The following is a 93,987-nucleotide window of genomic DNA, read 5'->3' on the forward strand; positions in this document are numbered from 1 at the left end:
AAAGCGGGTAACTATGGCCTGACAGGTTTGGCACGTTGCAACAAATGTGGGAGCGGGCTTGCCCCGCGAAGCGCCGCGCGGGCGGCGCTCGATACCACAGGCGCAGAAAATGTTGTGGCGAACACCTGTCAGCCCAACCCCAACCCCCATAAAAAAAGGAGAGCCGAAGCTCTCCTTTTTTCGTTAACAACCCTCAGCCTCAGCCAATGGTCATCAGGCTGGCATTACCACCGGCAGCAGCAGTGTTCACACTCACCGCCCGCTCAATCACCAAGCGCTCCAACGCAATCTGGTGGTCGCCGCTGGACAGCCCGTGCACACCCACGATCGCCCCGGCACGCTTGGCCACCTGCTGGCACACGCCGCGCAGCTGGTCCGAGTCGCCATGGTGGATCACGGCGTCGAACGCCACTTCATCCTTGTTCCAGTCCGCCACCAGCTTGACCTTGGCCTGCAGCTCTCGCGGCAGGCGGGCACGCAGGGCCTTGCCTGGCTCGCCGTCAGCCCATACCGCCGAGCTGCCAACGGCCAGTACTGCGGCGAACTGCGCCAGCAGGTCGGCTTCGTTGTCGGCCAGGCACAGCACGTGCTCGCGTGGCAGGATGGTGTAGCTGTTGCGCTCGCCGGTCGGGCCTGGCAACAGGCGGGCGATGCCGCTCTGCGACTGGCTGGCGAACTGGCTGCACAGCGCGGCCAGGTCAGCCAGCTGGTTGCTCTCGGCCCAGGCCTTCAGGCCGTGCAGCGGCTTGATCAGCTGTTCGTGCAGGGTGCGGTCAGGCTTGCCTTCGCCATCCTGCTGCTGGAAGTGGCGGCCGATCGCATCCGCCGGGCGGGTCGACAGCAGGCGGTACAGGTACAGCGGGCCGCCAGCTTTCGGGCCAGTGCCGGACAGGCCTTCACCACCGAACGGCTGCACACCCACTACCGCACCGACGATGTTGCGGTTGACGTACATGTTGCCGGCGTTGGCGGTTTCCACCACCTTGGCGATGGTCTCGTCGATGCGGGTGTGCACGCCGAGGGTCAGGCCGTAGCCGGAGTTGTTGATCTGCTCGATCAGCTGGTCCAGGTTGCGACGGTTGTAACGCACCACGTGCAGCACCGGGCCGAAGATTTCACGCTTGAGCTCGTCGAAGCTTTCCAGCTCGATCAGGGTCGGCATGACAAAGGTGCCGCGCTTGATCTCGGCAGCATCGGCAATCGCCACCTGGTAGACCGAGCGTCCTTTCTCGCGCATGCCCTGGATGTGCTTCTCGATGCCGGCCTTGGCTTCGGCGTCGATCACCGGGCCGATGTCCACGGCCAGGCGGTCCGGGCAGCCCAGGCGGCTTTCGGCCATGGCGCCCTTGAGCATTTCGATCACGCGGTCGGCGGAGTCTTCCTGCAGGCACAGCACGCGCAGTGCCGAGCAACGCTGACCGGCGCTGTCGAAGGCCGAGGACACCACATCGATCACCACCTGCTCGGTCAGTGCCGAGGAATCGACGATCATCGCGTTCTGGCCACCGGTTTCGGCGATCAGCGGGATCGGGCGGCCCTGGTTGTCCAGGCGGCCGGCAACATTGCGCTGCAGCAGGCGGGCCACTTCGGTGGAACCGGTGAACATCACGCCTTTGACGCGCTCGTCACCCACCAGGCCGGCACCGACGGTTTCACCGCGGCCTGGCAGCAGTTGCAGCACGCCTTCAGGGATGCCGGCTTCCAGCAGCAGGCGCACGGCCTGCGCAGCGATCAGCGGGGTCTGCTCGGCCGGCTTGGCCAGGACCGGGTTGCCGGCGGCGAGCGCTGCGGCCACCTGACCGGTGAAGATCGCCAGCGGGAAGTTCCACGGGCTGATGCACACCACAGGGCCCAGCGGGCGGTGGGCGTCGTTGCTGAAATCGTTGCGTGCCTGCACCGCGTAATAGCGCAGGAAATCCACGGCTTCACGCACTTCGGCGATGGCGTTGGCGAAGGTCTTGCCGGCCTCGCGGATGAGCAGGCCCATCAGCGGCTGGATTTCGGCCTCCATCAGGTCGGCGGTGCGCTCCAGAATGGCGGCGCGCTCGGCCGGCGGGGTGGCCTGCCAGATCGGTGCTGCATTCAGTGCGCACTGGATGGCATTGTCGACGTCGGCGACAGTGGCTTCCTGGACATGGCCGACCACGTCGCGGTGGTCCGCCGGGTTCAGCACCGGTGCGACTGCGCCCTCGCTGGCGGCGCAGGCCAGCAGTGGCGCGGCTTTCCAGTCGTTGTGGGCGGTGGCCAGCATGGCGCAGGACAGCGATGCCAGGCGGTGTTCGTTGGCCATGTCGATGCCGGCCGAGTTGGCCCGCTCGCTGCCATACAGTTCACGCGGCAGCGGGATACGTGGGTGCGGCAGGCCGATACTGCCTTCCTGGGTGCCCATGCGCTCGATGCTGGCGACCGGGTCGGCGACCAGTTCCTGGATGGAGATCGAGTGGTCGGCGATGCGGTTGACGAACGAGGTGTTAGCGCCGTTTTCCAGCAGGCGACGCACCAGGTAGGCCAACAATGTTTCGTGGGTGCCGACCGGTGCATAGACGCGGCACGGGCGGTTCAGCTTGCCTTCGGAGATCTTGCCGACCACCTGCTCGTAAAGCGGCTCGCCCATGCCGTGCAGGCATTGGAACTCGTACTGGCCCGGGTAATAGTTCTGACCGGCAATGTGGTAGATGGCCGACAAGGTGTGGGCGTTGTGGGTGGCGAATTGCGGGTAGATGGCTTCTGGCACTGCCAGCAGCTTGCGGGCGCAGGCGACGTAGGACACGTCGGTGTACACCTTGCGGGTGTAGACCGGGTAGCCTTCCAGGCCTTCGACCTGGGCGCGCTTGATTTCGCTATCCCAGTAGGCGCCTTTCACCAGGCGAATCATCAGGCGGTGGCGGCTGCGCTTGGCCAGATCGATGACATAGTCGATCACATATGGGCAGCGCTTCTGATAGGCCTGGATGACGAAGCCGATACCGTTCCAGCCGGCCAGCGAAGGCTCGAAGCACAGGCGCTCGAGCAGGTCGAGCGACAGCTCCAGGCGGTCGGCTTCTTCGGCGTCGATGTTCAGGCCGATGTCGTACTGCTTGGCTAGCAGGGTCAGCGACAGCAGGCGCGGGTACAGTTCTTCCATCACGCGCTCGTACTGGGCGCGGCTGTAGCGCGGGTGCAGCGCCGACAGCTTGATCGAGATGCCCGGGCCTTCATAGATGCCACGGCCATGGGAGGCCTTGCCAATCGAGTGGATGGCCTGCTCGTAGGACGCCAGGTACTTCTGTGCGTCGTGCTCGGTCAGTGCGGCTTCGCCAAGCATGTCGTAGGAATAACGGAAGCCCTTGGACTCGAAGCGGCTGGCGTTGGCCAGGGCTTCGGCGATGGTTTCGCCGGTAACGAACTGCTCGCCCATCAGGCGCATGGCCATGTCGACGCCCTTGCGGATCATCGGCTCGCCGCTCTTGCCGATAATGCGAGTGAGCGAAGAGGTGAGGCCGGATTCGTTGTGGGTGGACACCAGCTTGCCAGTCAGCAGCAGGCCCCAGGTAGCGGCATTGACGAACAGCGACGGGCTGTTGCCCAGGTGCGGCTGCCAGTTGCCGGTGCTGATCTTGTCGCGGATCAGCGCGTCACGGGTGCCCTTGTCGGGGATGCGCAGCAAGGCTTCGGCCAGGCACATCAGTGCCACGCCTTCCTGGGACGACAGCGAGAATTCCTGCAGCAGGCCCTGGACGATGCCGGCACGACCGCCAGCGCTCTTCTGGTTACGCAGTTTTTCGGCGATGCCGGCGGCCATCTTGTTGGTCGCTTCGGCCAGCGGGGCGCTCAGGCGCGCCTGCTCCAGCAGCATCGGCACCACTTCCTGCTCGGGGCGGCGGTAGGCGGCGGTGATCGCCGAGCGCAGTACCGACTGCGGCAGGATGCTCTCGGCGAACTCGAGGAAGCACTGGTGGCTGTGTTCGGGCTGGACCTCTCCGGCGTCGTCAGCCAGGTTGCTGGCATGGCCGTTGAGTTCGGTCAGGGTGGCACCACCCTCGAGCTTCTCCAGATAATTGAAGATCGCTTGCTTGATCAACCAGTGCGGGGTGCGGTCAATCGACTGCGCAGCTGCCTTGAGTCGCTCACGGGTCGGGTCATCGAGTTTGACCCCAAGGGTGGTCGTCGCCATTTCTTATCCTCGTTATTGCCACGGTTGTGGCCTAAGCTGACGTCAAGAGTAGCTGTAGGACAATTCGGGTGCAACCAGGTGCAACCCGAATTTTTGACGGAAAAGGTGCAACTCGTCCGACTGCCATTTCCATATTCTGAAAAGGATCGTTTCTGGTGCGTTTTATTCTTGAAAGCAGGCTTTTTGCTCCAAAAAGGAGCAAGAAATCAGATTTTTCGGAAAATGCACGAGCAGGTGCAACTTGCAAATGAAAAATGGTTGCACCCGCTTTGCGTTGTTGCATACGATTCGCCGCCTGGGTGCAACCGCCATGGCTGCGGTTGTGCATGACATAAAAACAAACGCCAGGGCACACGCATGGGTAATCCACTAACGATCACTTTTGTGGTCTATATCGCCGCAATGGTGCTGATCGGCTTCGCCGCCTATCGCTCCACCAAAAACCTTTCCGACTACATCCTCGGCGGCCGCAGCCTGGGTAGTGTGGTCACCGCGCTTTCCGCCGGCGCTTCCGACATGAGTGGCTGGCTGCTGATGGGCCTGCCGGGCGCCATCTACTTCTCCGGCTTGTCCGAAGCCTGGATTGCCATCGGCCTCACCGTCGGCGCGTACCTGAACTGGCTGTTCGTAGCTGGCCGCCTGCGCGTGCAGACCGAGCACAACGGTGATGCGCTGACGCTGCCGGACTACTTCTCCAGCCGTTTCGAAGACAATAGCGGCCTGCTGCGGATCATCTCGGCCATCGTCATCCTGGTGTTCTTCACCATCTACTGCGCTTCCGGCATCGTTGCCGGTGCCCGCCTGTTCGAGAGCACCTTCGGCATGTCGTACGAAACCGCTCTGTGGGCCGGCGCCGCAGCGACCATCGCCTACACCTTCATCGGTGGTTTCCTGGCGGTGAGCTGGACCGATACCGTGCAGGCGTCGCTGATGATCTTCGCGTTGATCCTCACTCCGGTGATCGTGCTGATCTCCACTGGCGGTTTCGATACCACCTTCGCTGCCATCGAGGCGGTGAACCCGGCCAACTTCGACATGCTCAAGGGCGCCACCTTCATCGGCATCATCTCGCTGATGGGCTGGGGTCTGGGCTACTTCGGCCAGCCGCACATCCTGGCGCGCTTCATGGCTGCCGACTCGGTGAAGTCGATCGCCAATGCCCGCCGCATCTCCATGACCTGGATGATCCTGTGCCTGGCCGGCACCTGCGCCGTGGGCTTCTTCGGCATCGCCTACTTCTCTGCGCACCCTGAACTGGCGGGTCCGGTCACCGAGAACCACGAGCGCGTGTTCATCGAGCTGGCGAAGATCCTGTTCAACCCGTGGGTCGCCGGTGTGCTGCTGTCGGCCATCCTGGCTGCGGTGATGAGCACCTTGAGCTGCCAGCTGTTGGTGTGCTCCAGCGCCCTGACCGAAGACTTCTACAAGTCGTTCCTGCGCAAGAACGCTTCGCAGGTCGAGTTGGTATGGGTGGGCCGCCTGATGGTGCTGGCCGTCGCCCTGATCGCCATCGCCATGGCTGCCAACCCGGAAAACCGCGTGCTGGGCCTGGTGGCTTACGCCTGGGCCGGCTTCGGTGCTGCTTTCGGCCCTGTGGTGCTGATTTCTGTGCTGTGGAAAGGCATGACCCGCAACGGCGCACTGGCCGGTATCGTGGTCGGCGCCCTGACCGTGATCCTGTGGAAGAACTTCGACACCCTCGGGTTGTACGAAATCATCCCGGGCTTCCTGTTCGCCAGCATCGCCATCATCGTGGTGAGCAAGCTGGGCAGCCCGTCGCAGGCGATGGTCAAGCGCTTCGAAACTGCTGATGCGGCTTATCACGCTGACAAGTAACACCGGTTGAATCGGCGGCGCCTGCTTCGCGGGTGAACCCGCTCCCACAGGTACCTCGCAGGCTTCGAGTTCTGTGCAATCCCTGTGGGAGCGGGTTTACCCGCGAAGAAGCCCCCGCCGATCAGCAGCCAGGCCTGACTCCGCCTGCAAGGCAAGGTAAACTTGTCACCCCCGCAGGAGTTGCCATGAACTATCGTCACGCCTTCCACGCCGGCAACCACGCCGACGTCCTCAAGCACATCGTGCTGACCCGCCTCATCGCCCTGATGTCGCGCAAGGAACAGCCATTCGCCTATATCGATACCCATGCCGGGCTCGGCCTGTACGACCTGCAGGGCGATCAGGCAAGCCGCACCGGCGAGTATCTGGAAGGTGTCGCCCGTCTGTGGAATCGCGATGACCTGCCGGCCATGGCCGATGACTACTTGCGCATCATCAAGCGCCTGAATGCCGATGGCGAGCTGCGCTACTACCCCGGCTCGCCTGAACTGGCCCGCCGCCTGATGCGCCAGCAGGACCGCGCCCTGCTCAACGAGAAGCACCCAGAAGACGGGCCGCTGCTCAAGGAAAACATGAAGAAAGACCCGCGCGTGACCGTGCACCTGGGTGAAGGCTGGCATGTGCCGCGGGCCTTGCTGCCGGTTCAGGAAAAGCGCGCGATCATGCTGATCGACCCGCCGTTCGAACAGGCTGATGAGCTCAAGCGCTGCACTACCGCCATGAAAGAAGCGATTGGCCGCATGCGCCAGACCGTCGCGGCAATCTGGTACCCGATCAAGGACCAGCGCTCGCTGACCCGCTTTTACCAGGACCTGACCAGCACCGGCGCACCGAAGCTGCTGCGGGTCGAGTTGTATGTGCACCACCAGGACAGCCCGCAGGGGCTCAATGGCTCAGGTCTGGCCATCGCCAACCCGCCGTGGGGGCTGGAGGAAGAGCTCAAGGAACTGCTGCCATGGCTGGCCAAAGAGCTGGCGCAGACTGCCGGTAGCTACCGGATGGACTGGTTGATCGCTGAATAAGCGAACAGCGCAGGCCCATGAAACTCATGCGGTGTGGCTGAAATCCCTGGGGCCGCGGTGCGGCCCTTTCGCGACGCAAGGCCGCTCCCACAAGGGTTGCACTATCCCTGTGGGAGCGGCCTTGTGTCGCGATCGAGGGCGCAGCCCTCGCAGAGGCATGCGCGTACTGCGCTTTGCGTTATAATCCCGCCCTTTAGCCGCCACCCGCCCAAGAGGCCGCTGGCGCATTTCTACCGAATGAAGAGGCTAATCCCTTGGCATTGACGATTCTTGGCCTGTCCGGCGCCCTTAGCCATGACCCTTCCGCGGCCTTGTACATTGACGGCAAACTGATTGCCGCCGCCGAAGAAGAGCGCTTCGTGCGTGACAAGCATGCGAAGAACCGCATGCCCTACGAGTCGGCGAAGTTCTGCCTGGAGCAGGCAGGCATCAAGCCATCCGACGTCGACGTGGTAGCCATCCCGTTCGCCCCGATCAGCCTGTTCGGCAAGGCGCGCTGGCACTATGCCAAGCGCTACTGGTACGCCCCGGACCGCGCCCTTGACGCCATCCTGATGGGCAACCGTCGCTACAAGCGCTACCGCAAGAAGATCGTCTGGTGCCTGGAGCAACTGGGCTTCGACCCGAAAAAGGTCAAGATCGAGCCGGTCGAGCACCACCTCGCCCACGCCTCCAGTGCCTACCACTGCTCGGGCTTCAAGGAAAAAACCGCAATTCTCGGCATCGATGGTAAAGGCGAATACGCCACCACCTTCTTTGGCTATGGTGAAAACGGCAAGATCCACAAGATCAAGGAGTTCTTCGACCCGGACTCGCTGGGCGGCCTGTACGGTGCAATCACCGAGTTCCTCGGCTTCGAGATGCTCGATGGCGAGTTCAAGGTCATGGGCATGGCGCCCTATGGTGACGCCAGCAAGTACGACTTCTCTCGTCTGGCCAGCTTCGAAAACGGCGAACTGGTGATCAACACCGAATACGCCAACGTCATCGGCCTGCGCCGCTATAAAGAGAAGGGCAAGGGCTTCTACTTCTCGCCGAAGCTGATCGAATGGCTGGGCCCCAAGCGCGAAGGCGACATTGCCGACGAGCCGTACATCCATTACGCAGCCAGCATGCAGGCGCTGTTCGAGAAGATCGCCCTGCAGATGATCGACCACTACCTGGGCGACGTTCTGCGTGAAACCGGCAAGCTGGCCTTTGCCGGCGGTTGCGCGCTGAACGTCAAGCTCAACCAGAAGATCATCGCTCGCCCAGACCTGAAAGAGCTGTTCGTCCAGCCGGCTTCCGGTGACGCCGGTACCGCCGTGGGTGCTGCCGCCTATGTTTCCCACGCCCGTGGCGTGCCGGTCGAGAAGATGGAGCACGTCTACCTCGGCCCTTCGTACTCCAACGAAGACGTGATTGCTGCCTGCGCCCGTCATCCGAACGCGCCGAAGTGGCGCAAGCTCGACGACATGCCGCAGCGCATCGCCAAAATCATGGTCGATGGCAACCCGGTGGCCTGGTTCCAGGGCCGCATGGAGTTCGGCCCCCGAGCCCTGGGCGGCCGTTCGATCATCGGTTGCCCGAGCGTGCCGGGCGTAGCCGACCGCATCAACGAGCAGATCAAGTTCCGCGAACGCTGGAGACCTTTCTGCCCGTCGATGCTCGACACCGTCGCCCCGCAAATGATCAAGGTCGACCACCCGGCGCCGTTCATGACCTTCACCTTCGAAGTGGCTGAAGAGTGGAAGACCCGCGTGCCGGAAGTGGTCCACGAGGACGGCACTTCGCGTGCCCAGGTGCTAAAGCGCGAGTACAACCCGCGCTATTACGACATGATGAAGGCGCTGGAAGACCTGACCGGCAACGGCGTGTCGCTGAACACCTCGCTGAACCGCCGTGGTGAACCGATGATCTGCTCGCCGACCGACGCCCTTAACATGTTCTTCGGCTCGGACCTGCAGTACCTGATCATGGAAGACATCCTGGTTGTAAAGGACGGCGCGGCCCCGTATGACCAGCCGCTCTGAACCGCGCATTCTGCAGTTCTGCCATGGCTATGACGGGCCGTTCCTGGACTGCGCCCGTCAGTACGCCAGCCTGTTCCAGGGGCGTGGCTACCAGGTGACCACCGTGTTCCTCACCGGCGCCGCCGACCCGCAGGTAGCGGCTGGCTGCGCGTCGGACGAGGTGCTGTTCCTGGAATTCAGCTCCAAGGCCGTGCGCGGCCTGAAACTCGGCGCCATCCGTGCATTGCGGCGGATTGCGGCCGAGCGCGATTTCGCCTTCTGCATTGCCCATCGCTTCAAGCCGATCTACGTGGCGTTGCTGGGCACCGGCTTGCCGGTGATCGGCGTGCACCATGCTTTCGGTGACTACGAGCGCAAGGGGCGACGCATCTTCGCCAACCTGTTCAGCGAACGCCTGAGCTTGCTGGGCGTGTCGGACGCAGTACGCGACGACATGCGCCGCTGTCTGCCACAGTGGCCGGCAGAGCGTATCCAGACCCTGTACAACCGCATCGACATCGACGCCCTGCAAGCGGCCCTGGTGCCACGCGCCGAGGCCCGCCAGGCCCTCGGCCTGGATGCGCAGGCGTGGATTGTCGGTAACGTCGGGCGCCTGCACCCGGACAAGGACCAGGCCACTCTGCTGCGTGGCTTTGCCGAAGCGCTGCCGGGGCTGCCAGCCGGCGCCCGCCTGGCAATCCTTGGCCAGGGCCGCCTGGAAGCCAGGCTCAAGGCCCAGGCCGCCGAGCTGGGCATCGCCAGGCAAGTGGACTTCCTTGGCCAGGTGCCGGATGCGCGCCGTTACTTCCAGGCGTTTGATGTGTTCGCCCTGAGCTCCGACCATGAGCCGTTCGGCATGGTCCTGCTTGAAGCCATGGTCGCCGGTGTACCGGTACTGGCCACGGCCTGTGGCGGTGCCCGCGAAGTGGTCGAGGGTGTCGGCGTGCTGTTCCCGCTGGGCGATGCCGGGCAGCTGGCCCAAGGCCTGAAACACATGGCGGTGCTCGATGGGCAGCAGCGCCAGGCCTGTGCCGAGCACATGCTGCAGCGCCTGCGTGAACGCTTCTCCGATCAGGCGGTGCGCGAGGCATTCTGGCAGCTGCCGCAGGTTCGTGCGCTGGTGGGGCAGGCCTGATGCTCAACCGTATCCAGGCCTTCCGCGAGCGCGGTTGGCAAGTTATCGACGCCAAGGCCTATGCCGAGGCATGGGCACGCTTTGGCGGAAGTGTCGCCACGCATCCGCTGGTGGTCGAGCAACTGGCGGACCTGGCGCAGATCCCGGTGCGTTACCTGGGGTGGCACCAGGCCGGCGAGCTGAAGGCCGCCATCCCCACCTGGGGGCGCCACCTCGCGCTGTCCAAGGATGTGCTCAAGCGTGCAGGTAAAAAGGCCCTGTTCGACCTGGGCAACGCCGAGATCATCCTGCCGGCGGCGGCCGATGCCGCTGCACCGCTGCGCCATGCCGCGCGCTACCTGTCCGAACTGAACCAGGGCCGCTTCAGCGGCCTCAAGGCGCAGAAGGAACAGCTGGCCATGGCCCGCGCCCACGAAGACCTGTCGAAGAAGTTCCGCTACAACCAGCGCCGCGAGCTGCGCCTGCTGGAAGAGGCGGGCGGCGTGGTGCGCCCGATCAGCGACTTCAGCGCGCAGGAGATCGCCAGCATGTACTGCGACCTGTTCCAGCGCCGCTGGGGCTTCCCGGCTACTGGTGCCGAGCGCATGGCCGAGGTGCTGGAACGCCTGCGTGAGTTGTTGATCGGCTCGGTGCTGCTGTTGGACGGCAAGCCGATTGCCATTCAGCTGGTGTACCGTGTCGAAGCGCCGGAATGGATCAGCGTCGAGTACATCAATGGCGGTGTCGACCCTGAAACCAAGGCCTTCAGCCCTGGTAGCGTGCTGAGCTTCCTCAATACCCAGGCCGCCTGGGAAGACGCCCGTGCGCGCAACAAGCCGCTGCGGTTCTCGTTCGGCCGTGCCGACCGCGAGTACAAAGACCGTTGGTGCAACCCCGTACCGGTGTATCAGGCGTGAGTCGCAAGCAGCAGTTGCTGAAGCGCCACCGGCGCAACAAGCGCCTGGGCCTGCTGGCGGGCCTGGTCGCGCTGGTTGCCGTTGGTGTGTTCAGTTGGTGGTGGTTGCCACTGCTGCTGTTGCCGCTGCTGTGGGCTGCCCATGAAGCCTGGTTCGCCGACCACCTGTTCTACGCTCCGGGCGAGGACTACGCCTACGACTTCGGCGAGCAGACCCGGGAAGCCCCTGCCAGCCTGAGCGGCGGCCTGCTCAAGGCTGACTGCGCATTGCAGGGCAACGAAACCCTGATCCTCGAGCTGCAGGTGAAAAGCAGCTGGCTGGGACGCTTCCTCGACCCGCAGGTCGAGCTGGTGGCTGGCGAGCAGGCCGATCGGCAAACCTTCGAGCGCGGCGTCGATGGCCTGCGCTTCCTCAACTTGACCGGCCTCGCCGCACCTCTGCAGGCTGGCGCTTTGCGCCTGCGTGGCCGGCATTGCCGGCTGTCGGGCCAGCCGCGCTTGTGGATAACCCCGGCGGTGGAGCTGCAACGGCGCCGGGTGATGGTGATCGCGCCGCATGCCGATGACGCCGAGTTGGCCGCTTACGGCCTCTATAGCCAAGCCGACGAAACCTGGGTAGTGACCCTGACCGCCGGTGAGATCGAGGCCGAACACTATCAGCGAATGGGGCTGGCAAAGGCCGAGGCCGCTCGGCTGAAGGGCCGCCTGCGGGCCTGGGACAGTATTGCCGTGCCACGCTGGGCCGGTGTGGCGGAGTCGCGTTGTGTGCAGCTGGGCTACTTCTGCCTGCAGCTGCCTGCCATGCAGGCCGCGCCAGACCAGCCGATCCCTTCCCGGGAGGCTGACCTCGCCGATATTCGCGTGTTCCGCCAGTTCAACCCGTTCCCGCTGCCGGCCGACGATGATGGCGCGCCGACCTGGCACAACCTGCTGGCCGACCTGCGGGCCTTGCTGGAAATGGCCAGGCCAGAGGTGCTGGTGATGCCGCACCCGCAGCTCGACCCGCACCCCGACCACATCTGTGCCCAGGCAGCGGTGCTGGAGGCCTTGCAAGGCCTGGCCTGGCAGCCGCAAACCCTGCTGTGCTACGCCAACCACCTGCATGACAACGACCGTTGGCCAATGGGCGACAGTGGTGATGGCGTGGCCTTGCCGCCACAGATGAGCATTGCCCAGGCCTGGGCCCCTTGCAGCCTGGTACTGGACCTGGCAACCCAGCGCGACAAGGCCATGGCCCTGGGCATGATGCACGACCTGCAGCCACCGGCGCCGTTCAAGCGTCGCCTGCGCCGCCTGTTGCAGCGCTGGCTGGCCGGGCGAGGGCCGTCGCCTTACGGCGAGAATGAATTCTTCCGCAAGGCCGTGCGCCGACATGAACTGTTCTGGCGGCGTGAGCTGTAGCCGCGCCCCATGCTTGACCGCGATGGCGCAGAGCGCCCAAGGAACCCAATGAAAGTCCTATTTCTGGTGCAGAAGGAACAGCGGGCGATTCTCGACCGCCTGTACGATGGCGTCGCGGCCAACTGCGAGTGCGACCTGCGCTGGCTGACCAGCGAAGACCAGCGCAACCTGCGCCGCTATTTCAAGCGTGAAGTGCAGGTCGAGCGCTATGACCGCATTGTCTTCTTCCTGCGTTTCAAGCAGGAAATCCGTCAGGTGGCATTCATCCGTACCGTGCCGAACCTGGTCATCCTCGAGCACGATGCCTACCAGAACTACATCCCGTGCAAATACACCGGCAAGTTCAGCGCCCATTACCGCAAGTTGCCCTGGGCACGGGTGATCAGCTCCGGCTACATGGTCAGCGAGCGCCTTCGCCAGGAAGGTTTCGACGCCGTGTTCGTGCCCAAGGGCTACGACGAGCAGTTGCTTGCCGACCAAGGGCGTGAGCGCGACATCGAACTGGCCTTCGTCGGCAGCACCAACAGCGTGGCCTACAGCGGCCGCAAGGCCTTGCTGGACGAGCTGGGCCGGGTCGAGAACCTGGTAGTCACTCGTACCAAGTCGGGTGAAGACTATTGCAACACGCTCAACCGGATCCGCTTCTTCGTCAGTGCCGACGTCGGCATGGGCGAATACATGATCAAGAACTTCGAAGCCATGGCCTGTGGCTGTGTGTTGCTGGCGTATGACCAGGGCGAGGAAGAGAACCGAGCGCTGGGCCTGCAGGACATGCACAATGTGGTGTTCTATGACAGCATCCCGACCCTCCAGGAAAAGCTCCAGCGTTTGCGTGCGGACCCTGAGCTGGCCCGGCAGATTGCAGAAAATGGCCGCCATCTGGCGGTTTCCCGTTTCAGTTTCGGCGCAGTTGGACGTAGCATCGTCGACCATATGCGCCCGGCACTCAGGCCCCATCCGCCGTTGTCTGCATGGCAGCGGTTGCGCCTGAAGCTGGGCATCTAACATAAGAACTTTCGCGCCCAAGGAACGGGCGTTGGAAGTCGATAGTCGCAATGCGGAGGGAGTCCGGTGCGCTTTTCAAATGAGAGTGACGTCACGCTCGTCGTGACCAGTTGTGGGCGGTTCGATCTGCTCAAAGATACGCTTGAGAGTTTCGATCGCTACAACACCGCGCCCATTCGCGAAGTGTTCATCACCGAAGATTCCGGTGACGATGCCGTGCATGCCGCTGTGCCGGAACACTGGAAATCGCACTGCAAGGTGTTCGTCAACCGGCCAAAGCTGGGCCAGCTGCCGTCTATCGACCTGGCCTACAGCCATGTCAAGACGCCCTACATCTTTCACTGCGAGGATGACTGGCGCTTCTATCGCCAGGGCTTCGTCGAAGACTCACGGGCCATCCTGGAGGTCAGCCTCGACCTGTTGCAGGTGTGGCTGCGCAGCCATGCCCATGACCTGGCCATCCACAGTCCGTACATCCGCCTGGGCGATCGCCAGGTGATCGCCGGGGTGCCATGCTACCCGCTGCTGTCCGACAAGGCCGAGTGGCAGGCGTTTTCGCTCAACCCGGGGCTGCGTCGTTTGAGTGATTACCAGCGTTGCGCGCCATTTGCCGCCTATGCTGGAGAGAAGGCACTTTCCCGACGCTACGCTGAGTTAAACCTTACAGCGGTCACCCTGGAGGGTGATGCAGTATTGCACACCGGATTTGGTAATCACGTGACCTTGCCCATCGAAGTGAAGCGCAAGGCCAAACGTCGCAGACGTGATCGGATAAAGCTGGCATTGACGCTGGTGGCGGGTGCCGTGATCGGCATGGGAATCACCATTTTTGTTCAATGAAGTCGCTGTCCCACCTGACATGAGCGGGAGAGGGCCCATGAACATCGTCAATATGATGTGGGCGGGTGGAACGCCGTACATGTCCATCCACAAGGTGCATCGGCAGGTACTGTCGCACGCGGGTGCCGATGCCCGGATCAGTAACTGGCTGTTGCTGGGTAGCGGGCTCTGCTGTGGGCTTGGTTCGACCCGGGAATGGCATATGCCCTCACGGGCGCTGAAAGGGCGGCACTTCTGGCGCCTGTTGCGCCCATGGTTGCGCATGCGCTTGCGCAAGGCGCTGAACGAGGCCCAGGCTGAAGTCGTGCTGCTCGACGGTGTCGGTGTGGCGCGGTTGGTATTGCCGTTGTTGCAGCAGGTTCCGCAGGTACGTGCCAAGGTGCTGTTCCACGGCAAGACGCGCCTGAGTGCCAGTGATGTTCGCCTGCTGCGCAGGTTCCCGGCCGAGCGGCTGAGCATCGCCGCCGTTTCGCAGACGCTTGCCACAGCACTCGAACAGGACCTTGGCAGGCCGGTGCAGACCTTGCGCATGGCCCTGGACCCGCGGGCTTTCGCCGAGCCTTTGTTAAGCCGGGAGGCCGCCAGGCAGGCCCTGATGTTGCCGCAGGTAACCGGGTTGCTGCTGGGTGCGGTCGGGCGGTTGGTGCAGAGCAAAGGTTTCGAGATGCTGATCGAGGCGTTCGCCAAGGCCAGTGCGCGCCAGCCTGAACTGCAACTGGCAATCATCGGCGAAGGCCCTCTGCATGAGGTACTGCAAGCTCGTATCGACGCGCTGGGCCTGGTCGGGCGTGTTCACCTGAGCGGTCACCGCGACGACCTTCAGCGGTTGTACAAGGCATTCGACTGGCTATTGGTGCCTTCGCGCTCCGAAGGCCTGGGGCTGGTGGTGCAGGAGGCGGTCATGGCCGACGTGCCGGTGGTGTGCAGCGACCTGCAGGTGTTCCGCGAGCAGTTGCAGGACACCGGTGGCTACCTGCCCGTTGCCAACGAAAATGCCTGGGCCGAGGCGATCGAGCGTTGTGCGGCGATCAGTGCCCCGGCGGTAGCCGCCCGGCAGCGTCAGGCGCTGGCCCCGGAGCAGGCCTGGCAGGCCTTCTGCAACGGCTCGCAAAGCCTGCTGCGCAGCTGACGCTCAGCGCGCCAGCAAGGCTGCCTCGAAGGCGGCAAGAGGGAACCGGTCGCCCAGGTTCTCCCGTTCGATATAGCGCACCATATGCTGCACATTGCGCCGAATCATGCGCGCCGACAGTGGCGGGCGCAGGAAGCGCATGTCGGCCACGTCGATCAGCCCCAGGTGCTGGTCGGGAGTGACCACCACATTGCCCAGGTGCAACGAGCGGAAGTACACGCCGCTGTGATGCAACTGGCGGATCAGTTCGATCAGGCGCGGCAGATAGGTGTCCCAGCTGAAACCTTCATCGCGCGACATCTGCAGCAAGGTACGCCCAGGCAGCGGGCGGTACAGCACGGCCGTGCGGCCCGGCAGGTCGAGCTTGTGCTGGCTGATCACTTCCAGCGTGGGGATGCCCAGTTGTGCAAGGCGTGCGGCGTTGTCGACGAAGCGCTGCGAGTATGGGCGCAGCAGTGCAGATGAAATCAGCCGCTTCCTGCGAAAAACCTTGAGGAAATTACCATCCGTGAGCAGGTAGACTTTGGCGCCATGGCTATCTGCCTCAAGCACCTGTGCGCCTTGTGTCAGCTGATCGAAGTCGACCTGGGGGAGCCGGGAGCATTGCATGAATAGAGCCTTGTCGTCGGGCGAACAGAATGACCGGCAATAATGCCGAAAATAATGTTGTAGCACCATTGGATGGTGTCTTTGGTTGATCGGGGGAAAGGATGTTGTATCAGAAAAACTGGGCGCGAGCCTGGTTGGGGTTTGGTCTGATCTGGTTCCTGGCAGCGATTGCCCTGGCGCCGAGTAACAAGGTCTATCAGCAAGGCCTGGTGCTGTTCCTGTGGTTGCCGACGCTGGTAATGGCGTGGTCCGCAAGGCAAATCATCGTGCAGGCCTGGCGGCGTCAGCCGGCCTTGTGGGGAAGCGTGCTGTTGCTGCTTGCATGGAGCGGGCTCAGCCTGGTCTGGTCGAGCGCAGAGGACCCTGGGCGCGAGGCCAAGCGCCTGCTCTACATCCTGTTGTTCCTTTTGGCGTTTCCACTGCTGGCCCAGCTCGGCCTGGCCCGTGTCCGCCAACTGCTGGTGATCGGTAGTGCCTTGCTGGCGGTGGCGGCGCTGATCTCGGTCATTCATTTCTACGGCATGGAGGGCAAGCTCTGGTTGGTCCGCTTGCAGGGCATCGGCGAGATATCGCACCCTATTCTCGGCGCCTATGTCATCGGCGCGGCCGTGCTTTTCCTGATTTACCAGCCGCCGCAGCAGCGTGGCCTGCAATTGGTGTGGCTGGTGGCGCTGGCTTGCCTGGGCGTGTTCGTCATGCTTAGCCAGAGCCGTGGGGCGGTGCTGGCCTTGGTGTTTACCGTGATCCTGGGCCCGCTCTGGTTCCGCGACCGTCACAGCCGAGTGTTTGCCATCCTGGCCGCCATCGCCACCGGCCTGGCCTTCTATTTCGTTTACGATCTGATCGCCCACCGCGGTTCGTCCTACCGGCCGGAGATCTTCCATGCTGTAGTCGACATGATTGCTGCGGCTCCCTGGAGCGGCCTTGGCCTGGGTGCAAGCTACGACGTGACTGTAGGGAACAGGCATTTTGACCACACTCACAACATGTTCACCCATGTTGCCGTGGAGATGGGCCTGCCTGGCATGCTGATGTGGATATTGGTGTGGCTGTACACCCTGGGCGAAATCGTACGCGCACGCGGCACGCTGTTCGGCAAGATCCTGCTCGGCTTCTGGGTGTACTCCACCCTGGCGATGCAGTTCGATGCCGCCAGCCTCACCGGTACGCCACGTGCCGAATGGTTTATCAGCTGGCTGCCCGTGGGCCTGGCCATGTTGCTGCCATGGGGGAGTGCCGAAAATGGCGCCTGTGGTAAAATTTCCGGTTCAACCTGAACAGCGAGCTTGATAATGGCCGAAACACCGCGATCGGCGGAACACACCTCCAGCCTGAAGATCTACTTCCGGCTGCTGAGCTATGTGAAACCCTATGTCGGCATTTTCCTGCTGAGCATCATTGGTTTCGTGATCTTTGCCTCGACCCAGCCGATGCTGGCCGGGATCCTGAAGTATTTCGTCGATGGGCTGAGCAACCCCGAAGCAGTGTTGTTCCCCAACGTTCCCTACCTGCGCGACCTGCAACTGCTGCAGGCGGTGCCGCTGCTGATCATCCTGATCGCCGCGTGGCAGGGGCTGGGCTCGTTCCTTGGCAACTACTTCCTGGCCAAGGTTTCCCTGTGTCTGGTGCACGACCTGCGTGTGGAACTGTTCAACAAGCTGCTGGTGCTGCCTAACCGCTACTTCGACAACCACAACTCCGGGCACTTGATCTCGCGCATTACCTTCAATGTGACAATGGTAACCGGTGCTGCCACCGATGCGATCAAGGTGGTGATCCGCGAAGGCCTGACCGTGGTGTTCCTGTTCGGCTACCTGTTGTGGATGAACTGGCACCTGACCCTGGTGATGGTCGCCATCCTGCCGGTGATCGCGGTGATGGTCAGCGTCGCCAGCAAGAAGTTCCGCAAGCAGAGCAAGAAGATCCAGGTGGCCATGGGGGACGTCACCCATGTCGCCTCGGAAACCATTCAGGGCTACCGCGTGGTGCGCAGCTTCGGCGGCGAGGCCTACGAGCAGCAGCGGTTCGGCAAGGCCAGCCAGAGCAACACCGACAAGCAGCTGCATATGACCAAGACCGGCTCGCTGTACACGCCGATGCTGCAGCTGGTGATCTACAGCGCCATGGCCGCGCTGATGTTCCTGGTGCTGTTCCTGCGCGGTGATTCCACTGCCGGTGACCTGGTGGCTTACATTACCGCCGCCGGTCTGTTGCCCAAGCCGATTCGTCAGCTTTCGGAAGTCAGCTCCACCATCCAGAAGGGCCTGGCCGGCGCCGAAAGCATCTTCGAACAACTGGACGAAGCACCTGAAGTGGACAGCGGTACGGTCGAGAAGGAGCGGGTGGAAGGTCGCCTGGAAGTGCGCAACCTCAGCTTCACCTACCCAGGTACCGAGCGTGAGGTGTTGAGCGATATCAGCTTCGTCGCCGAGCCAGGGCAGATGATTGCACTGGTCGGCCGTTCCGGCAGTGGCAAGTCGACCCTGGCAGCGCTGATCCCGCGCTTCTATCACCACGATCAGGGGCAGATTCTGCTCGATGGCGTGGAAATCGAGGACTATCGCCTGCGCAACCTGCGTCGCCACGTCTCGCAGGTGACCCAGCATGTCACCCTGTTCAACGATACCGTGGCCAACAACATCGCCTATGGTGACCTGGCCGGCGCCCCGCGCGCCGACATCGAAGCCGCTGCGGCCGATGCCTACGCCAAGGAGTTCGTCGACCGGCTGCCAAAAGGCTTCGATACCTACGTGGGTGAAAACGGTGTGTTGCTCTCCGGCGGCCAGCGCCAGCGCCTGGCCATCGCCCGTGCACTGTTGAAGAACGCACCGCTGCTGATCCTCGACGAAGCCACCTCGGCACTGGATACCGAGTCCGAGCGACATATCCAGGCTGCACTGGACCATGTGATGCAGGGCCGTACCACGCTGGTGATCGCCCACCGCCTGTCGACCATCGAGAAGGCCGACCAGATCCTGGTCATGGACCAGGGTCGTCTGGTCGAGCGCGGCACCCATGCCGAGCTGCTCGCGGCCAATGGCCATTATGCCCGCCTGCATGCCATGGGCCTGGATGAGCCGGCCAAGGCCGATATCACCTGAACCCTCGTTGATCGGGGCCATCATGGCCCCGATTGTCACGGGAATTTTCCTGGGGTGATCTGGCCGTAAAGCCGTCGTCTACCCTGTGCTAATATCCTGCCCCTGTTCATTATTTCCATATGGGTTGCCCATGAAGTTGTCCATGCCGCGTTTCGATCAAGCCCCGGTACTGGTGGTCGGCGATGTCATGCTCGACCGCTACTGGCATGGCGGTACTTCGCGTATCTCGCCTGAAGCGCCAGTCCCGGTGGTCAAGGTCGATCAGATCGAGGATCGCCCCGGCGGCGCGGCCAACGTTGCCTTGAACATCGCCGCCCTGGGTGCACCGGCTTCGCTGATTGGCGTCACCGGCCAGGACGAAGCCGCCGACAGCCTGGCCAACAGCCTGCATGCTGCAGGCGTGCGCTCGGTGTTCCAGCGCATCGCGCATCAGCCGACCATCGTCAAGCTGCGGGTCATGAGCCGTCACCAGCAGTTGCTGCGCATCGATTTCGAAGAACCGTTCGCCACCGACCCGCTGTCGCTGGGTGCCGAGGTCGACAGCCTGCTCGAGGGCGTCAAGGTGCTGGTCCTGTCCGACTACGGCAAGGGCGCACTGAAAAACCACCAGAGCCTGATCCAGGCGGCGCGTGCCAAAGGCATTCCGGTGCTGGCCGACCCCAAGGGCAAGGACTTTTCCATCTACCGTGGTGCCAGCCTGATCACCCCTAACCTCAGCGAGTTCGAGACCATCGTCGGCCGTTGCGCCGATGAAACCGAGCTGGTCGCCAAGGGCCTGCAGCTGCTGCAGGACCTGGACCTGGGCGCCTTGCTGGTGACACGTGGCGAGCACGGCATGACCCTGCTGCGCAGCGGCCAGCCGGCGCTGCACCTGCCGGCGCGGGCGCGTGAAGTGTTCGACGTGACCGGTGCGGGCGATACTGTCATCTCCACCCTCGCTGCGGCCATCGCTGCCGGCGAGGACCTGCCCCACGCAGTGGCCCTGGCCAACCTGGCAGCGGGCATCGTGGTCGGCAAGCTGGGTACGGCTGCGATCAGCGCCCCCGAGCTGCGCCGGGCGATCCAGCGCGAGGAAGGCTCCGAGCGCGGTGTGCTGGGCCTGGAGCAACTGCTGCTGGCCATCGATGACGCTCGGGCGCACAAAGAGAAGATCGTCTTCACCAACGGCTGCTTCGACATCCTGCATGCCGGGCATGTGACCTACCTGGAGCAGGCGCGGGCCCAGGGCGACCGCCTGATCGTCGCGGTCAACGACGATGCCTCGGTCAGCCGCCTGAAAGGGCCGGGCCGGCCGATCAACAGCGTCGACCGGCGCATGGCCGTACTGGCGGGGCTGGGGGCTGTGGACTGGGTCATCAGCTTCCCCGAGGGCACGCCGGAGAACCTGCTGAGCCAAGTCAAGCCGGACGTCCTGGTCAAGGGTGGCGATTATGGCATCGACCAGGTGGTGGGTGCCGATATCGTCAAGGCCTATGGCGGTACCGTGAAGGTGCTGGGGCTGGTCGAGAACAGCTCGACCACGGCGATCGTCGAGAAGATTCGCAAGAACTGAAAAAACCGGGGGCCGCTTTGCGGCCCATCGCGACACAAGGCCGCTCCTACACCAGGCCGTGCAACTTCAAGGCTTGCGCGATCCCTGTAGGAGCGGCCTTGTGTCGCGACGGGCTGCGCAGCAGACCCAGAGTCTTACTTGTGCAATGAAGTCCGCGCCCGCACCAGCAGTTCCCGCGCCTTGTCGCCAAACCGCTGCAGGTGTGAGGCCCGCACCGGCTTGTTCTCCACCAACCCCTGCTGTTTCACCCAATCCTTCCAGCGCACCCGCTCGTCCGTGACCACCCAGCCCTCCTGCCGGGCAAAACTCTCGGCCAGGTACAGCCCGCGCGTGCTCGCCGGCACCAGTTCATCCTTCTTCACGGTATACAGCTCAGCCAGTGGCTGGCCGTCCTTCAATGGCATCAGGTACAGATCTGGCCGTTTGCGGTTCAGCCGCGCCACCAGTTGGTCGCCCTCCAGCCGTTCATCAACATGGAAAAGGCTGAGCTTCTTGGCGTCCCGGGGTACCTGCAGGCGCATGTCGTAGATCAGTTGCAGCGAGGCGGTGGGCAAGTGCACATACGCCCGTGGCCGTTCCAGCAGCATCAGCTTGCCGCAGTGCACCGGGCGCGCGGCACCGGACTCCGGGGTCAGCACGAAGTGCGGCGTTTCGCGGTAGTGCAGGGCGGCAGCGTAGGGTACCGGCAGCCAGGTGTCGTTGAAGCGCCCGCCCAGCCAGCCTTCCGGTGTTTCCAGCAGGCATTCCTCGGCCACTTCCTGAACAGCCGTGTGCAATGGCAGGTTCAGTTCCTGTGCTGGCACATAGCCGGAAATCAGTTTCAGCACCACATCGCCGCGATCTTGCCGGCGCTGACGCACCAGCACCCAGTAATCGCGGTTCTGCCAATGCAGGGTCAGCCGTACCGACACACCCAGGTTGGCCAGTTCGACCACGAAGCGCTGCACATCGGGCAACTGGATGGCCTTGCGCCGCTGTTGAGTCTGGGCAAAGTTCAGTGGCATGCCGATGCTCTGGTAGATCAGCCCTTCGGGCGTGGCCTCGACATGCAGCGGCAGTGTCTTGAAGTTGCTCGGGTTCTTGCGGATCAGCGTTCGCGCCACGAGGCTCCTCCTTGCGTCGGGTCAGTCCAGGCCCGTGGGCCTGGGGCAACTCAATGCTGGCCCAGGATACGGGCCACGGTGGCCACGTTGTGGGCCAGGTGCAACGGATTGATGGTGCCGACGATAGCACTGCTGACGCCCGGGTGGGCGAATAGCAGCTCGAAGCTGGCTTGCACCGGGTCAACGCCGGGGGCCAGGCAGATATGCCCACTGGCCAGGGCCTTCTTCACCAGGATGGCCTTGCCATGCTCGGCAGCGTAGTCCAGTACCGGGCGTTCTGCTTGTTCGTTGAGGTTGTAGGTGACCATGGCGCAGTCGCCTTGCTCCAGCGCCTTCAAGCCGCCGGCGACGGTCTTGCCGGACAGGCCGAAGCCAAGGATCTTGCCCTCCTGCTTGAGCTCGGCAAGGGTCTGGTAGACCTCTTGCTGTTCCAGGATCGCCAGGTCGTTGCCGTCGGAATGTACCAGCACCAGTTCGATGCGGTCGGTTTCCAGGCGCTGCAGGCTGCGTTCCACCGAGCGGCGGGTATGAGTGGCGCTGAAATCGAAGTGTGATTGGCCGTTGTCGAATTCTTCGCCAACCTTGCTGACGATCACCCATTCGTCGCGCTGGCCGCGCAGCAGCGGGCCCAGGCGCTCTTCGCTGCGGCCGTAGGCTGGGGCGGTATCGATCAGGTTGATGCCCAGCTCGCGGGCCTGGGCCAGCAGCAGGCGGGCTTCGTCGTCGCCGGGAATGGTGAAACCGCTCGGGTACTTCACGCCCTGGTCGCGGCCCAGCTTGACCGTGCCCAGGCCTAGTGGCGAAACCCTGAAACCGGTGCTGCCCAAGGGGCGATGGAAGTCGTGCAGGGTGGGCAGGCTCATGGCAGCAGTTGCTCCCAGGCCGGTACGCCCAGCGGTGGGCGTGGCAAGTCGGCCAGGTCGGCCTGCGCTTGTGGGCGAATGCCGTCGCGCTCCAGGTGGCTGATGACGCGGTCGCTGAAGTCCGGCGCAAGAGCCAGCTTGGTCGGCCAGCCGACCAGCAGGCGGTGCTGGTCGGCGAGGAAGGCGTTGTCCGGGCGTACCAGGCCCGATTGCGCCGGCTCCGCCCGGTCGACCCGCAGGGTGGCCCAGCGCACCAGGCTCTGGTCGACCCATGGCAGCAGGCTGGCGATTTCTTTCTGCGCCGCGGCAATTTGCGCAGCCGGCTCGCGGGCGACGCCATCGGCTTCGGCCAGGTCACCGCCCAGGTACCAGACCCACTGGCCGTCGGCGGCCGGGTGGGTGGTAACCGTCACCCGTGGCTTCGGCCCGCCGCCCAGGCAGTGGGCGTAAAGCGGCTTCAGGTTGGCACCCTTGGCCATCACCATATGCAGCGGACGTGTCTGCATGGCCGGCTGGTTCAGGCCCAGGGCATGCAGCAGGTCTTCGGTACCGGCGCCGGCACTGAGCACGATGCGCTGGGCGCGGATGTCGCGCCCGTCCACGCGCAGGCCGACCAGCTCGTCGCCCTCGCGCAGCGGCTCGATGCGTTCGCCGGCGAGCAGGCTGTCACCCGCCAGCTGGGCCATGTTGGCCAGCAGGCTGGGCACGTCCACGACCAGCTCGGCCAGGCGATAGACCTTGCCCTTGAAGGCGCGGTCCTGCAGCGCGGGCGGCAGTTGTTCGCCCTTAACCTGATCGACCCGGCCGCGCACGGCCTTGCTGGCGAAGAAGCTGGTGAGGTTGCCGGCCAGGGTGCCTGGCGACCACAGGTAGTGGGCGTCGGACAGCAGGCGGGTACTGGTCAGGTCCAGCTCGCCGCTGCCGCTCAGCGCTTCGCGCCACCGGCGTGGCATGTCGGCGATGGCTTCCGAGGCGCCGGTGAGGGCACCGTGGAGGGCGTACTTGGTGCCGCCATGGATGATGCCCTGGGACTTGATGGTCTGCTCGCCGCCAAGGCTGGCGCGTTCCACAAGTACTGTCGAATAGCCCAGGCGGCGTAGGCGGGCATTGAGCCAGAGGCCTGCGACCCCGGCGCCGACGATCAGTACGTCAGTGGAAATAGCGGATGGCATGGCGGTACCTCGAAGACTGGGACAGCTGGCAAGTATACAGGGTCGCGCCTGCGGGGGCTTTGCGATCCTTGGGGCTGCTGTGCAGCCCATCGCGATACAAGGCCGCTCCCACAGGTAGAACGCATGCTTTGTGGGAGCGGCCTTGTGTCGCGAAAGGGCCGCAAAGCGGCCCCGGCAATAGTCAGGCGAACATCAATGCCCAGCAGTCTTCGAAAACAGCTGAATCACCACCACCCCACCCACAATCATGGCCATCCCCAGCATCGCCGGCATATCCAGCTTCTGCCCGTAGATCACCAGCGCCGCCACACTGATCAGTACAATCCCCAGCCCCGACCAGATGGCATAGGCGATCCCCACCGGAATACTGCGCACCACCAGGGTCAGCATCCAGAACGCAATGCCATAGCCAACCACCATCAGCAGCAACGGCAACGGCGTGCTCAGGCCTTTCACTGCTTTCATGGAAGCGGTGGCGATGACTTCGGCGCAGATGGCGATGGCGAGGTAGGTGTAGGCATTCATGGCGGGATCCTCCGGTGACTGGACGGGCATTCTAGACGTTACCTGGATGGGGTAAAGTCATTACCTATCACTATTGGAGATAGGCTGATGGCCGAGCAGTGGAACCTTGAACAGTTGCGTACCTTTCTGCGTGTTGCAGAACTGCGCTCGTTCTCTGCCGTGGCCCGTGAGCAGCGCAAGGCCCAGTCGGCGATCAGCAGCGCGATCGCCCTGCTCGAAACCGATCTTGGGGTCACCTTGTTCGAGCGCAGCAGTGGTCGGCAACCCAAGCTGACCGAAAACGGCAGCGCCTTGCTGGAAGATGCTCGCGAACTGTTGCGCCAGTGCGAGCGTCTGGATGGCCGTGCGTTGGCGCTGATGCGTGGGCAGGAGGCCTTGTTGCGGGTCGCCCAGGATGAAGCCATGCCTTATCAGCCGGTCATTGACAGCCTCGACGAACTGGCCAGCCGCTATCCGTTCCTGGAGGTGCAACTGGCCAGCGGCGCCCAGGGTGATGTGGCGCGCAAGCTGGTAGAGCGGCGCGCCGATCTTGGCCTGTTCTTCCACCACGAGAGCATCCCGGCCTCGCTGGAGCGGCGCGCTCTGGGTAGCGTGGAAATGGTCACCGTATGCGCGGTCGGCCACCCGCTCGCCGGCGAAGCCCGGGTCACACGCCAGCAACTGGCGCGCCACCGACAATTACTAATCACCCCGCAGCAAAGCGGCTACCCCGGCGGCGAGGCGATCAGCCCGCAGGTGTGGCGCGCCGACAGCTTCTATGCAATGGCCGAACTGCTGATGCGCGGCCTGGGCTGGGCCTGGCTGCCGCGGCACGTGGTGCAGTACCCGACTTACCAGGCGCACATGGTCGAACTGGACAGCGAGTGGCGGCCACCGGCCTTGGTGGCTGAACTGGCCTGGCGCCGCGACGCGCCACTGGGGCCGGCCGCGCAGTGGCTGGCCGAGCGCTTTGCGGTGCACCTGCGCGCGATCGGGTAAACTCCGCGGCCATGAACAGAACTCTCTATACCTTGTTGTTTCACCTGGGCCTGCCGCTGGTTGCGCTGCGCCTGTACCTGCGCGCGCGCAAGGCGCCAGCCTATGGCCAACGCATCGGCGAGCGCTTCGCCTTCAAGCTGCCGGCCATGCGCCGGGGCGGCATCTGGGTGCACGCGGTATCGGTGGGCGAGAGCATTGCGGCGGCGCCGATGGTGCGAGCCTTGCTCAAGGCCTACCCGGAATTGCCGATCACGCTTACCTGCATGACCCCGACCGGTTCCGAGCGTATTCGCGCCATGTTCGCCGACGAACCACGCGTGCAGCATTGCTACTTGCCCTACGACCTGCCTTGGGCTGCGGGGCGTTTTCTCGACCAGGTGCAGCCGAAGCTGGGCATCATCATGGAAACCGAGCTGTGGCCCAACCATATTCACCAGTGTGCAAAGCGCGGCATTCCGGTAGCGCTGGCCAACGCACGCTTGTCTGAGCGTTCGGCCCGTGGCTATGGGCGCTTTGCCAGGCTGACCCGGCCCATGCTGGCCGAGATGAGCCTGATTGCCGTGCAGACCGAAACCGAGGCCCAGCGCTTCCGTAACCTGGGCGCGCGCCCGGAGTGCGTGCAGGTCACCGGCTCGATCAAGTTCGACCTGAAGGTCGACGAGCAACTGTTGCCGCGCGCCAGGGCATTGCGTGAGCAGTGGGACGCTGCACAGCGTCCGGTGTGGATCGCCGCCAGTACCCACGAAGGTGAAGACGCATTGATCCTGCAGGCGCATCGGCAGTTGCTGCAGGTGCATGGCGATGCCCTGCTGATCCTGGTGCCGCGCCACCCCGAGCGATTCGCTGCGGTGCATACTCTGTGCAGCGAACAGTTCACCACCGTGCGCCGCTCTGCCGGCACGCCGGTCGATGGGCAGACGCAGGTATTGGTCGGCGACACCATGGGCGAACTGCTGTTCCTCTATGCCTTGGCCGACATCGCCTTTGTCGGTGGCAGCCTGGTGGCAACCGGCGGGCACAACCCGCTGGAGCCCGCAGCGCTGGCCCTGCCGGTACTGATGGGGCCGCATGTGTTCAACTTCCTCGAAATCAGCGCGATGCTGCGCGAGGCGGGGGCGTTGCAGCAGGTGGACGATGCCGACGGGCTGGCCGAAGCGGTGCGGAGGCTGGTCGAGTTACCGCAGGATGCCCAGCGCATGGGTGATGCGGGCAGGGCGGTGATGCGGGCCAATCAAGGGGCTTTGCAGCGGTTGCTCGATGGGTTGGGCAAACTCATCAGCTGACTTCTAAACAGAGTCAGCAATGGTGCGGTCCTTGTAGGAGCGGCCTTGTGTCGCGAAAGGGCCGCATAGCGGCCCCAGCAATCTGTGCATCACTGCTGATTCTCTGGGGCCGCTCTGCGGCCCTTTCGCGACACAAGGCCGCTCCTACAGCGACCGCGCTCGCCTTGGTCCAGTACTTTCAGGGGCGACGCTCGAAGTTCTTGGCCGCTGCAGCCGCCAGGTCCGGCGGCAGGAAGTCCTTGTCCGGGTTGTAGTCCGGCTTCAGGTACCGCTTGAGGTCCTCAAGGTCCTGCGGGCTCAAGGTGCCGGCCGCCTGCTTCAGACTCAGGTTGTCGAGGATGTAGTCATAGCGGCTGTTGTTGTAGTCGCGCACCGAGGTGTACAGCTGACGCTGGGCGTCGAGCACATCGACGATATTGCGGGTACCCACCTGGTAACCGATCTCGGTGGCTTCCAGCGCGCTCTGGTTGGAAATGATCGACTGCTTGCGCGCCTGCACCTGTTCCACATCGGTGTTCACCGCGCGGTGCAGGTTGCGGGTGTTCTCCACCACCTGGCGGCGCAGGCTTTCCCGCTGCTGTTCGCTCTGGCTCAGGCGCTGGTAGGCCTCGCGCACCTGCGAGCTGGTCAGGCCGCCGCTGTAGATCGGGATGTTCAACTGCAGGCCGATGCTGGTCTGCTCGACGTCGCCGCCATAGCGCGTAACCGGGGCCGGTGCGGGGTTGGTGAAACCGAAGTTGTCGTTGTCACCCTTCTGATACTTGGCCACTGCGTCCAGTGTCGGCGCATGGCCGGCCTTGCGCTGGCGCAAGGTTTCCTCGGCAGCGACCACCGCATGGTTGGTGGCCAGCAGGTTGAGGTTCTGGCGCCCGGCGGTTTCGACCCAGGCCTTGGCGTCGTTGGGCGTAGGGACCTGCACCGGCAGGGTGTGGACCACGCCCTGAATCGACGTGTATTCCCGGTTGGTCAGGGTTACCAGGGCCTCGAAGGCATCCTGTACCTGGCGCTCGGCAATGATCCGGTTGGCCCGCGCCGTGTCGTAGCTTGCCTGGGATTGCAGCACATCGGTCTTGTCGGACAGGCCGACGTCGAAGCGTTCGTTGGACTGGTCCAGTTGGCGCTTGAAGGCAGCTTCCTCGGCCTTGGTCGCCGCCAGGTTGTCCTGGGCGCGGAGCACGGCGAAGTAATTCTGCGCGGTTTGCAGGATCAGGTTCTGTTCGGTCGCCGACAGCTCCAGCGCCGCCTGTTCGTTGACCGCTTCGGCCGCCTGCAACTGGAACCAGCGGTCGGCGCGGAAGATAGGTTGCGCCAGGGTAGCGCTCCAGGTATTGCCGCTGCGGTTGCTGGTGGCCGAGGGTTCGTCCAGCTTGGTGCGGGTGTTCAGCATCTCGGCACCGGCCGACAGGTTAGGCAACAACCCGGCGCGAGCCTGTGGCACCACTTCGCGGCGTGCGCCGTAATCGGCGCGGGCCGCAGCCAGGTCAGCGTTATTGTCGACCGCTTCCTGGTAGACGCTGACCAGGTCGGTCTTGACTGTTTGGGGCACGTCCGCTGCCCAGACCATTCCGTTGGACGCACAAGACACGGCTATCGCCAGTGAAAGTTTGCGCAGCATAGAGGCAATCCTTGTACGAAATTTAATTACTGAACTGTTGAGTATCGAGCGACGGGCCAGTGTAGTGCCATGCGCACCCGGCAACAATCGCTCGGGGTGCCTTTCATCATCCGCGCATTTACCCGCTTGGCTTCACCGACCACTCCAGTCTAGACTGCGCATGTTCTTGTCGGGGTGCCTTGAAGCAAAGGCTGAGATCGCAAAGTTGCGGATCCCGTTGAACCTGATCAGGTTAGCGCCTGCGTAGGGAACAAGATTGCTCGCCTTCCCGGGGAGCCTCTTGTGCCAGGTCCGGGAATGTCGCAGCTGCATGCAGCTTCAGGCACCCCCATATCCGGCACTGCACCCATCAAGGGTGCGTCCGCGCCTTTCAGGTTCACCCCGACATTCCACTGCTAGGAAGCCGTCTGGAGAGCCTGTGATGACCAAACAAGAAAAAGCGATCAACCTAAGCGAATCGGCACAAGTCGATCAGCAGTCCGTGCAACCGTTCCCGCGTTCGCGCAAGGTGTATGTCGAAGGCTCGCGCCCGGACATCCGGGTCCCCATGCGTGAAATCAGCCTGGACGACACCCCGACCGACTTCGGTGGCGAGTCCAATGCCCCGGTGCTGGTCTACGATACTTCCGGCCCGTACACCGACCCTAACGTTGTCATCGATGTGCGCAAGGGCCTGGCCGACGTGCGTTCGGCGTGGATCGAGGCGCGTGGTGACACCGAGCGGCTGGCCGGCCTGAGCTCCGACTTCGGCCAGCAGCGCCTTAACGATGCCGAACTGGCCAAGCTGCGTTTCGCCCACGTACGCAACCCGCGCCGTGCCAAGGCTGGCGCAAATGTCTCGCAGATGCACTACGCCCGCCAGGGCATCATCACCGCCGAGATGGAGTACGTGGCCATCCGTGAAAACATGAAGCTGCAAGAGGCACGCGCCGCCGGCCTGCTCGACGAGCAGCACGCCGGCCACAGCTTCGGCGCCAACATCCCGAAAGAAATCACCCCCGAGTTCGTGCGCCAGGAAATCGCCCGTGGCCGCGCGATCATCCCTGCCAACATCAACCACCCGGAAGTGGAGCCGATGATCATCGGCCGCAACTTCCTGGTGAAGATCAACGGCAACATCGGCAACAGCGCCCTGGGTTCCTCGATCGAGGAAGAAGTGGCCAAGCTGACCTGGGGCATCCGCTGGGGTTCGGACACGGTCATGGACCTGTCCACCGGCAAGCACATTCATGAAACCCGCGAGTGGATCATCCGCAACTCGCCGGTGCCGATTGGTACCGTGCCGATCTACCAGGCGCTGGAAAAGGTCAACGGCGTGGCCGAGGACCTGACCTGGGAGCTGTTCCGCGACACCCTGATCGAGCAGGCCGAGCAGGGCGTGGACTACTTCACCATCCACGCCGGCGTACTGCTGCGCTATGTGCCACTGACCGCCAAGCGTGTTACCGGTATCGTCAGCCGTGGTGGCTCGATCATGGCCAAGTGGTGCCTGGCCCACCACAAGGAAAACTTCCTGTACACCCACTTCGACGAAATCTGCGAAATCATGAAGGCCTACGACGTCAGCTTCTCGCTGGGCGATGGCCTGCGCCCCGGCTCGATTGCCGACGCCAACGATGCCGCACAATTCGGTGAACTGGAAACCCTCGGCGAGCTGACCAAGATCGCCTGGAAGCATGATGTGCAGTGCATGATCGAAGGCCCGGGCCACGTGCCGATGCAGCTGATCAAGGAGAACATGGACAAGCAGCTGGAATGCTGCGACGAGGCGCCGTTCTACACCCTTGGCCCGCTGACCACCGATATCGCCCCTGGCTACGACCACATCACCTCGGGCATTGGTGCAGCGATGATCGGCTGGTTCGGTTGCGCCATGCTCTGCTATGTCACGCCCAAGGAGCACCTGGGCCTGCCGAACAAGGATGACGTGAAGACCGGCATCATCACCTACAAGATCGCCGCGCATGCCGCCGACCTTGCCAAGGGCCACCCGGGTGCACAGATTCGTGACAACGCCTTGTCCAAGGCGCGCTTCGAATTCCGTTGGGAAGACCAGTTCAACCTCGGCCTGGACCCGGACACTGCTCGCGCCTACCACGACGAAACCCTGCCGAAGGAATCAGCCAAGGTCGCGCATTTCTGCTCGATGTGCGGGCCGAAGTTCTGCTCGATGAAGATTACCCAGGAAGTGCGTGAGTACGCGGCCAAGATCGAAACCGTGGATGTGACGGTCGAGCAAGGCATGCGCGAGCAGGCCGAGCGGTTCCGCCAGGAAGGCAGCCAGCTGTACCACAAGGTGTAACTGACTTTACATCTGCATTGAACCGGCTGGCCTCTTCGCGGGTAAACCCGCTCCCACAGGTATCCCACTGCCTTGAGCATTGTGCGGTCCCTGTGGGAGCGGGTTTACCCGCGAAGAGGCCAGTCGGTTCAGCACATACCTCAACCCTTTTGGCGATCACAACAATGACCACCCCCAGCCAATTCTCCCCCGACCACCCGGTCCCCATCGCTCAGCGCATCTTCGGCGCCCGCGACCTGTTCTCGCTATGGTTTTCCCTCGGCATCGGCCTGATGGTGCTGCAGGTCGGCGCCATGCTGGCCCCCGGCCTGGGCCTTGCAGGCGCAGTGCTGGCCATTGCCCTTGGCACCGGTGTGGGGGTGCTGCTGCTGGGGGCCGCCGGTGTCATTGGCAGCGACACCGGCCTGTCGGCCATGGGCACGCTTAAACTGAGCCTGGGCGGCCACGGCGCGCGCTTGCCGGCGCTGCTCAACCTGCTGCAACTGGTCGGCTGGGGCGCGTTCGAGATCATCGTCATGCGCGATGCCGCCAGCCTGCTGGGCGCGCGGGCGTTCGGCGAAACCAGTGCCTGGAACAGCCCTGTGCTCTGGACGCTGTGCTTCGGCGCCCTGGCCACCTTGCTCGCGGTCGGTGGGCCGCTGGCGTTCGTGCGCAAGGTGCTGCGCACCTGGGGCATCTGGCTGCTGCTGGGTGCTTGCCTGTGGCTGACCTGGAACCTGTTCGCCAAGGCCGACCTGGCGGCACTGTGGAACCGCGCCGGCGACGGTTCGATGTCGCTGGCCGTTGGCTTCGATATTGCCATTGCCATGCCGCTGTCCTGGTTGCCGCTGATCGCCGACTACTCGCGTTTTGCCCGTAACGGCAAACATGTATTCGGCGGTACGGTACTGGGCTACTTTATCGGCAACACCTGGCTGATGAGCCTGGGCGTGGGCTACACCTTGGCCTTCGCCGGCAGTGGCGAAGCCAACGCCCTGCTGCTGGCCCTGGCGGGCGCTGGCATGGGCATTCCACTGCTGCTGATTCTACTCGACGAGTCGGAAAAGGCATTTGCCGACATTCACTCGGCGGCCGTTTCCACCGGCGTGCTGGTGCGCCTGAAGGTCGAACACCTGGCGCTGGCCATTGGCGTGCTGTGCACGCTGATCGCCCTGCTGGCGCCGCTGGCACAGTACGAGAACTTCCTGCTGCTGATCGGTTCGGTGTTTGCACCGCTGTTCGGTGTGGTCTTGATGGACCACTACGTGATCCGTCGCCGCCGCCTGCCGGCACAGGTGCATGGCTTGCACTGGCAGGCACTGCTGGCCTGGGGGGTGGGCGTTGCGGCGTACCATGTGATCGCCGCGCAAGCGCCCGACGTAGGGGCGACCCTGCCGGCATTGCTGCTGGCAGGGCTACTGCACGGGCTGCTGAGCCTCAGCCGCGGCCGGGAAACAGTTCGGGCTTGAGCACGCCATTCAGGCGCGGGTAGGGGATCTTCAATTCCACGTGGCCCATGGAATAGGGCGCGATGGTATAGACCTCGTACTTGACCACCACCGCGCCGTACGTCAGGGCGACGTGCGGCGACCGTTTGAACGGCCAGGTCTTGATGAACTCGGCATCCTTGTCCATGCCCACGCTGATCAGCCAGGCGCGGTGCGATTCTTCGACGGTTTTCCAGAAGGTGTCTTCCTGGCCGGGCACCAGCATGTCCTGCAGGGTCAGCACCTTGTCCAGCTTGCGCGAATAGTTGATGAAACCGCGCCCGGGCATGCCGTGGGCGCCGCCGCTGTCCAGGTAGCTGGACAGTTCGATGATCACCAGCCCGTCATGCTGCTCACGTACCTTGGCTTGCAGATAGCTGCTGTTGCGCTTGTCGGCACTGGCCAGGTACTGCTGCTCGTAGGCTTGCAGGGTGGCGGGTGCGTTACCGCGCTGGTTGTCTTCGGTCAGTTGCAGCAGGCGTTTCTCGACAATGCCATCGAGCTTGGGCAAGGCCGGGAAGTGGATCATGTCGATGTTCACCAGCGGGCAGTCGCTTTCGCTGCAGCCGGGTTTGACATGCTCCCAGGCATCGCGCTTGACCTCGAGCGGCGCCCGGTAGTTAGGCGTGAACAGGCTTTGGCAGGCCCCCAGGGCCAGGGCCAGCACAGCCACGGAAGTCAGTTTGACAAGTGTCATGAGGATCCTTGCAGAACAGGGAAAAGTCGGCCTTTGACCGTCTGCGCGGCCTTCAGTTCGCCACTAAGCTAACAGAGAGAAGGCGCGCTGTCCCGAGTGGGCGAACGGTTGCCGGAAAGGGGTGAAACCGGCAGGCGTGCAGAGTAGGATGGCGCGATGCGGTAAGCATGTGGTTGATGTAGCAACGAGGATTTCCATGTCAGACACGTTGAATTCGGTGCCCAAGGCGGTCGAGATCGTCAAGCGGGCCAATTGCTTCCAGGGCTTCTACAAGCTCGACAAGGTGCACCTGCGCCACGAGCTGTTCGCCGGGGGCATGGGCCGTGAGATCAGCCGCGAGTTGTTCGTGCGCCATGATGCGGTGTGCGTGCTGCCCTACGACCCGCAACGCGATGAAGTGGTGCTGATCGAGCAGTTCCGTGTGGGGGCGCTGGGCAAGGTCGACAACCCTTGGCTGATCGAAATGGTGGCCGGGCTGATCGACAAGGATGAGCAACCCGAGGAAGTCGCCCACCGCGAAGCCGAAGAAGAAGCCGGCCTGGCCTTCACCGCCCTGTGGCCGATGACCCGTTACTTCCCGTCGCCCGGCGGTAGTGACGAATACGTTCACCTGTTCCTCGGCCGTTGCAGCAGCGAAGGGGCGGGCGGCCTGCATGGCCTGGAAGAAGAGGGCGAGGACATTCGTGTGCGCGTGTGGTCGTTCGAGAATGCCTTGCAGGCTGTACGCGACGGGCGTATCTGCAACGCGGCGACCATCATCGGCCTGCAATGGCTGGCGCTGAATCGTGACGAAGTAAGAGGTATGTGGAAGTGAACCTGCTGCGCGAGCGTTATCGGGTCGACCTGGTCGGGCTGCAGGCAGCCTGCGAGGCCAACTACGCCCGGCTGATGCGCCTGTTGCCAGACATGCGCACCACCCAGAGCTCGCGCCGCATCGGCATGACCCAGGGCGACCAAATGCTCGGCGTGCTGGTGCTCGATGTGGTACTGGCCTGCCCGTACACCACCACCCTGCACGTGCGCCAGGAGCACAGCCTGCCGTGGTTGCCGGTACCGCACCTGGAAGTGCAGGTGTACCACGATGCGCGCATGGCCGAAGTGGTCAGTGCCGAGCACACCCGGCGCCTGCGCAGCATCTACCCCTATCCGAACGAGGCCATGCACCAGCCGGACGAAAAGGCCCAGCTCAACCTGTTCCTCGGTGAATGGCTGAGTCACTGCCTGGCTTGTGGCCACGAACTGGCGAGCGTTCGCTGAAGTGTGACGCAGGTCGTTCGTGGGTGTTTGCTCGCGACCGTCGCCCAGCCATAATTCCTGCTGAATCCGTTCGAGGAGACGGCCGTTGCCGCAGCCAGACCAATCGCGCCCCGTGCATGTGGTGCAACTGACCGATGCCCACCTGTTCGCCGACCCGGCCGGCAGCATGCTGGGCCTCAATACCCGTGACAGCCTGCGCCATGTAGTGGCCCAGGTGCAGCGGGAGCAGCCGCTTGTCGACCTGCTGCTGTGCACCGGCGACCTGTCCCAGGACGCCAGCGTGGCCTCCTACGAAGCGTTCCGCGAGCTGACCGCGCCGTTTGCCGTGCCCACGCGCTGGTTGCCGGGCAACCACGACGAGGCGCGGGTCATGGCGCAAGTGGCGCCGGAGCTGGTGCAGGCAGTGACCGATATCGGTGCGTGGCGCATCATCACGCTCGACACTGCGGTACCTGGGGCCACCCATGGGCTGCTGGAAGATCACCAGCTGAGCGTGTTGAAGGCTGCCCTGCAAGAGGCGGGCAACCGGCACTGCCTGGTGTGCTTCCACCATCAGCCGGTGGATATCGGCTGTGCCTGGATAGCGCCGATCGGCTTGCGCAATGCCCAGGCGCTGTTCGATATCGTCGAGGGTTATCCACAGGTGCGGGCGCTGCTGTGGGGGCATGTGCATCAGCAATGGGATGAAGTGCGCGGTGGTCGTCGCCTGCTGGCCACGCCGTCGACCTGTATCCAGTTTGCAGCGGGTAGCGAGGATTTCAAGGTAAGCGAGGAACAGCCTGGATACCGCTGGCTGCGCCTGCATGCCGACGGGCGGTTGGAGACTGGAGTGGAGCGGGCGCTGGACTTCGAAGTGAAGCTCGATTTCGATAGCCCTGGGTATTGAGCTGCGGCTGCAGACGCGCTCAATTGTAGGAGCGGCCTTGTGTCGCGATGGGCCGCAGAGCGGCCCCGGCAATGTCTGTGGCGAAGCTGCAACCCTGGGGCCGCTTCGCGCCCCATCGCGACACAAGGCCGCTCCTACAGGGAACTGTGGTTGCGCCTTCGGTGAAGAAATTGTTGCGAAACCCGTGACACTGCGTCAAAACCCGGCGAACGCGCTACACTGCGCGTCCCTGCGCCTATCACCGGGCGCGAAGCCACAGATTCCGGGGGCAGCATGTCGGGTTCCATCCTCTATATCCATGGCTTTAACAGCTCGCCACTTTCGACCAAGGCGCGTCAACTCGAGGCCGTGATGCAGCAACTGGGTCTGTCGGCCCAATTGCGGGTGCCCGCCTTGCACCACCACCCACGCCAGGCCATCGCCCAGCTCGAAGCGGCCATCGCCGAACTTGGCGCGCCATTACTGGTGGGCAGTTCGCTCGGCGGCTACTATGCCACCCATCTGGCCGAGCGCCACGGCCTCAAGGCCCTGCTGGTGAACCCGGCGGTGACCCCGCACAAGCATTTCGACGGCTACCTGGGCATCCAGCACAATCACTACACCGGTGAAGCCTGGGAGTTGACCCACGACCACGTGCAGGCCCTGGCCGAACTGGAAGTGCCAGCCCCGGTGGATGCCAGCCGCTATCAAGTGTGGCTGCAGACCGCCGATGAAACCCTGGACTATCGCCATGCCGAGCGCTATTACCGTGCTTGTGCGCTGCGCATACAGGCCGGCGGCGATCACAGCTTCCAGGGCTTCGCCGAGCGCCTGCCGGCACTGCTGGCCTTCGCCGGCATTGCCCGTGGGCAGTATGCAGCGCTCGATTTTTCTGTATTTTGACTTTTTGCATTCACCAGACTGACGACGAGACCCTATGGCCACTCCCAGCGCTAGCGCTTATAACGCAGACGCCATCGAAGTCCTCTCGGGCCTTGACCCGGTCCGCAAGCGGCCGGGCATGTACACCGATACCAGCCGCCCCAACCACCTGGCCCAGGAAGTCATCGACAACAGTGTCGACGAAGCCCTGGCCGGGCATGCCCGTTCGGTGCAGGTCATCCTCCATGCCGACCACTCGCTGGAAGTCAGCGACGATGGCCGCGGCATGCCGGTGGACATCCACCCGGAAGAGGGCGTGTCCGGGGTCGAGCTGATCCTCACCAAGCTGCACGCCGGCGGCAAGTTCTCCAACAAGAACTACCAGTTCTCCGGCGGCCTTCACGGCGTGGGCATTTCGGTGGTCAACGCCCTGTCGACCCAGGTGCGCGTGCGCGTCAAACGTGACGGCAACGAATACCAGATGACCTTCGCCGATGGCTTCAAGGCCAGCGAGCTGGAAGTGGTCGGCTCGGTTGGCAAGCGCAACACCGGTACCAGCGTGTACTTCAGTCCCGACCCCAAGTACTTCGATTCGCCGAAGTTCTCCATCAGCCGCCTCAAGCACGTGCTCAAGGCCAAGGCCGTGCTGTGCCCGGGCCTGCTGGTCAGCTTCGAGGACAAGGCCAGCGGCGAGAAGGTCGAATGGCACTATGAAGACGGCCTGCGCTCCTACCTGGTCGATTCGGTCAACGAGTTCCAGCGCCTGCCCGACGAGCCGTTCTGCGGCAGCCTGGCCGGTAACAAGGAGGCCGTGGACTGGGCCCTGTTGTGGTTGCCCGAAGGCGGTGACAGCATCCAGGAAAGCTACGTCAACCTGATCCCTACCGCCCAGGGCGGCACCCACGTCAACGGCCTGCGCCAGGGCCTGCTGGATGCCATGCGCGAATTCTGCGAGTTCCGCAACCTGCTGCCGCGCGGCGTGAAGCTGGCGCCGGAAGACGTCTGGGAGCGCATCACCTTCGTGCTGTCGATGAAGATGCAGGACCCGCAGTTCTCCGGGCAGACCAAGGAGCGCCTGTCGTCGCGCGAGGCGGCTGCCTTCGTTTCCGGCGTGGTCAAGGACGCTTTCAGCCTGTGGCTCAACGCCCACCCCGAGTTGGGCATGCAGCTGGCGGAGCTGGCCATCAGCAACGCCGGGCGTCGCCTGAAGGCCAGCAAGAAGGTCGAGCGCAAGCGCATCACCCAGGGCCCGGCACTCCCCGGCAAACTGGCCGATTGCGCCGGCCAGGACCCGATGCGCGCCGAACTGTTCCTGGTCGAGGGTGACTCGGCCGGTGGCTCGGCCAAGCAGGCACGCGACAAGGAGTTCCAGGCGATCCTGCCGCTGCGTGGCAAGATCCTCAACACCTGGGAAGTGGACGGTGGCGAAGTCCTGGCCAGCCAGGAAGTGCACAACATCGCCGTGGCCATTGGCGTCGACCCGGGGGCCACCGACCTTGCGCAGCTGCGCTATGGCAAGATCTGCATCCTCGCCGACGCCGACTCCGACGGCCTGCACATCGCCACGCTGCTGTGCGCGCTGTTCGTCCAGCACTTCCGCCCACTGGTCGAAGCCGGGCATGTGTACGTGGCCATGCCGCCGCTGTATCGCATCGACCTGGGCAAGGAAATCTACTACGCCCTCGACGAGGCCGAGCGTGACGGTATCCTCGATCGCCTGGTGGCCGAGAAGAAACGCGGCAAGCCACAGGTCACCCGCTTCAAGGGCCTGGGCGAGATGAACCCGCCACAGCTGCGCGAAACCACCATGGACCCGAACACCCGGCGCCTGGTGCAGCTGACCCTGGACGATGTGCAGGCCACCTGCGAGCTGATGGACAAGCTGCTGGCCAAGAAGCGCGCGGGCGACCGCAAGAGCTGGCTGGAAACCAAGGGCAACCTGGCCGAGGTCATGGTTTGATTCCGCGGCTTCTGACTGCCTGCCTGGCGCTGGTTGCCCTGCCGAGCCTGGCGGGCAACTGGCCAGAGTTGAAGCTGAGCGCCGAGCACCCGATCGAAGGCATGCGCGGTGGCAACCTGTCTGGCCTGGTGGAATGCCGGGGCGGGCTGTGGGGCGTGTCCGACCGCGACGACGACCGCATCTACCGCCTTGACCAGCAGAACGCCACCTGGCGCGCACAACCGCTCACCTTCACGCCGCCGCCGGTGCCGGAAAGCGGCCTGCCGTGGGGGCTGAAGTCGCGCAACTGGGCGGCTTCGTACATTCGCGGTGGTGAGCTGGATTTCGAAGGCATCACCTGTGACCAGGCTGGCAACCTGTACCTGGTCAGCGAGGCCCATGCAGCCGTACTGCAGCTACCGCAGGAGGGCAAGCCGGACTGGTTGAAGATCGACCCGGCGATGGTGCGCCAGGCCCGGGCCAGTGGCATGCTGCTGAACTTCAACGCCTTGTTCGAAGGCCTGGCTATCAACCCGGCGGGCGACCGCCTGTGGCTGGCCGCCGAGCGCGAGCGGCGGGGCCTGGTGGCAATCGAGCGCCAGCAATCGGTGTGGACCTGCGGGCGCAGCTGCGTGCTGCTGAGCGAGGCTGGCGTCGAAATGCAACCGGCGCAGATGCCCAATGCCCAGGCGCTGTCGCGCGACTTCGCCGATCTGGCCTGGTTCGAAGGCAAGCTGTTCACCCTCGAACGCAACGCTTACAGGGTGTGCCGTCGCGATACTGACAGTGGCAAGGTCGAGCGCTGCTGGTCGTTCGCTGCCGATGCCCTGGTCGAGTCGCGCCGTTATCAACAGCCGTTCGGCCTGGCCGAGGCCCTGGTGATCGATGCCAAGGGCGCCTGGATCGGTGTGGACAACAACAACGGCGCCCGCGCCGATGGCGAGACACGCCCGATCGTCTGGCGCTTCGATGCGCCGGAAGGCGGATGGAGCGCCAAGCCATGAGCCAGGCACCGGGCAAGCGGGCTGGCAAGGTATTGATGATCGTCGCCTGGGCGGCGGCGCTGTTCCTTGCCACGCGTTTCTTCGGCCAATGGGAAGACAGCCAGCGCAACCCCAATGCCCAGGTGCAATCGTCGCATGGCGAAGGCTTCATCGAGGTGCGTCTGCTCGGCAACGGCCAGGGCCACTTCGTGGTGGATGGCGCGATCAACGGCCAGGTGGTGCATTTCATGCTCGACACAGGTGCCACCGACGTGGCCATCCCCGAGGCGTTGGGCCGCGAGCTGGGCCTGCAGCGCGGCAGCCCGGTGCAGCTCAGTACCGCCAACGGCCGTACCGAGGGCTACCGCACGCGCCTTGCGAGCCTGCAGTTGGGTGATATCCGCCTGCAGGACGTGCGTGCCATCGTGGTACCGGGCCTGGACGGGCAGACCGTATTACTGGGCATGAGTGCCCTGAAACAACTTGAATTTACCCAGCGCGGCGGCACCATGTTGCTGCGCCAGAACCTGAAATGACGAGGCCCGCATGAGCGACTCACTGGAACTCAGCCTGGACGGCGTGGAACGCCGCTCGCTGGCTGACTTCACCGAACAGGCCTACCTCAACTACTCCATGTACGTGATCATGGACCGCGCCCTGCCGCACATCGGCGATGGCCTGAAGCCGGTGCAGCGACGCATCGTCTACGCCATGAGCGAGTTGGGGCTCGATGCCGATGCCAAGCACAAGAAGTCGGCGCGTACCGTTGGTGACGTGCTCGGCAAGTTCCACCCCCACGGCGACTCGGCCTGCTACGAGGCCATGGTGCTGATGGCGCAGCCGTTCAGCTACCGCTACACCCTGGTCGACGGCCAGGGCAACTGGGGTGCGCCGGACGATCCGAAGTCGTTCGCCGCCATGCGTTATACCGAAGCGCGTCTTTCGCGCTACGCCGAAGTGCTGCTCAGCGAAGTGGGCCAGGGCACCGTGGACTGGGTGCCCAACTTCGACGGCACCCTGCAGGAGCCGGCCGTTTTGCCTGCGCGCCTGCCCAACATCCTGCTCAACGGCACCACTGGTATCGCCGTGGGCATGGCCACCGATGTGCCGCCGCACAACCTGCGTGAAGTGGCCACGGCGTGTGTGCGCCTGCTCGACGAGCCCAAGGCCACCATCGAGCAGCTGTGCGAGCACATCCAGGGGCCGGACTACCCGACCGAGGCCGAGATCGTCACGCCGCGCGCAGAAATCCTCAAGATGTACGAAAGTGGCCGCGGTTCCATCCGCATGCGTGCCGTGTACCGCGTCGAGGATGGCGACATCGTTGTCACCGCGCTGCCGCACCAGGTCTCCGGGGCCAAGGTGCTGGAGCAGATCGCTGCGCAGATGCAGGCCAAGAAGCTGCCGATGGTCGCCGACCTGCGTGACGAGTCGGACCACGAGAACCCGTGCCGCATCGTCATCATCCCGCGCTCCAACCGGGTGGATGCCGATGAACTGATGCAGCACCTGTTTGCCACCACTGATCTGGAGAGCAGCTACCGGGTCAACATCAACATCATCGGCCTGGATGGCCGCCCGCAGTTGAAGAACCTGCGGACGATCCTGGTGGAATGGCTGGAGTTCCGCACCAATACCGTTCGTCGCCGCCTGCAGCACCGCCTGGACAAGGTGGAGAAGCGTCTGCACCTGTTGGAAGGTTTGCTGACCGCGTTTCTCAACCTGGATGAAGTCATCCACATCATCCGCACCGAGGAGCACCCTAAACAGGCGCTGATTGCCCGCTTCGGCCTGACCGAAATCCAGGCCGACTACATCCTCGAGACCCGCCTGCGTCAATTGGCGCGCCTGGAGGAGATGAAGATTCGCGGCGAGCAGGACGAATTGCTGAAGGAACAGGCCAAACTGCTGGCCCTGCTGGGCAGTGAGGCCAAGCTGCGCAAGCTGGTACGCAGCGAGCTGATCAAGGATGCCGAAACCTATGGCGACGACCGCCGCTCGCCGATCGTCGAGCGCGCCGAGGCCAAGGCCCTGTCGGAAAACGAGCTGATGCCGACCGAGCCGGTCACCGTGGTGCTGTCGGAGAAGGGCTGGGTGCGCTGCGCCAAGGGCCACGACATCGATGCCACCGGCCTGTCGTACAAGGCCGGCGATGGCTTCAAGGCCGCCGCCGCCGGGCGCTCCAACCAGTTTGCCGTACTTATCGACTCCACTGGCCGCAGTTACTCGCTGGCCGCCCATAGCCTGCCGTCGGCGCGTGGTCAGGGCGAACCGCTGACCGGTCGCCTGACGCCACCGCCGGGGGCCACCTTCGAGTGCGTGCTGTTGCCGGACGACGATGCGCTGTACGTGGTGGCTTCGGACGCCGGCTATGGCTTCGTGGTCAAGGGTGAAGACCTGCAGGCCAAGAACAAGGCCGGCAAAGGCTTGCTCAGCCTGCCCAACGGTGCCAAGGTCATGACCCCGCGCCCGGTGGCCAACCGCGAGCAGGACTGGCTGGCGGCGGTCACCACCGAAGGCCGCCTGCTGGTGTTCAAGGTCAGTGACCTGCCTCAGCTTGGCAAAGGCAAGGGCAACAAGATCATCGGGGTGCCGGGCGACCGGGTGGCCAGCCGTGAAGAATTTGTTACCGATCTGGCCGTGATTGCCGATGGCGCGACACTTGTATTGCAAGCCGGCAAGCGTACCCTATCTCTGAAAGCGGACGACCTGGAGCACTACAAGGGCGAGCGCGGACGGCGCGGCAGCAAGCTGCCACGCGGGTTCCAGCGGGTCGATGGGTTGCAGGTGGAAGTGCCGGCATAACCGGTGAAATGTCTGGAACGGCAATTTCAGCGCCGTTCCGGGCAGAAATGCTGGAGTCGGACGGTTATTTCGCGGATGATATGGCCCTTGCGGTGCCGGCGTGGCCGTGTGCCCGTTTGAACATACATGTATCACTGCGGTTGGCCTGTTGGCGACCGCCTGGATGGGATGATGAAATTTCTGCGCCTTCCATTTGCGCTGTTGATGACTGGCCTGCTGGGCCTTGGCGGGTGCACCATGCACCAGCCGGTTGCCCTGTACCAGCTCGACAGTGGTGATCCTGGCCAGCCTTCGCAGAGTGCGGGCATGGCCGTGGTGCTCGGCCCGGTATCGGTAGCCGATTACCTGCAACGTGAGACGTTCCTGCAGCGTCAGCCTGATGGCAGCCTGAGTTCGGCGACCGACGGTCGATGGGCCGGTAGCCTTTCGTCGGATATCGACCAGCTGCTGGTGCGCCAGCTTGCCTGGCGCCTGGACAGCCAGCGTGTGGTGCTGGCCCCGGCGGCGGCCGGTTTCAACCCGGATGTACAAGTGCTGTTGTCGATCACGCGCCTGGACTCGGGCAAGGACCAGCCGGCCATCCTGGATGCCCAGTGGCGCCTGCTGGACCGCCGTGGCCACGTGCGTGACAACCGCATCGTTCACCTTGAGCAGCCACATGCGGGCAGCGAGGCGTCGCAGGTGCAGGCCCAGGGTCAATTGCTGCAGAAGCTGGCCGAACAGCTGAGCACGGCGGTCAAGCCGCTGGCAAACCAACCGGCGATTGCCGAAGAGTCGCCAAAGAAGCAGGCTGCTCCGGTTCAGGTAAAGAAGACGCCGGAGAAATCCAAGATCCCGATGGCAGCGCCGATTCGGACCGATATGGAAGTCTACCGGTTCTGATCGAACTGCCAGATACGAAAAAGCCCGCAACGATGCGGGCTTTTTCGTATCTGCTGTTTGTGTACTGCCTGTACCGGCCTCTTCGCGGGTAAACCCGCTCCCACAGGTATGGGAGCGGGTTTACCCGCGAAGAAGCCACCTCGATATCAGGCTCGGCGTTCGTGCATCCGCGCCAGTTGCCGCTCCAGCATCGACGGGTAGGGCTCCATCAGGCGCTCCACGCAGCAGGCGCCTTCGGGGCTGGCAATCGGGCGAATGCGGGCGCGCTGGCGAATCAGCGTGTCATCGCTGATCTGCCTCTCTACCAGCAACAGGTTGCGGCTGTGCTGCGACAGCGCCAGGGCGTCCTGGGCCTTTTCGGCCATCAGCAGGTCCACCAGCTCCAGCCCTTGCAGGTCATTGCCCAGGGCCAGGCCCAGTTGCAGCTGCAGGGTTATGCCGCTGTCCGCTACCTCGATCTGCAGGGCATGGCCCAGGGCGCGCAATAGCTCGCCGCAGCAGATGGCGTTGGTCAGATAGTCCTCGCCGCAGTCGCGGCTGTGGAACAGCACCAGGGTGCTGCCGTCGTTGAGCGTGTGAGTTTCGCCGTCGTAGAGCGAGGCGGCGTGCTCCAGGCAATCGCGGTAGCGCTCGGTCAGTTCGGTCAGGCGCGTGCGCGGAAGGCGGCGCAGCTGCTCCTGCGAACCTAGTTGCACGGCAAGCACGGCACTGTACTGCGGCTCGTCGGATTCGATCACGGCGGCCTTGGGCGCGCTTTCGTCGTCCAGCAGGCCGGCGAAGGCTTCATCATCATCGTCATCATCGTCCGCCTGGGTGGCAGGCTTGGCGCGTGGTGCGGCCTTGGCTGCCGGGACTGCGTCGTGCAGGTCATCGAACTGCTCGTCGTCCTCTTCTTCAGGCTCCGGCTCAGGTGGCGGTGGCGGGGCCAGGCGCGCATGCAGCTGGCGGGCGATGTCGCCGATCTCGTCCTGCCGGTCGGTGGCCGGGGTATAGGGTTGCGGGTCGCGCAGCCACACCCGCAGCTGCAGCAATGGCAGAGTGATGAAGCGGCCCTGGCGCAGGCTCAAGGTCAGCGCCAGCACCAGCAGGATGGCGGCAAGTATGCCCATGCTCTGCAGGCTGATCAGCATCGGCTGCTGGAACTGGCTCATGTCCAGGCTGATGCGCAGTTGCCCGGCGGTCACATCCTGGAAGGTGATCTTGGTCTGGTACAGGCCTTCGGCCTCGCCCAGCAGGCTGTTGCGCGGGCGCTGCCCGGCTTCGGCGAGGATGCGGTTGTCCACGCTGTAGATCGCCGCATGGGCCACCAGCGGGTTCTTCACCAGGTTGCCGAGCAGCACGTTGAGGCTGAGGATGTCGTTGGCCACCAGCAGCTCGGTCGCCGAGGTGGCGGTCTGGGTAGTCAGGCTCTGGCCCAAGGCATCGGCCTGCTCGTGCATGGCCTGCTTGAACTGCAGGCCCATTACGCAGGCGTAGATCACCAACGCCAGCGCCACCAGGAATATGTTGGTGCAGGCGATGCGCAGTGCCAGCGGCACGCGACGTTGACTCAGGGCGCGATAGATCATCAGGAAGAAGTTGTCTGCTTTGACGGGCGTGGGCCGGTTCACTGAGCTCGGCTCTTAATGGCATGAAAGTGTGGGGCAGTATAGCGAGCCGGGTTTTGTCGGCAAAGTATCGTTGGCGCCCGATGGTCACGGAAAATCGGTAGAATGCGCATTTTTCATCGAAGTCGGAGCCAGGTTGTGCGCGAAATCGTCCTGATCAACATCACCGGTGAGGACCGTCCCGGTCTCACTGCGGCTATCACCGGCGTCCTGCTGCAGGGCGGTGTGAGCATCCTCGACATTGGCCTGGCAGTCATGCACGGTACCTTGTCGTTCGGCATTCTGGTCGATATCCCGGACAACGAAGTGGCAACTTCGCTGCTGCAGAGCGTGCAGGCCAAGGCCCACGAACTGAACCTGCAGGCCCGCTATACGCCGATTTCCGAGGCAGACTACCAGCATTGGGCTGATGGCCAGGGCGAGGCGCGCCACATCGTCACCTTGCTCAGCCGCAAGATCACGCCAGAGCAGCTGCAGCGGGTGAGTGCGGTAATCAGCCAGTACGGCCTGACCATCGAGCGCATCGAGCGCCTGTCGGCACGTGTGGCGCTGGATGCCGAGACCGACAAGGGCAAGGCGGCCATCGAAATCTCCGTGCGCGGCGTGCCGAGCGATGCCCAGGCGCTGCGTGCAGACTTCTTCGCCCTGGCTGAAGAGCTGAGCATCGATATCGCCTTCCAGAAGGACGATCTGTTCCGCCGCAACCGTCGCCTGGCGGTGTTCGACATGGACTCGACGCTGATCGAAGCCGAAGTCATCGACGAACTGGCCAAGGCTGCTGGCGTGGGTGAGCAGGTGGCCGCGATCACCGAGCGCGCCATGCGTGGCGAACTGGACTTCCGCGCCAGCTTCAAGGAGCGCATGGCGCTGCTCAAGGGCCTGGATGTGGGTGTGCTGGACGAGATTGGTGCGTCGCTGCGCCTGACCGAGGGCGCCGAAAACCTGTTCGCCGAACTCAAGCGCCTGGGTTACAAGACGGCGATCCTGTCCGGTGGCTTCACTTACTTTGCCCGCCAGGTGCAGGCACGCCTGGGCATCGACTATGTGTTCGCCAATGAGCTGGAAGTGGTCGACGGCAAGGTGACCGGTGTGGCGGTGGAGCCGATCGTGGATGCCCAGCGCAAGGCCGAGCTGCTGCAGAAGCTGGCCAGCGAAGAAGGTTTGCAGCTGGAGCAGACCATTGCCGTGGGTGACGGTGCCAACGACCTACCGATGTTGTCACTGGCCGGCCTGGGCGTGGCGTTCCGGGCCAAGCCGCTGGTGCGTCAGTCGGCCAAGCAGGCGATTTCCACGCTGGGGCTGGATGGCGTGTTGTACCTGCTGGGCCTGCGCGACCGCGACGCCCGCGGCTGATTCGAGAATTTGGGGCTGCTTCGCAGCCCATCGCGACACAAGGCCGCTCCTACAGGGAATCGCATATTTCCTGTAGGAGCGGCCTTGTGTCGCGATGGGCCGCAAAGCGGCCCCAGGGGTATCTCAGGCAATCAAGCCTGCACAGGCACCGCCAACTGCTGCCCCATACGCACCGCAGAGCCGGCACCCAGCGTTTCGGCCCATTTCACCTGCTCCGGCCCGAACAGCACGATAGCGGTCGACCCCAGCTTGAAGCGGCCCAGTTCGGCGCCTTTCTCCAGGTGGATCGGCGCGCGGCTGGCTTCGTCGTAGCGGAAGGTTTTCAGTTCACGCTTGGGCGGCGTCACCAGCCCGGCCCACACGGTTTCGATCGAAGCGACGATCATTGCGCCAACCAGCACCACGGCCATCGGCCCGCGCTCGGTATCGAACAGGCAGACCACGCGCTCGTTGCGGGCGAACAGCTCGGGGACGTTCTCTGCGGTTGTCTGGTTGACCGAGAACAGGCGGCCCGGCACGTAGACCATCTCACGCAGGGTACCGGCCAGCGGCATGTGCACGCGGTGGTAGTCCTTGGGCGACAGGTAGATGGTGGCGAACTCGCCGCCCATGAACGGCGCGGCCATGGCCGGGTCACCACCCAGCAGTTCCTGCGCGCTGTAGCCGTGGCCTTTGGCCTGGAAGATGCGGCCGTGCTCGATCGGGCCGAGCTGGCTGACGGCACCGTCGGCGGGGCACAGGATGGCGCCCGGGGTCTCGTCCAGCGGGCGGGCACCTGGCTTCAGGGCGCGAGTGAAGAACGCATTGAAGTGTTCATAGGCGCTCAGGTCTTCGACCAGCGCTTCGCTCATGTTGACCTGATAACGCTTGGCGAACCAGGCGGTGAAGGCGTTCTTGAACCAGCGCACGCGGCACTCGGCGATGCAGCCGGCCAGCCGCGACAGCAGGTGGTGCGGCAGCAGGTACTGGCTGATGATGAACAAACGGGATTTCATGCAGGTTCCTTAGACTTCTACAGGCGTGTCCGGGTGGTTGCCCCATTCGCTCCACGAGCCGGCGTAGGCCTTGACGCGTGGGTAGCCGAGGGCCTTGGCCACCAGATAGGTGAAACCGGAGCGGCGGTGGGTCTGGCAGTGGGTAATCACTTCCTTGTCGGGGGTGATACCCAGGTTCTGCAGGACTTCGGCGATGTCCTGGCGAATGCGCAGGTGGTCGTTGAGGTCCATGCCGGCGGTCCACTCGAAGTTGATTGCGCCGGGGATGTGGCCGCCCTTGGCTGCCAGTACTTTCTCGCCGCTGAATTCCTGCGGGCCACGGGCGTCCCAGATGACCAGGTCGTTGGCGCCCAGGCGGCTTTGCAGGTACTCGCGGGTGGCGGTGGGCGAACTGTCGATGCGCAGGTGCACCTGTGTGTTGCCGCTGGCGGGTACCTCTGTGGAGAGTTTGTCGGCAGGCCAGGCCTGGATGCCGCCATTGAGGTAGTGGTAACGCTTGTGGCCGATCACGTCGAGCAGCCAGATGAAGCGCCCGGCCCAGCCGCCGCCTTCATCGTCATACACCACATACACGGCATCGTCGCGGTGGCCGAGTTCGCTGAACAGTTTTTCCAGCTCGCCCAGGGCCGGCAGCAGGCCTGGCGCGGGGGGCTGGCCGAGCTGGGTACGCTTGCCTTCGACGAAGCGTGCGCCGGGGATATGCCCGCTGACATAGCGGTTGGCGCTGCTCAGGTCGACCAGGATCAGCTGTGGCGAATCCAGGCGCGGCAGCAGGTCCGCAGCTTCGATCACCAGGGGCAGGCCGGAAAAGTCAGTCATCCACGGTCTCCAGTGTGGAAAGAGGGCCGATTGTAGCGCAAGGCTCAGGCCTTGCGGTTGGCAAACACCGACAGCGCCCGTTCAGTGCACTGTGCGGTCTTGCCGAAGGCTTGCACGCTGACATCGGCCAGCGGCCGACAGCCCTGGTCAGCCACCATCAGCATCAGCACCTGATCGTTCACGGCCAGTGAGCGCAGCAGTACGTGCTCGCTGCGGAACAAGGCACGCAGCGGGGCTGGCAGCAGGGCCGAGAGCTGGCTGTGGTTTTCCGGGGTGATACGCAATTGCCCGACCTTGGCCAGCAGCTTTTGCAGCAGTTTGTTCTCCGCCACCGGCAGTACCAGCGCCCCGGCTTCCTTGGGCAGGCCGGCCATCTGCTGCACGCGCAGCTGGTCGTTGGCCTTGTCCAGGCTCAGCAGCAGGATGCGCTGCATGCCAGCGGCCAGAAGGGCCTCGATAACCTGCGTGGCCAGGTGCACGCTGTTGGTAAACGGGCTGGGCTGGGCCAGAAGGTCCTGGCACAGCTTGCGCCAGCGCGCCAGTTCGTCGCTGGTGGGCGGTGGCGGGGCCAGCATGTCCGGGTGCGGGCGGCGCTGGTGCCAGGGCCAGATCAGCGCTTCGGCCGGGTGGAACAGGGCATGCTGGGCATGGCGGCGGGCGCTGGCCGCAGCCTGCTGGTGCACCTGTTGCTGTACGTCTTCCAGCGAGGTCTGCAGGTACAGTGCGGTCAGCAGCTGCCAGCGCAGCAGGTGCGGGTTGTCCCAGCCCACTTGTGCCGCCAGGGCCAGGTTGTTGGCCAGCAGCACGGTGTTGGCCGGCTGGTTGAACCAGCGGCGCAGGCCCGGCTCGGCGTCCAGGCGATGTTGCTGGCTTAGCAGGTCCTGGTCGCGGGCGATGCTGAGCACCTGGGCCAGTTGTTCGCGCTCTTCCAGCAGCAGGCGGTAACCCTGGGTCACCCATTGTGGCAGGCGCCAGTACTCCGCCATGGTCTGGCACAGTTCCATGATGCGCACGCCAAACAGTTCGTCCTCGACATGTGCGGCGTCTTCGCCCTTGTGGATAACCCGCAGTTCCCAGGTATCGAGCAGCTTGGGGTAGGCCAGCGCCAGCGGCCAGAGCGGCGACAGGAACAACAGGCTGCCCCAGTGGATTTCCTGCCACAGCCGTGCCAGACGGCTGGCGAACAGGCCGCTGGCTTGCTGCGAGGCGTGCTGGCTGATCAGCTGGAACTGGCACAGTACCGGCGGGATCTCTTCGACGGGCACTGCCGGGAGGCGCTTGAGCAGCTGCTCACTGCGCTCCAGGCCCAGGCGGTTGAGGGCGACTTCCAGGCTTTCGGCGGGTTCTGCCAGGCTGGCATTGGTGGGGTGATTGGCTTCGCGCATCACCGACAGCACCAGTGCCGGGCTGTCCTGCATCAGTTCGGCGATATCGCGCAGCGAGCGGCGGCTATCGTGGATGGCCGCCATGACCCGGTCGTAGCTGTGCTTCGGCACGGGGATGCGAACACTCTCGAGCAGCTTTACCCAGGCCTCTAGCGTACGTGGAGCCTGAGCGGGCACCTTGGTTTCAATTGGCATTTTGACATCAGTCCGAACTGGCTTTTCGCATTGAGTGGCTATAGTCTGGCGCAGTTCTGCCGATAAGTAGAAGAAGAGTTTTAAAGCTCCCGTCTCTTCCCCTGACCACGACAGCAAGTGCTTTGAACCTATGGCTAAAATTATCGGCATCATCGTCGTATTCGCGAGCGTGCTCGGCGGATACGTGCTTTCCCACGGCAAGATCGCGGCACTGATCCAGCCGTTCGAAGTACTGATCATCGGCGGTGCGGCCTTTGGTGCATTCCTGCAGGCCAACCCTGGCCACATGACCATGCACGTCATCAAGAAGTCGATGAAGATGTTCGGCTCGCGCTTCACTCATGCCTTCTACCTGGAAGTGCTGGGCCTGGTGTACGAGATCCTCAACAAGAGCCGGCGCGAAGGCATGATGGCCATCGAGGCCGACATCGAGGATGCCGCCGCCAGCCCGATCTTCGCCAAGTACCCGACGGTGCTGGCCGATGAGCGCATGACCGCGTTCGTCTGCGACTACCTGCGCATCATGTCCACCGGCAACATGGCCCCGCACGAACTCGAGGGCCTGTTCGACATGGAACTGCTGAGCATGAAGGAAGAGCTGGAGCACCCTTCCCATGCGGTGAACGGTATCGCCGACGGCATGCCCGGCTTCGGTATCGTTGCGGCGGTACTGGGTATCGTGGTGACCATGGCCTCGCTCGGCGAGGGTGATCAGGCCTCCATCGGCCTCCATGTGGGTGCGGCACTGGTGGGTACCTTCTTCGGTATTCTGGCGGCCTACGGCTTCTTCGGCCCGTTGGCCAAGTGCCTGGAGCACGATGCCAAGGAAGAGCTGAACCTCTACGAATCGATCAAGGCATCGTTGGTGGCCTCGGCCTCGGGCATGCCGCCGTCGCTGGCGGTCGAGTTCGGGCGCAAGGTGCTGTACCCCAAGCACCGCCCAAGCTTCGCCGAGCTGGAACAAGCGGTTCGCGGTCGCTGAGTCATGGAGAACAATCAGCCCATCATCGTCAAGCGCGTCAAGCGCTATGGCGGCGGCCACCACGGCGGCGCCTGGAAAATCGCCTTCGCCGACTTCGCCACGGCGATGATGGCGTTCTTCCTGGTACTGTGGCTGTTGTCCACGGCCACGCCGGAACAGAAGATCGCCATTGCCGGCTACTTCAAGGACCCGATCGGCTTCTCGGAAAGCGGTACGCCCTACGTCATCGACCTGGGTGGCTCGCCTGAGCTGGCGCCGGAAAAGACCATCAACCCCGAAGCCAAGTCGGAGCCGACGCCTGATACCAGCATCCAGCTGGACAAGGACCAGGTGGAGACCATGGCCGAGCAGGTCGAGCGTGAGCGCCTGGAGTTGCTGCTGCAGGAATTGCAGAACAAGGTGGAAGAGAACCCGCAGCTGCAGAAGTTCAAGGACCAGATCCTGTTCGAGATCACCCAGGACGGCCTGCGCATCCAGATCATGGACGCCGAGAACCGGCCGATGTTCGACATCGGCAGCGCGCGCCTGCAGCCGTACTTCGAGGACATCCTGTTGGCGATGGCCGACACCATCAAGGCGGTGCCGAACAAGATCAGCATCAGTGGCCACACCGATGCCAAGCCGTATGCCGGCACTGGCGAGTTTGGCAACTGGGAACTGTCGGCCAACCGCGCCAACGCCGCACGCCGCGCGCTGGTGGCTGGCGGTTACCCGGACGGCCAGGTGGCACGGGTGGTGGGCTACGCCTCGTCGTCGCTGTTCGACCGCAAGGACCCGTTCAACCCGGTCAACCGCCGTATCGACATCATCGTGCTGACCAAGAAGGCCCAGCGCAATATCGAAGGTGAGCAGGGCGTGCCAGAAGCACCGGCTGCCGAGCCCGCGCCGCCGGCTGCTGCGGCACCGGCTGCGCCAGGGGAGGCCGGGCAGGCACCCATGCAGCCGCGTGAACTGCGCCAGAAGCTGAACATCTTCGAAGAGGGGACGCTGAAGATGGATGAGGCCAAGGACCAGTAAACCCTACAGGATTGCGCTGTAGCTGAAGCAAGCGCGGAACCTGTGGGAGCGGGCTTGCCCGCGAACACGGGCGAAGCCCGTGCCAACCACCGCGGTGCCTGCTTCGCGGGCACGCCCGCTCCCACAGGATTGGAGTGGCCCTTGAGCCTTGTCTAGTACCTGCGGGAGCGGGCAGGTCAGTAAGCGTCTTCCGGCAAACTGGCGATGATCGAGCGATAGCTGTTCATTCGTTGCGGCTTGATGCGCCCCTCGTCCAGCGCCTTGAGCAGCGCACAGCCCGGTTCGCGATCATGCTTGCAGTCGCGGAAGCGGCAGGTGCCGAACAAGTCGCGGAACTCGATGAAACCATCCTCCACATCGCTGCGGCTGACATGACCCAGGCCGAACTCGCGGATACCCGGCGAATCGATCAGGTCACCCCCATTGGGGAAGTGGTACAAACGCGCAGTGGTGGTGGTGTGGGTGCCCTGGCCAGACCATTCCGACAGGTCGCCGACACGGGTGCCGGCGTCCGGCAGCAGGCTGTTGACCAAAGACGACTTGCCCACCCCCGACTGGCCGACGAACACGCTGATGTGGCCGTCGAGCATCTGCTGCAGGCGTTGCATGCCGTCACCGTGATGTGCCGAGACTTCCAGCAGCGGGTAGCCCAGCTCGCGGTAAACCTCCAGCAGTGCGTGCAGGCCCGGGCCGTTCTCGTCGTTGATCAGGTCGGCCTTGTTCAGCAGCAACAGCGGGCGAATGCCGGCGTGCTCTGCGGCCACCAGGTAGCGGTCGATCAGGTTGGGGTGCGGTTCGGGCGCAGGGGCGAAGACGATCACGATCAGGTCGACGTTGGCCGCCACCGGCTTCAGCTGGCCGTGGTTGTTAGGCCGGCACAGCTCGGTGCTGCGCGGCATCTGCGCGACGATCACGCCAATGCCCTGGTTGCCCGCCCGCCATACCACGCGGTCGCCGGTAACCAGCGCCGGCAGGTTGGCGCGCAAGTGGCAGCGGAACACCTGGCCAGCGGCTTCGCCGTCCTGGGCTTCCACCTCTACCTGCACACCGAAGTGCGCAATCACCAGGCCCAGCTGCTCCGGCCCCAGGTCGCCACCCTCCAGTTCCTGCAGTGCGTGCTGTTCGCGTTTGGCCGCACGCGCGGCGCGCTCGTTCTGGATTTTTTCGATGCGCCAGTTCTGGCGGCGATTGAGCTGGCGTTTGGCCATGAAGGTTCCGTGCGTGGGGCAGGTTGAAAACGGCAGGCAGTTTAGCACGCCAGGCGCCGGACCATTTGGCTTACCTTCGTGCCGTGAATGGGCGTGCCTTGGCCACTACGCTACTATGACGGCCTATACGAGGAGTCCCCGCATGCAAAACCCACAGAACCTGATCTGGATCGACCTTGAAATGACAGGCCTGGATCCGGACAGCGACGTCATCATCGAGATGGCCACCATCGTCACCGACAGCGAACTGAACACCCTGGCCGAAGGGCCGGTGATCGCCATCCACCACAGTGACGAAGTGCTGGCGCGCATGGACGAATGGAACACCCGCACCCATGGCGCTTCGGGCCTGACCCAGCGCGTACGCGAGAGCAAGGTCGGCATGGCCGAAGCCGAGGCGCAGACCATTGCCTTCCTCGAGCAGTGGGTGCCGAAAGGCAAGTCGCCGATCTGTGGCAACAGCATCTGCCAGGACCGCCGCTTCCTGTACCGGCACATGCGCAACCTGGAAAACTACTTCCACTACCGCAACCTGGACGTTTCGACCCTGAAGGAGCTGGCTGCACGCTGGGCGCCTGACGTGCGCGACAGCTTCAAGAAGGGCAACACCCACCTGGCGCTGGACGACATCCGCGAATCGATCGCCGAACTGCGCCACTATCGCGAGCACTTCATCAAGGTGTGAGCCGAAAAGGCGCAGATATTGTATCTGCGCCCTCTTTTGGTGCCCTGGGCAACTGGTTAGACTGCGCGCCTTTCTCGCACGCCCGCACGGACTCCGCACCATGTTGTTGATGCTCTACCTCATCGCCATCACCGCCGAAGCCATGACCGGCGCGTTGTCTGCCGGCCGCCGCGGCATGGACTGGTTCGGCGTGGTGCTGATTGCCTGTGTCACCGCCCTGGGTGGCGGCTCGGTGCGTGACGTGCTGCTCGGGCACTACCCGCTGACCTGGGTGAAGCACCCTGAATACCTGGTGCTGACCAGCTGTGCGGCGCTGCTGACCATTTTCATCGCGCCGATGATGCGCCGCCTGCGCTCGCTGTTCCTGGTGCTCGATGCCCTGGGGCTGGTGGCCTTTACCCTGATTGGCTGCATGACCGCGCTGGAGATGGGGCAGGGCATGCTGGTGGCGTCGATCAGCGGGGTGATCACCGGGGTATTTGGCGGGATCTTGCGGGATATCTTCTGCAACGACATTCCCCTGGTGTTCCGTCGCGAGCTGTACGCCAGTGTGTCGTTTGCGGCGGCGTGGTTCTACCTGGGTTGCGTGTATTTCAAGGTGCCGGCGGAGCAGGCGATGCTGCTGACCTTGTTTGGCGGGTTCCTGGTGCGGCTGCTGGCCATTCGGTTCCATTGGGAAATGCCCAAGTTCCATTACAACGATCAGCAGTAGCGCAGTCGCGGGCGCAACCTGGCCCCTGTGGGAATTACCCAGCCCTTTGGGCTGCGCTGTCGCTCCGCGTACCCTGTGGGAGCGGCTTTAGCCGCGAAGAATCCAACGCGGAGCATGGCACGGGCTTCGCCCGTGTTCGCGGGTGAACCCGCTCCCACAGGGGTTGTGTGGCTACGAAACGCCGTGCTGCGCCAGCGCCCACTCCACATGCTCCCTCACCAGCTCCGAGGCATCCTCGCGCCGTGCCTTCAGCGCCTCGATCACCGGAATCGTCGAAGGCGCATTGCCAAGCCCCACTGCCAGGTTGCGCAACCAGCGCTCATACCCGGCCCGGCGCAACGGCCCACCTTCGGTCTTGCGCAGGAAGGTCCTTTCATCCCACAGGAACATCTCCGCCAACTCGGCATTCTCCAGCCCGTGCCTTGGCTGGAAGTCCTGTTCCTGGCTGTGCCTGGCAAAGCGGTTCCACGGGCAGACGATCTGACAGTCATCGCAACCGAACACCCGATTGCCCATCTTCGAACGCAACTCGACAGGGATCGGCCCGCGCAGTTCGATGGTCAGGTACGAGATGCAGCGCCGTGCATCCAGCACATACGGCCCGACGAAGGCCTGGGTCGGGCAGATGTCCAGGCAGGCCTGGCAGCGCCCGCAGTGTTCGCTGGTGGTGGCTTCGTCCACCGGCAGCGGCAGGTCGACGAACAGCTCGGCGAGGAAGAAGTAGCTGCCCGCCTTGCGGTTGAGCAGCAGGGTGTTCTTGCCGATCCAGCCTAACCCGGCCTGCTCGGCCAAGGCCTTTTCCAGCACCGGAGCGCTGTCGACGAAGGCGCGGTAACCGAACGGGCCGATGGCTTCCTGAATGCGATCGGCCAGAAACTGCACGCGCTTGCGCACCAGCTTGTGGTAATCCCGGCCCAAGGCGTAGCGCGACACGTAGGCTTTCTCCGGCTGTGCCAGGCGCTGCGCCATCTGCGTGTCGCCGGGCAGGTAGTCCATGCGCAGCGATACCACGCGTACCGTGCCGGGGATCAGCTGCTCTGGGTGCGCGCGCTTGCTGCCGTGCGCGCCCAGGTATTCCATCTCGCCCTGATAGCCGGCGTCGAGCCAGCGCTGCAGGTGGTGTTCGTGTTCGCCAAGGTCGACCCCGGCGATGCCAACGTGGGCAAAACCGAGTTCTTGGCCCCAAATCTTGATCGATTGGGCCAGTTGGATGAGGTCAGGCGTACAGGCGGACATGGATGGGCAAGGCAATACGGGCTCAGGTGCGTATAATTCTGCCAGACATTGGAGCCTTTGACCCCATGCCGCAGACCAAACACCCCAGCCACATCCCTCAATTGCTCAGCAGCGTGACTGTCGCGCACCTGCCGGCACGGCATGCGCATGCCCATAAAGGCGACTTCGGCCATGTACTGGTGGTCGGTGGCGACCTTGGCACTGGTGGCGCCGTGCTGCTCAGCGCCGAAGCTGCCCTGCGCTGTGGCGCGGGGCTGGTCAGTGTGGCGACCCGGCCCGAACACGTGACTGCCAGCCTGGCGCGCCTGCCTGAGGTCATGTGCCTGGGCGCCAGCTCGGCCAACCAGCTGATGGGCGTGCTGGAGCGCGCTTCGGTGCTGGTGGTCGGCCCAGGCCTGGGCCAGGCGGCCTGGGGCCGCAGCCTGCTGTCGGCGGTGGCCAATGCCGAGCGCCCGCAGGTGTGGGACGCCGACGCCCTGAACTTGCTGGCGCGCACCCCGTTAGCCCTGCCCAGTGGCAGCATTCTTACCCCGCACCCGGGGGAGGCGGCGCGGCTGCTGGGCATTTCCACCGAGGCTGTGCAGGCGGACCGCCCGGGCGCCGCACGCAAGCTGGCGCGCCGTTACAACAGCGTCTGCGTGCTCAAGGGGGCCGGCACTCTGGTAGCCGACCCGGTCGGGCAGTTGCTGCTGTGCGAACGTGGCCACCCGGCCATGGCCGGTGCCGGCCTGGGCGATGTGCTGACCGGCGTGCTGGCGGCGCTGCTGGCCCAAGGCCTGGATGCCTGGCATGCCGCGGGGCTGGGGGTATGGCTGCACGCCTGCGCGGGCGAGCGTCTGGGCGTAAAAGGTAGGGGCTTGGCTGCCAGCGATCTGGCGCCGGTCATTCGTGAGTTGTTGGAGGAGCATTCTGCGTGTCTGGCTTAAACCTGTTTCTTGCCGATGAAGCGGCCACGGTCAAATTCGGCGCACAACTGGCCGAGGTGACCGGCGGTCACGGCGTGATTTTTCTGGAAGGTGACCTGGGTGCGGGCAAAACCACGCTGTCGCGTGGCCTGATTCGCGGCCTGGGCCATACTGGTGCAGTGAAAAGCCCGACCTTCACTGTGGTCGAGCCTTACGAGATCGGTGAGGTGCGGGCGTTCCATTTCGACCTGTACCGCCTGGTCGATCCGGAAGAGCTGGAGTTCATGGGTATTCGTGACTATTTCGAGGGCGACCCGCTGTGCCTGTTCGAGTGGCCACAAAAGGGTGCGGGCGTTTTGCCAAAGCCCGACCTGACCATTACCATAAGCCCCCAAGCGGGCGGACGCTCGCTGATCCTTTCGCCGCAGGGGGCTCGCGGCGAGGCCTGGTGCGTGGCACTGGCCGAACACTATAAACAGTAAGTGGGGTAGGTATGCGCATACGCGCACTGGTCGCCATCGTTGGGCTGCTGCTGACAACGGTGACCGTTGACGCTCTGGCCGTCACTCAAGTCAAGAGCATGCGCCTGTGGCGCGCACCGGACAACACGCGGCTGGTCTTCGACCTGTCTGGCCCCGTGCAGCACAGCGTCTTCACCCTGAGCGCGCCCGATCGCCTGGTCATCGACATCAATGGCGCGACCCTGGCTGCGCCACTCAACGTGGCCACTTCCAATACGCCGATCAGCAGCGTCCGTTCGGCCCAGCGCACCCCGACCGACCTGCGGGTGGTGGTCGACCTGAAAAAGTCGGTCACTCCAAAAAGCTTCACCCTGGCGCCCAATGCCCAGTACGGCAACCGCCTGGTGGTCGATCTGTACGACCAGGAGGCTGATGCCATCGCGGCCAGCGCGCCGACTCCGGCCCCAGCCCCGGTACCGACGCCTGCAACCACGCCGGCAGTGCCGGTGACCCCGGCCCAGCCTGCCATCAAGCTGCCGCCGGTACCCAACGGCAAGCGTGACATCGTGGTTGCCATCGACGCCGGCCACGGTGGCGAAGACCCGGGTGCGTCCGGCTCGCGTGGCCAGCATGAAAAAGACATCGTGCTGCAGATCGCCAAGGAGCTGCAGCGCCAGATCAACAGCGAAAAAGGCTTCCGGGCCGAGCTGACCCGTACTGGCGATTACTTCATCCCGCTGCGCAAACGTACGGAAATCGCCCGCAAGAAGGGCGCCGACCTGTTCATCTCGATCCACGCCGACGCCGCGCCGTCCCGTGCCGCCTTTGGCGCCTCGGTATTCGCCCTGTCCGATCGCGGCGCTACCTCCGAGACCGCGCGCTGGCTGGCCGACACGGAAAACCGTTCCGACCTGATCGGTGGTGCCGGTAACGTCAGCCTTGACGACAAGGACCGCATGCTGGCCGGCGTGCTGCTCGACCTGTCGATGACCGCCACGCTCAGCTCCAGCCTCAATGTGGGGCAGAAGGTGCTGGGCAACATGGGCCGCATTACCTCGCTGCACAAGCAGCGGGTGGAACAAGCCGGCTTCATGGTGCTGAAGTCGCCGGATATTCCGTCGATCCTCGTTGAAACCGGGTTCATCTCGAACAACAACGAAGCCGCCAAGCTGGCCACCGCCAGCCACCAGCAGGCCCTGGCCCGTTCGATCCACACCGGTGTGCGCCAGTACTTCCAGCAGAACCCGCCGCCCGGCACCTACATCGCCTGGCTGCGCGACACCGGCAAGATCGCCGCTGGCCCGCGTGAGCACACGGTGCGCCCCGGCGAGACCCTGGCGATGCTTGCCGTGCGCTACCAGGTCAGCGTGACCAGCCTGCGCAGCACCAACAGCCTCAAGACCGATGAGCTGAAGGTCGGCCAGCGCCTCGACATCCCTGCTACCACATTGGCCTCGCAATGAGTGGCGGTTCGCGCATCCAGCTGCTCAGCCCGCGGCTGGCCAACCAGATTGCCGCCGGCGAGGTTGTCGAGCGGCCAGCTTCTGTCGCCAAGGAACTGCTGGAGAACAGCCTGGACTCCGGCGCCCGGCGTATCGACGTCGAAGTGGAGCAGGGCGGCGTCAAGCTGCTGCGGGTGCGTGACGATGGCAGCGGCATCTCCGCCGACGACCTGCCGCTGGCCCTGGCCCGTCATGCCACCAGCAAGATCCGCGAGCTGGAAGACCTCGAAGGGGTATTGAGCCTGGGCTTCCGTGGTGAGGCCCTGGCCTCGATCAGTTCGGTGGCGCGCCTGACCCTGACCTCGCGCACCGCCAGCGCTACCGAGGCCTGGCAGGTGGAAACCGAGGGCCGCGACATGACCCCGCGGGTGCAGCCGGCGGCGCACCCGGTGGGTACTTCGGTGGAAGTGCGCGACCTGTTCTTCAACACCCCGGCCCGGCGCAAGTTCCTCAAGGCCGAGAAAACCGAATTCGATCACCTGCAGGAAGTGATCCGGCGCCTGGCGCTGGCGCGCTTCGATGTCGGCTTCCACCTGCGGCACAACGGCAAGAGCATTTTCAGCCTGCATGAGGCTCACGATGAAACCGCCCGTGCGCGGCGGGTGGGCGCCATCTGCGGCCCGGGCTTCATGGAACAGGCGCTGCCGATCGATGTGGAGCGCAACGGCCTGCGTCTGTGGGGCTGGGTCGGCCTGCCGACCTTCTCGCGCAGCCAGGCAGACCTGCAGTATTTCTTCGTCAACGGCCGTGCGGTGCGCGACAAGCTGGTCGCCCACGCCGTGCGCCAGGCCTACCGCGACGTGCTGTTCAATGGTCGGCACCCGACTTTCGTGCTGTTCCTGGAGCTGGAACCCAACGGCGTCGACGTCAACGTGCACCCGACCAAGCACGAAGTGCGTTTCCGCGAGGGGCGCTCGGTGCACGACTTCTTGTATGGCACCCTGCATCGCGCCCTGGCCGATGTGCGCCCGGAGGACCAGTTGGCGGCGCCTGCTGCCGTGCCCGAAGTGGTCCGCGCCACGGGCCAGCAGGCCGGCGAGTTCGGCCCCCAGGGCGAAATGCGCCTGGCCTCGCCGGTGCTCGAGCAGCCACGTGCCCCGCAGCAGTCGTTTTCCAGTGGTGGCAATGGCGCGGGTTACCAGTACCAGTACACCCCACGCCCCTCCCAGCCGCTGCCGGCCGCCGAGGCACAGGCAGTGTATCGCGAGTTTTACAAACCGCTGGATGAAGGCGCGGCGCCGACGACGGCGCTGCCTGAAACTCAGGGTGACATCCCCCCGCTGGGCTATGCGCTGGCGCAGCTCAAGGGTATCTACATCCTGGCCGAGAACGCCATCGGCCTGGTGCTGGTAGACATGCATGCCGCACACGAGCGCATCATGTACGAGCGCCTGAAGGTGGCCATGGCCAGCGAAGGCCTCAGCGGCCAGCCGCTGCTGGTACCCGAGACCTTGGCCTTGAGCCAGCGTGAAGCAGATTGCGCCGAAGAGCATGCGCAGTGGTTCCAGCGGCTGGGCTTCGAACTGCAGCGCCTGGGCCCCGAGACCCTGGCCATCCGTCAGATCCCGGCTTTGCTCAAGCAGGCCGAGGCCAACCGCCTGGTGCAGGATGTGCTTGCAGACCTGATGGAATACGGCACCAGCGACCGTATCCAGGCGCACCTGAACGAGCTGCTCGGTACCATGGCCTGCCACGGCGCGGTGCGCGCCAACCGGCGCCTGGCGATCCCCGAGATGAACGCCCTGCTGCGTGACATGGAAAACACCGAACGCAGCGGCCAATGCAACCATGGTCGCCCCACCTGGACCCAGATGGGCCTGGACGACCTGGACAAACTCTTCCTGCGCGGTCGATGAAATGAGCGGCAAGCCCCCTGCAATATTCCTGATGGGTCCGACAGCGGCCGGCAAGACGGACCTGGCCATCGAGCTGACCAAAGCACTGCCGTGCGAGCTGATCAGCGTCGATTCGGCGCTGGTCTACCGGGGCATGGACATCGGTTCGGCCAAGCCGTCGAAAGAAGTCCTCGCCGCTCACCCGCACCGGTTGATCGACATTCGCGACCCGGCCGAGAGCTATTCGGCTGCGCAGTTCCGTGCCGATGCCCTGGAGGCCATGGCCGAGATCACCGCACGTGGCAAGATTCCGCTGCTGGTGGGCGGCACCATGCTCTATTACAAGGCTTTGATCGATGGCCTGGCCGACATGCCGGCGGCCGATGCCGCAGTGCGTGCCGAGCTGGAAGCCCAGGCCGAAGCGCTGGGCCTGGCCGAGTTGCACCGCCAGTTGGCCGAGGTTGACCCCGAGTCGGCGGCGCGTATCCACCCCAACGACCCGCAGCGGTTGATCCGGGCATTGGAGGTGTACCGGGTGAGTGGCGAGAGCATGACGGCACATCGACAGCGTCAATTCGCGGAAAGTCGCGGCGCAGACGCAGGCGCTGGCGGACATTTGCCCTATACTGTCGCGAGTTTGGCGATTGCTCCTACAGATCGTCACATTTTGCATCAGCGAATTGCGTTACGATTTTCACAGATGCTGGAACAGGGCTTCGTCGACGAGGTCCGATCGCTGCGAGCCAGAAGTGACTTGCACGCCGGGCTGCCGTCTATACGGGCAGTGGGGTATCGGCAGGTCTGGGATTACCTGGACGGCAAGCTGACTGAGAATGAGATGCGTGAACGCGGTATCATTGCTACCAGGCAGCTGGCCAAGCGGCAGTTCACCTGGTTGCGTGGCTGGCCTGAAGTACACTGGCTTGACAGCCTGGCCTGCGACAATCTGTCCCGCACCTTGAAATACCTTGGGGCCATCTCCATATTGAGCTGAGTCCCTGCTGATTGCCGTCTATTCTTGCGAAGGGGCGGCCTAATTTATCGATTTTCTTGATTTTCTATTATTTATCCTTACAGGAGTGCGGCATATGTCAAAAGGGCATTCGCTACAAGACCCTTACTTGAACACCTTGAGAAAAGAAAAGGTCCCGGTATCCATTTACCTGGTCAACGGCATCAAACTGCAGGGTTCGATCGAGTCCTTCGACCAGTTCGTGGTACTGCTGAAGAACACCGTCAGCCAGATGGTCTACAAGCACGCCATCTCGACCGTGGTCCCTGCCCGTCCGGTTCGCCTGCCAAGCCCGTCCGATTCCGAGCACGGCGACAGCGAGCCAGGCAACGCCTGATAGGAGCCTGCATTGTTCTTTGAGCGCCACGGTGGTGGTGAGCGGGCGTTGCTCGTTCACTTGGAAGGTCAGAACCCTGAGGCGCGCGAAGACCCGCAGGAGTTTCAGGAGCTGGCATTGTCGGCCGGTGCCGACATCGTCTCGCTGGTCACGGTGTCAAGGCATCAGCCTTCCGCCAAATACCTGATTGGCAGTGGCAAGGTCGAAGAGTTGCACGACCTGGTCCATGCCGAGCAGGTAGACCTGGTGATTTTCAATCACACCCTCACGCCCAGTCAGGAGCGCAACCTCGAACGCGTGTTCGAGTGTCGTGTGCTCGACCGTACCGGGCTGATCCTCGATATCTTCGCCCAACGGGCGCGTACCCATGAAGGCAAGCTGCAGGTCGAACTGGCCCAGCTCGAGCACATGAGCACGCGGCTGGTGCGCGGCTGGACCCACCTTGAGCGACAGAAAGGTGGTATCGGCCTGCGGGGCCCGGGTGAAACCCAGCTGGAAACCGACCGCCGCCTGTTGCGGGTGCGCATTCGCCAGATCAAGTCACGCCTGGAGAAGGTGCGCAGCCAGCGCGAGCAGGCGCGCCGCGGGCGCAAGCGCGCGGACATCCCGTCGGTGTCGCTGGTGGGTTATACCAACGCCGGCAAGTCCACGCTGTTCAACGCCCTGACAGAGTCCGAGGTGTATGCAGCAGACCAGTTGTTCGCCACCCTCGACCCGACCCTGCGCCGGCTCGAGCTGAACGACCTGGGGCCGATCGTGCTGGCCGATACCGTGGGCTTCATTCGCCACCTGCCGCACAAGCTGGTCGAGGCATTTCGGGCTACGCTCGAAGAGTCGAGCAATTCCGACTTGTTGCTGCATGTGATCGACGCCCATGAGCCGGAGCGCATGGAGCAGATCGAGCAGGTGCTGGCGGTATTGGGCGAGATTGGTGCCGAAGGGTTGCCGATCCTCGAGGTGTATAACAAACTCGACCTGCTCGAAGATGTCGAGCCGCAGATCCAGCGCAATGCCGATGGCAAGCCGGAACGGGTCTGGGTATCGGCACGCGATGGGCGTGGCCTGGAACTGGTCGGCCAGGCGATTGCCGAGTTGCTGGGGGATGATCTGTTTGTCGGTACCCTGTGTCTGGAGCAGCGTTTTGCCCGCTTGCGCGCGCAATTCTTTGCCCTGGGTGCCGTGCAGAGTGAAGAGCATGATGAAGAAGGGCGCAGCCTGCTGAGCGTGCGACTGCCCATGGTCGAACTGAATCGCCTGGTCAGCCGCGAAGGCATGGAGCCGCAAATGTTTGTCGAGCAACACACTTTGCAATAAATGCTCGTCGAGGTCGCCGGGCAGCAGTGACAGGCATTCTGTAGCATTGGACGGCGCGCCGTGGGCGCGTCTTTGCTTTATCAGATGGAGAGCGCTATGGCTTGGAACGAGCCGGGTGGCAACTCGAACAATCAGGACCCCTGGGGCGGTCGCCGAAATGGCGGTGGCGGCGGTGGTGACAAGAAAGGTCCACCGGACCTGGACGAGGCCTTCCGCAAATTGCAGGACAGCCTGAACGGCATGTTCGGCAGTGGCAAGAAACGTGGCGGCGGTGACCGCAATGTCGGCAAGGGCGGTGGCCTGGGTCTGCTGGGCATCGGCCTGGCGGTACTGGCTGCAATCTGGCTGTACAGCGCCGTGTACGTGGTCGACGAGCAGGAGCAGGCCGTGGTGCTGCGCTTCGGCAAGTACTACGAGACGGTCGGTCCCGGCCTGAACATCTACTTCCCGCCGATCGATCGCAAGTACATGGAGAACGTCACGCGCGAGCGTGCCTATACCAAACAGGGCCAGATGCTGACCGAAGACGAGAACATCGTCGAGGTACCGCTGACCGTCCAGTACAAGATCAGCAACCTGCAGGACTTCGTGCTCAACGTCGACCAGCCTGAGGTCAGCCTGCAGCACGCGACCGACAGTGCCCTGCGCCACGTGGTGGGTTCCACTTCGATGGACCAGGTGCTGACCGAAGGCCGTGAGCAGATGGCCGTGGATATCCGCGAACGCCTGCAGCGCTTCCTCGACACCTACCGTACCGGTATCACCGTTACCCAGGTCAACGTACAGAGCGCGGCAGCCCCGCGTGAAGTGCAGGAAGCCTTCGACGACGTGATCCGCGCCCGCGAAGACGAGCAGCGTGCCCGCAACCAGGCCGAGTCCTACGCCAATGGCGTGGTGCCCGAAGCCCGTGGTCAGGCGCAGCGCATCATCGAGGACGCCAACGGTTACCGCGACGAAGTCATCGCCCGCGCCAAGGGTGAGGCCGACCGCTTCACCAAGCTGGTTGCCGAGTACCGCAAGGCACCTGACGTAACCCGTCAGCGCCTGTACCTGGAGACCATGCAAGAGGTCTACAGCAATTCGAGCAAGGTCATGGTGGCGACCAAGGACGGGCAGAACAACCTGCTCTACCTGCCGCTGGACAAGATGGTCGAAGGCAGCCGCAACCCGTCCGCGCCGACCACCAGCGTGTCGCCATCGGTCAACGATGCGGCCGCCCGTGCGGCGCAGGACCTGCAACAGCAACAGCAGCCGCTGCGTACTAGGGAGAGCCGCTGATGAGCAACAGATCGCTGATCGCCCTGATCGCCGCCGTGGTCCTGGCCCTCGTGGCCTGGAACAGCTTCTACATCGTGTCCCAGACCGAGCGTGCAGTACTGCTGCGCTTCGGTAAGGTGGTCCAGGCGGATGTCCAGCCTGGCATGCACGTGAAGATTCCTTACGTGAACCAGGTGCGCAAGTTCGACGCCCGCCTGATGACTCTCGACGCCCCGACCCAGCGGTTCCTGACCCTGGAGAAGAAAGCGGTGATGGTCGACGCCTACGCCAAGTGGCGCGTCAAGGATGCCGAACGCTTCTATACCGCCACATCCGGCATGAAGCAGATCGCCGACGAGCGTCTGTCGCGTCGTCTGGAAAGCGGCCTGCGCGACCAGTTCGGTAAACGTACCCTGCACGAAGTGGTTTCCGGTGAACGTGACGCGCTGATGGCTGACATCACTGCTTCGCTGAACCGCATGGCCTCCAAGGAGCTGGGCATCGAGGTGGTCGACGTGCGCGTCAAGGCCATCGACCTGCCGAAGGAAGTCAACCGCAGCGTGTTCGACCGCATGAGCACCGAGCGTGAGCGTGAAGCCCGCGAGCACCGCGCCAAGGGTAACGAGCTGGCTGAAGGTATCCGTGCCGATGCCGACCGTCAGCGGCGTGTGCTGCTGGCCGAAGCCTACCGTGAAGCAGAAGAAACCCGCGGTGACGGTGACGCCCAGGCGGCCGCCATCTACGCCAAGGCCTACAGCCAGGACGCTGATTTCTATGCGTTCCATCGTAGCCTGCAGGCGTACCGCGAGAGCTTCTCGAGCAAGAGCGACGTGCTGGTCCTGGACCCGAAGAACGAGTTCTTCCGCTTCCTGGACAAGAGCAAGCCGTGATGCTCAGGCCCTGATTTTCATGCGGCGGCGCCCCGCCTGGCAGCTAAAACGCCAGGCGGGGTGCATCCTGAATGAAAAGGGGTGTATGATGAGGCAGCCGGGAAATTTCCCGGCTTTTTTGCGTCTGCAAGGTTGATTGGCAAACCGCCAGTTGACGGTTTGGTCAGGTCGCAAGGCATTCGAGGGTGTCGGGTACGGTGGCTGCGCTGGGATCAGTGCTGCCCGCTGCTGTGCGCGATACCGGCTTTACTGACGGCTCGCCTGCTGGCAAGCCGCCCGGACCAGAGGGGAAATGGCGTAATGGCAACGGTAGACCGCTGGCTGCTGCCAGATGGCATCGAGGAAGTACTGCCACCTGAGGCCGCGCGCATCGAGATCGCGCGCCGCCAGGTGTTGGACCTGTTCCAGAGTTGGGGCTACGAACTGGTCGTCACCCCGCATATCGAGTACCTGGAGTCGCTGCTCACCGGCGCCGGCCAGGACCTGGATCAGCGCACCTTCAAGGTAGTGGACCCGCAGTCCGGCCGCCTGATGGGCTTCCGCGCCGACTTCACCCCGCAGGTAGCGCGCATCGACGCCCACACCCTGCGCCGTGAAGGCCCGAGCCGCCTGTGCTATGCCGGCAGCGTGCTGCATGCCCAGCCGCGTGCCCTGTCCACCTCGCGCAGCCCGATCCAGCTGGGTGCCGAGCTGTACGGCGACGCCAGCCCCACCAGCGATGTCGAAGTCATCAGCCTGATGCTCGCCACGCTGCAACTGACCGATGTGCCGGATGTGCACATGGACCTGGGCCATGTCGGTATCTACCGCGGCCTGGCCCGTGCTGCCGGCCTGTCCGGCGCGGTCGAGCAGCAGCTGTTCGACGCCCTGCAGCGCAAGGCCGTTGATGAAGTGCAGGTGCTGACCGCCGACCTGCCGAAGGACCTGGGCAACATGCTGCGCGCGCTGGTCGAACTGTGTGGTGGCCGCGAAGTGCTGGCCGAAGCCCGCGTGCGCCTGGGCCGTGCCCCGGCCAGCGTGCTGGCGGCGCTGGACGACCTGCTGGCGATCGCCGATCGCCTGGCGTCGCGCTTCCCGGACCTGCCGCTGTACTTCGACCTCGGCGAGCTGCGCGGTTACAACTACCACACCGGCGTGGTGTTCGCCGTGTTCGTCCCGGGTGAAGGTCAATCGATCGCCCAGGGCGGGCGCTATGACGACATCGGCGCCGACTTTGGCCGGGCACGCCCGGCCACCGGTTTCTCCACGGATTTGAAGACCCTGGTCACACTGGGGCGAGCGGAGGTCGTATTGCCAGCTGGCGGCATCTGGATGCCGGACAGTGGCGACGCGGCCCTCTGGCAGCAAGTCTGCCAGTTGCGCAACGAGGGCCAGCGTGTGGTCCAGGCTCTGCCTGGCCAGCCGTTGAGTGCTGCTCTCGAGGCGGATTGTGATCGGCAATTGATTCAGCAAGACGGGCGCTGGCAGGTTCTGCCGCTGGCCCAGTGAGTTTCTGCGTCGGCAACAGGCCGGCAACCAAGTTTGCGTGAATGAGGACCAATGTAATGGGTAAGAATGTCGTCGTCCTGGGCACCCAGTGGGGTGATGAGGGCAAAGGCAAGATCGTCGATCTGCTGACCGAACATGCTGCCGCCGTAGTGCGCTACCAGGGTGGCCACAACGCGGGTCACACCCTGGTGATCAACGGTGAAAAGACCGTTCTGCACCTGATTCCGTCCGGCATCCTGCGTGAAGGCGTACAGTGCCTGATCGGCAACGGTGTGGTCGTTGCCCCGGATGCCCTGATGCGTGAAATCACCAAGCTGGAAGAGAAGGGCGTACCGGTGCGCGAGCGCCTGCGCATCAGCCCGGCTGCGCCGCTGATCCTGTCGTACCACGTTGCCCTGGACCAGGCCCGCGAAAAAGCCCGTGGCGAAGCCAAGATCGGCACCACCGGCCGTGGTATCGGCCCGGCCTACGAAGACAAGGTCGCACGCCGCGGCCTGCGCGTGGGCGACCTGTTCCACCGCGAGCGTTTTGCCGCCAAGCTGGGTGAGCTGCTGGATTACCACAACTTCCAGCTGGTGAACTACTACAAAGAGCCGGCCATCGACTTCCAGCAGACTCTGGACGAGTGCATGGCCTATGCCGAACAGCTCAAGCCGATGATGCTCGACGTCACCGCCGAGCTGCACAACCTGCGCCGCGCCGGCAAGGACATCATGTTCGAAGGCGCCCAGGGCTCGCTGCTGGACATCGACCACGGTACCTACCCGTACGTCACCAGCTCCAACACCACCGCTGGCGGTATCTCCACCGGTTCCGGCGTTGGCCCGATGTACCTGGACTACATCCTGGGTATCACCAAGGCCTACACCACTCGCGTGGGTTCCGGTCCGTTCCCGACCGAACTGTTTGACGAGACTGGCGCTACCCTGGCCAAGCGTGGCCATGAGTTCGGCTCCACCACCGGCCGTGCACGCCGTTGTGGCTGGTTCGATGCCGTCATTCTGCGTCGCGCCATCGACGTCAACAGCATCTCGGGCATCTGCCTGACCAAGCTGGACGTACTGGATGGCCTGGAAACCATCAACATCTGCGTTGGCTACAAGAACGAGAACGGTGCCGTTATCGACGCGCCTTCCGATGCCGACAGCTACATCGGCCTGGAGCCGGTGTACGAAGAGATGCCAGGCTGGAGCGAATCGACCCTGGGCGTGAAAACCCTGGAAGAACTGCCAGCCAACGCTCGCGCCTATATCAAGCGCATCGAAGAGCTGATCGGTGCGCCGATCGACATCATCTCCACCGGGCCGGACCGCAACGAGACCATCGTGCTGCGTCATCCGTTCGCCTGATCTGCCTTCCAGGCTGATCTGACGCCGTGGCCCTGAAAGGGGCTGCGGCGTTTTCATTTGTGGGGTATGGCTGTCCTGGCTCTTTCGCGGGTAAACCCGCTCCCACAGGTACTGCACAGTCCTGGGGACCTGCGCGGTCCATGTGGGAGCGGGTTCACCCGCGAGGAGGCCCGTGCGGGCAACCTCATTGCTAGACCTTGGCGTATTTCCCTGCTGCCCCCGGCACAACCCTTGCTGTAAGAAGTTTCTGACGATGCCATCAAAGTAGTGGCGCCAGAAAACACGAGGGTTACACCGTGTCTGCCATCCTTTCACTGTTACGAAGCCGCCTTTTGCGGCCTGTGTTTGTTGCCCTGGGTATCGCGCTTTTGGTGCAGGTACTGGTTGCTGTTGCGCTGACTCGCAGCACGGTCACCGCCCTGGAGGCCGACCTGGGCGAGCGTCTGGGCAATGACAGCCGTCAACTTGCCGGCGAACTGGAGAAGGCCGGGCAGGATGTACGTTCGGGCCTTGACAGTTTGTCCAGCAGCACCCGCCAGCGGCTGAGTGCCGGCTTGTCCGCGCGCCTGCAGAATGAGCAGCAGCAACTGCGCAGCACGCTGGAAAAGAACCTCAAGGACTCCGCCAACGATATGGCCGAGCTGCTGGCTTCGGTCGCCCCGCGGGCGATCTGGGACAACGACGTGCCGGTGCTCTCTGACTTCGCCCGGCGTGCCCAGCGCAACCCCAACGTACTGTTTGTGGTCTACGACGACGCCCAGGGCCAGCACCTGACCCGCTATCTGAATCGGCAAAACCCGATCAACCAGGCGTTGATGGACAAGGGGCAGGGCGAGCGTGCGCTCGACAAAGTGATCGACGCGGCCCGGCGCGACCCGGCGGTGTACTTCGTGGAGGCCTCGATCAACCCCAATGGGGCAGAAATCGGCAAGGTGGTGATGGGTGTTTCCACTGCCGGCATCGATCAGGAACTCAAGGCCCTTGACCAGCGCTTCGCCGCCCTGATCGCCAGTGGTGAACAATTGGTCGGCGACAGCCTGGTCGGTGCGGCAGCTGACAGTGGCAAGACCCTGCGCGAGCGCCTGGAAAAGGCGCAGGGCAGCGCTGCTGCGATGCAGGCCAATACCGCACAGACCGTGCGTGATGCTGCCGCCGAGCTGCGCTGGCGCATCGGCCTGGGCCTGGTGCTGGTCGGCCTCGGCGTGCTGCTGGTGGTGGCTGTGGTGTTGGGCCGTCGGGTGTTGAGCAAGCTGCGCCTGCTGATTGCCGCCTTGAATGACCTGGCGGCGGGCGAGGGCGATCTGACCAAGCGCGTGCCGCTGGACAGTCGCGACGAGATTGGCGACATGGCGTCGGCGGTGAACCGCTTCGTCGACAAGCTGCAACCCATCGTGCGCGAGGCGGGCGAGGTGGCACAACGCACTGGTGTTGAGATTGGTGCCATGGCCCAGCGCAATGCCGGCGCCGATGCTGCCGCTGCACTGCAACGCGATGAAGTGGCTGCCAGCCTGCGCGACCTGTCGAGCATGGCCGACGAGGCCCAGGCTGAAAGCCACGCGATGCAGGCAGCCCTACAGCAGGTGGTGGATATCCGCCAGGCGACTGACGAGAACAGCCGTACCTCGACCCAGCTCGCCGGGTTGATCGAGAACCTGGCCGGGCAGGTGGATGCCGGTTCCCAGGTGATCGAGCGCCTGGCCAAGCAGAGCGAACAGATCGAGGTGGTGCTGACGGTAATTCACGGTATTGCCGAGCAGACCAACCTGCTGGCGTTGAACGCCGCCATCGAAGCGGCCCGGGCTGGGGAAACCGGGCGTGGCTTTGCCGTGGTGGCGGATGAGGTGCGGGCCCTGGCGAGCAAGACGCAAAGCTCCACCGGGGATATCCAGGCGCATATTGCCGCACTGCAGAAAGGCGCCAAGGAAGCTGTGGCCACCATCAGCCAAGCCGGGCTCAAGGCCAGCGAAGGGCTGTTGGTGCTGCGTGACAACGAGCGCCGCCAGCAGTCTGTGCAGGCAGCGGTGGAGCAGGTGCATGCGGCCATCGGCCTCGCTACTCGCGCCGCCGAGCAGCAGGCGAGTGGGGCGCAGGCGGTACGTGGGCGGGTGGAAACCATCCATGCCCAGGCCGAACGCTCGGCTGAAGTGGTGATGCAGACCACTGCCAGCAGCAAGGTGCTGGATGACCTGGCCGCGCAACTGCGTGCCAGCCTGGGGCAGTTCAGGGCATAGACATTCTCGGGAACATCGCTACCCCTGTGGGAGCGGGTTTACCCGCGAAGAAGACAGCGCGTTGGATGGCACCGGCTTCGCCGGTGTTCGCGGGTGAACCCGCTCCCACAGGTACCGCGCAAACCTGGGGAGCGGCGCCGATCAGGCCTTGTTCAGATACATCCGCGTAGTCAGCAGATAAACCGGCAACCCCGACACCACTATCAGCAGAGCCGCATATGGCGCCGCCGCTGCAAACTCGACGTTGGCCGTGTGCGCCCATACCTCGGTGGCCAGGGTAGTCATGCCGGTGGGGCTGAGCAGCAAGGTCGCCGTCAGCTCCTTCATGGCATCCAGGAACACCAGGGCAAAGGCTGCCGCCATGGCCGGGAAAATGATCGGTAGGGTTACCCGGCAGAAAGCTGCAAAGCTGTTTGCGCCCAAGGTTCGCGCGGCTTCTTCCAGCGTCGGCGAAGCCTTGTTCAGCGCGGTGCGCACCGGCGATTGCGCCAGTGGCAGGAACAGCAGCGCATAGGCCAGCAGCAACAGTGCCGTGGTCTGGTACAGCGCCGGCACGTAATGCAGGGCGAAGAACACCAGGGTCAGGGCAATCACCAGGCCGGGCAGGGCGTGCAGAAGGTACGGCAGGCGCTCGGCCCAGATTGCCAGGCGGCCCTTGTAGCGCACCACCAGGAAGCTGATCGGCAGGGCCAGTAGCACGCAGAAACCGGCACCACCCAGCGACACCGACAACGAGGTGAACAGCGCCTTGGAAATGGCTGCCACAGGGAATGCCGCCGACGAACCCACGCTCAGCCAGTAGCCGAGCATGGCCAGCGGAATACCGCTGCCCAATACCGCCAGGCCCACGCAGAACAATTGCGCCGGCACTGACCAGCCACGCAACCGCACCGGTTGCGCACGACGCGCCACACCCTGGCCGATGCGCACATGGCGGGCCTTGCCACGTACCCGCAGTTCAAGCCACAGCATCACCAGGCACATCGCCAACAATACGGCGGACAGCATGGCCGCATTGGCGTTGCTGAACTCCAGTTCGAACTGTTGGTAGATCGCCGTGGTGAAGGTTTGCAGGCCGAGGATCGACAAGGCGCCGAACTCCACCAGCATGTGCAGGGCGATCAGCAGCGCGCCGCCCAGCATCGATGGCCACAGCAGCGGCAGGGTGACCTTGACGAATACGCCCCAGCGGCTGCAACCCAGCGTACGTGCCGACTCCTCCAGCGAGGTATCGAGGTTGCGCAGGGTTGCGGCCACCGGCAGGAACACCAGCGGGTACTTGGACAGGGCCATGACCATGATCGCTCCGCCCAGCCCTTCGAAGTCCGAGCTCAGTGACACCCAGGTGAAGCTGCTGACGAAAGACGGTACGGCAAACGGCAGGCATAGCACCACGCCCCACAATCGGCGGCCGGCCAGATTACTGCGCTCCAGCAGCCAGGCCAGGGCCAGGCCGACTACCATGCAGGTCAGCGTCACCCCGACCATCAGCATCAGGGTGTTGCGCATCAGTCCCCAGACAAACGGCCGCCACAGCAGGTGCAAGGCTTCGCGCCAGCCGGCCTCCCAGGCTTTCATGGCAACGTACAGCAAAGGCAGCAAACTCATCGCTACCAGGAACAGCACAGGCAGCACCACCCAGACGGAGGGGCGCTTGCGGCGTGGTACGAAGCGTACCGGCACTGGTTCGGTCAGGGCGGCAGTCATCAGAGCAGGCCGACCTCGCGCTCAAGCTCGATCGCTTCCTCGGCATTGCCCAGGTCGGCTGGAGAGATCTTCGGCGGGCGCAGGTCTTCAAACGGCTTCAGGCCACGGTCGGAGACCATGCCTTTGTGCAGTGGGTACTCGGCGGTGGTCTGGGTGATCACGCGCTGGCCTTCTTCGCTGGCCATCCAGTTGAGCAGGGCCTGGGCTTCTTTCGGGTGCTTGCTGGCCTTGACCACGGCTGCGCCGGAAATGGTGACCAGGTTGCCGGCATCGCCATCGGCCAGGTAGTAGAGCTTGGTGTCCAGCTTGCCGCGCTCGCGCTCGAGCGCATACCAGTAATAGTTGTTCACCAGTACCGCAGCCACTTCGCCTTTTTCCACGGCTTTGAGGGCGACCATGTTGTTGGTGTAGGTCTTGCCGAATGCCTTCAGGCCGGTCAGCCATTCTTCGGTGGCTTCACGGCCGTGCATCTTCAGGATGGCCACGGCCTGTTCCTGAAAAGCGCCGCTGGTGGGCACATAGCCGACGCGGCCTTCCCACTCGGGGTTGGCGAAGTCCATCACTGTGGTCGGCAAGTCTTTCTCGTCGACTTTCTTCGGGTTGAACACGACGATGCGCGTACGGGCGGTAATGCCCATCCAGGTGCCGTTGGCGCCAACGTACTCCTTGGGCATCATGTTCGCGGTGGCGTCGTCGATCTTCGCCAGCAGGCCCAGTTCGCCCAGGTTGTTCAGGGGAGGGGACTCTTCGGTATAGATGATGTCGGCCGGCGAGCGTTCGCCTTCCTCGATGATCTGGCTGGCCAGCTGGTTGCTGCTGCCCTTGCGGATATTGATGTGGACGCCGGTCTTGGCCTCGTAGGCCTGGGCGATGGCTTCGCCGATTTCCTTGTGCTGACCGTTGTACATGGTCAGGGTGACTGGTGCGTCTGCCATGGCGGCCGGAGCGCCGATGACCAGGCTCAGCGCGGCGGAGGCCAAGGTACGCATCAGCGGTTGCGGGCGGATCGTCATGCGGGTACTTCCTCGCTTACGGCTACATATTTGGAAACAATGGTAAACGAAATCGTTTCTCAAGTGGCCGGGTGACGAGAAATTCATGGTCAGACCATGGTGCAAGAGCCTGAAGGTGGGTTGGCTGTGCTGGCCTCTTCGCGGCTAAAGCCGCTCCCACAGGGGGGGGCACAGGTCTGTACCTGTGACCGAAAGAGGGGAGGGATACAAAAATCGCAGGCAAGAAAAAACCCACTAGCAAGCTAGTGGGTTTTTGTATGGTGCCCAGGAGAAGACTCGAACTTCCACGACCGTTAAGTCACTGATACCTGAAACCAGCGCGTCTACCAATTCCGCCACCTGGGCAAAGCTTTGCATCATCTGGAGAAGGCGACTATCGTTCGCTTTCACACAGTAGTAACAGATCCTTGGTCATCTGTTACTTGAAAATATTTGGTGCCCAGGAGAAGACTCGAACTTCCACGGCCGTTAAGCCACTGATACCTGAAACCAGCGCGTCTACCAATTCCGCCACCTGGGCACACATTCGAGATTACCTGATGCTTTACAGCGTCGCTCATCTCTACTACAACTTCGGGGTTGTCCGTCGTTGTGGTGCGCACTATACGGACGGTCCTGGAGGCTGTAAACCCCCAAAGCAAAAAAAATTTCAAAAAATTCAACTTGTTGATTCCGCAGGCCTATTCCTGCTCGCCGGGTATGCCCGTGGGGCTGTCCAAGGCTGACATTTCCGGTTTCAATACGCCTATGCCAGAATTCATATCTATATACCCCAAGGTGAACCCCTTCTGATGGCCGATTGGCAATCCCTCGATCCCGAGGCCGCTCGCGAAGCGGAAAAATACGACAACCCCATTCCCAGCCGTGAGCTGATCCTGCAGCGCCTTGCCGACCGTGGCGAACCCGCTGCGCGCGAGGAGCTGGCGAAAGAGTTTGGTCTGTATGAAGAAGACCAGATCGAAGCCTTGCGCCGCCGCCTGCGTGCCATGGAACGCGATGGCCAGCTTATCTATACCCGGCGCGGCACTTATGCCCCGGTAGACAAACTGGACCTGATCTGCGGTCGGGTCTCCGGTCACCGCGACGGCTTCGGCTTCCTTATCCCGGACGACGGCAGCGAAGACCTGTTCCTCAGCCCGTCGCAGATGCGCCTGGTGTTCGACGGCGACCGCGGCCTGGCCCGGGTCTCTGGCGTCGACCGCCGTGGCCGCCGCGAAGGCGTGCTGGTCGAAGTCATCTCCCGTGCCCATGAGAGCGTGGTCGGCCGTTACTTCGAAGAAGGCGGTATCGGCTACGTGACCCCGGATAACCCGAAGATCCAGCAGGAAGTGCTGGTCACCGCCGGGCGCAACGGTGGCGCGAAGATCGGCCAGTTCGTCGAGATCAAGATCACCCACTGGCCTACCCCGCGCTTCCAGCCGCAAGGTGATGTGGTCGAGGTCATCGGCAACTATATGGCGCCGGGCATGGAGATCGACGTTGCCCTGCGCAGCTACGATATCCCGCACGTCTGGCCCAAGGATGTGATCAAGGAAGCGCGCAAGTTCCGCTCCGAAGTCGAAGAGAAGGACAAGGAGAAGCGCGTCGACCTGCGCCACCTGCCGTTCGTCACCATCGACGGTGAGGACGCCCGCGACTTCGACGACGCCGTCTATTGCGAGCCGCTGGGCAAGCTGCGGCTGTTCTCGGGTGGCTGGCGCCTGTATGTGGCTATCGCCGATGTGTCCAGCTACGTGCGTCTGGGTTCGGCCCTGGACGTCGAGGCCCAGCAGCGCGGCAACTCGGTGTACTTCCCCGAGCGCGTGGTGCCGATGCTCCCGGAAGAGCTGTCCAACGGCCTGTGTTCGCTGAACCCGCATGTCGATCGCCTGGCAATGGTCTGCGAAATGACCATGAACAAAGCCGGCCAGATGGTCGACTACCAGTTCTACGAAGGCGTAATCCACTCCCACGCCCGCCTGACCTACAACAAGGTCAGCAGCATGCTCGAGCACTCGCGTACCCGTGAGGGCAAGGCGCTGCGCGAAGAGTACAAGGCTGTCGTGCCGGACCTGAAGAACCTGTACAACCTGTACAAGGTGCTGGTGGATGCACGTCACACCCGGGGTGCGATCGACTTCGAGACCCAGGAAACCCGCATCATCTTCGGTGACGAGCGCAAGATCGCGGAAATCCGCCCGACCGTGCGCAACGACGCCCACAAGCTGATCGAGGAATGCATGCTGGCGGCCAACGTTGCCACTGCCGAGTTCTTGCAGAAGCATGGCGTGCCGGCCCTGTACCGTGTGCATGACGGCCCGCCGCCAGAGCGCCTGGAAAAACTGCGCGCTTTCCTCGGCGAGCTGGGCCTGAGCCTGCACAAGGGCAAGGACCCGTCGCCGAAGGATTACCAGGCCCTGCTGGCGAGCATCGCCGGGCGCCCGGACTTCCACCTGATCCAGACCGTGATGTTGCGCTCGTTGAGCCAGGCGGTGTACAGCACCGAAAACAACGGCCACTTCGGCCTGAACTACGAGGCGTACACCCACTTCACCTCGCCGATCCGTCGTTACCCGGACCTGCTGGTGCACCGCGCAATCCGCAGCATCATCCGCTCCAGGGTGGATACCCCGCACGTCAAGCGTGCCGGCGCCATGAGCATCCCCAAGGCGCGTATCTACCCGTACGACGAAAACACCCTCGAGCAGCTCGGCGAGCAGTGCTCGATGACCGAACGCCGGGCCGATGAAGCCACTCGTGATGTGGTCAACTGGCTCAAGTGCGAGTTCATGAAGGACCGCGTGGGCGAGACCTTCCCGGGTGTGATCACTGCGGTGACCGGTTTCGGCCTGTTCGTCGAGCTGACCGACATCTATGTGGAAGGCCTGGTGCATGTCAGTGCTCTGCCGGGCGACTACTACCACTTCGACCCGGTGCACCACCGCCTGTCTGGCGAGCGTACCGGACGCAGCTTCCGCCTGGGCGACACCATCGAAGTCAAGGTCATGCGTGTTGACCTGGACGAGCGCAAGATCGACTTCGAGGTGTCGGAAAAGACCCTGGCCGCACCGATCGGTCGCAAGCAGCGTGGCGCCGCGCCTGCTGCCGACAAGGTGGAACAGCAGCAGCCGGTAACTGAGGCGAAAGCCTCGCCGAAGCCGCGCAGCCGCAAGAGCGAAGCGTCCGAGGCGTATTTCCCGAAAGACGCCGTGCAGCGCAACGCCGAAGTGCGCAAGAGCCGCGAAATGAAGAAGGCGCTGATGAGCGATGCGCGCAGTGGCGGCCATGCCGGCAGCAAGTCGGACAAGGGCGGCAAGGCCTCGGCGTCCGGCAAGCCGACCAAGCACCGTAAAGGCCCGCCGAAGTCCGGCGCGCCACGCAAGAGCAAGAGTAAGTCATGAGTCAGCTGGAAAAGATCTACGGCGTGCATGCCGTACAGGCATTGCTGCAGCACCATCCGAAGCGGGTCAAGCAGATCTGGCTGTCGGAAGGGCGCAGCGAGCCGCGCCTCCAGGCGCTGCTGGCGTTGGCCGCAGAAAATCGCGTGGCGGTGGGCCAGGCCGAGCGCCGTGAGATGGATGCCTGGGTAGAGGGTGTGCATCAGGGTGTGGTCGCCGAGGTGAGTCCGAGCCAGGTCTGGGGCGAATTGATGCTCGAGGAGTTGCTCGAGCGCACCGAAACACCCCCTCTGATCCTGGTGCTGGACGGCGTGACCGACCCACACAACCTTGGCGCCTGCCTGCGTACCGCCGATGCCGCCGGTGCCACGGCGGTGATCGTGCCCAAGGACAAGTCCGCGACCCTGACCCCGGTTGTGCGCAAGGTGGCCTGCGGCGCGGCGGAGGTGATCCCGCTGGTGGCCGTGACCAACCTGGCGCGCACTCTGGAGAAACTGCAGCAGCGGGGCCTGTGGGTGGTCGGTACCGCCGGCGAGGCCGAGCAGGAGATCTACCAGCAGGACCTGACCGGGCCGCTGGTGATGATCATGGGCGCGGAAGGCAAGGGCATGCGCCGGTTGACCCGCGAGCATTGCGATTTCCTGGTCAAGTTGCCGATGGGCGGTAGTGTCAGCAGCCTGAACGTGTCGGTGGCGACCGGTATCTGCCTGTTCGAAGCCGTGCGTCAGCGCCAGGCCAAGCGCTGATCTATAGCCTGCACCGGCCTCTTCGCGGGTAAACCCGCTCCCACAGGGATCGCACAAGGCCTGAGTCCTGTGGAGTACCTGTGGGAGCGGGTTTACCCGCGAAAGGGCCGGCAGTCTGTAATGTGTTTCAGGCTGTTCAAATATTCGCCAATTACCTTGCTTGTGCGCCCCGCCTTCTCTACAATTGCGCCCCTTGCCGAGCTGGCAGGCGCACATGTGCCTCCCCTCCGTGCAAGACATACAGTGTCATTCACTCCTTGTCTGACCAGATTCACTGGCAGACTACTAACCCGTAAGGAGCATTCATGCGTCATTACGAAATCATCTTCCTGGTTCACCCGGACCAGAGCGAACAAGTCGGCGGCATGGTTGAGCGTTACACCAAGCTGATCGAAGAAGATGGTGGCAAGATCCACCGCCTGGAAGACTGGGGCCGTCGTCAACTGGCCTACGCAATCAACAATGTTCACAAGGCTCACTACGTGATGCTGAACGTTGAGTGCACCGGCAAGGCCCTGGCCGAGCTGGAAGACAACTTCCGCTACAACGATGCCGTTATCCGTAACCTGGTCATCCGTCGCGACGAAGCCGTTACCGGCCAGTCCGAGATGCTGAAGGCTGAAGAGAACCGCAGCGAGCGCCGTGAGCGTCGCGAGCGTCCTGAGCATGCTGACTCCGCCGAAGGCGACGACAGCAATGACAGCGACTCCAGCGATAACGCTGACGAGTAATCCACGGACCTTTAGAGGAGCCTATTAAATGGCACGTTTCTTCCGTCGTCGTAAATTCTGCCGCTTCACTGCTGAAGACGTGAAAGAGATCGACTTCAAAGATCTCAACACCCTGAAAGCTTACGTATCCGAAACCGGCAAGATCGTTCCAAGCCGTATCACCGGTACCAAAGCTCGTTATCAGCGTCAGCTGGCTACCGCTATCAAGCGCGCCCGCTTCCTGGCCCTGCTGCCCTACACCGACAGCCACGGCCGCTGAGACCGGGTCGTCGACAAGCAGTAAGGGATTAGCATGCGAGCGTTAGCAAGTTTCATCATGCGCGGTCGTGTGCAGGCCACCCTGGTGGTGGTCATCAGCGCGGTACTGCCGCTGCTGTTCTGGTTGAGTGCCGCTGCCGGCAGCCTTGTGCTGCTGCGGCGTGGTTTCAAGGATGCTACAACGGTCATCGCCGGCGGCCTGCTGGCCGGGCTGGCCGTGTGGGTCATGGGCGATCCCATCACCTTTCTGGTGATTGCGGGTGCCCTGGCCCTGGCCGCCATGTTGCGTGCCGAGCATCCCTGGAGCCGGGTGTTGCTCGCCAGTGCCGTGTTCGCCGTGGCGTTTAGCCTCGTGCTTGATCTGGCGCTGGCGCAAACCTTCGATGTGCTGGCCAAGGCGTTTGCCGAAGCCATGCCGAAAATCGAAGGGCAGCCGGTGCTCTCCGGTGAGCTGATCCGCCCTGTGCTGGTCGCTTCCACAGCAGTGACGGTGCAATTGTTCAGTGTGCTGGCGTTGATGCTGGCGCGCTATTGGCAGGCAGCGTTGTACAACCCTGGAGGCTTCGGTCGCGAGTTTCGCGAACTGAAGTTGCCGAAACAGACCATGGCGGTCTTGGTGGCAGTGATGGTGGTGGCCCCGTTCATCGGGCCGCAGTTCATCGTCCTGGCATCGGCCTCGAGCCTGGTACTGGTGCTGGCCGGCATCGCCTTGATGCACGGGCTGGTGGCACAGGGTCGACTGGCCGGTTTCTGGCTGGTGGGCATGTACGTGACGCTCCCGCTGATCATGCAGCTGATTTATCCGTTGCTGATGGTTTTGGCCATTGTCGACAGCCTGATTGATTTTCGCGGTCGCAAGTCCCCCAAGGGGAATGACTCCGCGAACGGTGAAGGTTAAAAGTTAAGAGGTTTTACCAAATGGAACTGATCCTGCTGGAAAAAGTCGCTAACCTGGGCAACCTGGGCGACAAAGTAAAAGTTAAGGCTGGTTACGGCCGTAACTTCCTGCTGCCATTCGGCAAGGCCACCGTTGCCAACGCCGCCAACCTGGCCGCGTTCGAAGAGCGTCGCGCCGAGCTGGAAAAAGCAGCTGCTGACAAGAAAGCTTCGGCTGAAAGCCGCGCTGCCCAACTGGCCGAGCTGGAAGTGACCATCACTGCCACCGCTGGCGACGAAGGCAAGCTGTTCGGTTCGATCGGCACCCACGACATCGCTGACGCCCTGACCGCCTCCGGCGTTGAAGTGGCCAAAGCTGAAGTTCGTCTGCCGAACGGCACCATCCGTCAGGTTGGCGAATACGACGTAGCCGTGCACCTGCACAGCGACGTTGAAGCCACTGTACGCGTGGTCGTCGTAGCTGCCTAAGCTGCGCTGACTGTCTGGCTCCTTGCGGGTCAGGCGGTTAACATCGGGCACGGTCCTGTTTTCGACAGGCCGTGCCCTTTGTCTTTTTCGTCCTCCAGAATTCTTTCGTGGCCATGAACGAGATCACCACCTCCGAACAGCTTGACCTGCAAACCGCAGCCCTGAAGGTGCCGCCGCATTCCATCGAGGCCGAACAGGCCGTGCTCGGTGGCCTGATGCTGGACAACAACGCCTGGGAGCGGGTGCTGGACCAGGTATCGGACGGCGACTTCTACCGGCATGACCACCGCCTGATCTTCCGAGCCGTGCACAAGTTGGCCGACGCCAACCAGCCATTCGACGTGGTGACCCTGCACGAGCAGCTGGACAAGGAAGGCCTGTCCTCGCAAGTCGGTGGCCTGGCGTATCTGGCCGAGCTGGCCAAGAACACCCCGTCGGTGGCCAACATCAAGGCCTACGCTGCGATCATTCGCGAGCGGGCGACGTTGCGTCAGCTGATCAGTATCAGTACCGACATCGCTGACAACGCGTTCAACCCACAGGGGCGCAACGCCGAGGAAATCCTCGATGATGCCGAACGGCAGATCTTCCAGATCGCCGAAGCCCGGCCGAAGACCGGTGGCCCGGTAGGCGTCAACGAACTGTTGACCATGGCCATCGACCGCATCGACACGCTGTTCAACTCCGACAGCGACATCACCGGCGTATCCACCGGCTTTACCGACCTCGACGAGAAGACCAGCGGCCTGCAGCCAGCCGACCTGATCATCGTTGCCGGCCGACCGTCGATGGGCAAGACCACCTTCGCCATGAACCTGGTGGAAAACGCCGTACTGCGTACCGACAAGGCGGTACTGGTGTTCTCCCTCGAGATGCCAGGTGAATCGCTGATCATGCGTATGCTCTCGTCCCTGGGCCGTATCGACCAGACCAAGGTGCGTTCCGGCCAGCTGGACGACGACGACTGGCCACGCCTGACCTCGGCGGTGAACCTGCTAAACGATCGCAAGCTGTTCATCGACGATACCGCCGGCATCAGCCCCTCGGAGATGCGCGCGCGTACCCGCCGCCTGGCCCGCGAGCACGGCGAAATCGCCATGATCATGGTCGACTACCTGCAGCTGATGCAGATCCCGGGTTCGGCCGGTGACAACCGGACCAACGAAATTTCCGAGATCTCCCGCTCGCTCAAGGCACTGGCCAAGGAGTTCAACTGCCCGGTCATCGCCCTGTCGCAGCTGAACCGCTCGCTGGAACAGCGCCCGAACAAACGCCCGGTGAACTCCGACTTGCGTGAATCCGGTGCAATCGAGCAGGACGCCGACGTGATCATGTTCGTGTATCGCGACGAGGTGTACCACCCCGAGACCGAGCACAAGGGGGTGGCGGAAATCATCATCGGTAAGCAGCGTAACGGCCCCATCGGCTTCGTGCGCCTGGCCTTCATCGGCAAGTACACCCGCTTCGAGAACCTTGCGCCGGGCATGTACAACTTCGACGACGACGAATAAGCCCAGGGGCAGAGGCGGTCACTGTGGGAGCGGGTTCACCCGCGAACACGGGCGCAGCCCGTGCCATCCACCGCGTAGCCTTCTTCGCGGGTAAACCCGCTCCCACAGCGGATGGAGTCTCTTTCGTCAAGCAACCATGAATCCGACAACCATCGTCGGATTTGGTCAAATTTTGTGCTATATTCCGCGCCCGCGATTTCCCTGCACACCAGAACCGGTCACTGACATGCAAGCAGCCAAACCACTCTACGACTATCCCAAGTACTGGGCCGAATGCTTCGGGCCAGCACCTTTCCTGCCGATGAGCAGGGAGGAGATGGATCTGCTCGGCTGGGATTCCTGCGACATCATCATCGTGACCGGTGATGCCTACGTCGACCATCCGTCGTTCGGCATGGCCATCATCGGCCGCCTGCTGGAGGCCCAGGGCTTCCGGGTGGGCATCATCGCCCAGCCGAACTGGCAGTCGAAAGACGACTTCATGAAGCTCGGCGAGCCGAACCTGTTCTTCGGCGTGGCCGCGGGCAACATGGACTCGATGATCAACCGCTACACCGCGGACAAGAAGATCCGGTCCGACGATGCCTACACCCCTGGTGGCCAGGCTGGCAGCCGTCCGGACCGCGCCAGCCTGGTGTACAGCCAGCGCTGCAAGGAAGCCTACAAGCATGTGCCGATCGTACTGGGCGGCATCGAGGCCTCGCTGCGCCGCATCGCCCACTACGACTACTGGCAGGACAAGGTTCGCCACTCGATCCTGATCGACGCCAGCGCCGACATCCTGCTGTTCGGCAACGCCGAGCGTGCGGTGGTCGAGGTGGCCCAGCGCCTGTCCAACGGCGAAAAGATCGAGACCATCACCGATGTGCGCGGCACTGCTTTCGTGCGTCGCGACACGCCTCAGGGCTGGTACGAGATCGATTCGACCCGCATCGACCGCCCGGGCCGCGTCGACAAGATCATCAACCCGTACGTGAATACCCAGGACACCCAGGCCTGTGCCATCGAACAGGCCAAGGGCGACCAGGAGGACCCGAACGAAGCCAAGGTCGTGCAGATTCTCGACAGCCCGAGCATGACCCGGGAAAAGTCGGTGATCCGCCTGCCGTCGTTCGAGAAGGTGCGTAACGACCCGGTACTCTATGCCCATGCCAACCGGGTGCTGCACCTGGAGACCAACCCGGGCAACGCCCGCGCCCTGGTGCAGAAACACGGCGAAGTGGATGTGTGGTTCAACCCGCCACCCATCCCCATGAGCACCGAGGAAATGGACTACGTGTTCGGCATGCCCTATGCCCGTGTGCCGCACCCTGCCTACGGCAAGGAGCGCATTCCGGCCTATGAGATGATCCGTTTCTCGGTGAACATCATGCGTGGCTGCTTCGGTGGCTGCACCTTCTGCTCGATCACCGAGCACGAAGGCCGCATCATCCAGAACCGCTCGCACGAGTCGATCCTGCACGAAATCGAAGAGATGCGTGACAAGGTGCCGGGCTTCACCGGCGTGGTCTCCGACCTTGGTGGCCCGACTGCCAACATGTACCGCATCGCCTGCAAGAGCCATGACATCGAGAAGCACTGCCGCAAGCCGTCGTGCGTGTTCCCGGGCATCTGCGAAAACCTCAACACCGACCACAGCTCGCTGATCGAGCTGTACCGCAAGGCTCGTGCCCTGCCGGGTGTGAAGAAGATCCTGATTGCCTCGGGCCTGCGTTATGACCTGGCGGTGGAGTCGCCGGAGTATGTCAAGGAGCTGGTCACCCACCATGTCGGCGGTTACCTGAAGATTGCCCCGGAGCACACCGAGCGTGGCCCGCTGGACAAGATGATGAAGCCGGGCATCGGCACCTATGACCGCTTCAAGCGCATGTTCGAGAAGTTCTCGAAAGAGGCGGGCAAGGAGCAGTACCTGATCCCGTACTTCATCGCCGCGCACCCGGGCACTACCGACGAAGACATGATGAACCTGGCCCTGTGGCTGAAAGGCAACGGCTTCCGAGCCGACCAGGTGCAGGCGTTCTACCCGTCGCCGATGGCCTCGGCCACGGCCATGTATCACTCGGGCAAGAACCCGCTGCGCAAGGTGACCTACAAGAGCGAAGGTGTGGAGATCGTCAAGAGCGAGGAGCAGCGCCGGCTGCACAAGGCGTTCTTGCGTTATCACGACCCGAAGGGCTGGCCGATGCTGCGTGAAGCGCTGCAGCGCATGGGCCGTGCCGACTTGATCGGGCCGGGCAAGCACCAGCTGATCCCGCTGCACCAGCCGCAGAGCGATACCTACCAGAGTGCGCGCCGCAAGAACTCGACCCCGGCGGGTAGCCACAAAGTGGGCAAGGAGCAGAAGGTCCTTACCCAGCACACAGGTCTGCCGCCGCGTGGCAGCGATGGCAGCAAGCCGTGGGACAAGCGTGAAAAGGCCAAGGCCGAAGCGTTTGCGCGTAACCAGCAGGCGGCCAAGGAGCGCAAGGAAGCGGGCAAGGGTGGTGGCGGCAAGAGCAAGAAGCCGCGTCAGCCGGTCATCCCGCGCTGATCTTGAAAGCTACATGGAACCCTGTGGGAGCGGGCGTGCCCGCGAATGCGATGGTGGATTCACTGCCGCATTCGCGGGCACGCCCGCTCCCACAGGTTAGGTGTTCGGCCTGCTGATCGTATCAGTCAGGCTTCCTGTCGACCCACTTCGGCGCCACCGGCGCAACAAAGCTGTCCATCCCGTCCAGCAGCTCATCAGGCTGTTGCCCCAGCAGCAACATCGCCCGATGCTGCGGCCGCACAAAGCCTTCTTCGACGATATGGTCGAGGAACCCGCCCAGCTTGTCGTAGAAGCCATTCACATCGAGCAGTCCCAGCGGCTTGGCGTGATAGCCCAATTGCCCCCAGGTCCATACCTCGAACAACTCTTCCAGCGTACCCAGCCCACCGGGCAGGGCGATGAAGGCATCGCTAAGCTCGGCCATGCGGGCCTTGCGCGCGTGCATGCCATCCACCACTTCCAAGCGAGTCAGGCCCTTATGGCCGACTTCAGCGTCCAGCAGGCTCTGTGGAATGATTCCTACCACTTCGCCAGCGGCTGCCATGGCCGCATCGGCCACCACGCCCATCAGGCCGACTGCGCCGCCGCCATAGACCAGTGTCAGGCCGCGACGGGCGATCGCCTGCCCCAGCGCGATGGCTGCTTCACGGTAGGCGGGGTTGGCACCAATGCTGGCGCCGCAGAACACACAAACGGAACGTACGGGCATTGCTCATCTCCAGTCACTCAGGCTGACAGGGTAAGGGCCATGTCCTACAGTTCCAAGGCCGGTTTCACTCCGGCCGGGAGAATTCACATATGGCGCCAGTCGCTCCATGGGCGTAGGCCGCCAGCAGGCTGTTCATCAAGCTACCAAGGGTCATTTCGTATTGCTCCTAAATGAGAGGTTGTCCCATCGTCCAATAAAAGGGCATGATGTGCTCTTAGATTGGTTGTATACAATCGATTGAACAATTCAACTGGCTGGCCGCTTGCCGCCCCTTTGACTCATGTCAGCAGGGGGCTGAACGGTTTCAGGCAGTCTCGCAATTGATAAAACCCTGCCAAGGAGATTCATGATGTTTGCGAAAGCTGTAGCGGTATCCCTGCTGACCCTCGCCAGCGCCTCCGTCTTCGCCGCCGACTGCAAAGTCACTGTCGATTCGACTGACCAGATGTCGTTCAATACCAAAGAGTTCACTGTCGACAAGAGCTGCAAGACCGTTGAAATCGAACTGACCCACGGTGGCAAGCTGCCGAAGAACGTCATGGGCCACAACCTGGTGATCAGCAAGACTGCCGACATGCAGGCCATCGCCACCGAAGGCATGACGCAAGGTCTGGAAAAGGACTACATCAAGGCTGACAACGCAGCGATCATCGGCCACACCAAAATGATCGGTGCCGGTGAAAAATCCAGCATCACCCTGGACACTTCCAAACTGGAAGCGGGCGGCGATTACAGCTTCTTCTGCACCTTCCCGGGCCACATCTCGATGATGAAGGGCAAGGTCGTCGTCAAGTAATCAAAGGCTGACGGTGAACCCTGTGGGAGCGGGTTCACCCGCGAATGCGTCGGTGGCTTCACCATCGTATTCGCGGGTGAACCCGCTCCCACAGGTCCTTCTATAGCCTTATCAAGGGGCGAACGGCAGTTCGCGCTTGTGCTGGGTCTTGCGGTAGGTGGCAACGATGATGTCGAACGCTTCCTGGTCAACCGGCTGCCCGTGCAGGAAGGCATCGATCTGCTGGTAGGTGATGCCATGTGATGCTTCGTCCGGCTTGCCTGGCGCAAGGTCTTCCAAGTCCGCAGTTGGTACCTTCTCCACCAGTGACTCCGGCGCGCCAAAGCTGCGCGCAATTGCCCGCACCTGGTTCTTCACCAGGCCGCTCAGCGGCGCCAGGTCGCAAGCGCCATCGCCAAACTTCGTGTAGAAGCCCATCACCGCCTCGGCGGCATGGTCGGTGCCGATCACCAGGCCTGCACGCGCGCCGGCAATGGTGTACTGGGCGACCATGCGCATGCGCGCCTTCACATTACCCACCACGAAGTCCACCAGGCTGGGCGAGCCACCCTTGAGCGCTTCAGTCTCTGCAGCAAGCGCCTTGACCGCTGGCGCGATGTCGATGGTGTGCACTTCATCGGCCTTGATCACATCCAGGCAAGCCTGGGCGTCGTGCTCGTCATGCTGAACGTGATAGGGCAGGCGCACCGCGATGAAGGTGTAGGCCTTGTCGCCGGTTTCGGCGCGCAACTCATTGATGGCACGCTGGGCGAGCAGGGCGGCGGTCAGCGAGTCGACGCCGCCGCTGATGCCCAGCACCAGGGTCTTGAGCCGGGCGTTGGCCAGGCAATCCTTGATGAACGCCACGCGCCGGGCCACTTCGGCCTCGAGCGCGGCGGCGTCGGCGAACGGCGGCTGTACCTTCAGCGCCTGGGCAATCTCTTGCTGAACCGCTTGCATGGGTTACTCCTTGCTGGGGACTTTGAATACATGGCGCATGTAGGCGACGAAGTTCTCGTCGCGGCATTGGGTCTTGGCGGCTTCGTCCGAGATCTTCGCTACCGGCGCGCCGTTGCAGTCGGTCATTTTGAGCACAATGCTCATCGGGGCCACACCCGGGATATCACAGGTCAGGTTGGTGCCGATGCCAAAGCTGACATTGATGCGACCGCGCAAGGCTCGGAAGATTTCCAGCGAGCGGGTCAGGTTGAGACCGTCGGAAAACACCAGGGTCTTGGTCATCGGGTCGATACCCAGTTTCTGGTAATGGGCAATGGCCTTTTCCGCCCAGGCCACCGGTTCGCCGGAGTCGTGGCGCAGGCCGTCGAACAGCTTGGCGAAGTACAGGTCGAAATCGCCGAGGAAGGCATCCATGGTGATGCAGTCGGTCAGGGCGATGCCGAGCAGGCCGCGGTACTCGCGCACCCAGCAGTCCAGTGCGGCGATCTGGCTGTCGATCAGCCGCGGGCCGAGTTGCTGGTGGGCCATGATCCATTCATGGGCCATGGTGCCCAGCGGCTTGATATCCAGTTTCCATGCCAGGTCGACATTGCTGGTGCCGACGAAGCGGCCCGGGAAATCGTCGCGCAGCACGCGCACCACTTCTTCCTGCACACGGCTGGAAAAGCGCCGGCGAGTGCCGAAGTCGGCCACCTGCATTTCGGCCAGTTCATCATCAGTGGCATGTGCGCGTAGCCAGTCGAACTTGCGGTACAGCTGGTCGCGGGCCTCTGCCAGGCGCATGCGCGGGTGCAGATGGCGGTTGCGCACTTCGCTGATGATCGCCAGCAGCGGCACTTCGAACAGGATCACATGTAGCCACGGGCCTTTGAGGCGCAGGAACAGCTGGTCGTTTTCTATCCCCAGGCGTACGTAGCGCAGGTTGAAGCGGAACAGGCGCAGAAAGCGCAGGAAGTCAGGCTTGAGGAAGCTGATGCGTTCGAGGAAGGCCAGCTGGCCGTCATCCAGGGTCAGGTCGCTGAGCAGTTCGAGCTGGTTGCGGATCTCGCCGAGGTAGGGGCGCAGGTCCTCGCCGTTGCGACAGCGGAATTCCCATTCGACGTCGGCGTCCGGGTAGTTGTGAAGTACGCCCTGCATCATGGTGAGTTTGTAGAAGTCGGTGTCGAGCAGGTTGTGCACGATGCGCTCGGCGAATGCGCTCTCGCTCATCAATGGGGCTCCGGAAGCGGCGAATGGCGGACATTGTGCCAGCCTTTTGCGGCTTGTTGGGCCTGTACCGGCCTCTTCGCGGGTAAACCCGCTCCCACAGGTACTGCACCGCCCTTGAACCTAGTGGGGGCTCTGTGGGAGCGGGTTTACCCGCGAAGAGGCCGGAACTGCCAAAACCGCGTGTTTTTCCGTGCACCAGCTAGCCTTGAAACGGTGCCGCCTGTAGCAGTCGCGCACCAGCTGTGTGCAGTTCGGTGACGTCCGCTGTTACAGGGCGGTTGCACGTAAACACTTGCCAGGGTTGCAATGATGGCACTCGATGGTTGCTCCTTGTCTGTACGTGTGGTGGCGCCTGCCGCATGGCAGACGGTTGCACGCTCAATAAAGAAAAGGCCGTCGGTCGCCTGGCGCCAACCTGTAACGGGTGTTTTTCCGAAAGACAAAACCTATGGCACGGCCCTTGCTCGGAGCACAGGGCTGAGAAGTTGTAGTGCCAACCAAAAAAAACTCTAGGAGCACCACCTCATGTCGCAGACGTTTTACAAGAAAGGTTTCCTGGCTCTGGCCGTAGCTACGGCACTGGGTGTTTCTTCGTATGTTCAGGCCGACGTCAAGATCGGTGTAGCGGGCCCGATGACCGGAGCCAACGCAGCGTTTGGCGAGCAGTACATGAAAGGTGCGCAGGCAGCGGCCGACAAGATCAACGCCGCCGGTGGCGTGAACGGCGAGAAAATCGTCCTGGTCAAAGGCGATGACGCCTGCGAACCGAAGCAGGCCGTGGCCGTGGCCAACCGCCTGGTCGACCAGGACAAGGTGATCGGTGTGGTCGGCCACTTCTGTTCGTCCAACACCATCCCGGCCTCCGAGGTGTATGACGAGGCTGGCGTCATTGCCATCACCCCGGGCTCCACCAACCCACAGGTCACCGAGCGCGGCCTGGGCGCCATGTTCCGCATGTGCGGCCGTGACGACCAGCAGGGCATCGTCGCCGGCGACTACATCGTCGACGTGCTCAAGGGCAAGAAAGTCGCGGTGTTGCACGACAAGGACACCTACGGCCAGGGCCTGGCCGACGCGACCAAGGCACAGCTGGAGAAACGCGGCGTCAAGCCGGTGCTGTACGAAGGCCTGACTCGCGGCGAGAAGGACTTCAGCGCCGTGGTCACCAAGATCCGTTCCACCGGTGCCGACGTGGTCTACTTCGGCGGCCTCCATCCGGAAGCCGGCCCGCTGGTGCGTCAGCTGCGCGAGCAGGGCCTGAAGGACGTCAAGTTCATGTCCGATGACGGCATCGTCACCGACGAACTGGTGTCCACCGCCGGCGGCGCGCAGTACGTCGATGGCGTGTACATGACCTTCGGTGCCGACCCGCGCCTGCTGCCAGACAGCAAGGCCGTGGTGGAGGAGTTCCGCAAGGCCGGTACCGAACCTGAAGGCTACACCCTGTACGCCTACGCCTCGCTGCAGGCTTTGGCTGCCGCATTCAACGGTGCCAAGTCGAACAAGGGCGAAGCTGCTGCCGAGTGGCTCAAGGCCAACCCGGTGCAGACCGTCATGGGCGAGAAAAAGTGGGACAAGAAGGGTGACCTGACCGTGTCCGACTACGTGGTCTACCAGTGGGATGCCCAAGGCAAGTACCACCAGCTGGAAAAACAAAAATAACAACGGCCCATGGCCCGGGCGCGTCAGCCCCGGGCCAAAGCCCCGCGGTACCTGTCTTTATCCGTAGATCTGCACAGTTCTGCGCTGCGAGGGCCGCCTGTCCCAGGCCCGCCGTGGTCGGCGCTCGTGCAATCTCAATAGGTGAGATTGCGTTATGGATGGTATTTTCCTGCAGCAACTGGTCAACGGCCTGACCCTCGGGTCGGTCTATGGCCTGATCGCCATCGGCTACACAATGGTCTATGGCATCATCGGCATGATCAACTTCGCGCACGGCGAGGTTTACATGATTTCCGCGTACCTCGCGGCGATCAGCCTGGCATTGCTGGCTTATTTTGGTATCGAGTCGTTCCCCCTGTTGATGCTGGGCACCCTGTTGTTCACCATCGTCGTCACCGGCGTATACGGCTTCACCATCGAACGCATCGCCTACAAACCCCTGCGCAACTCTACCCGCCTGGCACCGCTGATCAGTGCCATCGGCATCTCGCTGATCCTGCAGAACTACGCGCAGATCAGCCAGGGTGCGCGCCAGCAAGGCGTGCCGACCCTGCTTGAAGGCGCCTGGCGCGTCGAAGTGGGCACCGGCTTCGTGCAACTGACCTACACCAAGATTTTCATCCTGGTGGCAGCCTTCGTCGGTATGGGCTTGCTCACCTACGTGATCAAGTACACCAAGCTCGGCCGCATGTGCCGTGCCACCCAGCAAGACCGCAAGATGGCCTCGATCCTGGGCATCAACACCGACCGGGTCATCTCCTACGTGTTCGTCATCGGTGCGGTAATGGCTGCCTTGGCCGGCGTGCTGATCACCATGAACTACGGCACCTTCGACTTCTACGCCGGCTTCATCATCGGTATCAAGGCGTTCACTGCCGCAGTACTCGGCGGCATCGGCTCGCTGCCTGGCGCCATGCTCGGCGGGATCATCCTGGGCATTTCCGAGTCGCTGTTCTCTGGCCTGATCAACTCCGATTACAAGGACGTATTCAGCTTCTCGCTGCTGGTGATGATCCTTATCTTCCGCCCACAAGGCCTGCTGGGTCGCCCGCTCGTGGCTAAGGTGTGAACATGTCCATTGCCAAAACTGCCGCTGTAAGCGAAACCAACAAGGGTTTCGACCTTAAACGCAGCTTGCTGGAGACCATCGTCGCCGGCCTGCTGGCACTCATCGTGTTTGGCCCGGTCGTCGGCGTGGTGCTCGACGGCTACACCTTCAATGCCGAGCCGCGGCGTGTGGCGTGGCTGGTCGGCGGGGTGATGCTCGGGCGCTTCCTGCTCAGCCTGTACCTGCAGACAGCCGCCGGACGGCGCATGCTGGAAGGCTTCGATAGCGGCGGCTCGGGCGTGCATGTGCGCGCGCCGAACTACGTGTCGCGCCTGCGCTACATCATCCCGGCGCTGGTGGTGATCGCCATCGTCTTCCCGATCTTCGCCAACAAGTACCTGCTGACCGTGGTCATTCTCGGCCTGATCTACGTGCTGCTGGGCCTGGGCCTGAACATCGTGGTCGGCCTGGCCGGCCTGCTCGACCTGGGCTACGTGGCGTTCTATGCCATTGGCGCGTACGGCCTGGCGCTGGGTTACCAATACCTTGGCCTGGGCTTCTGGAGCGTGCTGCCACTGGCGGCCATCGCTGCGGCGCTGGCGGGGTGCATACTCGGTTTCCCGGTGCTGCGAATGCATGGCGATTACCTGGCGATCGTGACCCTGGGTTTTGGCGAAATCATCCGCCTGGTGCTGAACAACTGGCTGTCGTTCACCGGTGGCCCGAATGGCATGCCGGCGCCGGCACCGACCTTCTTTGGCCTGGAATTCGGCCGCCGGGCCAAGGACGGCGGGGTGCCGATCCATGAGTTCTTCGGCTTCGATTACAACGCCAACCTCAAGTTCGTGTTCATCTACGCGGTGCTGTTCATCGTCGTGCTGGCCGTGCTGTACATCAAGCACCGCCTGACCCGCATGCCGGTCGGCCGTGCCTGGGAAGCGCTGCGCGAAGACGAGATCGCCTGCCGCTCGATGGGCCTGAACCACGTGCTGGTCAAGCTCTCGGCCTTCACCCTGGGTGCCTCTACCGCTGGCCTGGCAGGGGTGTTCTTCGCCACCTACCAGGGCTTCGTCAACCCGTCGTCGTTCACCTTCTTCGAATCGGCGCTGATCCTCGCCATCGTCGTGCTTGGCGGTATGGGCTCGACCGTGGGCGTGGTGATCGCGGCGTTCGTGCTGACCGTGGCGCCGGAGCTGCTGCGCAGCTTCTCCGAATACCGGGTGCTGCTGTTCGGTGTGCTGATGGTGCTGATGATGATCTGGCGACCGCGTGGGCTGATACGCATCAGCCGTACCGGTGTGACCCCGCGTAAAGGAGTGGCGCCATGAGCGACGATATCATTCTCTCGGTCGACAACCTGATGATGCAGTTCGGTGGCATCAAGGCGCTCAGCGATGTCAGCCTGAAGGTCCGGCGTAACCAGATCTTCGCCCTCATCGGCCCCAACGGCGCCGGCAAGACCACTGTATTCAACTGCCTGACCGGCTTCTACAAAGCCAGTGGCGGGCGCATCGAACTGAACGTGCGCGGCAGCCATACCAATGTCATCCAGCTGCTCGGCGAGCGCTTCCAGGCGGCCGATTTCGTGTCGCCGGCGCGCTTTGCCAACCGCATGTACTACAAGATGTTCGGCGGTACCCACCTGGTCAACCGTGCCGGCCTGGCACGCACCTTCCAGAACATTCGCCTGTTCAAGGAAATGTCGGTGGTGGAGAACCTGCTGGTGGCCCAGCACATGTGGGTCAACCGCAACTTGCTGGCCGGGGTGCTCAACACCAAGGCCTACCGCAAGGCCGAGAGCGACGCACTGGACCATGCGTTCTACTGGCTGGAAGTGGTCGATCTGGTCGATTGCGCCAACCGCCTGGCCGGTGAGCTGTCGTACGGCCAGCAGCGCCGTCTGGAGATTGCCCGGGCCATGTGCACGCGGCCGAAGATCATCTGCCTGGACGAACCGGCGGCTGGCCTGAACCCACAGGAAACCGAGGCCCTAAGCCGCATGATCCGCGTGCTGCGTGACGAGCACGACATCACCGTGGTGCTGATCGAACATGACATGGGCATGGTCATGAGCATTTCCGACCATATCGTGGTGCTCGACCACGGCAACGTGATTGCCGAAGGTGCGCCGCAGGATATCCGCCACAACCCGACGGTGATCGCCGCCTACCTGGGTGCCGATGAAGAGGAGCTGGTATGAGTGCACCCATTCTCGAACTGAAGGACCTGGACGTGTTCTACGGCCCGATCCAGGCGCTGAAAAAGGTCTCGATGCACATCAACGAGGGCGAGACGGTCAGCCTGATCGGCGCCAACGGTGCCGGCAAGTCGACCCTGCTGATGTCGATCTTCGGCCAGCCGCGCGCGGCGTCAGGGCATATCGTGTACCGCGGCACCGACATCACTCGCAAGTCGTCGCACTACATCGCCTCCAACGGTATTGCCCAGTCGCCTGAAGGGCGTCGGGTATTCCCCGACATGACCGTTGAGGAGAACCTGATGATGGGTACCATCCCCATCGGCGACAAGCATGCCGACGAAGACATGCAGCGCATGTACGAGCTGTTCCCACGTTTGAAGGAGCGGCGTAACCAAAGGGCCATGACCATGTCCGGAGGCGAGCAGCAGATGCTGGCCATTGCCCGCGCGCTGATGAGCCGGCCAAAGTTGTTGCTGCTGGATGAGCCATCGCTGGGGCTGGCACCGATCGTGGTCAAGCAGATCTTCTCGACCTTGCGCGAACTGGCCAAGACCGGGATGACCATCTTCCTGGTGGAGCAGAACGCCAACCATGCGCTTAAACTGTCGGACCGGGCTTATGTGATGGTCAACGGGCAGATTCGCATGAGTGGGACGGGGCAGGAGCTGCTGGTCAACGAGGAAGTGCGCAACGCCTATCTCGGCGGGCATTGAGTTGCATTCGGGGGCCGCTTTGCGGCCCATCGCGATACAAGGCCGCTCCTACAGGCGATCTGCGATTCCATGTGCCATCGCGGCCCCTTGTAGGAGCGGCCTTGTGTCGCGATGGGCTGCAAAGCAGCCCCGATTCCAAATGTGGACAACTTGTCGCGGGCCTGCCTCCATACACTCCAGCATCCCATCTCAAGCCCTTGTTTCCACAGGCCCGATCTTTTCCACGGATAATGTGGAACCGCCTGTGGAAAACATGGTGGCATCTCGCTCAAGCCCTTTGATAGCAAGCCCTGCAGCTTCATGATCATTTTTTGATCACAAGCGCCTTGTGGATGATTTTCCCAGGTTTTTCAAAGCCCTGCATTCATTCCAAGGCTCGCGCAAAGCCTGTGGATAACCCTGTGAAAAAACCTTGGACAGACCGCTGCAGGCAGCATGCTTGGAAGCCCTGCGCCATCACCGAAAAGATATCCACCGACCGAAAGTCGCTGAAAGGGTTCCGCAGCGTGGGCAAGTTGCCCCCAATCCGTGGGGAAAGCCTTGTGGATAACGTGCGCATAGCTGCTGCCGAGCCCTCTGCTGCAAGGCTTTGCCGCATGTGATCAAAAAATGAACAGTGGCGCGGGCGGGTTGCTGCAAGCGCCCGGCGCGGGCATGCTGCAACACTGCCGATGACAACCCACCGTGAGGAACAGAGCATGACGTCCACCGTATTCATCACTGGCGCGACTTCCGGTTTCGGCGAGGCCACAGCCCGCCGCTTCGCCGAAGCCGGCTGGAAGCTGGTGCTCACTGGCCGCCGCAAGGAGCGCCTGGATGCCCTGTGCGCCGAACTGTCGGCCAAGACCGAAGTGCACGGCCTGGTGCTCGACGTCCGTGACCGCAAGGCCATGGAGCAGGCCATCGCCAACCTGCCGGCCGGCTTCGACAAGTTGCGCGGCCTGGTCAACAACGCAGGCCTGGCGCTGGGTGTGGACGCGGCGCAGAACTGCAGCCTGGACGACTGGGAAACCATGGTCGACACCAACATCAAGGGCCTGATGTACACCACCCGCCTGCTGCTGCCACGGCTGATCGCCCATGGCCGTGGGGCGTCTATCCTCAACGTGGGTTCGGTGGCAGGCAACTACCCGTACCCGGGCAGCAACGTGTACGGCGGCACCAAGGCCTTCGTCGGCCAGTTCTCGTTGAGCCTGCGCTGCGATCTGCGGGGTACGGGCGTGCGTGTGAGCAACATCGAGCCGGGCCTGTGCGAGAGCGAGTTCTCGCTGGTGCGCTTCGGCGGTGACCAGGCCAAATATGACGCCACCTATGCCGGTGCCGAGCCGATCCAGCCGCAGGACATTGCCGAGACCATCTTCTGGATCCTCAACCAGCCGGCACATATCAACATCAACAGCCTCGAGCTGATGCCGGTGAGCCAGGACTGGGCAGGGTTTTCGATCGACCGGTCGGTCAAGGGCTGATCCGAGGGCCTCTTCGCGGGTAAACCCGCTCCCACAGGTACTGCACCGGTTTCAGAGCAGGCGCTATCCCTGTGGGAGCGGGTTCACCCGCGAATGCGTCAGCCCAGGCGCTGCAGCCCTTCCAGGCAAGTCGCCAAATGGTAGGGCGTAGTCGAAGGCATGTCATGCCGGCTGACACTGCCTTGCCCATCCCGGCACTCATACCAGCCCGCTTCACGCAGGAACCGTATTTCCAGCGCCTGCAGCTGCCCGGCCAGCTTCGCCTCGCCTCCTGTCCGCAAGACCAACGCACGCAGATACTCCGCCTGTGCCCAGATCCGCTGGGTGGCGTCGAGCACCTGGCCATCCACATCCAGCATCGCCAGCACCGCCGCATCCTTCACCCCGTACTGCTCGGCAAAGCCAAAGGCCCGGTCGATGGACGCATGCAGCGGCGTATCACGCAGCAATGGCGAGGTATGCAGCAGGTAGAACCACTCGAACTGGTGCCCCGGCTCGAACCAGTTATCCACAGCGCCGCGTGGCTTTTCCAGCATCAGGCCGTGGGCCGGTTCGATGAAGTGCGCCTGCAGCGCCTCGCACAGTTGCAGCAGCGATTGCCGAGCGTGCTCGTCCTCACGCACCGCCAGCACTTGCAGGAAGGCTTCGGCCAGGTGCATCTGCGGGTTTTGCAGCGGGCCGCTGCCAAGGTCTGCCCAGTCTTCAGCGAGGCTGGCTTCGTACAGGCCATCGTCGCGGGCGAACTGCTGGTCGATGATGTCCAGCGCGGCGTTCAGCGTGGACTCCACCAGGTTTTCACGCACCTTGCCCCAGTAATGCGCACAGGCTACCGATCAGCCCGGGTTGCCAAGCCCCTGCCAATGCCGCGCACCCACGAAGATGAAGCGCAACTGCTGGGTGATCTTTTCCTGCGGTGTCAGCGCCTGTGGGTAACCCGCTTCGGGGC

The 93,987-nt window shown here is 63.4% G+C and carries 77 protein-coding genes, 2 tRNA genes, 2 pseudogenes and 1 riboswitch; of the genes and pseudogenes, 57 read left to right on the plus strand and 24 right to left on the minus strand.

The features are described 5' to 3' along the window. Positions 1-199: 199 nt before the first annotated feature. Together putA and J5M58_RS15365 are read right to left on the minus strand one after the other, a co-directional pair. Positions 200-4,153, minus strand: a complete 3,954-nt coding sequence (putA, locus tag J5M58_RS15360; protein ID WP_207878638.1) for a trifunctional transcriptional regulator/proline dehydrogenase/L-glutamate gamma-semialdehyde dehydrogenase — start codon at positions 4,151-4,153, stop codon at positions 200-202. Between the two features lie 31 nt (positions 4,154-4,184). After that, on the minus strand, positions 4,185-4,436 hold the full coding sequence (locus J5M58_RS15365) for a hypothetical protein (RefSeq protein WP_207878640.1): 252 nt from the start codon (positions 4,434-4,436) through the stop codon (positions 4,185-4,187). Positions 4,437-4,510: 74 nt separating this feature from the next. On the opposite strand from J5M58_RS15365, the gene putP reads away from it, so the two are divergent. The 9 genes from putP (at position 4,511) to J5M58_RS15410 (ending at position 15,407) form a co-directional block, all read left to right on the plus strand. Then, complete coding sequence (putP, locus tag J5M58_RS15370) at positions 4,511-5,989, plus strand: sodium/proline symporter PutP (protein WP_207878642.1); 1,479 nt, start codon at positions 4,511-4,513, stop codon at positions 5,987-5,989. 185 nt (positions 5,990-6,174) lie between these two features. Then, a complete protein-coding gene (locus J5M58_RS15375) occupies positions 6,175-7,011 on the plus strand; it encodes a 23S rRNA (adenine(2030)-N(6))-methyltransferase RlmJ (RefSeq protein ID WP_207878644.1) in 837 nt (278 codons plus the stop codon). Between the two features lie 254 nt (positions 7,012-7,265). Next, positions 7,266-9,023 (plus strand): carbamoyltransferase, encoded by a 1,758-nt coding sequence (locus J5M58_RS15380; RefSeq protein ID WP_013974482.1) that lies wholly within the window; start codon positions 7,266-7,268, stop codon positions 9,021-9,023. Beyond that, a complete protein-coding gene (locus tag J5M58_RS15385) occupies positions 9,007-10,137 on the plus strand; it encodes a glycosyltransferase (protein ID WP_207878646.1) in 1,131 nt (376 codons plus the stop codon). Before J5M58_RS15380 ends, J5M58_RS15385 begins: the two co-directional genes overlap by 17 nt. Beyond that, the gene (locus J5M58_RS15390; RefSeq protein ID WP_207878648.1) at positions 10,137-11,033 is read left to right on the plus strand and encodes an antimicrobial resistance protein Mig-14; all 897 of its coding nucleotides are present in this window, start codon (positions 10,137-10,139) and stop codon (positions 11,031-11,033) included. The genes J5M58_RS15385 and J5M58_RS15390 overlap by 1 nt, the downstream gene beginning before the upstream one ends. Beyond that, on the plus strand, positions 11,030-12,433 hold the full coding sequence (locus J5M58_RS15395) for a PIG-L family deacetylase (protein ID WP_207878650.1): 1,404 nt from the start codon (positions 11,030-11,032) through the stop codon (positions 12,431-12,433). Before J5M58_RS15390 ends, J5M58_RS15395 begins: the two co-directional genes overlap by 4 nt. A 48-nt stretch (positions 12,434-12,481) precedes the next feature. Beyond that, positions 12,482-13,438, plus strand: a complete 957-nt coding sequence (locus J5M58_RS15400; RefSeq protein WP_112253723.1) for a glycosyltransferase — start codon at positions 12,482-12,484, stop codon at positions 13,436-13,438. 66 nt (positions 13,439-13,504) lie between these two features. After that, a complete protein-coding gene (locus J5M58_RS15405) occupies positions 13,505-14,278 on the plus strand; it encodes a glycosyltransferase family 2 protein (RefSeq protein ID WP_207878652.1) in 774 nt (257 codons plus the stop codon). A gap of 37 nt (positions 14,279-14,315) precedes the next feature. Beyond that, positions 14,316-15,407, plus strand: coding sequence for a glycosyltransferase (locus J5M58_RS15410; protein ID WP_207878654.1), 1,092 nt, complete (start codon positions 14,316-14,318; stop codon positions 15,405-15,407). Between the two features lie 3 nt (positions 15,408-15,410). Here J5M58_RS15410 and J5M58_RS15415 read toward each other — a convergent pair whose 3' ends face one another. Continuing rightward, positions 15,411-16,016, minus strand: coding sequence for a toluene tolerance protein (locus J5M58_RS15415; RefSeq protein WP_112253720.1), 606 nt, complete (start codon positions 16,014-16,016; stop codon positions 15,411-15,413). Between the two features lie 101 nt (positions 16,017-16,117). On the opposite strand from J5M58_RS15415, the gene J5M58_RS15420 reads away from it, so the two are divergent. The 3 genes from J5M58_RS15420 to hldE all read left to right on the plus strand — a co-directional run bounded on the left by J5M58_RS15420 (position 16,118) and on the right by hldE (position 20,669). Next, positions 16,118-17,293 carry an O-antigen ligase gene (locus J5M58_RS15420; protein ID WP_112253719.1) on the plus strand — a complete coding sequence of 392 codons (1,176 nt, stop codon included), beginning with the start codon at positions 16,118-16,120 and terminating at the stop codon, positions 17,291-17,293. 15 nt (positions 17,294-17,308) lie between these two features. Then, positions 17,309-19,117, plus strand: a complete 1,809-nt coding sequence (gene msbA, locus J5M58_RS15425; protein WP_207878656.1) for a lipid A export permease/ATP-binding protein MsbA — start codon at positions 17,309-17,311, stop codon at positions 19,115-19,117. A gap of 130 nt (positions 19,118-19,247) precedes the next feature. After that, complete coding sequence (gene hldE, locus J5M58_RS15430) at positions 19,248-20,669, plus strand: bifunctional D-glycero-beta-D-manno-heptose-7-phosphate kinase/D-glycero-beta-D-manno-heptose 1-phosphate adenylyltransferase HldE (RefSeq protein ID WP_112253717.1); 1,422 nt, start codon at positions 19,248-19,250, stop codon at positions 20,667-20,669. 134 nt (positions 20,670-20,803) lie between these two features. Here the strand turns inward: hldE and J5M58_RS15435 are convergent, their stop codons facing one another. From J5M58_RS15435 to J5M58_RS15450, 4 genes are all read right to left on the minus strand, one after another. Beyond that, entirely contained in the window at positions 20,804-21,772 is a 969-nt protein-coding gene (locus tag J5M58_RS15435; RefSeq protein WP_133975797.1) for a metal ABC transporter ATPase, read from the minus strand. A gap of 50 nt (positions 21,773-21,822) precedes the next feature. Beyond that, positions 21,823-22,635, minus strand: coding sequence for an aldo/keto reductase (locus J5M58_RS15440; RefSeq protein ID WP_207878658.1), 813 nt, complete (start codon positions 22,633-22,635; stop codon positions 21,823-21,825). Next, complete coding sequence (locus J5M58_RS15445; RefSeq protein ID WP_112253714.1) at positions 22,632-23,807, minus strand: FAD-binding oxidoreductase; 1,176 nt, start codon at positions 23,805-23,807, stop codon at positions 22,632-22,634. Before J5M58_RS15445 ends, J5M58_RS15440 begins: the two co-directional genes overlap by 4 nt. 192 nt (positions 23,808-23,999) lie before the next feature. Next, positions 24,000-24,332: a multidrug efflux SMR transporter gene (locus J5M58_RS15450; RefSeq protein ID WP_004577390.1), complete on the minus strand. Its 333-nt coding sequence runs from the start codon at positions 24,330-24,332 to the stop codon at positions 24,000-24,002. 87 nt (positions 24,333-24,419) lie between these two features. Here J5M58_RS15450 and J5M58_RS15455 point away from each other — a divergent pair, with 87 nt between their 5' ends. Then, positions 24,420-25,310: a LysR family transcriptional regulator gene (locus tag J5M58_RS15455; protein ID WP_207878661.1), complete on the plus strand. Its 891-nt coding sequence runs from the start codon at positions 24,420-24,422 to the stop codon at positions 25,308-25,310. Positions 25,311-25,321: 11 nt separating this feature from the next. After that, entirely contained in the window at positions 25,322-26,593 is a 1,272-nt protein-coding gene (gene waaA, locus J5M58_RS15460; protein ID WP_207878663.1) for a lipid IV(A) 3-deoxy-D-manno-octulosonic acid transferase, read from the plus strand. Positions 26,594-26,771: 178 nt separating this feature from the next. Here the strand turns inward: waaA and J5M58_RS15465 are convergent, their stop codons facing one another. Continuing rightward, positions 26,772-28,208 (minus strand): TolC family outer membrane protein, encoded by a 1,437-nt coding sequence (locus tag J5M58_RS15465; RefSeq protein ID WP_207878665.1) that lies wholly within the window; start codon positions 28,206-28,208, stop codon positions 26,772-26,774. Between the two features lie 160 nt (positions 28,209-28,368). After that, positions 28,369-28,475: riboswitch (TPP riboswitch) on the plus strand. 154 nt (positions 28,476-28,629) lie between these two features. On the opposite strand from J5M58_RS15465, the gene thiC reads away from it, so the two are divergent. Together thiC and cytX are read left to right on the plus strand one after the other, a co-directional pair. Beyond that, positions 28,630-30,510, plus strand: coding sequence for a phosphomethylpyrimidine synthase ThiC (thiC, locus tag J5M58_RS15470; RefSeq protein WP_025340847.1), 1,881 nt, complete (start codon positions 28,630-28,632; stop codon positions 30,508-30,510). A gap of 164 nt (positions 30,511-30,674) precedes the next feature. Further along, the gene (gene cytX, locus J5M58_RS15475) at positions 30,675-31,958 is read left to right on the plus strand and encodes a putative hydroxymethylpyrimidine transporter CytX (RefSeq protein ID WP_112253704.1); all 1,284 of its coding nucleotides are present in this window, start codon (positions 30,675-30,677) and stop codon (positions 31,956-31,958) included. Here the strand turns inward: cytX and J5M58_RS15480 are convergent. Further along, the gene (locus tag J5M58_RS15480) at positions 31,927-32,673 is read right to left on the minus strand and encodes an RsiV family protein (protein WP_133975782.1); all 747 of its coding nucleotides are present in this window, start codon (positions 32,671-32,673) and stop codon (positions 31,927-31,929) included. The two genes, cytX and J5M58_RS15480, sit on opposite strands and share 32 nt — an antisense overlap. Positions 32,674-32,869: 196 nt before the next feature. On the opposite strand from J5M58_RS15480, the gene J5M58_RS15485 reads away from it, so the two are divergent. The 9 genes from J5M58_RS15485 (at position 32,870) to J5M58_RS15525 (ending at position 42,286) form a co-directional block, all read left to right on the plus strand. After that, positions 32,870-33,487: an NUDIX domain-containing protein gene (locus tag J5M58_RS15485; protein WP_112253702.1), complete on the plus strand. Its 618-nt coding sequence runs from the start codon at positions 32,870-32,872 to the stop codon at positions 33,485-33,487. After that, positions 33,478-33,930 carry a DUF1249 domain-containing protein gene (locus J5M58_RS15490; RefSeq protein ID WP_016501905.1) on the plus strand — a complete coding sequence of 151 codons (453 nt, stop codon included), beginning with the start codon at positions 33,478-33,480 and terminating at the stop codon, positions 33,928-33,930. Before J5M58_RS15485 ends, J5M58_RS15490 begins: the two co-directional genes overlap by 10 nt. An 85-nt stretch (positions 33,931-34,015) precedes the next feature. After that, positions 34,016-34,816: a 3',5'-cyclic-AMP phosphodiesterase gene (gene cpdA / locus J5M58_RS15495; RefSeq protein ID WP_207878667.1), complete on the plus strand. Its 801-nt coding sequence runs from the start codon at positions 34,016-34,018 to the stop codon at positions 34,814-34,816. Between the two features lie 273 nt (positions 34,817-35,089). Further along, a complete protein-coding gene (locus J5M58_RS15500) occupies positions 35,090-35,698 on the plus strand; it encodes a YqiA/YcfP family alpha/beta fold hydrolase (RefSeq protein ID WP_112253700.1) in 609 nt (202 codons plus the stop codon). A gap of 34 nt (positions 35,699-35,732) precedes the next feature. Next, a complete protein-coding gene (gene parE, locus J5M58_RS15505; protein WP_207878669.1) occupies positions 35,733-37,637 on the plus strand; it encodes a DNA topoisomerase IV subunit B in 1,905 nt (634 codons plus the stop codon). Continuing rightward, positions 37,634-38,620: an esterase-like activity of phytase family protein gene (locus tag J5M58_RS15510; protein ID WP_207878671.1), complete on the plus strand. Its 987-nt coding sequence runs from the start codon at positions 37,634-37,636 to the stop codon at positions 38,618-38,620. The genes parE and J5M58_RS15510 overlap by 4 nt, the downstream gene beginning before the upstream one ends. Next, the gene (locus J5M58_RS15515; protein WP_112253698.1) at positions 38,617-39,135 is read left to right on the plus strand and encodes a TIGR02281 family clan AA aspartic protease; all 519 of its coding nucleotides are present in this window, start codon (positions 38,617-38,619) and stop codon (positions 39,133-39,135) included. The genes J5M58_RS15510 and J5M58_RS15515 overlap by 4 nt, the downstream gene beginning before the upstream one ends. Before the next feature lie 10 nt (positions 39,136-39,145). Continuing rightward, positions 39,146-41,404, plus strand: coding sequence for a DNA topoisomerase IV subunit A (parC, locus tag J5M58_RS15520; RefSeq protein WP_112253697.1), 2,259 nt, complete (start codon positions 39,146-39,148; stop codon positions 41,402-41,404). A gap of 171 nt (positions 41,405-41,575) precedes the next feature. Then, positions 41,576-42,286 carry a membrane integrity-associated transporter subunit PqiC gene (locus tag J5M58_RS15525; protein ID WP_112253696.1) on the plus strand — a complete coding sequence of 237 codons (711 nt, stop codon included), beginning with the start codon at positions 41,576-41,578 and terminating at the stop codon, positions 42,284-42,286. 146 nt (positions 42,287-42,432) lie between these two features. Here the strand turns inward: J5M58_RS15525 and J5M58_RS15530 are convergent, their stop codons facing one another. Further along, the gene (locus J5M58_RS15530) at positions 42,433-43,896 is read right to left on the minus strand and encodes an AhpA/YtjB family protein (RefSeq protein ID WP_207878673.1); all 1,464 of its coding nucleotides are present in this window, start codon (positions 43,894-43,896) and stop codon (positions 42,433-42,435) included. A 135-nt stretch (positions 43,897-44,031) separates the two neighbouring features. On the opposite strand from J5M58_RS15530, the gene serB reads away from it, so the two are divergent. After that, positions 44,032-45,246: a phosphoserine phosphatase SerB gene (gene serB, locus J5M58_RS15535; protein ID WP_166674312.1), complete on the plus strand. Its 1,215-nt coding sequence runs from the start codon at positions 44,032-44,034 to the stop codon at positions 45,244-45,246. 131 nt (positions 45,247-45,377) lie between these two features. On the opposite strand, the gene asd is transcribed toward serB, so the two are convergent. From asd to J5M58_RS15545, 3 genes are read right to left on the minus strand one after another with little or no spacing between them, the layout of a single operon-like run. Further along, complete coding sequence (gene asd, locus J5M58_RS27970) at positions 45,378-46,241, minus strand: archaetidylserine decarboxylase (RefSeq protein WP_215520481.1); 864 nt, start codon at positions 46,239-46,241, stop codon at positions 45,378-45,380. A 9-nt stretch (positions 46,242-46,250) separates the two neighbouring features. Then, positions 46,251-47,060 (minus strand): rhodanese-like domain-containing protein, encoded by an 810-nt coding sequence (locus J5M58_RS27975; protein WP_243432361.1) that lies wholly within the window; start codon positions 47,058-47,060, stop codon positions 46,251-46,253. 44 nt (positions 47,061-47,104) lie between these two features. Continuing rightward, entirely contained in the window at positions 47,105-48,640 is a 1,536-nt protein-coding gene (locus J5M58_RS15545) for an HDOD domain-containing protein (RefSeq protein WP_207878675.1), read from the minus strand. Between the two features lie 130 nt (positions 48,641-48,770). On the opposite strand from J5M58_RS15545, the gene motA reads away from it, so the two are divergent. Both motA and motB read left to right on the plus strand, forming a co-directional pair. After that, positions 48,771-49,622, plus strand: a complete 852-nt coding sequence (motA, locus tag J5M58_RS15550; RefSeq protein ID WP_112253690.1) for a flagellar motor stator protein MotA — start codon at positions 48,771-48,773, stop codon at positions 49,620-49,622. A 3-nt stretch (positions 49,623-49,625) separates the two neighbouring features. Then, the gene (gene motB / locus J5M58_RS15555) at positions 49,626-50,639 is read left to right on the plus strand and encodes a flagellar motor protein MotB (protein ID WP_207878677.1); all 1,014 of its coding nucleotides are present in this window, start codon (positions 49,626-49,628) and stop codon (positions 50,637-50,639) included. 176 nt (positions 50,640-50,815) lie between these two features. Here motB and rsgA read toward each other — a convergent pair whose 3' ends face one another. Continuing rightward, a complete protein-coding gene (rsgA, locus tag J5M58_RS15560; RefSeq protein ID WP_112253688.1) occupies positions 50,816-51,847 on the minus strand; it encodes a small ribosomal subunit biogenesis GTPase RsgA in 1,032 nt (343 codons plus the stop codon). 142 nt (positions 51,848-51,989) lie between these two features. Here rsgA and orn point away from each other — a divergent pair, with 142 nt between their 5' ends. Together orn and J5M58_RS15570 are read left to right on the plus strand one after the other, a co-directional pair. Next, positions 51,990-52,532 (plus strand): oligoribonuclease, encoded by a 543-nt coding sequence (orn, locus tag J5M58_RS15565; RefSeq protein WP_003258152.1) that lies wholly within the window; start codon positions 51,990-51,992, stop codon positions 52,530-52,532. Positions 52,533-52,632: 100 nt separating this feature from the next. Next, positions 52,633-53,244, plus strand: a complete 612-nt coding sequence (locus J5M58_RS15570; protein WP_013974442.1) for a trimeric intracellular cation channel family protein — start codon at positions 52,633-52,635, stop codon at positions 53,242-53,244. Between the two features lie 171 nt (positions 53,245-53,415). Here the strand turns inward: J5M58_RS15570 and queG are convergent, their stop codons facing one another. Beyond that, positions 53,416-54,480 (minus strand): tRNA epoxyqueuosine(34) reductase QueG, encoded by a 1,065-nt coding sequence (gene queG / locus J5M58_RS15575; protein ID WP_112253687.1) that lies wholly within the window; start codon positions 54,478-54,480, stop codon positions 53,416-53,418. A 65-nt stretch (positions 54,481-54,545) separates the two neighbouring features. Here queG and J5M58_RS15580 point away from each other — a divergent pair, with 65 nt between their 5' ends. The 12 genes from J5M58_RS15580 to J5M58_RS15635 all read left to right on the plus strand — a co-directional run bounded on the left by J5M58_RS15580 (position 54,546) and on the right by J5M58_RS15635 (position 69,061). Further along, complete coding sequence (locus J5M58_RS15580; protein WP_112253686.1) at positions 54,546-55,406, plus strand: NAD(P)H-hydrate dehydratase; 861 nt, start codon at positions 54,546-54,548, stop codon at positions 55,404-55,406. Then, positions 55,394-55,867 (plus strand): tRNA (adenosine(37)-N6)-threonylcarbamoyltransferase complex ATPase subunit type 1 TsaE, encoded by a 474-nt coding sequence (tsaE, locus tag J5M58_RS15585; RefSeq protein ID WP_085599725.1) that lies wholly within the window; start codon positions 55,394-55,396, stop codon positions 55,865-55,867. Before J5M58_RS15580 ends, tsaE begins: the two co-directional genes overlap by 13 nt. 11 nt (positions 55,868-55,878) lie before the next feature. After that, on the plus strand, positions 55,879-57,309 hold the full coding sequence (locus tag J5M58_RS15590; protein ID WP_112253685.1) for an N-acetylmuramoyl-L-alanine amidase: 1,431 nt from the start codon (positions 55,879-55,881) through the stop codon (positions 57,307-57,309). Further along, entirely contained in the window at positions 57,306-59,204 is a 1,899-nt protein-coding gene (gene mutL / locus J5M58_RS15595; RefSeq protein ID WP_207878679.1) for a DNA mismatch repair endonuclease MutL, read from the plus strand. The genes J5M58_RS15590 and mutL overlap by 4 nt, the downstream gene beginning before the upstream one ends. A 1-nt stretch (position 59,205) precedes the next feature. Next, positions 59,206-60,177: a tRNA (adenosine(37)-N6)-dimethylallyltransferase MiaA gene (gene miaA, locus J5M58_RS15600; RefSeq protein WP_112253683.1), complete on the plus strand. Its 972-nt coding sequence runs from the start codon at positions 59,206-59,208 to the stop codon at positions 60,175-60,177. Between the two features lie 94 nt (positions 60,178-60,271). Next, positions 60,272-60,532, plus strand: coding sequence for an RNA chaperone Hfq (hfq, locus tag J5M58_RS15605; protein ID WP_003258160.1), 261 nt, complete (start codon positions 60,272-60,274; stop codon positions 60,530-60,532). Between the two features lie 12 nt (positions 60,533-60,544). After that, positions 60,545-61,846: a ribosome rescue GTPase HflX gene (gene hflX / locus J5M58_RS15610; RefSeq protein WP_112253682.1), complete on the plus strand. Its 1,302-nt coding sequence runs from the start codon at positions 60,545-60,547 to the stop codon at positions 61,844-61,846. A gap of 96 nt (positions 61,847-61,942) precedes the next feature. After that, on the plus strand, positions 61,943-63,124 hold the full coding sequence (gene hflK, locus J5M58_RS15615) for an FtsH protease activity modulator HflK (RefSeq protein WP_112253681.1): 1,182 nt from the start codon (positions 61,943-61,945) through the stop codon (positions 63,122-63,124). Continuing rightward, complete coding sequence (gene hflC / locus J5M58_RS15620; protein WP_112253680.1) at positions 63,124-63,993, plus strand: protease modulator HflC; 870 nt, start codon at positions 63,124-63,126, stop codon at positions 63,991-63,993. The genes hflK and hflC overlap by 1 nt, the downstream gene beginning before the upstream one ends. Positions 63,994-64,293: 300 nt before the next feature. Next, a complete protein-coding gene (locus J5M58_RS15625; RefSeq protein WP_112253679.1) occupies positions 64,294-65,481 on the plus strand; it encodes an ATP phosphoribosyltransferase regulatory subunit in 1,188 nt (395 codons plus the stop codon). A 56-nt stretch (positions 65,482-65,537) separates the two neighbouring features. Beyond that, entirely contained in the window at positions 65,538-66,830 is a 1,293-nt protein-coding gene (locus J5M58_RS15630) for an adenylosuccinate synthase (protein WP_013974430.1), read from the plus strand. A gap of 296 nt (positions 66,831-67,126) precedes the next feature. Further along, a complete protein-coding gene (locus J5M58_RS15635) occupies positions 67,127-69,061 on the plus strand; it encodes a methyl-accepting chemotaxis protein (RefSeq protein ID WP_112253678.1) in 1,935 nt (644 codons plus the stop codon). Between the two features lie 141 nt (positions 69,062-69,202). On the opposite strand, the gene J5M58_RS15640 is transcribed toward J5M58_RS15635, so the two are convergent. The 4 genes from J5M58_RS15640 to J5M58_RS15655 form a co-directional block, all read right to left on the minus strand. Then, on the minus strand, positions 69,203-70,768 hold the full coding sequence (locus J5M58_RS15640) for an iron ABC transporter permease (RefSeq protein WP_207878681.1): 1,566 nt from the start codon (positions 70,766-70,768) through the stop codon (positions 69,203-69,205). Continuing rightward, a complete protein-coding gene (locus J5M58_RS15645) occupies positions 70,768-71,781 on the minus strand; it encodes an extracellular solute-binding protein (protein WP_112253676.1) in 1,014 nt (337 codons plus the stop codon). Before J5M58_RS15645 ends, J5M58_RS15640 begins: the two co-directional genes overlap by 1 nt. 258 nt (positions 71,782-72,039) lie before the next feature. Next, positions 72,040-72,126 (minus strand) — tRNA-Leu (locus J5M58_RS15650). 88 nt (positions 72,127-72,214) lie between these two features. Continuing rightward, a tRNA-Leu gene (locus J5M58_RS15655) sits at positions 72,215-72,301 on the minus strand. A 271-nt stretch (positions 72,302-72,572) separates the two neighbouring features. Here J5M58_RS15655 and rnr point away from each other — a divergent pair. The 8 genes from rnr to J5M58_RS15695 all read left to right on the plus strand — a co-directional run bounded on the left by rnr (position 72,573) and on the right by J5M58_RS15695 (position 82,299). Continuing rightward, positions 72,573-75,161, plus strand: coding sequence for a ribonuclease R (rnr, locus tag J5M58_RS15660; RefSeq protein WP_112253675.1), 2,589 nt, complete (start codon positions 72,573-72,575; stop codon positions 75,159-75,161). After that, positions 75,158-75,904 (plus strand): 23S rRNA (guanosine(2251)-2'-O)-methyltransferase RlmB, encoded by a 747-nt coding sequence (gene rlmB / locus J5M58_RS15665; protein WP_207878683.1) that lies wholly within the window; start codon positions 75,158-75,160, stop codon positions 75,902-75,904. Before rnr ends, rlmB begins: the two co-directional genes overlap by 4 nt. Positions 75,905-76,209: 305 nt before the next feature. Beyond that, positions 76,210-76,635, plus strand: coding sequence for a 30S ribosomal protein S6 (gene rpsF / locus J5M58_RS15670; RefSeq protein WP_003249557.1), 426 nt, complete (start codon positions 76,210-76,212; stop codon positions 76,633-76,635). Positions 76,636-76,663: 28 nt separating this feature from the next. Then, positions 76,664-76,894, plus strand: coding sequence for a 30S ribosomal protein S18 (gene rpsR / locus J5M58_RS15675; protein ID WP_003249563.1), 231 nt, complete (start codon positions 76,664-76,666; stop codon positions 76,892-76,894). Between the two features lie 33 nt (positions 76,895-76,927). Beyond that, positions 76,928-77,791, plus strand: a complete 864-nt coding sequence (locus tag J5M58_RS15680) for a hypothetical protein (protein ID WP_112253673.1) — start codon at positions 76,928-76,930, stop codon at positions 77,789-77,791. A gap of 20 nt (positions 77,792-77,811) precedes the next feature. Beyond that, a complete protein-coding gene (rplI, locus tag J5M58_RS15685; RefSeq protein WP_003249568.1) occupies positions 77,812-78,258 on the plus strand; it encodes a 50S ribosomal protein L9 in 447 nt (148 codons plus the stop codon). A gap of 113 nt (positions 78,259-78,371) precedes the next feature. Then, positions 78,372-79,769 carry a replicative DNA helicase gene (gene dnaB, locus J5M58_RS15690; RefSeq protein WP_015271992.1) on the plus strand — a complete coding sequence of 466 codons (1,398 nt, stop codon included), beginning with the start codon at positions 78,372-78,374 and terminating at the stop codon, positions 79,767-79,769. A 226-nt stretch (positions 79,770-79,995) separates the two neighbouring features. Next, on the plus strand, positions 79,996-82,299 hold the full coding sequence (locus J5M58_RS15695) for a YgiQ family radical SAM protein (RefSeq protein ID WP_112253671.1): 2,304 nt from the start codon (positions 79,996-79,998) through the stop codon (positions 82,297-82,299). 121 nt (positions 82,300-82,420) lie between these two features. Here the strand turns inward: J5M58_RS15695 and J5M58_RS15700 are convergent, their stop codons facing one another. Further along, the gene (locus tag J5M58_RS15700) at positions 82,421-83,008 is read right to left on the minus strand and encodes a TIGR00730 family Rossman fold protein (RefSeq protein ID WP_207878685.1); all 588 of its coding nucleotides are present in this window, start codon (positions 83,006-83,008) and stop codon (positions 82,421-82,423) included. Between the two features lie 349 nt (positions 83,009-83,357). Here J5M58_RS15700 and azu point away from each other — a divergent pair, with 349 nt between their 5' ends. Then, a complete protein-coding gene (gene azu / locus J5M58_RS15705; RefSeq protein WP_085627326.1) occupies positions 83,358-83,804 on the plus strand; it encodes an azurin in 447 nt (148 codons plus the stop codon). 111 nt (positions 83,805-83,915) lie between these two features. Here the strand turns inward: azu and nadE are convergent, their stop codons facing one another. Then, positions 83,916-84,743 (minus strand): ammonia-dependent NAD(+) synthetase, encoded by an 828-nt coding sequence (gene nadE / locus J5M58_RS15710; protein ID WP_112253669.1) that lies wholly within the window; start codon positions 84,741-84,743, stop codon positions 83,916-83,918. A gap of 3 nt (positions 84,744-84,746) precedes the next feature. Further along, the gene (pncB, locus tag J5M58_RS15715) at positions 84,747-85,952 is read right to left on the minus strand and encodes a nicotinate phosphoribosyltransferase (protein ID WP_112253668.1); all 1,206 of its coding nucleotides are present in this window, start codon (positions 85,950-85,952) and stop codon (positions 84,747-84,749) included. 525 nt (positions 85,953-86,477) lie between these two features. Between pncB and J5M58_RS15720 the strand changes: the two genes are divergently transcribed. From J5M58_RS15720 to J5M58_RS15745, 6 genes are all read left to right on the plus strand, one after another. Next, the gene (locus tag J5M58_RS15720; RefSeq protein ID WP_075046518.1) at positions 86,478-87,614 is read left to right on the plus strand and encodes a branched-chain amino acid ABC transporter substrate-binding protein; all 1,137 of its coding nucleotides are present in this window, start codon (positions 86,478-86,480) and stop codon (positions 87,612-87,614) included. A 154-nt stretch (positions 87,615-87,768) separates the two neighbouring features. Next, a complete protein-coding gene (locus J5M58_RS15725; RefSeq protein WP_013974411.1) occupies positions 87,769-88,683 on the plus strand; it encodes a branched-chain amino acid ABC transporter permease in 915 nt (304 codons plus the stop codon). A 2-nt stretch (positions 88,684-88,685) separates the two neighbouring features. After that, entirely contained in the window at positions 88,686-89,990 is a 1,305-nt protein-coding gene (gene livM, locus J5M58_RS15730) for a high-affinity branched-chain amino acid ABC transporter permease LivM (RefSeq protein WP_112253667.1), read from the plus strand. Continuing rightward, the gene (locus J5M58_RS15735; protein ID WP_010955466.1) at positions 89,987-90,862 is read left to right on the plus strand and encodes an ATP-binding cassette domain-containing protein; all 876 of its coding nucleotides are present in this window, start codon (positions 89,987-89,989) and stop codon (positions 90,860-90,862) included. The genes livM and J5M58_RS15735 overlap by 4 nt, the downstream gene beginning before the upstream one ends. Next, positions 90,859-91,575: an ABC transporter ATP-binding protein gene (locus tag J5M58_RS15740; protein WP_015271986.1), complete on the plus strand. Its 717-nt coding sequence runs from the start codon at positions 90,859-90,861 to the stop codon at positions 91,573-91,575. Before J5M58_RS15735 ends, J5M58_RS15740 begins: the two co-directional genes overlap by 4 nt. 698 nt (positions 91,576-92,273) lie before the next feature. Next, positions 92,274-93,041 (plus strand): SDR family oxidoreductase, encoded by a 768-nt coding sequence (locus J5M58_RS15745; protein ID WP_013974408.1) that lies wholly within the window; start codon positions 92,274-92,276, stop codon positions 93,039-93,041. A 98-nt stretch (positions 93,042-93,139) separates the two neighbouring features. Here J5M58_RS15745 and J5M58_RS15750 read toward each other — a convergent pair. Next, a pseudogene (locus J5M58_RS15750) lies at positions 93,140-93,868 on the minus strand (AGE family epimerase/isomerase); the annotation flags it as partial. Positions 93,869-93,874: 6 nt separating this feature from the next. Then, positions 93,875-93,987, minus strand: a pseudogene (locus J5M58_RS15755) (TetR family transcriptional regulator); the annotation flags it as partial.

The sequence above is a fragment of the Pseudomonas sp. 32_A genome, from assembly GCF_017490905.1.
Classification (GTDB): domain Bacteria; phylum Pseudomonadota; class Gammaproteobacteria; order Pseudomonadales; family Pseudomonadaceae; genus Aquipseudomonas; species Aquipseudomonas inefficax.

Excerpts from the sequence above, each read along its gene's own strand:
- J5M58_RS15625 (WP_112253679.1), top strand. The coding sequence starts at position 64,294 with ATGGCAACGGTAGACCGCTGGCTGCTGCCAGATGGCATCGAGGAAGTA.
- J5M58_RS15720 (WP_075046518.1), top strand. The coding sequence starts at position 86,478 with ATGTCGCAGACGTTTTACAAGAAAGGTTTCCTGGCTCTGGCCGTAGCT.
- queG (WP_112253687.1), bottom strand. The coding sequence starts at position 54,480 with ATGTCCGCCTGTACGCCTGACCTCATCCAACTGGCCCAATCGATCAAG.
- putP (WP_207878642.1), top strand. The coding sequence starts at position 4,511 with ATGGGTAATCCACTAACGATCACTTTTGTGGTCTATATCGCCGCAATG.
- thiC (WP_025340847.1), top strand. The coding sequence starts at position 28,630 with ATGACCAAACAAGAAAAAGCGATCAACCTAAGCGAATCGGCACAAGTC.
- J5M58_RS15480 (WP_133975782.1), bottom strand. The coding sequence starts at position 32,673 with ATGACACTTGTCAAACTGACTTCCGTGGCTGTGCTGGCCCTGGCCCTG.
- J5M58_RS15725 (WP_013974411.1), top strand. The coding sequence starts at position 87,769 with ATGGATGGTATTTTCCTGCAGCAACTGGTCAACGGCCTGACCCTCGGG.
- J5M58_RS15735 (WP_010955466.1), top strand. The coding sequence starts at position 89,987 with ATGAGCGACGATATCATTCTCTCGGTCGACAACCTGATGATGCAGTTC.
- J5M58_RS15390 (WP_207878648.1), top strand. The coding sequence starts at position 10,137 with ATGCTCAACCGTATCCAGGCCTTCCGCGAGCGCGGTTGGCAAGTTATC.
- pncB (WP_112253668.1), bottom strand. The coding sequence starts at position 85,952 with ATGAGCGAGAGCGCATTCGCCGAGCGCATCGTGCACAACCTGCTCGAC.
- miaA (WP_112253683.1), top strand. The coding sequence starts at position 59,206 with ATGAGCGGCAAGCCCCCTGCAATATTCCTGATGGGTCCGACAGCGGCC.
- J5M58_RS15410 (WP_207878654.1), top strand. The coding sequence starts at position 14,316 with ATGAACATCGTCAATATGATGTGGGCGGGTGGAACGCCGTACATGTCC.
- cytX (WP_112253704.1), top strand. The coding sequence starts at position 30,675 with ATGACCACCCCCAGCCAATTCTCCCCCGACCACCCGGTCCCCATCGCT.
- J5M58_RS15700 (WP_207878685.1), bottom strand. The coding sequence starts at position 83,008 with ATGCCCGTACGTTCCGTTTGTGTGTTCTGCGGCGCCAGCATTGGTGCC.
- nadE (WP_112253669.1), bottom strand. The coding sequence starts at position 84,743 with ATGCAAGCGGTTCAGCAAGAGATTGCCCAGGCGCTGAAGGTACAGCCG.
- rplI (WP_003249568.1), top strand. The coding sequence starts at position 77,812 with ATGGAACTGATCCTGCTGGAAAAAGTCGCTAACCTGGGCAACCTGGGC.
- J5M58_RS15630 (WP_013974430.1), top strand. The coding sequence starts at position 65,538 with ATGGGTAAGAATGTCGTCGTCCTGGGCACCCAGTGGGGTGATGAGGGC.
- J5M58_RS15525 (WP_112253696.1), top strand. The coding sequence starts at position 41,576 with ATGAAATTTCTGCGCCTTCCATTTGCGCTGTTGATGACTGGCCTGCTG.
- J5M58_RS15695 (WP_112253671.1), top strand. The coding sequence starts at position 79,996 with ATGCAAGCAGCCAAACCACTCTACGACTATCCCAAGTACTGGGCCGAA.
- J5M58_RS15645 (WP_112253676.1), bottom strand. The coding sequence starts at position 71,781 with ATGACGATCCGCCCGCAACCGCTGATGCGTACCTTGGCCTCCGCCGCG.
- livM (WP_112253667.1), top strand. The coding sequence starts at position 88,686 with ATGTCCATTGCCAAAACTGCCGCTGTAAGCGAAACCAACAAGGGTTTC.
- rsgA (WP_112253688.1), bottom strand. The coding sequence starts at position 51,847 with ATGGCCAAACGCCAGCTCAATCGCCGCCAGAACTGGCGCATCGAAAAA.
- J5M58_RS27975 (WP_243432361.1), bottom strand. The coding sequence starts at position 47,060 with ATGACTGACTTTTCCGGCCTGCCCCTGGTGATCGAAGCTGCGGACCTG.
- J5M58_RS15500 (WP_112253700.1), top strand. The coding sequence starts at position 35,090 with ATGTCGGGTTCCATCCTCTATATCCATGGCTTTAACAGCTCGCCACTT.
- rpsF (WP_003249557.1), top strand. The coding sequence starts at position 76,210 with ATGCGTCATTACGAAATCATCTTCCTGGTTCACCCGGACCAGAGCGAA.
- putA (WP_207878638.1), bottom strand. The coding sequence starts at position 4,153 with ATGGCGACGACCACCCTTGGGGTCAAACTCGATGACCCGACCCGTGAG.
- J5M58_RS15590 (WP_112253685.1), top strand. The coding sequence starts at position 55,879 with ATGCGCATACGCGCACTGGTCGCCATCGTTGGGCTGCTGCTGACAACG.
- J5M58_RS15465 (WP_207878665.1), bottom strand. The coding sequence starts at position 28,208 with ATGCTGCGCAAACTTTCACTGGCGATAGCCGTGTCTTGTGCGTCCAAC.
- orn (WP_003258152.1), top strand. The coding sequence starts at position 51,990 with ATGCAAAACCCACAGAACCTGATCTGGATCGACCTTGAAATGACAGGC.
- hldE (WP_112253717.1), top strand. The coding sequence starts at position 19,248 with ATGAAGTTGTCCATGCCGCGTTTCGATCAAGCCCCGGTACTGGTGGTC.
- motB (WP_207878677.1), top strand. The coding sequence starts at position 49,626 with ATGGAGAACAATCAGCCCATCATCGTCAAGCGCGTCAAGCGCTATGGC.
- J5M58_RS15680 (WP_112253673.1), top strand. The coding sequence starts at position 76,928 with ATGCGAGCGTTAGCAAGTTTCATCATGCGCGGTCGTGTGCAGGCCACC.
- J5M58_RS15515 (WP_112253698.1), top strand. The coding sequence starts at position 38,617 with ATGAGCCAGGCACCGGGCAAGCGGGCTGGCAAGGTATTGATGATCGTC.
- J5M58_RS15385 (WP_207878646.1), top strand. The coding sequence starts at position 9,007 with ATGACCAGCCGCTCTGAACCGCGCATTCTGCAGTTCTGCCATGGCTAT.
- hflK (WP_112253681.1), top strand. The coding sequence starts at position 61,943 with ATGGCTTGGAACGAGCCGGGTGGCAACTCGAACAATCAGGACCCCTGG.
- J5M58_RS15545 (WP_207878675.1), bottom strand. The coding sequence starts at position 48,640 with ATGCCAATTGAAACCAAGGTGCCCGCTCAGGCTCCACGTACGCTAGAG.
- J5M58_RS15400 (WP_112253723.1), top strand. The coding sequence starts at position 12,482 with ATGAAAGTCCTATTTCTGGTGCAGAAGGAACAGCGGGCGATTCTCGAC.
- waaA (WP_207878663.1), top strand. The coding sequence starts at position 25,322 with ATGAACAGAACTCTCTATACCTTGTTGTTTCACCTGGGCCTGCCGCTG.
- rlmB (WP_207878683.1), top strand. The coding sequence starts at position 75,158 with ATGAGTCAGCTGGAAAAGATCTACGGCGTGCATGCCGTACAGGCATTG.
- J5M58_RS15580 (WP_112253686.1), top strand. The coding sequence starts at position 54,546 with ATGCCGCAGACCAAACACCCCAGCCACATCCCTCAATTGCTCAGCAGC.
- parE (WP_207878669.1), top strand. The coding sequence starts at position 35,733 with ATGGCCACTCCCAGCGCTAGCGCTTATAACGCAGACGCCATCGAAGTC.
- asd (WP_215520481.1), bottom strand. The coding sequence starts at position 46,241 with ATGAAATCCCGTTTGTTCATCATCAGCCAGTACCTGCTGCCGCACCAC.
- J5M58_RS15740 (WP_015271986.1), top strand. The coding sequence starts at position 90,859 with ATGAGTGCACCCATTCTCGAACTGAAGGACCTGGACGTGTTCTACGGC.
- motA (WP_112253690.1), top strand. The coding sequence starts at position 48,771 with ATGGCTAAAATTATCGGCATCATCGTCGTATTCGCGAGCGTGCTCGGC.
- msbA (WP_207878656.1), top strand. The coding sequence starts at position 17,309 with ATGGCCGAAACACCGCGATCGGCGGAACACACCTCCAGCCTGAAGATC.
- J5M58_RS15375 (WP_207878644.1), top strand. The coding sequence starts at position 6,175 with ATGAACTATCGTCACGCCTTCCACGCCGGCAACCACGCCGACGTCCTC.
- dnaB (WP_015271992.1), top strand. The coding sequence starts at position 78,372 with ATGAACGAGATCACCACCTCCGAACAGCTTGACCTGCAAACCGCAGCC.
- J5M58_RS15365 (WP_207878640.1), bottom strand. The coding sequence starts at position 4,436 with ATGCAACAACGCAAAGCGGGTGCAACCATTTTTCATTTGCAAGTTGCA.
- azu (WP_085627326.1), top strand. The coding sequence starts at position 83,358 with ATGTTTGCGAAAGCTGTAGCGGTATCCCTGCTGACCCTCGCCAGCGCC.
- J5M58_RS15450 (WP_004577390.1), bottom strand. The coding sequence starts at position 24,332 with ATGAATGCCTACACCTACCTCGCCATCGCCATCTGCGCCGAAGTCATC.
- rpsR (WP_003249563.1), top strand. The coding sequence starts at position 76,664 with ATGGCACGTTTCTTCCGTCGTCGTAAATTCTGCCGCTTCACTGCTGAA.
- parC (WP_112253697.1), top strand. The coding sequence starts at position 39,146 with ATGAGCGACTCACTGGAACTCAGCCTGGACGGCGTGGAACGCCGCTCG.
- J5M58_RS15570 (WP_013974442.1), top strand. The coding sequence starts at position 52,633 with ATGTTGTTGATGCTCTACCTCATCGCCATCACCGCCGAAGCCATGACC.
- rnr (WP_112253675.1), top strand. The coding sequence starts at position 72,573 with ATGGCCGATTGGCAATCCCTCGATCCCGAGGCCGCTCGCGAAGCGGAA.
- J5M58_RS15420 (WP_112253719.1), top strand. The coding sequence starts at position 16,118 with ATGTTGTATCAGAAAAACTGGGCGCGAGCCTGGTTGGGGTTTGGTCTG.
- hfq (WP_003258160.1), top strand. The coding sequence starts at position 60,272 with ATGTCAAAAGGGCATTCGCTACAAGACCCTTACTTGAACACCTTGAGA.
- J5M58_RS15445 (WP_112253714.1), bottom strand. The coding sequence starts at position 23,807 with ATGCCATCCGCTATTTCCACTGACGTACTGATCGTCGGCGCCGGGGTC.
- J5M58_RS15415 (WP_112253720.1), bottom strand. The coding sequence starts at position 16,016 with ATGCAATGCTCCCGGCTCCCCCAGGTCGACTTCGATCAGCTGACACAA.
- hflC (WP_112253680.1), top strand. The coding sequence starts at position 63,124 with ATGAGCAACAGATCGCTGATCGCCCTGATCGCCGCCGTGGTCCTGGCC.
- J5M58_RS15440 (WP_207878658.1), bottom strand. The coding sequence starts at position 22,635 with ATGAGCCTGCCCACCCTGCACGACTTCCATCGCCCCTTGGGCAGCACC.
- J5M58_RS15640 (WP_207878681.1), bottom strand. The coding sequence starts at position 70,768 with ATGACTGCCGCCCTGACCGAACCAGTGCCGGTACGCTTCGTACCACGC.
- J5M58_RS15455 (WP_207878661.1), top strand. The coding sequence starts at position 24,420 with ATGGCCGAGCAGTGGAACCTTGAACAGTTGCGTACCTTTCTGCGTGTT.
- J5M58_RS15745 (WP_013974408.1), top strand. The coding sequence starts at position 92,274 with ATGACGTCCACCGTATTCATCACTGGCGCGACTTCCGGTTTCGGCGAG.
- J5M58_RS15485 (WP_112253702.1), top strand. The coding sequence starts at position 32,870 with ATGTCAGACACGTTGAATTCGGTGCCCAAGGCGGTCGAGATCGTCAAG.
- mutL (WP_207878679.1), top strand. The coding sequence starts at position 57,306 with ATGAGTGGCGGTTCGCGCATCCAGCTGCTCAGCCCGCGGCTGGCCAAC.